Here is a 115,343-nt window from a genome sequence, read left to right as displayed (position 1 = left end):
GTGGCGCCTGATTTGCATCCTGGCCGACCACGGCGCCATGTCGCCTTCTCAACTGGCGGAGCGGTCACACTTGGAACGCCCCCGCGTGTCGCGGCACGTATCCGATCTGGTGACCAAAAAGCTGTTCGCACGTGTCATCGATCCGGATGACCGCCGGCGCGCCTGGGTCAACATCACGCCAAGCGGCCGAGCCTTGCATGCGGAGTTTTTTCCGCAATCGGTTCAGCTCAACAATCTCGTACTGTCCACGCTGAGCGAAGCGGAGCGCAACGCGTTCGACATGGCCATGACCAAGCTCACCGATGCCGCAGATGCTCTGGTCAAGTCCCATCGACTGCCTGAAAAGGCGGATCGCAGACACGGCGGTCGGCGACGCGGCTCCGTGGGCGAATTCGTGGAATTGCCACACCTGGGCGAACGGCGTTGACCGGAATGGTCAACGCGGAGCATGAGGCCTGAGCGTATCAACTGCACGTCGAACGCGGTGTCACTCTTGGGCGGTTCTTGAGAAAAACTCCACCACCAGTTCGAATGAGGAGATGTCTTGCGCCTCCGTCTTCTTGGCCGCAACTCGGACCTGAAGCAAATCCATGTCAGCCGACCCGCACGATTGGAGATTCGACCACGCCCACACCTAACTGCGCCGCCGCCTTGGCCTCTTCCGCAATCAGCTGCTTGAGGACTCGGCGGGCGCGCACGGGGCCTCCGTCCGAGGACAGCATGACAGGGCTGAGCGAGTCCAGGTCAGTCGTGCCCATGTTGCGCTGGACGGCTTCGATCATCGGTTTGTCCTGGGTGTCGAATGCGGTGCGCAGAGACTCCAGCCGCAGTGAGTCCATCGCCGGATCCGGCGTACCCCAGTTGCGCCCTTGCGCCCAGAAGTAGTGAGTCGTGGTTTCGGTAGCCGGGGTCATAAGGTGGCATCCCTGACTTTCATGAGCCTGGTCCTGGGGCTCACCATCAGGAAGCACGCCAACCGTCAGCTTCATGATCGCGCCCGGGTCCCAGCGCACGTTGAGCCAACGCTGCACCGTGCGCTCGCCAGCCTCGTACCATTTCTGCAGCACTGGAGGCAGAATCTCATCGCTGGTGAGGCGATTGGAAAACACGGTGTTACCGCGTTGGACGATCTCCGTCTTCGCCTTGCGAACCGCTTCGCTACCTAGCAACCCTGGGTGCAGGAATTCGATGTGCCCGAGATCCATGATGTTGTCAGTCATCAATTCGTAGTGGCCTTCAGCGAGCGTGTAGCCTTTCACGTTCTGGAACGTGGGGTTCGACAGGAAATCGAATTCCGGAATGGTGTCCTCGTCGGCCTTGGCCGGATCGCCCATCCAGATCCACAGAAGCTTGTAGCGTTCTGCCACGGGAAAGCTGCGTACCAGCGCCCTGGGAGGCAACATTCCATTGCCGTGCGGGTTGAAGGTGCACTTGCCGGAACAATCGAACCGCAAGCCGTGGTACGCACATTCGATAGTGTCGTCCACAAGCTTTCCCATAGACAGGGGCGCGAACCGATGCGGGCAACGATCTGCTACAGCCGCAGCACTGCCGTCCAGTTTTCGATACAGAACGACTCGGTCGCCCAGTATCTGCCGGGGCAACAATGCGCGTGTGATTTCGTCGGCCCACGCCGCGACGTACCAGGTGTTTTTAAGGAACGCCATTCAATTACTCCGGAAGGATGCCCACGGCTTTGGTGACATTACCCCAGCGCTCGTATTCGCGTCGCAAGAACGCACCCGTCTGTTCCACGGTGCCCGCGCCTTCGGTAATGGGGCCAATCGCCAGAAGGCGGCCGGCGATGTCTTTGTCCGTGAGGATGGCTTCGAGATCGCGGTTGGCGCGCTGTACCACCGCAGCGGGCGTACCCGTCGGTGCCACGATGACGAGCCAGCCGGCGAAATCAAAGCCCGGCAGCGTGTCCGCGATCGGAGGAACGTTCTCAAGGCCCGCAACGCGCTTGGCTGTCGTCACCGCGAGGGGGCGCAGCCTCCCGCTGCGAATCATTTGAACCGCTGAGGGCATATCACTCAAAAGCACCTCCACTTGCCCGCCTACCGTGTCCGTAACGGCGGCACCCACGGACACATAGGAAACGGCATTCACCTGGATGCCAAGCTGCGATGCGAGAAGACGGGTCACCATGCCGCCGAAGGTCTTCGGCCCTTCGTTGGCGACGGCAAGTTTCCCCGGGTTTGCTTTGGCATAGGTGACGAGGTCCTCTAGCGTTTTGAACTGAGAGCCGGCATTCACGCTGACGACGAACGGAACCTTGCCGACCATGCCCACAGGAACGAAGTCCTTCTGCGGGTCGTAGGGAAGGTTTTTAATCAAGTAGGGGTTGGTCACCAGAGCCGCGGCAGTGGCGAAGTAAAACGTATATCCATCTGCAGGCGATTTGGCTGCAGCCTGCGCGCCGATGACGTTCTGCCCCCCAGGGCGGTTCTCGACCACGATGGATTGAGCCCACTTCTTCGCGAGTTGATCAGAGATCATCCGCGCCATGGCATCAGCCCCCGAACCCGCAGGTTGCGACAGGATCAGCTTCACGCTCTTTTCCGGCCAAGTCTGTCCGAAGGCCACCGGCGCCGCAGCGGCCATGGCGAGAGCGGTTGCACAACGAGTGAAGTCACGGCGTTTCATCTTGTCTCCTTTAATATTTGGTAGCTCATCGGTTGAAGCCCAGCACAGTGCTGGCTGCAACCCTGGCCTGACCGCCCTCCAGGCGCCCAAGCGTTTAGTGGACCGAATGCCCGGCTTGCATTGCGTTGCGATCGGTCTCCCTTGAGTTGCTCATACGCATTCGCCACTCCGCAAGCAAGTTGGCTAACTCGGCCGTAGTGGCCGCGGTGCCGAACACATAGTTATCAGGCCTCACCAATGCCGCGACGCACTCGTGCCGTCGGAACCAGGCGGCTGCCACTCCCTCCATCTCCGAGTACGCAGGCGTCTGGAGCGAGATGACTGATACTTTCGGCAATCCTTTGAGCGCTTCGGAAACCTCCACGTTCGAAGCCATCACGAGTCGCCATCCGTTACCGGCAAGTACATCCATCCGTTGCGGAGCGCTCTCTTGCTTGATCCAAGGTTGCGGAAACAAAGCGCCGCGGGCAGTCGATGCCTCTTGCGACAGCAATCCAGTCTCCAACTTTGGAATGATGTCCTGTCGCGGAGTGTCTTTCACCACCCCGCCACACTCGGCCAGGAGTTTCGCGTCGCGCTCGCGCGCCTTGATAGGGTCTCGTTCGCAGATCACTTCACCTACGTGCTTGATGCGGCTGGTGAGCTCGCGTACATGCGCCTTGCGCTCGATGCCATAACTATCCAGCAGCTCCCTAGCTACATCACCCTGCACCTCGCCTCGGAGCACTGAACCCAGCTTCCAGCTGAGATTGGTGACGTCACGGATTCCCTGGCACATCCCCTGGCCAAGGAAGGGGGGCTGCATATGCGCCGCATCTCCTGCGAGGAACACGCGACCTTGGCGCCACTCCGAAGCTACCAGCGCGTGGAAACGGTAACTCGACTGACGCCACAACTCGCCATCTTGCGGAGTAAGCCAACGCGAGAGCAGTTTCCAGGTCTCCTCGGGCCTTTGCACTTCCATGGGGTCTTCGTCTGGCTTGAGCGATATCTCCCACCGCCGATGGTTCTTAGGCCCGATGACCATCGTGCACGGCCGTTCCGGCTCGCAATACTGCACGCTCGTCGTAGGAAGTTTGGCCAGCCCCTGCTCGTTAACCAGAACGTCTACCACCAGCCAGGGCTCGTCGAAGTCCAGGTCTTCCAGTGGCATGTTCAACTGCGTCCGCACAGGGCTGGAGCCCCCATCGCATGCGATCAGATACTTGGCGCGAACAAGCTTCGATTGGCCTCTTTCATCGATGCTCAGCGTCACACCGTCGACATCAGGGTGAACACGCATCATCTCGACACCCAGGTCCACGTGCACATTGGGCAACTGCTTCACGCGGGCACGCAATGCCTCCTCCACCGGCGGCTGAGTGAACACATTGGAGGGTGTATATCCCTGCGGATAAGGTGCGCCGAGCATGGTCATCCGTTTGATCAGTTGCCCATCAACGCCGAAATACTCGGAGTCCGTGAACGGTTCCATGAACGGCGCAACGGCATCCACCACTCCCAGCTGCTGCAACACACGCAGGATCTCGTGGTCCATCGCGATGGCACGCGGAATCGCGTACACCTTCTGCAGCTTCTCGCACACGTACACGTTCAAGCCTTGTTGACCCAGCAGTCCGGCTGCGACCGCGCCCGCCGGCCCATAGCCGACGATCGCAACGTCGTAGATGCTCTCCTCGCTCATGCTGGCTCGGCAACAATCGGGTTCGACAAAAGACCCACGCGGTCGATCTCTATCTCGATCGTGTCACCGGCTTTCATCCAAACCGGCGGCGTGCGCGCCTGCCCCACCCCCGCGGGTGTGCCCATCACAATGACGTCTCCAGGCTCGAGTGTCAGCACCTCCGCCAATAGGGCGATGGTCTCGGCAACGGTGAAGATCATGTCGCTCGTGTTGGCGTCCTGCATCACCTGGCCGTTCAAGCGACTCTGTATGCGCAAGCCGACCGCACCGGCAGGCAGTTCATCCGCCGTCACCAGAGTAGGGCCAAAGCCGCCGGTGCGGTCGAAGTTCTTGCCAATGGTCCACTGTGGGGTGCGTTTCTGGTAGTCGCGCACGCTCATGTCGTTGTAGCAGCTGTAGCCGAACACGTATTGCAGGGCGTCAGCTTCCTTCGTGTGACGCGGCACGGTCTTGCCAATCACGACGGCCAGTTCGGCCTCGTAGTCGAAGCGGGTCGACACCCGTGGCAGCCAGCCCGCTTCGCCGTGCGCGACTTGAGAAGACGCGCCACGGAAAAAGAACCAGGGGTATTCAGGCTTGTCACGCCCCCCTTCCTTGGCGTGGTCGAAGTAGTTGAGACCGAGGCACACGATCTTGCCAGGCTCGGGCACGAGTGGCGCTAGCTTGACGTCCGCTAGAAGTTGGCGTGCAGCCTTGCCCGCAATGGCAGTACGCGCCGCCGCATCCAGGTCGATGCCGGACTTCAGCGCCAGGCGAATGTCTGCGGGAACGTTAGGCTGCGCATCGTTCAAGTCAACGATGTTGGCGCCGTCAACGACAGCCAGGCGCGGTGCCCCTTGGCGAAGATAGGTTGTGAATTTCATAGAGTGTTTTCTCAATCAGGAAACGAAGAAGACGCGGCGCTGAGCCTCTTTGAGCGGTGCGCCGGGAGGCTGTGAAATGCCCCACTGGTCATAACGACCTTCTGGCCATTTCCAATCGGACGGTCCGCGTGCCACGTAGGATTCGTCGATCTGCTCTACATCGGCTGTGTATTCGATGACGATCCCGAACGGATCGATGAAGTAGTTGAAAAGGTTGTTGCCAGGACCATGGCGGCCAGGCCCCCACTGAATCGGAAATCCCGCATCCTTCATGCGCCCGCCCCCGCGCATCACGGATTCCATGTCGGGCATCAAAAATGCGATGTGATTGAGCGCATCGTTATCGGTGATGCCGATAGCGATGGTGTGATGATCACGGTCGCAGTTCATGAACGCCATGATTCCTGTACGGTCTGCAAGCCGAAAGCCGAATGCCTGCTCCATGAATTGCTTTGTTTCATCCACTGCGTGACTATTCAGAACTGCATGTGTCAAGCGAATGGGTCTGTCTTGGACCGGAGGCTGCGGTTCATGGCGCGCATCTCCGTGTACCACTTGGAAGATACGTCCGTGCGGGTCGCGTACCGTGACGCCGGTGCCGCCGGCGGGGTTCTTCGTCAGTGGCCCAACAGGCGTCACGATGCTGCCACCCGCGCGCACGGTCGCCTCCGCAACCTTCAGCAGTGCCTCAGCGCTCCGCGCCCGAAGCGTCACCTGTCTCACTTGCGGCACCTCGCCACCCACGTACAGAGCTAAAAGATGGTCATCTCCGCCGCTTCCACGAAGGTAGATGGCGTTGTCCTTGCGGTGCGCCACCTCCAAGTGCCAGACTTGGACGTAGAACTGCTCTGCCTTCGCGAGGTCGGGAACGTTCAACGCCACGCTGCGTAACCCTTCTATCCAGGGGGATGTCATTGCATGGTCTCCAGTGCGCGAGCGAGGAACCGCTCGGCGTTGTGTTTGATCAAGTTCATAGCGGTACCTTCGTCAAATCCAGCTTCGGTGATGCGCTCGATGGGCTTACGGTCGTGGAAGTTGAACGGATAGTCGGTGCCAACCATTAGCTGGGAAGCACCGAACGTGTCCACCAGGTGACGCAACGTTGGTGTGTCGAACACCAGCGTGTCGTAGAAGAACTTGCGGGCCTGCTCCACCGGCGCCGCCTTGATGCTCTCTGCAAGCGCTGGGAAGACCTGCCAGCCCTGCTGCAGACGAGGAAGCAGCATCGCGAGCGTTCCACCGCCATGACTGAACGCAAGGCGTAACTTGGGATGCGTCTCCATCAGATTGCTCGTGATGACCGATGCGGCGGCAAGGCCCACATCCCCGGGATAAGCAAGAACCTGCTGAAGTGGAGCAGGTCCAACCAGTCGCTCCATTCCAGCGGGCCGAATAGCGTGCACAAAGACGGCGGCGCCCGTCTCCTGGCAGGCCGCAAAGAACGGGTGGAACCTGGGATCACCGATCGGCACACCATTGATATTGCTGCCGATTTCGATACCAGCGAAGCCCAGCACCTTGACGCAGTATTCCAACTCACGCATTGCCAATTCGATGTCCTGTAGCGGGACGGCCCCTAAACCTGCGATCCGGCCTCCACTCTCATTGACCATACCTGCGATCTGATCATTCAGAAATCGGAGCAATTGCTGTGCGGCCGCCGGCTTCATCCAATAGGAGAGCAACTCGGGCATGGGAGACACGACTTGTAGCGCGATGCCCATCGACTCAAGATCGACCAGGCGTTTACCTGTGTCCCAACATTTATCAGACACAGTGCGGTAGACCTTGCCCGAGATCATCACGCTGCGATGGCATGCCTGGGCTGCAGCCATCGAGGGCCAGTCGGCAGGCACCTCCGCGCCGATGTAGGCCGGAAAGTTTTCCGGCACCACGTGTGCGTGGGTATCGATGCCGCAGTTGCAACCTGATGATGTTTTGATGTAGCTCAATTCGTGTCTCCGCGTCGAATGTTAGGGATCGTTCCCCATGCTGTACAGACGATTTGGCGAATTAGTAAAATCCGTTTCATGGATATTCGAACCGTCGACCTGAACCTCTTGCTCATCTTCGATGCGATGGCGCGCCATCGCAGCGTGAACAAGACGGCCGAAGCTGTTGGACTCAGCCAACCGGCAACCAGCGGGGCGCTGGGGCGTTTGCGCAAGCTCTTCAACGATCCCTTGTTTGTACGCACCGGCTCCGGGATGGAGCCGACACCGCTGGCAGCCAAGTTGGCGCCTGTAGTTCAAAGCGTGGTGCAAACAATTCAGTCGGAAATTCTTCAGCAGGCCGGGTTCAACCCTGCTTTGGCCGACCGGACTTTCACCATCCTCACCCCGGACATTGGGGAGGTCGCATTCCTTCCAGGCTTGCTGAAGCGTTTGCGCCTTGAAGCGCCTGAGATTCGATTGAGAGCGTTGGCGAAACCTCGTTCAGCGGCAGCTGAAGCCCTCGAGCGGGGCGAGGCCGAACTTGCCGTGGGCTTTTTCCCGGATTTGCAAAGAGCTAACTTCTTCCAGCAAGCGCTCTTCACGACTTCGTACGCATGCATCGTTTGCGCAGGAAACGACGTCGCCGCCGGACAACGCCTGACACTTCGTCAGTATCTCGCAGCGCGTCATATCGTTGTTCGACCTGATGGACGTGAACACGAGCTGGATCACTTTCTGAACACCAAGGGATGGCATCGTCACGTGACGCTCGAGCTCTCACACTACATGAGCCTGGTGGCCTTGTTACCTGGGAGCGACCTGATTGCAACGGTGCCGGACGATATCGCCACCGTCGTGGGTCGTCACATCGAACTGAAGAGGATTGATTTGCCCTTCAAGATGCCCCAGATCAAGGTGCAGCAGTACTGGCATCGCCGTATGCAAAGCGACCCCGCCAACAAATGGTTCCGAGGCTTGCTATACGAAACCAACCGTCGCGCCCCGGGCGCCAAGTTGCCTGGCTGAATCTCAACGTGAGCCTTGAGGTCTTCGGCGCAATCCACGCCGATACGTCCACCGGCTAAAAAACCGGCAGACCTTGCTATTCAAGGCCCCGCCGGGTAAGACGGGGTTGCCTTGGCGGTGTTACCCGTGTTGCAAGCCTGCGGCCAGGACCCCGGCGATACAGATCGCTTCGTCCTCCTCGCCCGTACCACCACTGGCACCAACTGCGCCAAGGGTATTGCCTTGCGCGTCCTTGATCACCACTGCCCCGGTATGGGCGATGAATTTCCCGGAAGCCGTTGCGGCCAGGGAGACAAAGAAGTTTGGATTCTCTTTGGCACGCTCGCCGAGCTTCCGGCTGGACACACCCATGCCAACGGCGCCCCACGCCTTCGCGCGAGCGATGTCAAAGCGGAACATGCTGGCCCCGTCCTCGCTCGCATAGGCCTTCAAATTCCCGGCATCATCCAGCACCGCGATTCCCATGGGGCGGTAGCCCGCTTTTTGCGATGCAGCGAGAGCGGCGCTAATGATCTGATTCGCTTGTTCGAGGGTAAGCATTGACATCATTCTTCCGGCGTGAAGCCCGTGGCTTTCACCACATTCATGTAGTGGTCGTAATCACTCTTGACCAGCGCAGTGAGCTGCGCTGGGGAGCCGCCCAGTGGCTGCAGCGCGTTCTTCTCAAAGACTTCTGCCATCGCGGGCGATGTCAGTTGAGAATTCACTGCGGCGTTCAAAGACGCCACCTTGGCAGCAGGCGCTCCTGCAGGGGCGAACCAACCCAGCCACTCGACAAAAGAAATGTCTTTATAGCCCAGCTCCACCAACGTAGGGATGTCCGTCATTCCCTTCCAGCGGTTGGGACTCGTGACGGCCAGGGTGCGCAGCTTGCCAGAGCGCACATGCGGCAGGACTTCGCTCACCACATTAAAGCTCACTGGGACTTGCCCCCCAAGCAGATCTGTCAACAACGGCCCGCCCCCTTTGTAAGGAATGGCACGAAGCTCAACGCCGGACGCCCGCGAAAGCAGCATGCCCGAGAGGTGCAGCGATGTCCCGATGGAGGGAACGCCGTAGTTGGCTTGACCGGGATTGGCCTTAGCCCAGGCGAGATACTCTTGCACTGTCTTGATGTGCGCCGGCAGGCCAGGGCCAGCCGTAAAAGAGTATGTGAAATTGCAGAGGCCAGCCACAGCCGTGAAATCCACCAATGGGTCGTAGGGCAACTTCTTGAAGACGTGCGGATGCAATGTCAGGAGACCGGCTGGAGCCTGGAAGAGGTTGTTCCCATCAGGGGCACTGCGCTTGACGAACTCCGCCGCGATGCGGCCAGCTGCACCTGGCTTGGAGTCATAGATCAGGTTTTGAGGGAATTTTCCTCGCAACTGATCCATTAGCGGGCGGCTCACCTGGTCGCCCAAGCCTCCAGAGGGGAAGCCCGACCAAACGACGATGTTGCCTGATGGTTGTCCGAAAGCGGGAAGCCCGCCTCCGACGAGGCCGGCGGCAGCTGCTGCGCGAAGTAAGTCTCTACGTTGCATGGTTTGTCTCCTTTAATTATTTGATCAAAATGGGTAGTGACGCGGGGTCGTCTGCACGGTGATCCAGCGCAGTTCGGTGAAGGCCTCAATGCCCGCCTTGCCGCCGAACCGGCCGTAACCGGAGTCCTTCGTTCCGCCGAATGGCATCTGCGCTTCGTCGTGCACCGTGGGGCCGTTCACGTGGCATATGCCTGACTCGATGCGCTGCGCCACCTGCATGGCGCGGGCCACATCGCGGCCAAACACTGCGGCGGACAGGCCATATGGGTTGTCGTTGGCACAGGCGATAGCGGCCTCAACACCATGGACACGCACGACGGGCTTGACCGGACCAAAGCTTTCGTCGTGATAGATCTTCATATCGCTCGTCACATGGTCGAGCACCGTGGCCGGCATGAGCGTGTTGTCGCTTTTTCCGCCGCACACGAGCGTGGCGCCCTTGGCCAGCGCATCGTCGATCATTGCGTTGCAACGCTCAACAGTACTCATATCCACAACGGAGCCCAGTACGACGGGACCTTTGCGCGGGTCACCCAGCGGCAGGCCCACAGCGCGAGCAGCCAGCTTGGCGACAAAGGTGTCGGCTACCTTGTCGTCCACCACGAGACGCTCAGTTGACATGCAAATCTGGCCCGAGTTCGCGAAAGCGCCGAACACCGCGCCATCGACCGCCGCGTCGAGGTCTGCATCGTCCAGCACCACCATTGGAGCCTTGCCGCCCAGTTCCAGAATGGCTGGCTTCAAGTATTTGGCGCAGGTCTGCGCGATGATCCTTCCGACCTTGGTCGAACCGGTAAAGTTGACGCGGCGCACGGCAGGATGGCTGACCATCGCTTCGACGATTTCTGCAGCGTCTGCCGGCGCATTGGTCACGAAGTTCACCACGCCGGGCGGCAAGCCTGCTTCCTGAAGCGCTTCGATGATGAGGCCGTGCGTGGCAGGGCAAAGCTCCGAGCCTTTAAGAACGACCGTGTTGCCGCACGCCAGCGGCGTAGCGATCGCACGCACACCCAGAATCACAGGTGCATTCCACGGTGCGATGCCCAGCACCACACCGGCGGGCACGCGCAGGCCCATTGCCAGACTGCCTGGCACATCAGAGGGGATGACCTCGCCGCCGATCTGCGTCGTGATCGCGGCTGCTTCCTGCAGCATGCCCGCGGCCAAATGCACGTTAAAACCGGCCCAGGGCCCAGCGGCGCCTGTCTCGGCAGCCATCGCCTCGATGAACTTGGGTGCGTTCGCTTCCAGCGTCATAGCCGCCTTTTGCAGCAGGGCTCGGCGCGCACCAGGGCCCATCGCTGACCATGCGGGGAAAGCCTTGGCGGCTGCATCGACCGCGGTCACGGCATCCTGGACCGTGGCGGCAGGTGCGCGTGTGGCGACTGTACCGTCCAGCGGGTTGCGCCGCTCGAAGGTCTTGCCAGAAGCTGAAGTGGCCTTCTCGCCCCCGATGAGCATGCGGATATCGTTCATGGTGTTCTCCTTGTGTGCTTGCACGCGCGTGAGCGACTGAAAGCCATACTTGTTCATACTGACGAATTGCCCCACCGAAGGATGGGGTAGGAATTTGGTGCGGCAGTCCAGCACTGCTGGCAACCCGGAAGCGATGGCGCGTTGCAGTGCACCGGCTATGTCACCAGCGCGCGTGACCACTTCCCCGTGACAACCGAAGCCGCGTGCAATGGCCGCGTAGTCGGTATCCTCCAGCGCGGTGCCCATCTCGAAATCCAGGCCCAGCTTCTGGCCCATGCGGATCACGCCCCAGGCAGCGTTGTTGTGGATGATGGTGATAACCTGCAGCCGATAGCGGCGTGCGGTGTCCAGCTCATTGAGCGTGAAGCCGAAGGCGCCGTCGCCCGTGATGTTCACCACGGTCTTTTCTGGGCGCTGCGACTTGAGCGCAATGGCCGCCGGCAGTCCGTAGCCCAGATGGCTCATGCCCGGTTCGTGGAAGCGCGTGCGCACCTCATGGACCGGTGTGAAGTCATTGCTCCAGAAAGTGGTGTGGCCGCCGTCGTAAACAGCGAGTGAGTCCTTAGGCAATGCATCGGCTATGGCTTTCGCCAAAGCGGCGGGATGCATCGTCTCTTCCGTATCGGTGGCCATAATGGCCAGCTTTCGTTCGTAGCGGGCGCGAACGGCGCGGACTTCAGCGAGCCAGGTGCCGTCGGCCCGTGCATCATCGCCGAGTGCGGCGAGAATATCGCGCAAGGCCTCGCCGGCGTCCGCCTGCATCGCCACATCATGCATGGCTGCCCCGCCCAGCGCAGAAGGGTCTATATTGACGTTGATGAGCTTGTGGTGGCGCCGTGCGAGTGCACCGCGCTCGTCCCACATCCACGAGGACCATCGGCAACCAATGCTGATGATGACGTCGGCACGTTCGAAGGCATGCTTGACGGATTCTCCCGCGATGATCCCGCCGTGGCCGATGAAGTGAGGGCTGTCGGAGGGCACGACGCCCAAAGCCATCTGCGTGGGAACCACAGGGGCGTTCAGGCGCTGAGCCAGTTCGCGCAGCGCAGCGGCAGCGCCTGCCACCACTACCCCACCGCCGCCGACCACGAGCGGACGCTTGGCATGGCGCAGGAGCGCCACGGCGGCCTCGACCGCCGCATCGGCGGGACGCGGCGGGAGCGTGGCGCGGTATCGCGCCGGCGCCACATCAAACTCATCGGCCGCAAAGGCATGCACTTCACCCAGCACGTCCTGCGGGATGTCCAGGTGCACCGGGCCGGGCCGGCCACTCAAGGCTTCACGGAATGCACGCCGCGCCAGCTCGGGCATGCGACGCGCATCCTGTACCACCGCATTCCATTTCGTCAGGGGAGTGGTGACGGCTTTCGTGTCCATATCCATGAACACGCCGCTGTGCGGATACGAGGATGCTCGGTGCTGGTTGGTGGTAATAGCCAGGAGCGGCAGGTTGTTGTTGAAAGCAACCCCCAGGCCGGAAGCCATATTGAGCCCGCCAGGGCCCAACTCACCCACCGCCACCGACATCTTGCCGGTGCCTGCATTGACGGCGGCAGCCATCATCGGCCCCGCGGCTTCGTGCCGCACGCCGATGAAGCGGATTTTCGGCTCTTGGCTCAGTGCATGGAACAGCGGCGAGAGCTTGCCGCCGACGATGCCGAACACCGTGTCCACACCTTCAGCCAGCAGGATGCGAACTAGCGCCTGCGCTCCGTTGAGGCGCAACGGAGCCGCCTGAGAATGCTTAAAGAGTGTGTCCACTGGGGATAGAGGGTTACGAGTCATTGTTGAGGCCAGAGGCGCCAATCGTCGACTACATCTCCTTTCCAAGCGATGGACATTTCTGAGTATTCTTGGACTTTCCCGGCATGACTACGACAATCGGCACCATGAAGCCAGCGCCGCAACTACTCGTTCCTTTCCGCGAAGTCCGTCACGACGAGCCTGACGATTGTCTGCACTACGAGTCAGTAGCCGTGAGAGGCGAAGAGATGGACTGGACGATTCCCGCACATCGCCACGAGGGTTTACACCAATTCCAACTGCTCAGCCGTGGCGCGGTGACGGGAACTATTGACGGGCGTCCGTTCGAAGCGGTTGGTCCGACCTTGATCGTGCTTTCACCGGGTTCAGTGCACGGATTCCGATATACCGCTGGCGCAGTGGGGCATCAAGTCACCATTCCGACAGCTACGCTGCGCACTCTGCTTGGCAGCTCCGAATTGGTTGACAGCACCTTGGACGCCTCTTTCGTCATCACGACGATGGATGCCGATCACGCCGCGGTCGGCGCTTTGTTTGAGCAGGTTGCGCGCGAATTCGTAGAGAGTGCACCGGGCCGAGTGCACGCCCTGTTGGCGCTCGCCACTCTGATTGCAGTCTTTGCCTTGCGTCACCGCCGCGATCAGTTCGAACGCGAGAGTTCACGCGGCGTGCGGGATACTCTGCTGCAACGATACACAACGTTGGTTGAGAAGCACCATGTGGAACATAGGTCGATGGATTTTTACGCTTGCACCCTGGGTGTGACACCTGACCACTTGAGCCGGACGTGCCGCAAGGTAGGTGGTAAGTCGGCGCTCCAAATCTTGCATGATCGCGTTCTCCTGGAGGCGCGGCGCTTGCTTGCCTACACCCCCGCGCCGGTGGCAATAGTCGCCTCCAAACTGGGGTATGAAGATCCTGCCTACTTCAGCAGGTTCTTCACTCGAGAGATGGGACAGACACCCTCTGAATATCGGACCAGCATCACTGAAGGTGTGAAGACCGCCGAACCGCTGGCGCGTTCTGCAGTTTGACAGCCGAGACGTCGCGCCGTTCTTCAGCGCCTCTAGCTCCCCACGCGCAAAAACGGAACCATATGAAAACCCTGCTTTGCCTAAAGTTAGGGAAATAGCTCATACTAAAACCATCACCATAAAGAAGAGAGATAGACCATGAAAAGACGACTGGCGCTCGCGCTGACTTTCCTGGCCCCGGCACTTCCCTCAATGGCTCACCAAGCGTCTGTGCTTGCCTGAGGCAGCGCATTTCGTGCGGATTCATTCAGGCGAATTTGGCAATCATGAGAAAAAAACATGTGGCGTGACGACTAGGCCGTCGTCCGTCGGCCTTCCGATTCATCTCACCAGACGGCCAACGCCCTGCCCCGACATCCGCAAAAACCGCTCAGCTTTTGAATGATCCAGACATGAACTCGAACGACACACTGCACGACAGAGAATACGGCGCACTAGCAACGTTCGGCATTGCCGTACCGCAGGCGAACCCCACCGTGGAGCCAGAGATGGCGGCGCTCATGCCCAATAGAGTCAGCATGCTCGTGACACGGCTGCGAGGAAGCCGCACTAACTCGAACAATCGCCTCCTCGACTACCTCGAAAATTTCGATAGGAGTCTCGAAGCCTACGACACCGCACCCCTGGATGGAGTGGGCTTCGCGTGCACTGGAACCTCGTATCTGATTGGTCACGAATCCGAAGACCGGCAGTTCGGAGAGATCTCCGAGCGCTTCGGCTATCCGGTGATTAGTGCCGCCCAAGCCATTCGCGAGGCGCTGAACCATCTCGGCGCGCGCAAGATTGCTATCTTTGCACCCTACCCGCAGTGGCTGAGCGATGCCAGCCAGAAGTACTGGGCATCTTGCGGCTATGAAGTCACCGACACTACAACGGTTTCACTCGATCCATCGGACACGCGCAGCGTGTACCTGGTTCGCTCGCGGCATCTTCTCGAGCACGTCCAGCAGTTGGACACGAGCGACGCAGACGTCGTTCTGCTCACCGGTACCGGCATGCCCACGCTACGTGCGATTCCGCTCATCTCGGCTTCGGTCGGCAAACCGGTTCTTTCTTCGAACCTGTGCCTGGCCTGGTCACTACTCAGGAAAACAGGTTCGCCAGCAGCGCTCCCCTCGCCCGGCAAAGGTGAGTCCCTGTTTGGCGGGTGGACGCAACGACTTCAAAGCTAGCGGCGTCGCACCAAAAGGTCCTTCTTACAACACTCTACCGGCTGGTACATCGAAGGTGACAGACAACAAGGTAGGGAGCACTCATGTTCGCCTGCGATAAGCGCTCGACTTCGTCAGGTCAGCAGATTGCCACCATCGGCTACCAACACTTCACCAACAATGCCGGACGCAGCAGGCGATGTCAGGAAATGGATCGATTCCGCAATCTCGCTCACGCTCATGAGGCGTCCGATCGGCATGCCTGCCATCAGCTTTTCAGTTCCCTCAGGCGTTGCAAGGAGCTCGCGCACCATCGGGGTGTCGATCGGGCCAGGCGCGATACCCACCACCCTGACCCCTCTGCCAATCCATTCGGATGCTGCCGTCCTGGTGAAGTGAACCAACGCGGCCTTGGCGGCGCCATAAGTCGCGCGACCCGGCGTCGGTTTGAAAGCAAGCTGCGAGGTCACGTTGACGATCACGCCGCTCTTGCGCATCAACATCCCGCGTGCAGCGGCGATGGCCATGGCGATGGGTCCGGCGGCGTTCGTATCTAGAACGAGCCGCACCTCCGTGTGCGACATTTCCTCAAGCGGCTTGCGCAGAGTCATGGCCGCGTTGTTGATGAAGACATCCACATCGGATGCAGCAACGCTGAAGGCATCGATATCTGACGAGTGCGTCTGATCACAGATGAGGATATCGGCGCGCGGAAAATGCGCAGCGCGCAACTCATCGAGCGCAGCGCGATTGGTATCGATAAGCAGCAAGCTGTCACCAGCATCGTGGAACCGTTGCGCGATTCCACGACCGAGTCCCCCAGTGCTTCCACTGATCGCAATACGGCGTGCGCCACTCATCCCTTGGCCTTTCCAACTGGAGTTCTGGGTGCGAGTTGGAATCCGTCCTGATCGGGCGTGGCCGCCCAAGCTTGAAACGGTTCGGAAGCATCAACCTTGCCAGACTGAAGGACCTTCAACCAGACGTCGCTGGCTTCGAGGAATCGATTGACACCGCAGGGCCAGAGCACAAGGCTCAGTGCTTCTGCAATCTTCGTCTCAGCCACTCCGCATTCATAGCAGTGCTCAAGCTCCACTTCCAGCCCCCAATGCTCGTCGCGCGACGCAAACGACACGAGCAACGCCAAATGCGCGAGTTCATGGGGTAGTTCGGAAAACTCCGACAGCAGTGCTTGCTTTCCCGTCACGTACGCGCGACGCGCACCCGGCTCCGGAAAATACCCTTCCCAGTGCGCCTCGAGAAATTTGTAGGCATCCACTCCCTGCGACCACGCCACCAGCCTGAACGCCGCTTCCGCGAGTCGGTCGGTACCACCATGCTGGAAAAACAGCTGGATGTGATGTTTGCCGATCTTTTCTTTTGCTGCTGTGAGCAATGCAAGCCAGACAAACTCGCGCTCGAATTCGCTGAGGTGATGCAGGTCAAGCGTGAGTGTCTTGTAGATCGTGCCGTACACATCCTGCAGCTCCGGCAACGCCGCAGCCATGACACCCTGGTGAGGCAAAACATAGCCGCGGCGCGCTCGAAAGTCCTCAATGCGCTGACGCACGGCTTCAGCCGTGGGCCTGTAGGGAGTTTTTGGCATCGCAGCCACCATCACTCGACCCGAATATTGGCCGAGCGAATCACGTCACCCCACCGCGTGCGCTCGGCCTCAATCAGTCGCACAAACTGGGGTTGAGTGGACGACAGCGGTTCCGCCCCAAGTTCCGAGAGACGCTGAATCACGCCAGGATCGGCCAGCGCCTTCTGAATCGCACTCGAGAGCGCATTCGTGATCGGCTGCGGCATGTTGGCGGGGCCCACTATGCTGAACCAGTTACTCATGTTGAAGTCAGGCAACGTGCGGCTGATCAACGGAAGCCCTGCAAGCTGCGGGGATGCGCGTTCACCACCAAACGCGATGCCGCGCAATTGCCCAGCCTTCACTTGACCGAGGTAATCAGACATGTTTCCCAGCAACATCTGCACGCGGCCGGCCTGCAGATCGATCATCGCCTGCGACCCGCCCTTGTAAGGCACATGAACAATGTCGATGTTGGCCTGGCGGCGAAACAGTTCACCAGCGAGATGGCCAATGGATCCGGTTCCCGCTGACGCATACGAAATTGCGCCTGGATGCGCCTTCGCATGGGCGATCAATTCGGGGACCGTCTTGAAAGGTGCGTCATTCGAAGAGACCAGAAGCGAGAAGATGTTGGCAACAGATCCAATCGGGGTCAGGTCCGTTTTCGGGTCGAACGGGATCTTCATGCCTGGCAACTGCGGCGCAACCGCCAGCATACTCATCGTTGCAAAGCCGATAGTTAAGCCATCGGGTACAGAGCGAGCGACTGCCTCCGCCGCTATGAATCCATTGGCACCGGCGCGGGTTTCGACCACCACAGCCTGTCCGAGGATCGGCCGCAGGCCTTCAGCCAGGATGCGACAAACGAGGTCACCCGAGCCACCGGCAGCAAAGCCATTGATAAGCCGTATCGGCTTCGAAGGCCGCCATGCGTCAGCTTGCGAGAACACCGGCATCGCATGGGCTGCGAGCCCAGCGCCAAGAGCGCCGAGCACGGTGCGTCGATGCATGGATTTGGTGGAGACGTCAGTCTTTGACATGGTGGAGGCCTTCGGTGGTTGTAATACTCAGTTGACTTGGGCGTTTGACGACTTCACAGCCTGACCCCAGCGGAGAATTTCTGCATCCAGAAATGCGTTGGCCTGTTCCCTGGTCGTGGTGAGCGATTCCGCTCCCATTTCGGCTACGCGCTGACGCATGCCAGCTGAAGCGCCCGCTGCGAGTATTTCCTTGTTCAGCCGATCCAGAATCGCAACAGGTGTCTTGGCCGGCGCAGCAATGCCCCACCAGACCGACACCTGCTGCTCCGGATAGCCCTCTTCCGCGAACGTGGGCACGTTAGGCAAAAGCGCTGAGCGTTGTGTGGCCGCCGTGGCAATCACTTTGACAGCATTGCCCTTGATCTGGCCGATCACGTTGGCCTGGTTTGTGAAATAGGCCTGTACATGCCCGCCAAGAACATCGTTGACTGCCGCGGAGCCGCCCTTATAGGGAACATGGGTCAGGTCGATTCCGGCAAGGGTCTTGAACATTTCGGCCGCGAGATGCTCGGAGCTGCCAGGACCACCCGACCCGAAATTCAAGGTACCAGGCGCCTTCTTTGCCATCGCGACGAACTCCTTCAGGTTGTTCGCCGGAAACGACGGACGGACCAGCAGGATGCCGGGCGCGTGGGCGACCACTGCGACCTGCGTCAGCTCGGTCTTGACGTCATAGGGCATCGTCTTGAACAACGTGACGTTGATCGCATTGCCAGGGGAAGTGAGAAGCAGCGTATAGCCGTCCGCCGGCGCCTTGGCTACGAATGTGGACCCCACGTTGCTGCCCGCACCGGTCTTGTTTTCAACCACGACCGGTTGCCCGAGTCTCTGCGTGAGTTCCTGGGCGAGCGTGCGGCCAATCGCATCGACGCTTCCACCGGCACCATAGGGCACGATGATCTTGATCGGCCTGTTCGGATAGTCCTGCGCGAGTGCGGGCACAGCAGACAGAGCGAAGCAGCCGGCGATGCCAAGAAACATGGCACGGCGAACTGCGAAAGGCAAGATGACGAAGGGCTTCATAAGGATTCCAGTAGGTCGAGTAGGTCGAGTCAAGAATTGGCTTTGAGACCGGTGTCTGAGTCCGGGTCTGGCAACGTTGAGTAGACTGCGCCGTAGTGACGACGGATCTCTGCAAGCTGGCTGGCCGGTGGCTGCTGATATGCATTTCGACGCGAAGTCCAAACGCCACCCATGGAAGCGCGCAGCTTCACAGCGGTCTCGCCCATCTTCACGAGAGCCTTTACACCATTCATGATCGGGATGCCGGAGGCAGTCTCATGTACCTGTTCGCGAGCCAGCAGTGCCATGAGCACGCCGACTGCTGGAATCACCAATTCGGCGCCTTCGGCGGCAACCGATTCGGCTTCCGATAGGAATCGTTCTATCAACGCCGCGCCTACGGCCGGGTTCGAGAAACCCTCGTCCAGATCGACAAGACGAATCATCTGCATCGAGCGCGCACTGTGCAGCGTGAGCGCGTGGCCATAGCGGCGATAGTTCTCGATGAGGCGTGGCACATGCTTTTGCGATCCGGTCACGATCGCGAAATTGCCGGCCATGAGACTCGCAACGTAGCCCGAGGTCTCGCCTAAGCCCAACACAGGCATATCGGTAATCTCGCGCGCTTCACGCAAGCCAGGATCGCAGCTATTGCCGATCAGAAAGGCGTCGAAGCCTTCGCGGGTGGCGCGCTCGACGTTTTCAAGCACCTCGAGTGTTTCGATGAATTCCAGATAGCGGTATTGATCACCAACGCCACCACGACCGGTGATTCCATGAATTTCGATCTCGGTATCTGGCTCTGCAACGCCGACGAGCACATCCCTGAGCGCTGCGTTGTATGCCGGCCAGGCTGAAGCTTTGGTCAAACTTTGATACCAGATTCTCATTTTTAGCACCAGATCATAGTTACGTTACGCTTAGCGTTATTAGATATCGCTAATAATAACAGTCCAGTCATTCTTGTAAAGCCGCAATCGAGTGAAATCAGCGCAACCCTGTGCAAGCCACCCAACGAGGTAGCTCAGCGCAAGCGATGTCTTTCCCACGAAGATCGACCGCATAGAGAAAATTTGGACCGTGGTCATGAACCAAGCTGGAAAGGTTGGTCCTAATGGACCGCCGAATACCTCGCCGGAGCCCTTGAGGCACGCGTACCGTCCCGCATTAACACCTCAACGGACGACAGGCTGACGGAATCCGGTCGCACCATTCCTGACGTATAGGTCAACATATTGATCGGCACAGATTGCGCGACCAGCGCATGAAATCTTGCGTACGTTGTCACCAATTAACCCCGATCTTGAGGAAGGTGATCGGCATTTCGTCTAGACGCGAAAACCCTGCTTTGCCTAAAGTTAGGGAAATAGCTCATACTAAAACCATCACCATAAAGAAGAGAGACAGACCATGAAAAGACGACTGGCGCTCGCGCTGACTTCCCTGGCCCTGGCACTGCCTGCCATGGCTCAGCAAGACAAGACTCTGCGTGTCATCGTGCCCTACCCTGCTGGCGGCAATTCCGACAACATCGGTCGGCTCTATGCGGAAGCCTTGGGCAAAAAGCTAGGCCGGCCGGTAGTGGTGGAAAATCGACCGGGCGCAGGCGCTCTGATCGGCGCTCAAGCAGCGGCACGCGCACCGGCTGATGGCAATACCTTGCTCGTCGCACCCACCGCCGTTTTCGTGGCCACTCCGCACCTCACCAAAATGGGCATGGACCCGCTCGATGCGTTCGTGCCTGTGGCCAAGCTCACCTCATGGATACCCGTGATGGTCGTACGCAAAGACTTCCCTGCCAACACCTTCAACGAACTGGTGGCAGAGCTGAAGAAAAACCCGGGCAAGTACTCATTCGCTTCGGCTGGCCCTGCCACCATGACGCACCTGATGGGCGAACTGATGAACCTCAAGCTGGGCGTGAAGACCGTGCATGTACCCTACAAGGGTTCTGCCGAATTCATTCCCGATCTCATCTCTGGCCGCGTGGATTTCGTTTACGACAGCGTTGTCGTTCCCCAGGTGAAGGCCGGCCAATTGCGGCCCATGGTGAGCATGGTCAATATTCACCACCCCGAACTCAAGAATGTGCCCACCCTCAAGGAAGTTGGCGTAGACCTGGACACACCAAACTGGTATGGCGTGTTTGCGCCCAAAGGCACGCCTCAAGACGTGGTCGACAAACTCGGCGAAGCTTCACGCGAAGTAATGCAGTCCATGGATACTGAAAAACTCACCAAGATGAGCATGGCTCCGTCGTATCAAGGTCCTAAGGAATTCAAAGCCCAGATCGCCAAGGACGACGAGCTGATGAAGGACGTGATTCAGAAGGCTGATGTGCGGGTGCAGTAACCGTCATTGAAAAGAATCCGTCCCGCTTAAGCAGGACGGATACAAGAATGAAAAGACGCCGGCGGACGGTACGCTTGCGCCCACAGCGTTTGGACAGCGAATCGAGGCTCTGGAGTTAGGAGTGGAGTTGAGCTGGTCGTTCAACGACGGTCAAACACCTTAGAAGGCGTGTGGTCGCGAAGGAAGAATCGTTCCACTGCAAGCCCCAAACCCAATGCGAACAGATCCGGGTCTCTCGCACCAAGCTCGCAGAATCACCGTGTCGCCATCTTCCAGCCACGTTCGGCTCTCACCTGACGGAAGCGCTACAGGATTCTTGGCACCTCCTGTTATTTCTATGAGCGCTGCGGATTCGCCCGTGCCGGGCCCTGACATAGTGCCGCTACCCAACATATCTCCGGGCTGAAGATTGCATCCGTTCATGGTGTGATGCGCGACTAGTTGGGCTGGTGTCCAATAGGCATGCCGATAGCTGGTCACGCACAGAGTCTCAGGTGCAAGACCGGCAGCGTGCATGCTCGGTGTCATCAAATCAGCTTGCATCTTGATGTCCAGCAAGCCTCTTTGTCTATTCTCAGGTGAATCCAGATACGGCAGGGGGGCGGGATCTTCCCCCGATCGCGTGTACGGGACGCGAAACGGAGCTAACGCCTCCATCGTCACGATCCAAGGCGAAATTGTGGACGCGAAATTCTTGGCTAGGAATGGGCCCAATGGTTGGTACTCCCAACGTTGGACGTCACGCGTAGACCAGTCGTTCAACAAACAAAGTCCAAATAGCTGCTGCTCGGCTTCGCCTATCGCCACGGGCTCGCCACGGCGGCTCCCGGGCCCAATGAAGATACCCAGCTCAAGCTCCATATCCAGGCAGCGAGATGGGACAACCGTTGGAGTGTCCTCTCCGGGAAGCATCACCTGCCCCAGAGGGCGCGTGATGGATTCACCCGAGATACCGATGCTTGATGTCCGCCCGTGGTAGCCAATCGGAATCCATTTAAAATTAGGTAGCAAGGGGTTGTCCGGACGAAACTGACGCCCAAGATTGGTGGCGTGATGGATCGAGGTGTAGAAGTCGGTGTACCCGCCGATACGAGCCGGCACATCAAACTCCACCTCGCTCGTTGGAACCAAACATTGGCTCAATATGGATTGCGCAGGTGATCCTTCTGCGAGTGCGTCGGATAGTGCCCTCCTCAATGCACTCCATGCAGGAGCCCCAAGGGCCATTAGAGCGTTCAGCTTGTCTTGGCCGGCAGCAACTGCGGCCTCTGCTGCAAGCCCTGTGAATATGCCGGAGTTGCAAGCCACACGCATGTCTAGAACTTGATCCCCGATTGCTACGCCTCCTCGAAACGATTCGTCGCGCTGGTGCCTCCGAAAAACCGAGAACGGAAGATTCTGAATTGGAAACTCGGCTTCTGGATGGTTTGCACTTGCCACCCAACTTTTTAGAGACGGGTCGTGCGTAGTGTTCAAAAATTGCTTCACTATCGGCCTCCACCTTGATGCAACCACGCAGCTTGTCTAGGCGCGCGTCGAGTGCGGTCCCACTCATCAAGCATCTCCCACCTCACGTTTGCAGCTCGTTCACTCAGTTCCGGCGTGCTCGTATCAACCGTCAGTTCCAAACGATGTCCATTCAGATCAAAGAAATAGATTGATTTGAATAACGCGTGGTCCGTCACGCCGGCGACCGGAATCCCGTCCGCCTCCAGCCGGGACTTGGCAGACTCCAATTCTTTGACCGACTCCACTTCAAACGCGATGTGCTGAACCCAGTCTGGCGTATTGGTATCGCGTCCCATAGGTGGCGAGTTGGGTACTTCAAAGAATGCAAGGACATTCCCCGCTCCAGCATCGAGAAAAATATGCATGTACGGGTCCGCAGCCCCTGTGGACGGCACACTGTCCTCTGCGAACGCCATCTGAAACGGCATTTCAAGGTATTGGGCATACCAATCCACCGTTTTCTTCGCATCCTTGCAGCGATATGCCACGTGATGGATTCTTTGAATCTTCATTGAACGCTCCTGATCTTTAGAACACTGACTAATCAAAAAAGCACTTCGCTCTACAAGAGGTCGTGCAGGGGCCGTTCACCCGCACGGGTGCCCCGCGCGAGATCTCGGCATGGCTCAGTAATATCTTTATGTGCCGGTTTCAGTCGTGTGCAGCCGTTCAGCTTCGTCTGCAACCGTGATCCCGACCAAATAGCCAAATGTCAGAGCAGGCCCTAGCGTTATCCCGGCGCCGGGGTAGCTCCCCCCCATAACGCTGGAGATGTCGTTTCCAACCGCATAGAGGCCGGAGATTCGGTGGCCGGACTGATCAACAACGCGAAGCGACCCATCCGTCGCCAACCCGGCGAAGGTACCCAGATCCCCCACCAGCAACTTCACTGCGTAATAGGGACCGGTTTCGAGCGGCGACATGTTTGGATTCGGCTTGTTCCAGGGATCACCGAGGTAACGGTTGTAGATCAGGTCACCCTTTCCATAGTCGTCATCGACTCCTGTCGTGGCCAGTTGGTTGTAGCGCTCCACAGTCGACACGAGAATGCCCGTCTTCACACTCAACTTTTTTGCAAGTTCAGACACGCTATTTGCACGGATCAAATACCCGGACGCAAGGTGCCGGCCAATTGGAAATGGGAAGGGTTTGACGTATCCCAAGCCATACTTTCGAAGGGCTTTGTGGTCACAGATAAGCCACGCCGCAACCTCCGCCTCCGGTGCGGACTGCGCTCTCATGGCACGAACGAAATCGTGATATGAGTTGCCTTCATTAGCAAACCTTAAGCCCGTCAATGAAACCGCAATGACGCCCGGCTTTGATTTGTCGAAGATGTGCGGATTGACCCCTTTGCTCCCGTCCTTGCGAGTAGTTATAGACACTGGAAGCCAAGCCGCTGGCTCGGCAAGCTTGGGCGTATAGCCGCCTACTCCTTCACCCATCCGGATTCCATCTCCGGTGTTGCCCGCCGGCGCGGGTGAATAGTGCCGTTCGCCGGCCCCTGAGCCGGGAAAAGTGAGCCCTCGCCTTTCGATGTCGTGTGGGTAGCCCCCGCAGGCCAAGACAACTCCATGGCGGGCCATCACTCGTACATCTGAACCAGCGCGGCGAATGATGGCGCCCACCACGCGACCGTCTTCAACTATCAGGCGCTGCGCGGGGGACTGCAGCCATAGGTCCACGCCCAGATCGAACGCGGATTTTGCCAGGCGGCCGACCAGTGCATTACCATTGACCAGCTTCATTCCCCGTCCATAGCGCAACTTCTGCAGGAAATGTATGGATAGTCTGCGGGTGACGTACCACGCAGATCGCAATGACTGCGTAGCATGTAAAAAATGCGTGTAATCGGCGCCGGATGCAACCATCACACCGAAAACCGTGAGCTCATGCAACGGCGGGGCTAGGTACTCCACTTGATCCCCGAGCAAGCGGCCATCGAACGGCGCAGCAACGATCGATCGCGCACCTAATGACCCACCTGGTGCTTCTGCGTGGTAATCCGGAATGCGTACAGGCATCTCGAACTGCACAGCAGTATTTTTCCTGAAAAACTCAATGGCCTTCGGTCCGTTGTCCAGAAAAGCGGCTGCCAGTTCTTCATGAAAGAACTCGCCAGCCTCGTGACGCATATAGGCCAGTGCGTCAGCTCGGGTGTCGGGCAACCCGGCCTCCTTGGCCAGAGGATTTCCCGGAACCCAAAGCCAACCACCAGATCGTGCAGTTGTGCCCCCATACAAGGGCTCCTTCTCCGCGACGACGACCTGCAGGCCTCGATGGGCGGCGGTCACAGCGGAGGAGAGTCCGGCGGCACCACTGCCAATGACAAGCAGATCGCACCAGTGTGCATTTGACGTTTCCGGCCTGGCGGTAGCGCTGGTCGCGGTAGAAGAAGAAAAGTTTTTAGGTTCCATAGCCAGCCTAGTGCATTCCAAGGTACGCCTGGCGCACCTTGGGGTCATTCGCGAGACTGGAACCAGTCCCCTCCAACGTGATCGTTCCATTCTCAAGAACGTATCCTCGATCAGCAATTGCTAACGCTTGCTGCGCCATCTGCTCAATGAGCAGAATGGTCTGCCCTTGCGCACGAAGCCCCTGAATGGCTGTGAATATTTCGACAATGACCAGAGGTGCCAATCCAAGCGAGGGCTCATCGAGCAGCAACAAGCGAGGCTCGCTCATCAATGCCCGCCCGATCGCAAGCATCTGTTGCTCCCCGCCTGACATGGTTCCAGCCATCTGGGTGCGTCGCTCCTTAAGCCGCGGGAAAAGGTCGAAGACCAGTTCTGTATTCCTTCCAAGGGCCGTGCGGTCTCCACGCAGAACGTACCCCCCCAGCTCCAGGTTCTGTTCAACGGTCTGATCCGGGAATATTCCCCTGCCTTCTGGCGCCAACGCGATACCAGCCTTCACTCGCTCATGAGGAGGTAGCCTGTTCAGATCGAGATCACCGAAATGCACGGTACCTGCGGCGGCCTTCTCGAGGCCTGCAATGCACTTGAGCAGTGTTGTCTTTCCAGCTCCGTTCGCCCCGATAAGTGCAACGATTTCGTTGGAACGCACCTCCAGCGATATGCCGTGCAGCGCTTGAACCGCGCCGTAGCGCACGTCCACTGATCGCATTTGAAGTTCATGGCTCTTAGTCATGCTAGGGCAAGCTCCCTCGAAAGCTGTGGTCCAAGATAGGCTTCGACAACCGCTGGGCTCGCTTGCACGTCAGCGGGCAAACCCTCGGCAATCTTGCGCCCTTCATCGAGCACGATCACGTGATCGGATACGCTCATAACCAAGTCCATGTGGTGCTCGATCATCAGGACGGTGACTCCCGCCTCATTGATCATGCGGATCAGACGGCCAAACTCTTTGACTTCTTGCGGATTCAAACCCGCAGCCGGCTCATCGAGTAGCAGCAAGGACGGTGCACTTGCCAAGCATCGAGCGAGCTCCACTCGTCTTTGGAGGCCGTAGGAAAGTGAGCGCGCCGGCAATTCTCTGTACTGGCTAAGGCCCAGCATATTGAGAATGGCTAGCGTGCGCTGCTGCTTGGACCTCTCCTCTCGCCGTGCTCCTGGCATCGCAAGTACAGCAGACCACAGACCTGTGCTCATCTGGCTGTGATTGCCCACCATGACGTTCTGCATCACAGATAGATCGCCGAACAGACGAATATTCTGAAACGTTCTCGCAATGCCTTGGCGACAGATCTCGTGAGCAGCCATTCCTGAAATATCCGTTCCGTGGAAGACCACGCGCCCTGACGTTGATGGCACAAGCCCCGTTAGCATGTTGACTAGCGTGCTTTTACCTGCGCCGTTGGGCCCGATCAGCGCATATATTCGACCGGATTCGATGTTGAAAGATATGTCGTCAGCCACGCACACGCCGCCAAATGCTTTTCGAAGCGACATGACACTCAGCAAACTTCCACTGGCCGCCTTCAGTTCGCGCCTGGCCAGGCACCGCACGTTCGAATCTCCAGCTGGATCATTCTTCACAGGCGGCTTCTTCAAGGCGAACAGATCCTGGATTGCACCAACCACTCCCCGCGGCATGAAGTAAAGCGCGAACAGCAAGAGTGCTCCGTAAGCAAGATGCTGAATCGCTGGCCAACGTGCGAGAAGCGCATCTGAAGCCACGAGAAGAATGGCCGCGACGAGCGGACCCAGAAGCGTTCCCGCGCCTCCAAAAAGCACCAGAAGGAGGATGAAGATCGATAGATGCAGAGTGACGAAATCCGAGTTGAAGTACTGGTTTTGTTGCGCCACAAGTGCCCCGGCCAATCCGCAGGTCACTGCGGAGACCACGAATGCAAGGAGTTTGTAGCGATGCACGTTGACCCCGGTCGAGGCTGCAGCGATTTCGTCAGTGTTGATCGACAGGAGCGCTCTGCCGAACTTGCCGGAAAGCAAGCTGCGCAAACCAAGGTGGACCAAAGTGCAAACCGCCAGAGCAAGCCACAACCACTGCGCGCTTGTCAATGCTTGTCCCTGGTACGTAAGAGGTCCAACACCGTAGATGCCTTGTGGCCCTCCGAAGAAGTCGACCCACTCTGTGGCGATCTTCTCCACCATGACGCCAAAAGCCAGCGTGACGAGTGCAAGATACGGCCCTTTCACTCGCAGCGCGGGCAACGCGATCAACGCTCCAATGAGTCCAGCAACCAACGGCGCGCACAAAAAGGCAATCCATGGGTTGACTCCATACCGGGAAGTGAGAACCGCCGCGGTGTAGGCGCCTGCCGCGAAAAGACCAGCCTGGCCTAACGATTTCTGACCGGCAAAGCCAACCAGAACATTGGTGCCGCTAGCGCACAGGTAGTACACGCAAATCATGAAGAGAATCCGGAGATAGAAGTCGTTTGCAAACGCAAACGCGCAAATACCCACCCCGGACACCGCAACCAAGCCGAGAAGTGTTGAAGTACGACTGTTCATACCTTCTCCACCATTTGCTTGCCAAACAATCCAGTTGGCTTCAAGGAGAGCACAAGAATGACAAGCATGAACACAACTACTTCACGCCACTGCGCCTGCCAGAGATTGATAGCCGATTCCAGAAGACCCAGCGAGAACCCGCCGATCACACAGCCTCTGGGGTTGGTCATCCCGCCCACAATGGCACTACAGAACCCCTTAAGCGCAATGACAAGGCCCATGTAGATCGACACGGAAGTGATTGGCGCGACGAGTACACCGCTGAGCCCCGCAAGTGCCGTACTGATCGCAAATGCTGCAATCATCACCACACCCACATTGATTCCCATCAAGCTGGCCAGCTGCGGACTATGGGCAACGGCGCGCATGGTCTTGCCGGCAATCGTGTGGTTCAGCATCCAATCGAACGCCAACGCCACGCCAAGACTCACGGCAATCACCAGTAGCTCCTGCGGACGCACTGCAGCACCCGCGAAGCGCAAGAGTTCATCGCCTAGCGGTGAAGGCACCATGATCGACCCTGGTCCCCAAACTCCTAGAGCGACACTCTGAAGCACAACGCCGAAGCCGAGTGTGCTCATCACCCAGGACAAACCCGGCTTGCCCGCAAACGGCTTCACTGCAGCCAGATAGAGAATGGCGCCAGCGATTGCACATATTGCAACCACTGCAATGATCGAAATCACGGAATGCCAAACGCCTATAGCTTCGCCGCCAAATCCGGAAGTGAACGGCCGTCCCATCACCATGAGCGCCACCGAAGCTCCGATCAACGCACCGACTGATGTGAAATCGCCTTGCGCAAAATTGAGGGTTTTGGTGGTCGTGAACGTGATGCTGAAGCTAAGCGCAGCGAGCGCATAGATTCCACCAATCGCCAGCCCACCAATGATGGCCTGTAACAGCTCTGTCATGATGCCTCCTTGAAATGCGTTTCGCGGCCGACCTACTTCTTGTAGTCGCTGGCTTTCAGGGAAGACGTCACTGAATCAGAGTAGGAAACCACGCGGCCATCACTCCAGCGGACCCATCGGAAATCACTCGATCCCAAGGCTTCATGCTGCGATGCGGAGAAGGGAACTTTGTAGGTCTTGACGTAACCCTCCAGCGGTAGCTGGAGACTCTCCAGCGCCTCTTTGACCTTAACGCCATCAATCGATTTGGCTTGTCTGACGGCTGCGGCGAAGAGACTCACAGCGTCATACCCTTGAGCTGCGAACAAGTACAGGCTGGCGTTGGGAATCTTGTTGGCCAGACGCCTGTACAACTCTGAATTTTTGCCTGAATTCTCATCTGCAACGGTCGTCATGAAGAGCGGCTTGCTGACCAGATTTTTCCCGGCCACCTGAACAAACGCATCGTTGCCGGCCGCCCAGCTGGCGAGAACCAATGGAAAGTAGTTGAGCTTTTCCATACTGCGCAGCAGGTGGGCAATCGGTACGCTTTGCGCCCAGACCACCACCGTGTCCACACCCGCCGCCTTCGCCTTGTTCAGCTGCGAAGTCATGTCCGTATCACGTGCTTCGAATTTCTCGACGATGACAGGCTTGATTCCGTGCAACGCCGCAATTTCCTCCGAGTCTTTCAAGCCACCGAGCCCGTACCCACTGGTCTCGGCGAAGAATCCCACGCGCTTGGACCCTGGGTTTTTCTTCACGTACGCCATCAGCCCGGCAACTTGATCACGATCCACCATGGAGACGCGAAAAATGAAGTTGTTCGATCCTGGTGCCTTCGTTACAGCAGTTCCTGCTGCAATAGGAACGATCACTGGAGTTTTCTTTTCATTGGGAATATGACGCCATGCCAGCGCATTTCCAGAAAGTGTGGGGCCAAATACCGCAGCAACTTTTTCATTGTCGATCAGCTCATTCATGATCTGAAGCGATCGTGGGGGCTGAGCTTGGTCGTCCCGCACCAGAAGGGTAAGCTGGCGTCCAAGAAGACCGCCAGACTTGTTGATGTCTTCGATGGCTGCCTGTATTCCGAGAAGTGCCACCTGACCGGATTGGGCTGTTGGCGATGCTGATATGTCGCCGTTGAAACCCAGCTTGATTGCCTGAGCAGCCACCCCTAACGACGCGGTAGCCAACGCCGCCGCGAACAATCCCTTGATGGAAGAATGTAGTTTCATGTTTGTCTCCTAAATTGATTTTTCGTTCTTTGCACACGCCAACTTTTCCGCCCCACGTGTCCTAGACGATGGGATACGCCTTGACCGTGAACACTGCTAACTCTTCGGCGTAGGGTCCCATCGCCGGCCGCCCAAAGCGCTCTTTCGACAAGGCCTCTCCGCTCACTCCGTCTTTCATGACGGTTTCTTCAATTCCGTCAAAAGGAAATTCCTCGTAAGGGGTGTCACGCTTACGCCCAAATCCACGGTCGATCACCAGGTTTCGAATGCAGGCGTGAGCCCCTTCTGGCACTGAACCGGTCTTGCCCCCGTCATGCCACCAGCGTTGCTGAAACTCGCTGAGAGTGGTGCCAGGCGTTCGCTTGATAAGCGAGATGCGCCGCGCACTACCCTCCTCCTCTGGCAGCTTGCCCAGAAGGTGTGGAACGGTGGATACCAATTCCAACTTGCCGATGAAATGACCCTCATCAGCGACAAGCGCCTCCACGATTTCTGGCGTAAATGCGGCTTCGATATCCTGGATGGTGTCGAATGCGAGCAGCGCAATGCCATCAATGGCCACCTTGCTGCCCAACAGAAGGCCACGCAATGAATCGCCTACTTCGTCGTACTGCGTGTATTGACGCAGTCGAGGTAGTTGAGCAGCGATGGGAGCGTGGACCTGACGCCAGTGCTGACGGAAAGCATCCAGCGAGATATCGGTCTTCCGCTCAATGAAGACAAATCGGTTGATCACAGCTATCTCCTTATCCTGCGTAGTAGTGCATCCCACCATCGACCGGAATAAGGGCGCCGGTGATGTACCCGGCCAGCGGGGATGAAAGAAATGCAACCAGGTTTCCAATGTCTTCCGGTTCGCCCAAGTACCCAATGGGGATGTTGGCGTCGACAAACGACTGGCGGATCTGTTCATCCGGCAGGATGCGCCCAAGGATTTGCTCGCTTTTAATGAGGCCCGGTGCGATGCAGTTGATGGCCACCCCGTCCTTGGCGACCGCCACAGAAAGAGCTTTGGCCCAGACGTTCATGGCTGCCTTTGCCGAATACGCGGCGTTGAGATGCCGTGGTTCCATGTAGCCAGTCACGTTGACAATGCGTCCCCACTTCGCTGCACGCATGCCAGGAAGCAGCGCATCAGCCAGACGGCGCCCCGCGGTGAAATTCAAGGCATGCGCCTCTTCCCAGATGAGCTCAGTCGCGGGACCGCTCTCCAGTTCTATGGGCCTGGAAGCGCCAGCGTTGCTCACAAGGATGTCCACTCGGCCAAACTCGGCCAGCGCCTGTTTCGCTACTTTGGCCGGACCATCAGAGCTGGCGAGGTCTTCCGCAATGAGCAGAGGCCGTGCTCCCCCTTCGCCTTGGATTTCACTCGCCAATTCCTCAAGCAGTGCTTTCCTTCGCCCCACGACTGCCAGGCGAACACCTTCCTTAGCCAGCACCTTTGCGATGCCACGACCGATCCCCGCGCTAGCACCCGTCACCACGCAGGTACGCGATTGCAAATCCAAGTTCATTTAGGTTCCTCTGTTGATGTGTTTCGATCTACGAGATGGACTTTATTGGAGAATTTTTCTAAGATAAACAAGCCATTTATCTACACGTTGAATACTTTTTTTCTTCAATCAACATGAGTGAACTAGAGCGACTCAGTGGAATCAAGGCCTTTATTCAGTCCGTTGACAGCGGAAGCTTCACGGCAGCGGCTGACCACCTTGGTTTGACTAAATCTGCAGTGGGAAAGGCGGTCGCTCAGCTTGAGGAGCGCCTTGGCGTGCGTCTGCTGAATCGCACCACAAGAAGCCTGGGACTTACCGACCAAGGGCGCACCTACTACGAAGGGTGTTGCCGTGCCCTACGTGAGCTCAGTGATGCAGAGGACCGCCTGGCCCTTCACAGCGGGACGCCATCAGGAAGGATTCGCATTGATCTCCCCATCGTCTTCGGCAGGCATTCCGTAACCCCGGTTCTTCTGGAGATCGCCGGGCGCTATCCAAAATTGCGCCTGGACGTTTCCTTCACCAATAAACACACCGACCTGCTCGAAGAGGATATTGATCTGGTTGTCCGTATTGGGCATCTAGAAGACAGCTCTGAGCTGGTTGCCAGAAGGTTGGGCGTGCAGTCGATGGTGGTTTGCGCGTCACCAAAGTATCTGCGCGCGCGTGGCGAGCCCAAGAGCATTGAAGATCTAAGCCTCCACGATTGCATTACCTACAACCGGTCAACCCGGCCCAATCCTTGGATATTCAAGGACGCGACAGGAGGCACACGCTCGCATGCTGTCGACGGGCACTTTGCGTTTGCCAGCGGAGACGTCATTGCCGACGCAGCCATCGCAGGCTTTGGACTTGCGCAACTGCCCACATGGCTTGTGGCCGATGACCTGGCCTCGGGGAAACTGCAGCAGGTTCTAAGCGACCACGCATGTGATGGTTGGCCGATTCACGTTGTCTGGCCACGTAGCCGACAAGTCACCCCGAAAGTCCGGGCAGTGGTTGACGGGCTCATTGAACACTTCGTTCCCATTCCGCCCTGGGAAAGAAGGATTCACTCACAAAGCGACGGACTCACACGATCGTAGAAATACGCCCCAGGCGACAAGAGTCAGAAAACCTTGTACAGCAGGGCGAATTCATACATAACATGAGCTGTTTTCTTGATCTACGCATCTTGGTTCGCAAGCTAAAAACATAGCAAAGACTGCTTAAACAGCTTGTGAGCTGTAAATCGATTTAACAGCCTGAAAACGTTTTTTTTCCCTGACAACAGATCCCACAATAAGGCCTGAATTTCCAGCGCGCTTCTCGCTTTAATCAAAGCTAAGAGGCACTATCACGAATGATCCCAAGACCTCCATGCTAAAAATCCTGGGCAAACCCTCATCCATCAATGTGCGCAAGGTACTTTGGACTTGCGTGGAGCTTGATATCTCTCATGAGATTGAATACTGGGGCTCAGACCATCGCGACACCAAGGTACCGGAGTTCCTTGCTCTTAACCCCAACGCGATGGTTCCCGTTATCGTCGACGACGGGTTTGTTCTGTGGGAGTCCAACACGATCTGCCGGTACTTGGCGACAAGTCGCGGCGGTACTTCACTGCTGCCGGCCCATCCCCGTGAGCGCGCCTGTGTTGAGCAGTGGATGGACTGGCAAGTGGCCGAACTCAACCCTTCATGGCGGTATCCGTTCCTGTCTCTGGTGCGTGGGAGCGCCGAACACCAGGACCCGCACCTGCTGCAAGCAGGCATTGACGGATGGAACCGCCACATGCAAATTCTTGAAACACGTCTGCAGACGACAGGTGCCTTCGTCGCGAGCGAGCATTTCACGCTCGCCGACGTTGTGCTCGGGCTATCGACTCATCGATGGTTCATGACGCCGATGGAACGCCCTGAACTACCAGCGGTTGAGGCTTACTACGATCGCCTCAACGAAAGGAGAGGTTTCCAGCTGCATGGCCGCAATGGTATTGCGTGAGCCGTGCTCTGAAAATCTACAGAACAGGATTCGAAGAAGCGATGCTTAACTCCGGCGCCGGCCTTCCCGGGTCTTGGAAAAGACAGCCGAGTAGCTATGGTTGTTTAAACGTTCGCTCATTTCCGCTGCAATCTTCTGCACTTCCCTGACCAGCGCAATGGGCGGATCGGCCGGAATGTTAACGCTCGCACCCACGATTCCTATGGTTCCCGCGAGCGTGTTCTCATTCCTGAAGACAGGAGCAGCAATTGCACTGATGCCCGGGGTAATTTCCCCTTCTGCGACATCCCACATGCGTTCTTTAACGAGAGCGACCCTCTGACGCAGATTTGTGGATGTGCAGATGGTGGACGCATTAAACTTTCGCATCTCACTTGCAGCGACCTGGTTCAGAGCAGATTCCTCGGTAAAAGCAAGAACGATCCGCCCCTGCGCGGTGCAGTGCGCATGCACCCTGTTGCCCGGCTTGACCGAAATGCAAACATTATTGAGAGAGTCTGCGGTGGCAATCACCAGCGCGGTTCCATTGGTTGCAATAGACACCATGGCGGACTCCCCTGTGGCATCTCGCAGGCGTGTGAGATACGGGTCCGCTATGGCCCTCAAGTCAAACTGCTCACTGGCAGCCTGCCCGTAAACAACCAGTCGGGCGCCCAGGCGGTACTTTTCTGTCTGGGAATCTTGTTCGACGATACCCAGTTGTCTTAATGAGGCGAGATGACGGTACACGCGAGGCTTGGGTTCATTGAGCAACTCCGCCATCTCGGTGATTCCGATAGGGCCACGCGCAAACATCAATTTGTCGAGTAACTGAAACACCATTCCTACGGACTCGAGAATTCCGACGGGTACAGGAGCGGTTGACGGAAGCTTTTTCACGAAGGGCTTTCAATTGGCTGCGAACAGACGCACAAATTCCAATCCTAAACCACCTCCCCAAGCCATCAGTTGCCTCATCCCATTCAAGTCGACGTTCATCAGATGCAGCCGCGCTTGAGGCGCACGATCAACGTCGGGAAATCGTTTTGGCGAGCTACGGGCTGAAAACCTGTCAACAGGTTTAACCCGAAATCAATTTGCATTGTGTTTCTTTGAGAAGAATGATATTCTTTTGAAAGAAACAAATGAAAGACACGCCATGGAGAAACTGAAGTCAATTTTTGTCAACAACGAGTGGACAGCGGGGCGCCATAGGCTGGCGGGCGATGTGATTGACCCGGCGACAGGCAAGAAACTGTATGAGGTGGGCTTCGCAGGCCCTGAGGATTTGGCGGCAGCCCTCGAATCAGCTTCACGGGGATTTGAGATCTGGCGAAAAACGTCCGCCTATGAGCGATCCAGGATCTTGCGAAAGGCCGCCGATTTGACTCGGGCCAGGGCGGAAGAAATCGCTCAGATGATTACCCGTGAACAGGGTAAGCCGATTGCAGAAGCCAGGATGGAAGCTGGTGGTGCGGGCGACCACATCGACTGGTATGCCGAGGAAGGTCGTCGTGCCTACGGCCGAGTGATACCGTCCCGCGCGATCGGTGTCCGGCAAACGGTTCTGCAGGAGCCGATAGGTCCGGTGGCCGCTTTCAGTCCGTGGAACTTCCCTGTTTCACAGTTGGTCCGCAAGATAGCCGGGGCACTCGCCGCGGGTTGCTCAATCATTGCGAAGGGGCCCGAAGAGACACCATCCTCGTGCATGGAATTGGTGCGCTGCTTTCAGGATGCGGGCGTTCCAGCCGGGGTGGTCAATCTTGTATTTGGCGTGCCGCATGAAATTTCGGAGTACCTCATCCGTTCCGATGTGATTAGAAAGGTCTCGTTTACTGGTTCAGTTCCGGTTGGCAGACACCTGGGAGCGCTGGCAAGCCAACATCTGAAACGGTGCACGCTTGAGCTGGGTGGGCACGCACCATTTATTGTTTGCGATGACGCCGATGTTGGCGCTGCCGCGCAGATAGCCAGCACGCTCAAATTTCGCAATGCCGGCCAAGTCTGCGCTGCACCGACACGCTATCTGGTGCAGTCGGCGGTATATGACAAGTTTCTGGATTCGTTTTCAGCAGCAGCGGGGAAAGTCGTGGTCGGCTCCGGGCTGGACTCAGCCACTCAAATGGGGCCACTTGCGAATGCTCGCCGCGTGTCGGCCATGCAGGACTTCGTAGCAGATGCATTAAGAAGCGGGGCCACGCTAGCCACCAAAAACACCCCAGTCTCTGAGCACGGTTTTTTTCACGCGCCGACCATTCTGGCTGACGTACCCGCGTCGGCCAAGCTGATGAGGGATGAACCCTTTGGCCCCGTGGCCGCTGTTGTCAGGTTTGAAGAGATCGAAGACGCTCTTGCAATTGCGAACAGCCTACCGTTTGGCTTAGCCGCATTTGCGTTCACAGGTTCCATCAAACGTGCAACGCTCTTGTCTGACGAGCTGGCCGCAGGCATGGTGTCTATCAATCATTTTGGGCTTGCCGCACCGGAGACCCCTTTTGGCGGCATCAAAGATAGCGGCTACGGAAGCGAGGGGGGTTCTGAAGGTCTGAGCGCCTACCTGTCGCCAAAATTTATCAGCCAAGTTGGCATTTAACCCAATTTTCGTTTCTCTCAAAAGAATGATGTTCTTCATGGCACGCATGTTGCATACCAATCCAGGGCAGGCAAATTCCCTGGATAAGGGTTGGCGGTTGCATGTGCTTCGCGTTGCGGTCGCTTAGGTAGCAAGCAGCGAGGTTGAAAGGGTGTCCAGGCAGGCCGTTGCAGGGACCGATTGAACTAACTCAGAGGTAACTATGAAAAAACGTGATTTCATCAAACTCGCTGGATCGTTGAGCGCGGCAATGCTTGCTGGCAATCTTGCATGGGCTCAGACTGGCAAAGCATGGCCAGCGAGCCCTGTGAAGATTGTCGTTCCCTTCCCTGCAGGTGGAACGACCGATGTGCTGGGCAGGATCCTTGCAGAAGGGCTTGGGAGGCATTTTGGCCAGCCGTTTATTGTTGACAACAAGCCCGGCGCTGCAACGATTCTTGGTGCAGAAGCGGTTGCGCGCGCACCAGGAGATGGCTACAGCCTCTTGTTGGCGACTCCAGCCACGCTGGTGACCAATCGATTCACGTTCAAGAAACTGCTCTACAACCCTGACGCGTACGAAAAGATTGCCCTGGTAGCTGTGACGCCAAACTTGTTGGTGACCAGCAGTTCATCTCCCTTCAAGACATTGCCTGAGCTGGTGGCTTACGCGCGGGCCAATCCTGGCAAGCTTACGTATGCATCGCAAGGCGCCGGCACACTGTCGCATCTGGCTGGTGAGATGCTGAAGTCCATAGCGCGCATAGACATCTTGCACATTCCATACAAGGGCGCCGCAACGGGACTGCCTGCCGTGATGTCTGGCGAGGTGTCCATGTATTTCGACACCATCACGACCAGCCTGCCCTTGATCGCAGACGGCAAGCTAAGAGCGCTCGGGGTGACCAGCGCGCAGCGCAGCAAGATCGCGCCACAGGTTCCAACGATCGCAGAGCAGGGCTATGCCGGTTATGACCTGGCACCTTGGTACGCCTTGTTATCTTCGCCAGGCACACCTGCCCCCGTGGTGAAGTTGCTTAGCGACGCAATGGACAAGCTGATGAAGGACGAGGCCTTCCAAAACAAGCTGGCCCAACTTGGTGCAGAACCTGGGCAAGCCGGTGCCAAAGCGGTTGAGACAATGGTGCGCACCGAGCTTCCGAAGACAGAAAAGCTGGTCAAGCAAGCCGGGCTGACGATGCAATGACGCAAGCCATGGAGATGCTCCCGCGCAAGCTTGAGATTGCTGACATGTCAGCCACCGGGCTCAGTAGCGCGATCAAGTCACAGGAGGTGTCCTGCAGGGAAGTCATGCAGGCCTTTCTTGACCGGATCGACCGGTTCAATCCCACGGTGAATGCGATTGTCGCCCTGGGAGACAGCGCCAGCTTGCTGTCTGAGGCTGACGCCATGGATGCGCGCCTATCCAGAGGCGAGTGGCTCGGGCCATTGCATGGCATGCCTCAGGCGCCGAAGGACATCTTGCCTGCAGCAGGAATGGTGACCACACGGGGCTCCCCACTGTTCAGGGATGCCGTCTCGCCTTCGGATGCCATCGTCTTCGAGCGCATGCGCAAAAGCGGATCTATATTTATTGGTAGAACCAACACGCCTGAGTTCGGTCTTGGGGGCCACACGTATAACGCCGTCTACGGTGTTACAGGGAATTCCCTGGATCCTCGGCTATCCGCCGGCGGCAGCAGTGGCGGCACTGCGGCCGCCGTGGCACTAGGTATGCTGCCGATAGCGGACGGGTCGGACATGATGGGTTCGCTCCGCACGCCAGCGGCCTTCAACAATGTGTGGGGTCTGCGCACAACCCCAGGCTGCGTTCCTTACGGACCGGGCGACGAGGTCTTCCTTCAGCAATTCACTGTTGCAGGGCCTATGGCCCGGAATCCGCAGGACTTGGCACTACTCCTAAGCGTGCAAGCAGGTTATGACGCTCGGGTTCCAACCAGCTACAAACAGCCCGCCTTTGATCATGTGAGCGGACTTGAGCGAAGCTTCAAGCGCTGTCGTGTGGGATGGCTCGGCGACATGCAGGGGTTTCTTCCGATGGAGCCCGGCGTGATGGCCATTGCGGAAAGCGCATTGCGCAGCCTTGAGGCCATCGGTTGCCTTGTGGAGGAGGCCGCGGTGGACTTCGACTTGCAAAGCCTGTGGAGGGCCTGGCTGGATCTCCGTAGTTTTTCCGTATCTGGCTTTGGCGGTGCGCTGTACTCAGATTCGCGAAAGAAGCCGTTGCTCAAACCCGAAGCTGTATGGGAAATCGAACGCGGGCTTGCTCTTAAAAGCAGTGAATTTTTTCAAGCCAGTTGCGTCCGTACGGCTTGGTACCAAGCCATCAACCGGCTGCTCAAGCAGTATGAATTCCTCGTGTTGCCCAGCGCGCAGGTCTTTCCATTTGATGCAGACATCCATTGGCCTCAGAGCATCAATGGCCACCAGATGACGACTTATCACGAATGGCTGAAGGTGGCCATCCCCGCAACCATGGCCGGATTGCCTGCGCTTGCGGCACCAGCTGGTTTCAACGAAGCAGGTTTGCCTGCGGGCATTCAGATTATTGGTCGCCAGCAGGCGGATTGGTCCTTGCTGCAACTTGGATGCGCTTATGAGCAAGCCTCAGGTCAGAGTTTGAGGCGCAGCCCTCTGCTCGATTGCTAGCTCAAGTCTCCCGTTCAAAAACATTCAACTATTCAAAGTACAACATGTTTACCGATATCCAGAAGAAAGACATTGCCCACCACATTCATGCGCAGACCAATCTGGCCCTGCATGAAAAGCTCGGGCCCACCGTCATGGTCCGCGGCGAAGGTTGCTATACCTTTGACGATAAAGGTCGGCAATTTTTGGATGCGATGTCTGGTATGTGGAGCGCAACGCTGGGCTACAGCGAAACGAGGCTGATTGAAGCGGCAGAACGTCAACTAAGAAAGCTGCCTTATCAGCAGAACTTTGCTCACCGCACTTCTGAGCCCGCCACCGAACTGGCCGCACGGCTGGTTCAGATGGCGCCAGTACCCATGAGCAAGGTGGTGTTCTCGTGTTCGGGTTCCGAAGCTGTTGATACAGCGATGAAGCTTGCGTGGTATTACTGGGCCGGGATTGGCCAGCCCCAGCGGCGCAAGATGCTCACGCGAAAACGCTCCTACCATGGCACGACTATCGGAGCTGCCAGCCTGACAGGCTTGCCGCACATGCACAAGGACTTTGCCTTGCCCATTCCAGGCATGGTGCAACTGACGTGCCCGCATTTCTACAGGGAAGGCTTGCCTGGCGAAACTGAAGCTGACTTTGTGAAGAGATTGGCTGCAGAACTAGAAACGACCATTGTCCAGGAAGGCCCGGAAACCATTGCGGCCTTCTTCGCGGAGCCCGTCATGGGTACCGGTGGCGTGGTGGTGGCCCCCGATGGCTATTTTTCTGCCATACAGAAGATCCTCAAGAAATACGACATCCTGCTCGTCGCTGACGAAGTCATCTGCGGATTTGGCCGAACCGGAAACATGTGGGGCTCGCAAACCATGGGTATGCAACCCGACATGATCACTTGCGCCAAGGGTCTTTCAGCGTCTTATCTGCCCATCTCCGCGCTGCTAATTAACGAGCGCGTATATGACGCCATGCGGAGCCAGAGCGAAAAGATCGGCATTTTTGGCCATGGTTACACCTACGGTGGTCACCCCGTGCCGGCGGCCGTTGCCCTGGAAGCATTGGATATCTACGAAGAGCGCCAATTACCCGCGAATGCCAAACGCATGGGTGATCGCTTAATGCTCGGCCTGCAATCCATGTCTGGACATCCTCTGGTCGGAGAAGTGCGCGGCAAGGGGTTGATGGCGGCAATCGAGTTGGTACAGAACAAAACCACCAAGGCGCCGTTCGATCCTAGCGTGAAGGCCGGCATGCTTGTAGGCAAAGCTGCAGAAGCCCAAGGTGTGGTGGTTCGGCCCCTTGGTGACACCATTTGCATTGCCCCACCGCTGATCGTGAGTGAGGAGGAAATTGACAGAATCGTGGAAACCCTCAGGCACGGCTTAAACGAAGCCGAACGGGCGTTGGCAGCGTAAAGATGAGCAACCCTACCCAGAGCCTCCCTGCGTTCAATTGGGATCTTCCATATCGATCGCAAAAACTCCCTGTGTTGGCCGACAACGTCGTCTCTACATCTCAGCCACTGGCATCACAAGCAGGTCTGCTGATGATGTCGCAGGGGGGAAATGCAGTTGATGCAGCCTTGGCTGCCGCTATTGCTTTGACAGTAGTCGAACCAGTGATGAATGGCATTGGAGGTGACCTGTATGCCATGGTCTGGCACAAAGGAAAGTTGCATAGTCTGAATGCGACCGGTCGCTCCCCAGCCGCCTGGACGCCGGAGCGATTTAGCGGCTTGGAGGCCATGCCTAAATTCGGCTGGCAGTCCGTGACAGTACCAGGCCAGGTGGAGGGCTGGAAAGTACTCTCCGATCGCTTTGGAAAACTGCCATTTCAGAAGCTTTTTGAGCCAGCAATCCGATATGCCACGGGAGGTTTTCCGGTCTCGCCTTTGGTTGCCGCACATTGGCCATTTGTGGCGGGCTGGGTGAAAGATCAGCCAGGATTCGGAGATGCATTCTTGCGCCAGGGGCGCGCTCCTGCTCCGGGGGAACGCTGGTCATTTCCTGACCAGGCTCGCACCTTGCAGCTCATAGCAGAGACAAAAGGAGAAGCTTTCTACACGGGGGCAATCGCCGAAGCCATTGTGGCGTGGTCAAACAAAACTGGAGGAGATCTTTGCATGGAAGATCTGGCCAGCAATACCGCTGACTGGGTTGAGCCTATCTCCCGCAACTATCGCGGGGTGGATGTTCACGAGATTCCTCCTAATGGTCAGGGTATTGCGGCCTTGATGGCATTGGGAATTGCTGAGCAGTTTGACCTGGCTGCACTGGGAGTTGATAGCCCGCTTTACTACCATGTCCTTATTGAATCGATGAAAGCGGCCTTCGCTGACTTGCACGCCTTCGTGGGTGATTCGAGTGCTATGACGGTTTCCGTGAGCGATCTCTTAAGCAACAGCTACTTAAGCGAACGTTCGCGCTTGATCGACATGAAGCGGGCAAGCGACATGCACCCAGGCCGGCCAGGAATGGGAGGAACTGTCTATCTGGCCACGGGGGACCAAGAGGGAACCATGGTCTCCTTTATCCAGTCGAATTACTTGGGCTTCGGCTCAGGAATCGTGGTTCCAGGAACCGGCATTGCACTTCACAACCGAGGCTCAAGCTTCTCTCTTCGTTCTGGTCATCCCAATCAGGTTGGACCTCGAAAGCGGCCGCTTCACTCCATCATTCCGGCCTTCATGACCAAAGACGATAAGCCGTTAATGGCGTTCGGAGTCATGGGGGGCAACATGCAGGCACAAGGTCATCTTCAGATTGTGTCGAGAATGATTGATCATCAGCAGAATCCTCAAGCGGCAAGCGATGCTCCCCGTTTCCTTGTCAACCATGATGACAATACGCTGATGCTCGAAGCGCATGCTGGTGAGGAAGTCTCAAAGGAACTCCTGAATATGGGGCATGCCGTCGACGTCAAACCGACGGGCTTTATCCGCTTTGGCTCCGGTCAATTTGTTTACAAACTGGAATCGGGCTATTTGGGGGCTTCAGATTCGCGTCGGGATGGGCAAGCTGTGGGGTTTTAGAGTGGGAAATTTCTAGCGCCTCTCCTAAGGACCAGGGGCCGTGAACGCGTTCCCAAGCATCACGTTTTCGAAGCCCCAGACTGCAGGACTCCTGTTCATTCCCATTTTCTGATTCAGAGGGCTGACCGCATCTTGCCAGCCCATCCAGAAACTGAATAAGCGATCGCGATCGCCGTATGCAATTCGCTCATCTTCAGCTTGAGCGAACTCCCCTCAGTGTGACTGTGAGTTGCGACTTCTTTCCAGTTGGAACGCGCAAAACGTGACAATGGGTGCACGCCCATCCACCCTGTATGGGCAGCAACATTACTATTTATGCTGACGTTCAAACAGCTTGAAGCCATCTACTGGGTGGTGGAACTTGGCGGCTTCGCGCAGGCAGCCGCCCGGCTCAATACCACGCAGTCCGCGGTCTCCAAACGTGTGCAGGAGCTCGAGTCGCTTTTTGACACGCTACTGTTTGACCGCACCTTGCGCACCGCGCAGTTGAGCCCAAAAGGCCAGGAGATGTATCACATCGCCAAAGGCCTTCTTGATCAGCGCAACGCCGCTGTCGAGGCGTTTTCGCGCTCGGACGTCATCGAGCGGCGGCTACGCATCGGGGTGACCGAGGTGGCTGCCATGACCTGGATGCCAGCACTTATGGCGCGCATACGCCTGACCTGGCCACGCGTGATCATTGAATTGGATGCGGACGCCATGGTGCCTCTGCGCGACAAGCTGCTGGCTGGCGAGCTCGATCTCATCGTTGTCCCCTCAGAGCTGGAAGACAACCGATTGGTCAAGGAAGTTGTGGGCGAGGTTGAAATGGGCTGGATGTGCAAACCCGGATTGATTCGCCGCAAGACCATTGCACTTCAGGAACTTACCGAGCAGACGTTCCTGGTAGAAGGCACGCGTTCGGGAACGGGCCGCATCTTCAACCGCTGGCTAAAAAGCCTGGGCGTTGTGCCCGACAACACCATCGTCAGCAGCAACCTTGTCTCAATTGTTGCCATGACGGTATCTGGTCTGGGTGTCAGCCGGCTGCCGCACATGTGCCTGTCGCCCCTGATCAACGCAGGTCTTCTACAGGTCTTCAAGGTGACGCCTCAGGCCCCGGACATTCCCTACGTGGCCGCCTACAAGAAAGAGCAGCGCAGCACGTTCCTGGATGCCGTCGTGGAGCTGGTTAAGGAGTGCTGTGATTTCAGCCAGCCGTTCCAAATCGACACCTCGGCAGCACGGCGATAGTCGTTGGTGGCACTGCGGCGAGAAAAACATCACTTTTAGGAATGAATTTAATCTAAAAATATCGCTTTTCACGAACAGTTAAATCGGAAGAATCCAGGGTGTTCGCAGTTCAATAATCGCTCGCGTCAACCCAGGAGCCTTCCATGCACCACCTACGCCACCTCGTTCTGGGCGCTTGCACCGCCTCAATCGCATTGCTCGCCACTGGTGCGGCCTACGCCCAGGCGCTCAACGGCACCATGCAGCGCATCAAGGAAACCGGCGAGATCCGCATTGGTCACCGCGATGTGTCTGTGCCGTTCTCCTACCTTACCGACGATGGAAAGCCTATCGGCTTCTTCATGGACATCTGCGCCCGCGTGGTCGACACGATCAAAGCCGATCTCAAGCAGGAAGTGAAGGTCGCGCTTCGCCCCGTGACCCTCAGCACGCAGATCCCCCTTTTACAGAACCAGGGCGTGGACATCGTCTGCGGCCCGGCAACCAACACTGTGGAGCGGCAAAAGCAGGTGGCGTTCAGCAATACGCTTTATGTTTCCAGCATCCGCGCCGTGGTGCGCCGTGATAGCGGCATCAACAAGTTTGCCGACCTCAACGACAAGACTGTGGCACTCACGGCCGCTTCCACCTCTATTAACCTGCTGACAAAGTTCGAGCAGGAGAAAAAATTTGAGACCAAGAAGCTCACCAACCCTGACCATGCTCAATCGTTCCTGATGTTCAGCACCGGCCGCGCACAGGCTTTCGTGATGGACGACATCCTGCTGGCATCCTTGGTGGCCAACAGTGCCAAACCCGGTGACTTCAAGCTGATTGACGAGGCGCTGCGCGTGGAACCCTATGGATTGGTAATGCGCAAGGACGATCCGCAGTTCAAGGCTGCGGTGGACAAGACCCTGGCCGCTTTGGTGCGCTCCGGCGACTACCAGAAGCTCTATGCCAAGTGGTTCGAGTCGGCCATCCCGCCCAAAAATGTGAACCTCAATTTCCCGATGACCGCGGCGCTTAAAAACGTCCTGGCCAATCCCAACGACAAAGGTATCGAGTAAATCACGACGGCGTCTGACATACCGCCATGTATCAGTGGAACTGGCCCATTCTCTGGGCCACCTCGTCGGATGGGGTCTCAAGCTACCTTGGCACGCTTCTACTGGGCTTGAAGTGGACGCTGGTGGTTGGCTTGAGCGCCTGGGCTGCGGCGCTGTTGACTGGCGCCATCGTCGGCATCGCACGCACCTTCACCGGCGGCGTCTTCGCGCGCTTGGCCGAAGCGTATGTGGAATTTTTTCGCAGCATTCCGCTGATCGTGCAGATGTTCCTGTGGTTCTATGTGGCACCCGATCTGCTGCCGGAAAGTGCCGCATCCGCCATCAAGGCCTGGGACAAGTACAACGTGGTCGCAGCCATCCTGTGCCTGTCTTTTTACACCTCCGCCCGCGTGGCGGAGCAAGTGCGCGCCGGTATTCAGGCCATCCCCACGGGACAGAGCTATGCAGCGCGCGCCTTGGGGCTTCGAACCTTCGAAGTCTATAGGTATGTGTTGCTGCCGGTGGGCTTGCGCAAGATATTGCCAGCACTGACCAATGAGTTCCTGAACGTCATCAAGAACACTTCGGTGGCATTCACCATCGCCGTGGTGGAGCTGATGGCCGCCACGCGGTCGATGCAGGAAACCACCTTCCAGATCTTCGAGGCGTTCACGGCAGCAACGTTGATCTACCTGGCAGTGAATCTGCTGGTCGTCAGGCTCATGGCATTCATCGAGCGCAAGCTCGACGTGCCAGGCTTGGGCATCCGGCAGCCGAGGTGAAGGGCCATGGACTTCGACACCGACCTCATCATCCGTGTTTGGCCGCAGCTCGCGAAGGGTTTTTGGTTCACGCTGCAACTGACCGCCATCTCCGCCCTCGGCGGTGTGGTGCTGGGCACGCTGCTGGCGCTGGGGCGGATGTCAGGCAACGCGGTGCTGTCCCGGGCGATCGGCACCTACGTCAACACGCTGCGCTCCATTCCGCTGCTTTTGGTGATCTTCTGGTTCTTCTTTCTGGTGCCCTACATCGCGGCGTGGGTGACAGGCAGCCAGCGGCCAGTGGAAATCAACGCGCTCACCTCGTGCGTGATCACCTTCATCCTGTTCGAGGCATGCTATTTCTGCGAGATCATGCGCGCCGGCATGCAATCCATTCCCCCCGGTCAGCTTTACGCCGGCAAGGCGCTGGGCATGGGTTACTGGTCGGTGATGGCCTACATCATCGTGCCGCAGGCCTTTCGCAACATGCTGCCAGTGTTGCTGAGCCAGACCATTGTGCTGTTCCAAGACGTCTCTCTGGTGTCGGTTCTGTCTATCAAGGACTTCTTCGGTAGCGCTGACTTCGTTGCCAAGCGCGACGGCCGTCCGCACGAGATGTACCTCACCGTCGCGCTCGTGTACCTCGTGGTCTGCATCACCCTTTCACGCGTCGCCAAATCCCTGCAGCGGCGCGTCACCATCGTTCGCTAGAAAATCCCCAAGGAATCAATGTCTATGGAAGAAGTTGACGTCGCCGTCATCGGCGCAGGCAATGCCGGCATCGCCGTGGCCTACTACCTGGTCAAAGAGCAGGGCATCAAAAGTGTGGCGCTCATTGATGCGCGCGACCCTATGAGTCTGACCTCGGCGCAGTCCGGAGAAAACTACCGCAACTGGTGGCCGCATCCCACCATGACCGCGTTCACTGACCACAGTACCCGTTTGATGGAAGAGCTGGATGCCGCCAGCGGTGGCCGTCTGAATATGACGCGTGGTGGTTACGCCCTGGTCACCCGGCGCGAGCGGCCGCAGGATCTCATCGACGATCTGTACCGAGGCTATGCGGAATCGAGCCAGCAGATCCGCCTTCGCGAATCACCCTCAGCCAGCTACCAGCCGCCGGTACGCTCGCCCTGGCAAGCGGCGCCAGATGGTGTCGATGTCCTCCTCAACACCGCGCTGATCAGGGAGCACTTCCCGCACCTGGCGGCTGACGTGCGGAGCATCATCCACATCCGCAGCGCCGGCTCGATCAGCGGCCAGCAAATGGGCCAGTACATGCTGGAGCAATTCCGCGCTGCAGGTGGAAAACTGGTGCGCACGCAGCTCAGGGGTATCTCGGGCGCCAAGCCGTTCACGCTGGAGCTGGAGGCGGAAGGCGGCGGCACCACCACCCTACGCGCAGGCCGTCTGGTGAATGCCGCTGGCCCCTTCTTGCGCGACATCGCGAATATGCTGGGTGAAGATCTCCCCGTCAAATGTCTCTACCAGCAGAAGATCGCGTTCCAGGACCGCGAGGGCGCCATCCCGCGCCAGATGCCTTTCACCATAGACCTGGACGGCCAGACGCTCGCCTGGTCGGACGAAGACCGTGAGTTGCTGGCCTCAGATCCTGCCAGCCGCAAGCTGGTGGAACCCATGCCCGGCGGCATACACTGCCGGCCGGACGGTGCAGTGGACGGCAACTGGATCAAGATGGGTTGGGCGTACAACACTACAGCGACTAACCCGCACGATGATGAGCCCGCAGACCCACAGTTTCCCGATTTGGTGCTGCGCGCTGGAAGTCGGCTGCACCCAGGCCTAGCAGCCTACATTGGTCGTTTGCCGCGCGGCGCACATCACTATGGTGGCTACTACACGATGAACGACGAAAACTGGCCCCTGATCGGACCGATGCGCTCCGAAGGCGCCTTTGTGGCGGGTGCATTGTCGGGATTCGGCACGATGGCCGCGTGTGCGACGGGCTCGCTTTGCGCGGCCTGGGTGGCGGGTAGCGCGTTGCCTGCATACGCCAAGACGCTGGGGTTGGCTCGCTATGAGGACAAGGCGCTGATGCTTCAATTGAACACCATGGCTACGGGCGTTCTTTAGAAAACTGCAGAAGGCAGGCACCTAAGTGGCGTGGACAAAGTCGAGACACCAGGAGGGCGTTCGTGAATTTTTCCGGCCACCACCGACATGTGGAAACAATCCGGCAGCTTAGGTCATTCCCCTAGCCCTGCACGCCAGTGCTTTTGAGCGCGCACTCGATCTTTTTGAGTGAAAATGCTCAGATGCCTAGATCAGAGCGCCGTCACCATCAAGCCCGCATCAAAGCGAAGCGGCTTTTTTTCTATGGTCGAGACTTGCGTAAGGACCCCCGTGCCTTGGGCAGGGCCGTGGCCACTGCAACACCGTGCAGTTGTTGGCTGTGCGACTCACAGCCTCATCCCTGGATCAAAGATCGCAGCGCTGATGAGGTTTGGCGGAAAATTGAACAGGCTTAGTAAATCAACGGGGTAGTGGCTGCTGCTAGATGGCATGCGTTAAACCATGACAAATAGACACTTCACGTTAACTGCCGCGCACCCCGCGGATGTCATGACCCTGAAACTCACCTACGCTGATGGCGGAGTGTTCGATGTCGATGTTGCGCAGATCATCAGGGGACATTCAAGACTCCAACGCATTCACAACGTGTTCTCCAAAGTTAAGCTTGGCTATCACGGCTTGAGCGTCATCTGGGATGATGACGACGACTTAGAGCTTGCCGCCGATAACCTGCGCGCCCGAGCTATTGAGCAAGTCGGGGAGTTTTCGCACGAATCCGTCCTCAACTGGATGGCGAGACACCGCCTCACACTTGAGCAAGCTGCTGATGAACTCGGGCTATCTCGCCGCATACTGGCGTACTACCGAAGCGGAACCAGGCCTGTCCCGAAAACCGTTGGCCTAGCCTGTATCGGCTGGGAGCAACTGCCACGTTAGGTCGCCTGACGCCCAGTGCTCGTGACATGTTCATTGAGTCTCGGGAATCATTAGCTTGTGGTTTTCAACAAAAGGTAAGGACTGTTTTTTTCCTGGTCAATTGCTTCGATGTAGCTCGATCGGGAGCACGGTGCCCCGAAACACTACGTTGACCTCAACCTTAACCTGGGCCTCGGCATTTTCAATCAGTAGTTTGGTATCACCCAGGTCTTTGGAGTTGACCTTGCGTGTGGCAAGACCCAACCGGGCCAGCCGTCCGGCAATGGCATCGAGTTCCTCGCTAATGGCTTTCAAGGCCTGCTCGCGAGCAGTTTGCCAGGGCGTGTAGACCACATCGATATCGACTGACAAGCGCGGCATGTCCTGCACGAACAGGTTGATAGCTGTGCCTCCCTTCATCGCGAAGATGTCGTTGTCAAACACATCGGGCGCGACCGTCAGCAGCAAGCGGACTGTATCGGCGTATGCTTTATCCATAAGGTTTCAGGCTCAGCAGGTTGCCATCTTTCATGCGGGTGATCCATCGTTTGTCGCCGCCGACAGGCAGCGTATATAGCTTTTGCAGTGCGTCTACATCGACCACATTGGTTTCGCGTGCCCAGGTCAGGAACAGTCGAACGGCTTTGATGCTGGTACAGGATTGCAACAGCTCACTCAGAACGTCTTTGCGCAGGTTGCGAAGACCATCGAACAGATTCCGCGCCTCCTCCAACCCCTGATGCGTACCAACGTCGTAAAGCAGCTCAAGGACAGCTCGCTCGGGGACTGAGACGCGCAATCCATCAGTCACGCCGGGCGGTGTCGTCAAACTTTTGCTGCCAAGCGTGCCATCCAGCCAGTTGAACAACTTGGCGGACACATAACGCGATGGGAATTGGGAAGTGAACCACACCGGCAGCACAAAGCGCACGTCACCCCACAGCACCAGCGCTTCGCGTGCCACGAGGTTGTGGCGCACGCCCTGAAGCGCCAGTGCGCTCCTGCCTGCCACATGCAAGCCGGTGACACGCGTTTGCAGGAATTTGATCGCGCCATGCGCGCTCAAGGTGTCACCGGCAAACACATAGACCCCTTGGCCCAACCGGTTCAGCCAACCGCTTTCAGCGTAGTGGGCAGCCAGTTGGCCAGACACACCAATACGCTCCAGAGTGGCCAGATCGAACGGCATCCCGCGCGGCAGACTGGTCTGGAGCTTCTTGATTAGAGCGTGTCGTGGAGTTCTATTCATGTACTAAAAATATCACATTTTCCAATCAGAACCAAGGAGAAAGATTGAATATCAACTTATTTCTATATCCTTGTTTTATTTTTCACTCATTATTCAATCAAATCATCACACCACACCACCCGGGATCAGTATGCTCACTCCTGCACGTCGGGAGATGGTGAGTTTGATGAGCCGCAGGTGTGGTCAGTCACCAGCCTACCCTTCGTTCCCACCAAGCCATCGCAATGGAGCACCAGGCAATGGCCGCATGGTCCACGTGCGAAAGATCAATCGCTAGCGTCTGCGCACCAGCAAAATTAACGCGTCACAGAGAACTCCCGCAGAGGCTCTCGAAAGCTGCATCTTCAGGAATCAGGGACTCCGCATCCCGAAAAAACGAATGGACACATGACAAGTGCCATTCATAGACTGCGCTCGATCGGAGTAAACCGTGTAAGTGCGCACTGCGCCGATTCCCCATAAAAAAATTCTGGAGACATATCGTGAACGTAGTTCGTCTGCTCAAACATCTCTTCGCAGCCAGCGTTTTGCTTTCAAGCGCCTCCCTGGCTTTGGCTCAGACCTTTCCAGACCGGCCGATCAAGCTGGTCTTGCCTTTCCCACCGGGCAGCGCCACTGACGGCGTATCTCGTTTCATTGCTGACGAGCTGCGCAAAAGCCTTGGACAAACGTTTGTAATCGACAATCGTACGGGCGCCGACGGCATCATCGCAGCGCAGGCTGTCAAGGCTGCGCCGCCGGATGGCTATACGCTGATGGTGAGCACCAACTCCGCTCACGGCTCCAATCCCGCGTTGTACAACACGCTCCCCTACGACCCAGAAAAGGATTTTGAACCCGTTGCTGGCGTTATCAAGATCCCCCAGATGCTGGTGGTGCGCAAGGATTTTCCATCCAATGATGTCGACAGCTTTATCAAGTTGGCCAAGGAACGTGGCGCTGCTGGCAAGCCTCTGTCGCTGGGCACCGGGAATACATCGAGTCGAATCGCGGCGGAATTGCTGAAAACTGCGGGCAGTCTGGAACTAACGATTGCCCCCTACCGTGGCATGCCGCAGGTCATGACAGATCTGGTCGGTGGGCAAATCGATTTCACGTTTTCAGACCCGTTCGCGGCAGCGGGGTTCATCAACGGCGGGCAGGTCAAGGCGCTGGGTGTGACCGATGCGACGCGGGTGCAGTTGTTACCCAGCATTCCCACCATGACCGAGGCTGGCTATCAAAACGTTGCGCTCGTGAGTTTTGTTGCAGTGTTCGCGCCAGCCAAAACTGATCCGGCGATCGTGAAACGACTGAATGCAGAGATCAACAAGATCATCGCCAGCCCGCAAGGCAAGGAATACATTCAAAAGATGGGCGCTACACCGATGGAATTGAGCCCAGATCAACTGCGCAGCTTTGTCTCATCCGAAATCAAGCGGTATGGCCAACTGATCAGTGCCGCTGGCATACCGAAAAAATGAGGAAGTCGCCTCAATGTCAGAGGCGATGGATTTCGTGTTGCCAGACTAAGGGTTCCCTTACGGCAACATAACCCTTTGCACCAGGCGGCATATCAATCCAGAACCAGGATCGTCATTTCGCCCGGGTTGGGGCCGGTGACTGAATTACCGCCTATGTCCACGTCCGTGTTACCGCCGTTGCGCAAGGTACGCAGGTCAATGGTGTGCGTGCCAGCCGGGAGATTGATCAAGGTGTTGATGGCCACGGTGTTGATGCCGTTTGATGAACTTCCATTGACGGTGGTGAACCGATTCCAGCCACCATCGGGCAAGTAGTTGCCGTTGACGTAGATGACCAGATCGACGTGAGAATAGACGCCCGTCGTCGCTGAAGTGTTGCGGGTGCCGATGTTGGCCCAGACCACCACATCGGCGCTGTTGCTGAGGGTGAAGGTTTGTGTCAGGCCTGGCTGCACGGTCGGCGTTACAGTGTTGACGGCGAGGCGGGCAGCCGTGCCGCGGACGTGGTAGCGAGTCACGCCAGAAGAACCCGTAGGGCCTGCTGGGCCCGTCGCCCCTGTAGCACCTGTAGCCCCTGAAACACCTGCAGCCCCTGGAACACCCGCAGGCCCGGAAACACCTACAGACCCCGAAGCACCGGCAGGCCCCGAAGCACCTACAGGCCCTGAAACACCGGTTGATCCGGTCGCCCCGGTTGGCCCAGTTGGCCCCGCTGACCCGGCAAGCCCAGTCGAGCCAGCAGGCCCAGCCGAGCCCGTGGCACCAGCAGGCCCTTCGGCCCCGGTCGGTGGCAGTTGGCATTGTCCCAAAGTGCCGCTGGCGTCGCGACAGACGAAGTCTGTGTGAGTGGGCGCTCCGGGCAATCCTGGCAGTTGCACCGTGTTGCCAGGCGCGACTTTCAGCGCCGTTGTTCCCGGCGCGGAGTTGATGACCACGCCACCGCCTGGCGCTGGCGTGATGGTGACATCTGCGGCCGCCGCAGACAGCGCAGACAGCGCCGCTGTGGCAAGCAGAGCACGGCGGAAACACGGCGGAAAAATCATACTGCAAGCCCCGTTCATAAAAGACTCTTACGCAGACCCGAACGCGACAGGAAAGCAGCCGCAGAGCCAAGCTCGATCGGTCGCCAAGTCACTGTGCTCATCATTGATTGCCACCACTTCGAAATGGCGACCATCGTCCTGAATAGGCCAAGCGGACCATCACTGTAGAACCAGGATCGTCAATTCACCGGGGTTGACCTCGGCCGCTGAATTGCCGCCTATGTCCACGGACGTGCTACCGCCAGAACGCGCGGTACGCAGTTCAATGGTGTGCGTTCCAGCCGGCAAACCGATCAACGTGTTGAGGGCCACTGTGTTGAAGACGTTTGTTGAAGTTCCATTGACGATGCCGAACCGACTCCATCCGCCAGCCGACAGGGGGCTGCCGTTCAGGTGGATGATCGCGTCCACGTAAGCCCAAGCGCCCGTCGTTACCGCAGTGGAGCGGGCACCTATGGTGGCCCAAATCGCCACGTTGGCGCTGTTGCTGAGAGTGAATGTTTGGGTCATGCTCGGCTGCAGGGTCGCAACCGTACTGGTGACGCCGGGGCGACCAGCCGAGCCGCGGACATGGTAGCGAAGCACCCCGCTAGAACCGGAGGTGCCTGCCGGGCCCGTCGCACCGGTCGGCCCCGTTGCACCGGCTGTGCCTATCGCACCGGCTGTGCCTGTCGCACCGGCTGGCCCTGTCGCACCGGCCGGCCCCGTCGCACCGGCTGGCCCCGTCGCACCGGCTGACCCTGTCGCACCGGCCGGCCCTGCCGCACCGGCTGGCCCAGTTGGGCCCGTAGGCCCGACAGACCCCGTGGGGCCTGTTGGTCCGTCCGGGCCCGTGGCACCAGCAGGCCCGACGGCCCCGCTCGGTGGCGCCTGGCAGGCTCCTAAAATGCCACTGGCGTCGCGACAGACGAAGTCGGTGTAGATAGGCGCCCCAGGCAATCCTGGGAGTTGTACCGTGTTGTCAGGCGCGACTTTCAGCGCAGCCGTTCCCGGCGCAGAGTTGATGGTCACGCCACCGCCTGACGCTGGCGTGATGGTGACGTCTGCGGCAGCTGCGGGCAGCGCAGACAGCACAGACAAGACCGCCAAGGCAATCAGCGTACGCCCGGTTTGCAACGAAAGAATCATCTCGAACACTCCTTTTGCCATAGTCACCGGACGTCGTCGCGCCGACGCGCGCGCATGCCCAGTCCACCCAGTACCAATGCCAGCAGTGCCAGCGCCGCAGTTCCCAAGCTTGGAACCGGCATAACCGCTAGCGGCGGCCCATACGCAATGGGGCCTAATGCCCCAGTCACGGCGCAGCCAGGCACATCGACGGCCACGCGCCGCACGCTGCCAGGCCCCGCCACCTGACCCTGATTGCTCCACTGCCCGGCCAGTTCGAGAGAGCCGCCGTTCAGTTGCGTCACGCCAGCGGATTCAATCAATACATCGCGAATCTCCGTTGACGTGCCGCCGGCACCCAGCGCGAGCCTGCCAGCCACCTGCAAATCAGTGCAGCCCAGTGTCATACGGCCTTGGGCGAGATCCAGGTTGGCCCCCGCGGGCACCTGGACTTGCGCCAGCGCCATCCCTGAACAAAGCGCCAGCGCCAGAGTCAATGCCGCCCGGACGCCCGAAACGTGTGTCATGAAGGTTTCCTTTTTTCAGAGGACAAGCGGGAGTGGCGCTAGCGGGAAGGCATACGCTCCCCGCAGCAGACTCGACTCCTATCGCATGCTCCGGTTGTTTTCAAAGGATACTTTTGAAAACAAACTTAACAATATGATAGCAAACGTGGTTTTCGTTTTGATCAGTGCTCGAATTTTGAGTACTAAAGAAAGCGATCGGTATTTTTTAGTCCTTCCGATCTCTGAATTAGGACCTGGGTCACGGAATGGCTGCTGACATGGACTACGGCCAGAAGGCCTAGGCAATCTCTGTCGCAATAGTCGATTCGCTTCGTCACATTGAACATGCCGACGCCTTAGCAAATTTTGAACAGCAGCGTGAGGCATGGCATGACCTCAGGTTGCTGAAGTAGCTAGGTGCCCACATGAGCCCGTGAATCTGGACGAAGCCAAAGTCGCTGACGAATGACCTCCTTTAGAGGCAGTTCTACATACCGAAAGACCCAGTAGCTACACAGACACACGGTGACGAGGAAGGCCGCGAGGAATGAAGGGGTTCTGACGATGGCCAAGCGATCGAGATGAGCCGCATCCATTGCAGTCATGGCCGCAATCTGGATGGGCACATGCAGAAGGTACGACGCATAAGAGAGATTGCCGACAGCTCTGCCGGCCCTACCCGCAGAGATGCCGAGGCATTCCAGAGACGTGCATAGCCAAATCAAGCCCGGGAACAACCCGAAATAGACCCAGCGCTCGCTCCACGTACCGCTGAGATACAGCCCATACCCAGCGAACACGCAGACGGCAAGAGAAAGTACAGCGCACCACCATGTGGACAGTCTCCGTGAGAGGCTGGCGTGCAGCTCATGCACTACGCCTCCCAGAATAAAAAGCAGAGCGCATTGACTGAACACATTCGCAGGACTCACGCCTTGGACGACCACCCACGTGAATACAAACCACGCAACGGCCGAGCGCAGATGGATACCAAGGCTTTTCATGTAAACAAAGAAAAGGCCATAGATCACGATCTCTACGGATACCGACCAGATGGGTGCATTAAAAGCCCATCCCTTCTGGAGCCCCCAATGAGACACCATAAAAAGATTCAGTACAAAGTGATAGAGGTCGTTGATTGGGTAGATCTGAAAATAGCCTAGAAGCTTGGCACTCACGAATTGCAACACCGCGACCAACAGCAGGGTCGCCAGATGCAGTGGGTAGAGGCGGCTGAATCGGTTGACCGCAAAGTCCCGCAGGCTCAGTTGCTCACGCCCCTTGTAGGCGTGAAAGAACACGAAGCCCGACAGGATCCAGAAAAACTGCACACCGTGCCCGCCATAGTCATAGAGCCAGCGCAGAGTGGAGTAGAAGGGTTGAACACTGCGATCCTCTAGATGCGTGCCAGCCTGTGGATAGAAGAAATGTTGGTAGTGCCACACCAAGACCGCTAACGCTGCAATGCCGCGCAAGAAGTCCACATTGGAGATGGATGTGCGACGAATGTGTGTAGTCAGATGGCCTCCCTTCCGGTTTCATTACAACTCAAGAATGAGGCTGCTGGAATTCGCCGGTGACTGGGTTTGCCGTAAATGCTTTGGCATTGGCACTCAGCCATTGTTTAGCAGGGACTTGGATTCGTTGAATGGCTGCTTTGCAGCGCTTGAGTGATGGGCCGCTCTGGACCAAAGCGATCATTAAGTCAGGCCTGGAACCAAGCAACCTGTTGACCTCAGATACAGCGACGCCCCAGAACCCTAGTCTGAATATAGATCTGCTCCCACTTGGCCTGCATAGCTTCGTTCAGACGTGCACCGGTACTCAGCAGGAACAGAAGGATGTAATCGAACATGCTCGTCCACCGCCTTCTCACTGAAGGAGTGCAGGAGGCCTTCGAAATCAACGAAGACCACAGGAGCGAAACGGAAACCGATCGCCCCTGGCGAGAGCATTCAAGCGGTCAGGAAGCGAGTGACTTCGGCCCAATCGTTAGTCGAGAGGGCGACGTCCTCGAAGTCGCCAGCTTCCTCGTCGTAGCACGAAACGCAGAAGCGCTGACTCCTGCCGGATCCGCGGTCGGCATAGTTGGCGTAGTCGACATACACTTTCAAACCGCGCTCCGCGTTCTCGAATGACGGAGCGGCATCGATGTAGCTAGATGAGTCGACATATCCTTCGGGTATGGTCGGCAAGGTTGTGATGTCGAAGTCGGGAAATTCGCGACGCAGTCGTTCAAGGCGCATAAGGGAAACGTGTGGGGGCTGAAGGCCAGGGATTTTACGTCTCTCAGTGTCGTCATTCGCCACGATGTCCCCGGAAATAGAGTTTGAACTAGAAAAATGCAACCGTCTCTTTCGACGTGCTGCATGAGTACGTGAAGTCGCTTCGAACTAGAAACCAGAGACTTCACAAAAATATTCGTGCCTCACTCCGAGGAGATTTGCTTGAAGAGCGTTCGCATTCGTCAGGGCTCGCATTCCGTGGTTCGAGCCCTGCAGTTTTAAGCGCCTCATACGGAGCCAAAAAAAAACGAGAGCACAAGCATCTCGTTTTTTCGCTTTGCGAGGCCTAGTTGCAGGCCGCTTCAGGTGCCGTTAGGTACCGTCAAGTTGTCCTTAAGCGAATTCGCCGCTTTTCACCTGGAAGCCATGGGCAATAGCATCACGGGTTGTCTCACGCACTTCAGCACGAGTGACATCGCCGTGTACAGAAGTGTCGACTGCGAACGCGTTGTAGGCATCCGTAGCAGGTGGGGTGGCAATGGCTTGCTGACGCACGGCTTCGCGGGTCAGTGTGCTGACACCGGCGGCTTCGTTCAGAAACAGGGGGCCTTCGCCAGATGCGGGTTGCGCTGCAAAAGCGTTACCAGAGAGCACCACAGCGAACAGAGAAGCGAGGGCGATGTTTTTAACTTGCATGATCTTTTCCTTTGAATTGAATTGGTCCAGCGGGACTGCCCATCAGGCGGTCTCCTCTTCAATGAATCCGCTTTATTTCTCGGACTCATCGCGGAGGAGGCTTTTGGTTTGGAAGGCTGGTGGCCGGCTCCGTAAGACGTAGTTTGCTCCGACAAGAGAGTGTTTAAAACCACCAGATCAGAACAAGACTTTCTCCAATTCAGAAACAATGATCGATTGATGCCTGGTTAGTGCCAGCACCCAACTTCTCTGAGCCAAGGACCCGGATCGCATGCTTCAGCGGGAAGATGACCGCCTGAGGTGGGTAGCTCAAACGAGCCACTCAGCGGTCTGTGCTTAACCGCATCAATCCTGATTCACTCCGTGCCCCGCACGGGCGCGAATCTCCCCAACTTGGGACGCAGAGCTAAATCTCGAAAAGTGGAGAACACAACCACGTCCAGTCGTCCTTGGTCACCTAGGCATTCTTGACGCAAGACGGCTTCGAGCAGGAACGTGTAGTTGTGCGTCAAGCTGAGAAGCATTCGCCGATTCGTCACAAGCACGTTACCAGTGATTTTCTGAATTGGAAAGCGCTCGAAATAACTGTCCGTCAACGGTGTGATGGTGTCCACCATCACACGCGACGCGGCAACTTCACCGGAATGGATTCCTAGAGCTAGATGTGCCTGCCGCGCAGGCTCGTTGACCAGAACAGTGTAGAAGCCGATAAGTTCGGAGTTCGTTCGTTTGAATATGCCAATGAACTGGTTGAAGTTGCGGTCGAAACTGGCCAGCAGCGCTCGTGCACTTGGCACGCTGAATGCAAAGCGCGGAAGGTTCATGCTTCCCACCAACTGCGGGGAGTTCAGCAAGCGAACCAGAGTCTCGTTGACGTCCTTGGCAGCAAGCGTGCGCAGTTGATACTCTGCGGTGTCGACCAGCGTGCTGCCGCGTGAATTTGTTTCGGGCAACAGAGCGCTGGTTTGAGAATTGGCCCAGGAACTGAAGAAGCGTTGACCTGAACTTCTTGCATGACTGTTCAACCACAATGTTCCAGATTCGGGCCGCATACCTTCCCCATCCACAGCGGAGACGATGAACACGTCTTCGTTGCGTTGCAGCGCAGGTTGCCACTCCTGACGCAACCGGCCTTCAAGAAAGAACCGCTTGTTCAATCGAAACAACGGCCATATTCGCCGAATCGCTCCTGCAAACAGATGAACCGATAGTTTTTGCGCCCCTGCAGACAGCAGAGTTTCCGTCAGCTGCATAAAGGTGTGCTGCAGCAGCCAGAGACCAGGTGCCTGAGGGGCAGAGGCGTATGCAATGCGCGTCACATGATGCTGGGCATGATCACTGCAAATGTACATCGCCTGCAACCGACCGGCCACATACACGCCCCACACCTCTACTCCTGGACGTGTCAGGAGTGTGGGCACTTGATTGGCCTCTGCCAGGGGCACAGCCGTATTCAGGCTGGCCAGGGATTCGGGGCCTACCCATGACCAGTCAGCTGGAGCGTCCGGGGCCTGCAGACGGGCAAGTTTCGGTAAGGCTTGGTCCTCTGGTCCTGTAGATGCAATGGAATCATTCATGGACGTTACGGACATGGTCTAAGGTAATCTGCCGCGCCATCTTTCCGGAGCTGGTCAGCTTCACTGTTCGGGGCGGGACCAGCCGAATCTCGGCAGCGTCCCTGCTGGCTTCGAATGCAGCTTTTCTTGCGGTCACCGTCCACTGCTCTCGCTGTTCTACGTCCTGCAATGGACACTCGACCAGAACAACCAGCCCGGTAGATGAAGACTGCTGTGGAATTTCCTGGTAGGCCAACACCGTGCCATGGGACAGGTGCAAAGCGGAGCGCACCGCGTCCTCTATGGCCTCCGCGTGCACATTACGCCCACGCAAGACCAGCAGCGATTGCAGTCTGCCAGTCACAACCAGTTCGCCTGCAGTAGAAAGATAGCCCAGATCGTCAGTCAGAAACCATTCGTCTGGCTGTACGGGCGAGAGGTGCCCGTTTTGCCAGTATCCAGTCATCAATGCGAGGCCTCGAATCTGGATACGGCCGGCCTGCAGTGGAGGCAACACTGCGCCGGTTTCATCGACAACTCGAACCTCCCATCCGGTCAAGGGTTTTCCGCTCGCAAGATGGCCCTGCTTGTCTGTACTGACCGGTCCCATACTTACGGCAAGCGTGGCCTCGGCCAGACCATAGGAAGGCCGAAACTGCCCAACAGTGAAGCCACCGGCTCCAAACCGCTCAGCAAACCGATTCAGGTCTTGCATCCGCACAACGTCGCCTCCGACGCCTGCCACGCGCAGGTTCAAGCGAATATGCTGAGCCTCGTCAAGAGGCGTTTTCTCTGCGGCAAGACCCCAGGCAAAACTGGGAGCAAAGCAGATAGTGCTTTGCAGTTCCGCCATGAGCCTGGGCCAAAGTTGCGGCCTGCGTGCAAAGACCTGTGGAGGGAGCAAGTCCAGCGGCACAGCGCCCATGATGGGCGCGAGCAGAAAACCCACCAAGCCCATGTCGTGGTAGAGCGGCAGCCAGGAAAATGCGCGGTCACCGGGTTGGATGCAGAGGCCCGCGTGCAGAATGCCGTTGAGGTTATGGCAAATCGCACGTTGCGATATTTCTATGCCTTTAGGAGCGCTGGTGGTGCCAGAAGAAAACTGGATGTAGGCGCCTTCGTCGGCTTGAAGGGGCAGCAAATTCACAGTCTCATCGGCGGCTGGCAAAGAGCCCGTTGTCATCAACGACAGGCCCTTGATTTCTGGTTCCGCGAAACGTTCGAAATGGCTCTGCAGAGAAGCATGCGTGTCATCGAGCAGCAGTGCCTTGGCCTGCACGGCTGACAACATGCGCCTGACGCGTTGGACGTAAGGTCCTATACCCAGCGCCACTGTAGGGGATGGTATTGGGCACGGTAGCAGGCCAGCCCACTGGCAGGCCATGAAGTTGACTATGAATGACAGGTGGGTGTGGGCTATCAGGCCGATCACTGGAGGGATCGAACCCGTCCGGGCCACACAACGCAATTGGGTTGCCCGTGCCCGCGCCTGTACAAATAGCTCCAGGTAGCTTGCCTCAGCCGCCAATGCGCCCTTGCCGTCAAAGAGGCGCAAACCCGCCTGGCTGGTCGCAGCGTGCTCCAGCGCCTCAGCCAGGCTGTGAATCGGCGGGCGCACTAAGGCTGCTTCAGTCAATGGCATGCGACACAGAGGCTGAGGCCGTGATTTTGAGCTGGTGCCTTTCAAACAACTGGACCCAGCGCCTGAGACTGGCCAGATGCAGAGCGACGGCATCTGTCCAGCCTAGACGGAACCAGCGCTCCAGGTCAGAGGTCGCCAAACTGCGAAACCTCGATCCGCTCACACTCCTGAACGTGCGGGTTCTATGAGTGGTGCCATCGGGCGTACGGATATCTGCGTGCATATCCTCTAGCAGGCCGCTTTGCGCCAGAGCCAGGCCCAAGGCGGAAGCCTCTTTCAGCGCAGCCTCATGCGCACCCAGTCGCTGCGTAATCGAAGAGAGTGTTGGCGAGGGTTTGCCATCAAACGTAAACAGAGGCTGCGCAGCCTCATCCTCTTCCAGGGGAACCAGGCGCGTGTCTGCCAAATCCACCATCACTATAGTGCGCGTGGCATCTGAGGCATCAACGCCCAAGGAGAATGGCAAGAGCTTAAGGGCGGTGGGTGGCTGGTGATGCGCAGGCCATTGGAAGGAGGCATCCAGGAAATCGTTTTTTCCTTGCTGCGTGCCAAGCACGGCCAGTGGCATCGGCACTGGTCCCGTTGAAAAAACGATGGGGTGCCAGCCTGCCATGTCTGCGAATTCAGACAAGGCAATGGGAACGGCATCGCGCGTCTTGCAAAAAGCCCAATCGCTGACAGAACGCAGCCCAAGGCCTAAATGCTGATCGGCGGAAAGAGGCTGAAGGTGCGAAGTCATGAATGAGGCAACAACGGATGAATGTGAACGCGATGACCGCCGAGCCTGACCATGAGCGAGCACCACTGCATGTCCAACGGCTGTTCCAGAGGTTCGTTGGCAGTTGGCAGGACTTGAGCTTGCAACAGCAATTCCTGCAACAACGTGCGCATTTCTGTCATGGCAAGAAGCCGCCCTCCGCATACCCTCTCCCCCATGCCAAAGGCGGTCCCGGAGCTGCGCTCCGCGCGACCGGGCCCAGCTCGGGATGTGGAGAGATCGAGCTGCCATGGATGCTCTCGCGATGATGGCAGTGTTTGCAAGCCGACCAGGGATACGAGGGCCACGTCACCAGGCGACACCTGCCCGGCACTCAGACGGTCAGTGGCCAACGCGTATCGGGCGAGAATGGGATTGGCGGGAAACAGCCGCATGGTTTCGCCAAGGAAGTCTTCCATCAACGTAGATGCAGCCCCTTCGGTACGCGCTTCACCACGCAGCTGATCCTGCACGTCAGGATGCTGTGCCAGCAGGTGGCAAGCCCAGCCGAAGGTACTGGCACTGGTCTCTGAGCCAGTTGCCAACAGCGTGATCAGCTCCTGCTCCAGCACAAAGCGGTCAGCCTGATGACGGCTGGAAGCCTCGGCAGCCAACATCTCCTTGATGACAGGCTTGGAGGCATATTCGGCGCTGCGGAACACCCGCAGGTCTTGCATGAGCTGCGCCTTCGCCGCATTCAAAAGGCTCAGGTGCTGTCGCCGCGCATCACCAGTCAGGCCCCCGGCCGGCACAAAAGCGTACTGCGCGCTAAGCTCCAACAGGTGAAAGAGATGTTGTGGGTCAATACCTGTCTGGCGAAAGTCGATGTCAAAAAGCACTTCCGAGAGGACCTGCAGGGTCATGGTGCGCAACAGGTGATCGGGCAACGGGCCTATAGCAGTCTGCCCGATCAATTGGGGCAACGCCTCGCGCAATGCCCTGCGTGAGGCGTCAACCGTTTTATCCACGTCGTAGTGGTTGAGGTGCGGCTGCGTCAACTGTCGGCGAAAGGTCCACGCTTCATGGTTCTCGGACATGCGCGAAGGTCCAAGGGTCTGGCGCATCCAGGCCATATGCTTGGGCCAATTGTCCGCATTGGCCTTGAGGATCACATGGGCGTCTTGGGGGTTCTGCACCACCCAGATCCTGCGGCCGCTGTGGTGGTCCAGCAGCGTCTCGCCTGGCCGCGTTCGGGCGAGACGATACAGTTCATTGCAGATATCGGACGGATCCATCCGCGAAAGTGCCGATGTCAGTTCGTTATGTTCAAGGACTGACCATCCAGAATCTTGGCCACGTCACGGACGGTTCTGAGTTGCAGCAGATCCATCACGTCAACTCTCGTTCCAGTGGCATTCTCGATCTCGATCACGATACCCTCAAACATAAGACTGTCCACGCCGCGCAGATCGCCCACGTCCGCATCGTCGTCAATTTGCTCGACTGGAATCAGCAAGCAATGGGAGAGAAGCATCTTGGCGCGCAGCAGGCTGGTGGTCATGATCAAAGGGTAATAAGCAGTATTCCGGCGCCCATGTGCATGGAAGCGGCGTCTGGAATGAGACCTCAGCCTCGGCGTGTACGAGAGGGTCGCCTCAGAGCAGCGAAACCAGCCAGCAACGCGCCCAACAGGCCCAGGCCCCCCCCATGAATGGTAGGGACGGCGGTTGGTGGTTTCGGTTGCGTAATGGGAGGTTCAACAACGGGTCTGTCGAGTACCACCTTGAAGTCAATGGCGTTCGTGGGACTGGTCTGGGAAAAAACCCCTGAAACGCCCGGTGGCACCAAATTGGTGAGGGTTGAAGGGTCCGACACTTTGGCCACGGGGAGTGGCGAGGTTTTGATGAGAATGGGGCTGTTAACTATGTTGAAGCCCGCGTGATTCACTGGCGTAAGGGTCACCTGCGAGCCAGGCACGATGTTCGGGACGGACACCTGTACGGTGGTGGCTCCGGCAGGAATGGTGACGGTGACGGTCTGCGGACTTGTGTATGCGGGCTGCTGATAGCCGCCTGTGACCGGGTCATAAGCTGTGCCATAGGCTTGCAGTTGTGCTTCTACAGTGAACGTGATCGTGGTGTCGGTCGGTTGTGGCTGGGTCAACTCATACTCGACCGTGGCAGACGTTGTCTTGCCGCTCATGAACAGATTCGTCGTGGCGGGCCCGCTCTCCGTAATAGGGCCGGAACTTAGCAGCGAACCAATTCCGGTTCCACTATAGGGCTGGTCAAAGAACAGAGTGCTGCTGGTTGATCCGGAGTTGTTGGACGGCGAGAACGCCAACTGCCAGCCTGCAGGGTCTTCGTTGGCGAAGATACCGTGTATCCAGCCATCGTGGATACTGGCGTCAATGTTGTATTGAGGACCATTGCCTGAACCTTGGCTGTAGCTCGATGCGGTGCCATCGAGCATGCAGGTGACTGCGCCTCCGGGTGTGTCAGGCGTCACCGTCACAGCGACGCTGGACGGCGCCGCATATATGTTGGCGAAGTGAACAAAGGCTCGTTGGCTGGGAGGGTTATCCAACAGATAGACCGCCATGCCAGGGCCTGGTGGCGCAGTAATGAAGCCGCCCGTGCAGTTAACGATGGTGCCAAACATGGTATTGGCATCGGGCGGTGTCCAATTGAACACCGGCTCCGAAGGTGTGCCTGCCGTTTGCTTGGGGGTAAAGCTAATGTTCCAAGTGGCCGCCCACGCACCCTGTGCGCTCAAGAGACCCACCAACACCAGGGAACGCACCAAGGGGCTGCGAATGCGAAGCGAGGAAGGCAGCGGTCTGTCCATAGAAGCGTTCATGGTGAGATAAAAGAATTGCCAATGCTTCAAAGTGTAAGTAATGAATTGCGCTTACGCAATGTTTTGCTTCATTTATAGATATAAAAAATAACTACTCGGGCTGGTCAAGAAATAAATCAAAGAAATTGTCAATTTAGCAAAGAAATAAGCACCAAAGATCCAAGACCCGACATTCCAATATCACCTGCAAATTTCTCGTATCGCATATGTAAGTCGCTCTGTCGACATTGGGAAACATACGACACACTCCCATGTTTTCTGATTTTTTTGATGCCTAAAGAAAAAGCATGAGATCCGCGATTCTCGGACTCGTACTTTTCGGTTTTATGACGCTGTGGGGAGAGTCAATGAGCAACCGCAGCTCTCTTAAGCGATCCTGTCGAACAAATGAGCGCCGGTTAGTGAGCCCCTGCTCATCACATTTGAACTAAGCGGCTTTTGAGGCCCGCTTAGTCACGCGTAGTTCATTCACAAGTGCTCAGGGCGCTTGACGCCGGACCCGACGCACACCCCAACCGCCCAGCGGGAGGCCCAACGCGATCATCGCCCACTCACTCAGCGTGGGCACGGGAGGTTTAAGGACGAATACCGTGGAAAGTGGTGACTTCAACGCGCGACGTGAAGCCAAGCTTTTCAGCCAGTTGGACTGAAGCCAGATTCTTAGACCAACAATCCCAGTCAGGCGTCAAACCATTGCGGATGCAATGCTCAATGAACGCACGCGCGACAGCCAAGCGAAGCCCTTTGCGCTGATGCTTTTCACTGGTCATGATGTCTATATCGTGATGACCATTCCAAGTAAAGCATGTGTAGCAGATGCCCACGATCTCTGCCTCATACAGCACGCAAAAACCGATGCCATGGCGATGGAAATCGGCAGCCGACCGCCAGTAGCTCCTGCTATATGGCGACACATCCTGGCGAATCTCCTCCATCAAAGATTCGTCGATACGCCTTAGCTCGTAACCTTGAGGAATGACATGAGGTTGGTTCGTGAGCAGAGCAAATGCTGGTGTTGAAAAATCAAAATCAAGCCGACGGCGCTTCCTGATGTGGGGCGGCTCCAAATAGCGGTCAAGAAAAGAGCCCCATTGATCTGGAAACGCATACAAGATGAAGTAGTCCGATCCATGGTACTCAAGAAGCCAACGGCAAACCGCTTCAGCAAAGACCACCTGACTAGCATCCCCGGCTAAGGTACACGCGCCGTTGTTGCACACGAGAGCAGCCGTCGGCTGCGCCTCATCGTCGACGAAGACCCTGCCTTTTCCCCAACCGGCAATCACTGAGTTCGGGATCGTTTGTCCGTAGGGCAAGTCCTGAAACAGGAATCCGACCCGGGAAAAGTCAGACGGAGCCAGTTCGTGCATAGGCATCATGCTAGCGAAGGTCGGCTGTAGATCACGAACATCCAGTTAGCCACCCGAGGAATGCTTTGAGGAGGTCGAGGTAAGCCGAGTGAAAGAGAATTACTTTTGCTTCTGACCTATGAAAAAGTAAGCGCTATCTCTTGAGCGCGCAATGATTTCAATTTCGTTGTCCTTCCTGCCCGAAGAAGTTTGAAACAGAATACCCTTAAAAACTGTCCCCATAGGTGCATAGGGGATGGTGGTGGTTGTAATTAGGCTCATATCAAACACACTCACTCCCGCTTCGCGAGGCATCAAGTCGCCCTCGGCGACTTCACTTCCCTGTATATCTACCAATACTATTTTTGAACCTAAAATGCGCGGAGAAAGCGAATTCGCATACCCTATAGAGGGCGCCGGGTATGGTATCCCTATGGTGAAATCACTACATCTATCGTAAATTTTATTTATATACTCACCAGAAATTTCTGAAAGCGAGATTGGTTGATTGTAAATATCATCATAAACCAAACCATTTAATCCTTCTGGCAGTAGGTTCCATGCATTTTCAGGACCAAATGTCACATCGATTTTGGACCCAGCCGAAACTACTCCAGAGTAAGTCCCATTCTCATAATAATTCCATGTGTCCGTATATTTTCCAGAAACTTTAACCTCATCAATTTTGGCAATACCATTCAACACACTGTGAACACAGACTCCATTCATGCTGACGGCCCCCCAATAGGAGCCATCGCTCAAAATTACCGACTGCAACAAAAAGCCATCACGCCTATACTCCGCTGTGGTGGCGTTGCTCCAGATGCCTTCATCGGCGCGGCGGCTAAGAGCAGGCGGTTCACCATCGCTTCCGCTGTCGCCCCCACCTCCACAGGCTGTCAACGCAAGAGCACAGGCGAGAGCGCCTGCCAGAATCATTGAGCTTTTCATATTTTCTTACTTTTTCTTGAATCTTAGCCAGTCTGATAATCGTCGGCAATCTCACTTACTTTTATACGTTCTTGAATCATTTAACCCATTTACCTCCTGTCATCTTTGTTTAGAATTTTTATCCAGAAAGATGACGATGATCTGAATGTATTGACTGGAATATGCCAGCTCCCCTTATCGCGGTCGATCTGGTTCTACTTGACCTGGTCAGTCGATGTGGACGGCCACTGACACCCGCTTTCTGTCCGTATCAAGTTCATCAAACGTACATAGAGCCAACGCACCAGCTCGGACGCGCCGCAGGGCATGCGCTAGGTCAGCGTGAAGACAACTCGTTCGCCGTTCCGCCAAAATACCGTCGTCAGAAGTTTGGCCTCGAACAGAGCTATAGAAAAAGTCATGCGCAAAGGCAGTATTGCTCAGGCGCTGGGCGTGTCCGCTGCGGACTTGGTGTGGGAAGCAGAATTGGAGTACTTGCGCCAAGGCAAGGACACAAAGTAGACTCGCGTTTGAGATGAGGTCGCCATACCTCGTGGCCTGCAAAGCTAGGCCGCCTCCTTGAGAACAAGCTCGGAAGGCCGTTGATGACAACAAAACCGTCGTCAATCGCGTTCGCATCGCTGTGGCGCGTGCGTTTACCGGACCGACTCATGAGTCAACCTACGCGCCTTCGTAGCTCAAGACATGCCGCATTCATCAAGCAAGGTGGACGTTGCTACTACTGCTCGCTCCCGATGCTGCCATCGAATGACGAACAGGAGCAGGTCAAAGTAAATGCTTCACAGCATCTCTGCACACGACTTCGTTGCACCGCCGAGCATCTGATAGCGAGATCTGAAGGCGGTTCAGACAAACTGAAAAACATCGTGGCGGCACATGCTGAATGCAATCAACGACGCCATCGAATGGACACACCGTTGCAGCCTGATCGGTATCGAAAGCTCGTCCAGACCCAAGTAGCGAACAAATGCTGGCACTCGCAGAAAGCCCTTTCTGTGATGAGCAAGTTGCAAGCGTGCACCCTGAATACTCCACATTAGCGGCAATCCCTAAAATCAGCCTACCTGTCGGGATTGCTGACATCTCTTATTCATCTCAAACGTTAAGCCTGTACAAATGCAAACACTGTTCTTTGGCCTTGAGTTGAAAGACTGGGCGACCATAGTTGCCGCGCTCCTGGGACCGATTCTCGCTGTGCAGGCTCAAAAGGCCGTAGAGTCGCTCCGAGAGAAAAAACGGCGAAAAGCATTTCTATTTGAGCAACTAATGGCTACGAGAGCCGCGCGACTTGCACCTGAGCATGTGCGCGCCCTGAACATGCTTGATCTCGCCTTCTATGGCGAGAGGGTTCTTGGCATTCAGCATAGATCGACAAAGGAGCAACGCGTCCTTGACGCGTGGAAAGAGTATCACGATCACCTAAACAACAAAATCGATGACGCCCAAATTTCTCTTTGGGCGGCACAAGGCGATGAACTCTTTACAAACTTGCTCTACACCGTTGCGCAGGATCTCGGCTTCAAGTTTGACCGGGTTCAACTTAAACGCGGCGCCTATTCACCCATAGCCCACGGCGAGATCGAAACCGAGCAAACAGAACTACGCAAGGCGGCACTGTCGTTGGTCACCGGTAAACATGCTCTCAAGATGAACGTTGTCGCTTTCCCTGTAGATCCAGAGGCCCTAGCGGCTAACAAGGCGGCCATTCAGAATATTGGAAAGGCCCTGGAAACAGGTGTCCTTCAAGTCGAGGTGAAGCCGCAAGAGTAGCTCTGTGGTCCAGCATGGCGAGAGTCTGTGTGATCAGGAAGCTTGGATTGGCTTGGCTTGGCTCGTGTGTCACCGGTTCATAGCAGATGATCTTTGCACCACTTGATGGACCTTCAGATTTAGGTGTCAAATGCACGTGCGTATGCTTCCTCACAGGATGCAGTCACCAACCCTCATTTTCGGCCAGCGACTCCAGCTATCGTATCGAGGTCTTGGCTAAGCAAGGTTTCAATCCGAGCAAGGGCATCATTCGTTTTCTTCGTCTCGGCTAGTTGTGCCTCCGCGAGCTGCTTCATCTCCGTCATATGCAGTTGATAGCTCTTCGCGCCACCATTCTTCATGAAGAAAATCCAAGCGGCCATTATGAAAATCACCGGGCCCCAGGCAATCAAGAACTGAATCATTGGATGTTTAGGTGTGAGTTGAATTGGCGTTGCCTAGGAACGTCTAGGTTCGCGGTACCGATGTTTTGCATTGCAAGGCTACAGGGAATCTATCAAGGCTCTCGTTTTTAAGTGATACAAGGCTTGCACTAGTCACTACAAGACAATTGCTGGCCTTTGGCCAGCAATTGTCTTGTGACACGCATCTGGTGGACCGGTAGGCAAAGCTGTCTCACCTGACCCCAGATACAGCAACGCCCCAGAACCCTTTCGAGCGCTGAGGCGTATTTTTTTGGTGGCCTGGGTCGGAATCGAACCAACGACACGCGGATTTTCAACACATGTAACAATATGAAACTTAACCTGTAAGCTGTTGTTATTTAACGTGTTTTCTTCCTTTCCCGCCTCGACCCCTGCTCTTACCGAACCTTCTGCTGAACCCTTCCGAGCTCGGAGCCAGATGTCCATCGGTTTTCTCGAAGTGGGTCAACGACATAGCAGTCCGAGCACCGAACCGAACTACCGAACCTCATGGTTACGACTGGTCGTTGACCGCGACTAGTTGCGCTCCCGCTTGCGGTCCGGCCTGACAGCTAATCAGTCGCGCTCTCGGACAACTCCGTTGATCCTGTTCGTCAACGGAAGGCTTGGATTATTCAAGTTAGTAGCCTATCCGAATCCTCTTCAATTAATCCATCGAAGTTGAGCAACGCTCGGCATTCGGCGTACTGTGTGTCTTTGAGAATCTTTTTTTCGTCCAGTTCTATCACATGTGCCGCGCTTTTATAGGTCTTGATCTCGTCACGGTTCATGGCGCACAAAATGAGTTGTGCATTTGAGGGCACTGCGTCCATCAGGAACTTGAGAATCTTCTCATAGTTGAAATCGGCTTGTTCTTGCTGATTCGGAGTGTCGATCACAACCGACGAAAAAACTTCATTTTCTGCCTTATGTGCCTGTCGAATAACGGACATGTAGTAAGCCAAGATGCCACGGGTGCTTTCCGCTGCTCCTCCGCTTCCGTGGATTTTCTTGTAATCGAGGGGGGATTCGACTGGTGCCAAGTTGACGCCTTGCGCGTTCAATTCTTGCACATAAGTTGCCAAGGCGTCTTTGAATGCGGCGTTCAAATCTTCCCGCTCTTCTTTGGTGAGTAGCTTTTTCTGTTCGGCCCTCAAAGTTTTATTCCTGGACTTGATCGTGCGAATCAAAGCCGTCTTGGTCTCCATCGTCCGCTGCACATGTTTCTCAACCGCTCGAGACGCGATGCTGTCTAGGAATGATGGCTCGGATACACTTGCCTGATTGGCAGGCGTAACGGAGGGTTCAAGCGATTTGTATTTGCTGTTTATCACCTCAATTTCGGCACGCGTGCTCTCAAGCTTTTCCTGCGAACTAGTCAATTTTTTATTCACGCGCTCGATCTTTCCGTTGAGCTGCATCACCTGGCTGTCAGCCTCGTCCTTGTCAGCGAGGATAGATGCTCGATTCGGTGACGAGTTGTCGTGCACAGTTCCGCACAGTGGGCAAAGCAGAGACTCACCTTCAACACATTCGACAGTGAAGGTGTAATCCTTATCAAGTTCAGCAGAGGCAAGCTTTGCCAGATCAAACTGACCTTGCAAATAGAGGCGTTCCGTTTGGATTTCAGCAATTGTCCCAAGCAGTTCTTCTTGCTTACTCTGAAGTTTGGCGATGTCGTCAGAGACCTTTGAGGCAAGGGTATCGAACTCGCCTTTTGATAGGGTGAGCGTTTTGCTGGATTGAGGGACGTACTTTCTAACTACCTCAATAGCCGTCTCAATCTTCCTGACTTCGCCTTCTGCGGCTTTTTTCTCAAGGTTCTGAGCTGCAATATTCTCTTCGAACGTGAAAAACTCAGGCAGCAAATAGCCTGTGTGATATTCGATGATAGTCTTGTGCCACTTGGCATATTGCTCAAGATTGGTAAAGCCATTCCATGCCTGAGACCAACTGCGCTGCTGATCTACATAGAAAGGCAGGAAGTAGAACGCAGGAGGCGGGGTTTCGAGTTTGGTTGAGTCGCTCCTGTTAGGTAATAGGGCCTTGAAGCCGACGATCTCAGCAAATGCCTCCGAGTACGCGCCCGTGATTTTTGAGAATTTTTCCCATCGGCCGTTGGGGCGACGAAGGAACATGATGTTCCCATATCGCCCGGCCTGATAAGTCTCATTGCCGACACTGAAATCAACCAAGCAGCGAACATCAAACCCCATCCATGTGACATCCAGAACGGGTTCTCCACCCAAAGCCCAAAAAAGCAATTTCGCTAGAGTCGATTTCCCAAAGCTATTGTCGTTCGCCGTTATCAAGTTGAAGCGGGGCTTGAACTCGAACTGATTTCCGGACTTTAGGGTATCGGACGCTATTACCAGTCGTTTGAATGCTAAGTTTTTCATGCTGCTTTGTCCTGAGATTTCTGATCAGCAGTTTGAAGTTATCGATGGTCGGCTCATTTTTCATGGCATTTGCTCAATAGCTCGTAAATGATCGCGGCCTGGATTGATTCCAAATTCCCTAAATTCTGCTTGGTCGTCTCGGGAAGCGCCCCTTGTGCCAGTTCCATAAATACCCTTACACCTTTTTCTTCGAATGCTTCAAAGTTGCTTTCCACCCCATCCTTCACTGCTTTCTGGTTGTCGATAGCAATCAATGAGCGCTCGAGACGAACGGCATTGTGATAGCGTTCAAACGCTCGACGTATCTGAATTCGCTTGTTCGATTTCAGTTCGAGATCCTCAAGGATGTCATCTAAGTCTTTCTCGAAGACCTCGAACCCCTTCTTCTCTGTATAAGACGAGATAACCCGCTCAACATCTCCGTAAGTGGTTCCTTTGTTTTTTACAAGATTGTTCCAGTCAGTAAAGTCAAAAGCCACAGTTCCCTTGCGATGTAAGTCATCGATCAATACTCGATAGATCGTCGATGCGTTGCACATGGTCCCAGGAGCTTTCAAGTCCACAAGCTTGGAAATTCGGCCAATAGCTACATCCTGAAAGCCGGAAGTAGCTAGATCAGGGGTGATGAACCGCAAGGTTTTAGGAATAGGATAGGGACCAAGCTCTTTGTCGATTGCAGCCTGAAGGTCTTTCAAGCAGTCATCATGAAGATCACCGATCGAAATGATTGAGAGCTTCAGGCCTTCTGTTTTAGGAGGTAGGCTAAAGCCGCAGGTCGCAACTAAATCGAGCGAGTTCAGCTTGTCAACAAAGGGCTTTTCATGAACCCCCTGGAGCATCTTCCCAAGAATCGAGTTTTTAATTTTGGCGGCCGCCTTTGGAACTGAAGTCAATTTCTTCTGGTTCCAAGGTGATGCGTTGACGTTTTTGACCTGATTGAATTCGAACCGTGCAAGGGTTTCATTGGTCGAAGTCGCCAACACAACGTCCTCATGCAGCTCGATAAAAACAACGTATTCGTCCGAATTTTCGTGAGCACCAAGAATGCGACAGAGAGCCCAGTGGTACTGGTATTCGTACTTCTCGAACGTTTGCGCACCAGCCCTTTCGCGCTGAGCTGCAGCGAGAGGGTTGCTACCCGGCGATCCACTTGCTGTATCCAACTATGTCCCCCCCTGCGTCCTTTGACTAATTTATCATAATATGAATTCAAACTACTTACCTTCGCACAATAGCATCCTATCTGACCTGCCAACCCGATTCTGACCAGAAATTGAGTCAACCTTGATCGTCGTGCTGAGATGACCAATTTGGCTGCTTCCACGGACATTCAGCGTTCTGCCCCTAGAGCAGCCGCTCTTGGCTGTCAGCTCCAGTTCATAAACTCCAGCCGCAGCGGACGTTTTTGGCTTGAGTTCATCAGCAACCGATGCTCGACGGAAGACCTGACCCCGAGCACGCCACCCGAGGCCACGCCTTACTTCATGCCGCCGTCTGCTTCACAATTACCGAAGTCGCATGGTCACCTTCGGATTAGAGTTGCCGAGGATCTGCTGAACTTCATGCCCACCATTGACAAGAAAACTCGCGAAGCCGTGACGCCGATCATGGATGCATAGCCCTCGATCTCAACCTTACCCTCAGCCTTTACCACGCCCGAGTGATGGTCACCCAAACCTTGAGATCGCTGCATCTAGTCAGAGATTCATGTTTGATCTAGGATTCGGCTGATCCCGGACGGTTTTAGGTCACACAGCAAAAGAAAATATATATAAATGCAGGCCTCTTGCAATGCAGTCAGTGCCTCAAACCCCTCTCGGCCTACCGGTGGCGGTGTTCCGAACGTGGCAGCAAACGGGGCGCAGGGCACATGAAACGACGCGACTGGAGCGCAATCTTGAAGCGCAGACGCGCTGCTCGACTGCCACCGCACTGGTGGGACCATGCGGAACAATAGGACAGGGAATCATCTACTGACCTGACTTGAGTGTCGTTCTGACGAGTGAACGTCTGCTTCCCGCCGACCACACGAGTCCCTTAACGACCCTGAGCAGCCAGCGACGGCCCCCACCCCAAAGCAGCCACTGACTTAAGCCAGACTGATCGAGTCCTAAGCGAACAGTCGGCGCTCCCAAGTCCGGTCTACGGCAACGCTAAAGGTTACTGACTTGATGCTGCCGGGTCTCGCGGAATTCTTATACTTCGATGTTTGAAAACGCTCATGCTGGCAAGCCTAGATGCAAGCCCATTCCGAATGGGATTCAGTGTCCAGATTATCTCGCATGATCCGGATATCTAGCAGGCTTTTTGGTCTACATCACGCTAGACGGAGCACTCACAGCCCAGTTTTTAGAGAAATAGAAAATGAGAAGCAATTTCTTCTTTAGTGCATTAGAAGATCATTCGCGCCCCCCATTTCAAATTGGGCGCGAGACCGAAGCCGACACACTAACCTCTTCAATACTACAAGATCGCAGCAAAATAGTAGCAATCACCGGCCCTAATGCCACCGGAAAAACATTGCTATGGATGCACTTTTTAAAGACCAAAGGCATAGCCCTTGCGGAACATACCGAAGTAATTTCTCTAAATTGGCCATCAAGCGCTATTCCAAGTGTGGGTCGCACGACAAAATTAGTTGTAATCGAGGATCTCAGCTACGATTTTACTCAGGAACTAACAGGACACATTTCTTCGCTATTGCAAAATCATTCAGATAAGCAATTTATCCTCGTTGGCGCATCCGCTAATTTCATAGAAAAATTCTCACCCAACACTCACATCAGGCTTGGAGCGCTATCGCACGCCGGATCGCAACAACTCCTGTTGGCGGCGTTTGAATCAATGCTCTCAGATGTTGATATCGCAAAGGTAACAGAATTCGCAAAAGGTAGTCCCTATTTGATGAATTTAGTTGCAACACGCCTCAACAGACGTGACGAAAATATCGACAGCGTCCTGACCTCGCTAACAGAAGACCTAAGATACAAGTCTATTTTTCATGAACTCAAGACAGACAAGAATGCTCAACAAATAATTCAAGTCGAAAGCGATATTCGAGTAATAAATGGAAGACTGCTTGAGGCCATTCAGCGAGATTCGAATGCTATTCATGCATTAACTCCCCGTCAATTTGAGGAGTTTGTTGCCGAACTCATGGAGAAAAGGGGGTACAAAGTAGACCTTACCAAAGCAACACGCGACGGAGGGAAGGATTTAATAATTGCAAATAATCTTGACATTGGAAATTTTATATATTATGTCGAGTGCAAGAAATATTCCCCCACCAATCCTGTTGGCGTAAATCTCGTTCGGGAGCTGGCGGGCACGGTACTGACAGACAGAGTAACTGCAGGAATAATGGTAACCTCATCGTACTTTTCGCCAGACGCTATAAAATTCTCCAACCAAATCAAACATCAGTTGAGCCTCATCGACTACATTAAGTTAAAAGAATGGATCAATAAGTGCGGACAATAGCGATAGATTTGGCGATGCAATCATTCGGGAAGGCACCGTCTAACAATCGGTTCAACGCAGACGCCAGCACTGGCCATGCCTTCGGTATTTCTATGGTCAGTGTTGGTGCCCTGCGCGCTTCGCGCTCTGGCGCCGATTAACTTGGGCGTTCAGCGTCGGCTTCATTTTTGGTGACCGCCTGCTTCTGACCGACTGCGCCAGCTCACGGAACTTACCAATAAGGGACCGTGGCTGGAGCTCAACAACCTTCAATACTCGGCAGAGAACCTGACTCCGAGCACACCACCCGAGGTCAAGTCTCTCTTCATGCCGCCTTCTGCTGCCCCACAATCACAGAAGCCGCGTTCGCTGCCTCCTGCAATGCCTTGGTAGACAAATGGGCATACCTCATGGTCACCTTCGGATCTGAGTGCCCCAGAATCTGCTGCACCTCATACAAGCTACGCCCACCGTTGACCAGAAAACTGGCAAAGCTGTGACGCAGATCATGGATACGCAGGCCCTCAACCGATGCCAAGCCCGAGTGATCGTCACGAACGGACTCTGCGTGGGTTCGTTGGTGAACAAATACATGGCCAACCAAACCTTGACATCGCTGCATCTAGTCAGCGATTCATGTTTCATCTAGGGCTCGGTTGATTCCGGACGGCTTTGGGTGTAGTCACCTGGCAAAGAAAATATATATAAATACAGCGCTCCTGCTATGCAGTCAGTGCCTCAGTACCCCTCCGTTTTGCCCTTCGCGGCGCCCCGGCAGGCCCTTTCCCCAAGTGGCCGCCACATCCGCAACGTCCGCAACGCCCATGGAAATCATCGGTTTTTCCGTGGCGGTGTGGCGAACGTGGCAGCCACGGGGCGCAGACCGCATCAAACGACGGGACTGGAGGCAATCCTGCAGCGCAGACGCGATGCTCGACTTCCCCGCACTCGTACGGCCATGCAGCACGATGGCAGATGGTTTTATGTAATCGTCTACTGGCCTGACTTGAGTGTCCTTGTGGCGGATGAACGTCTGCTTCTCGCCGATCACATGAGTCCCTTAACGACCCAGAACTGCCGCCCAGATCCAAGCCGCAAAGCAGTCTTTGGATGCTGCGTGGCACTCATGGCCCACGGGCCAGATCGTTGCGCAGGCTATAGTGTTTGTAACGAATTCGCTCACGGAGCTGATCCAGCAACCGTGCAGCGCGCAAAACAGGAGGGGCGGCAGGTTTCATGGTTAAATTTAGCACTGTATTTTCATGCAGCACACGCGCAGTGAAGCTAGGCTAGAAGCCCCTTTTCACTTTCTTTTCGTACCAATTTAGACCGCAAGCGCCGGATATGGCCTGCAGCTTGGTGCGGTCTACATTACGTTAGACACCAATGGAAACTAAGCAACTCCTCGAAGCGGTTCAAGTCTTGCAGGTTGTTCAGACTCTCTTCGAGAAACCCCAGAACCAATGGCTGCCGGTGATTGCGGCAATTGGTGGCGCGTTTGCCGGGGGCTTTGCCACGCTTGTTCCCAGCTACGTGCTTGAAGAAAGACGTCGCCGTCACGAACGAACCACAGTTTCAAACGCCCTTCTTGCTGAGGTACGAGCCATTATGGCCATCGTCAAGCAACGAAAGTATGTTGAGACATTCCACGAGATCTCTGATACTTTAAAGCAGAGCCCAGAGAAAAAATTTCAGCTCCGTGCTCAGATCCCTGATCACTACTCCCGTGTCTACCAAGCTCATGTAGAACGTTTGGGCGTCCTAGAACCTTCATTTGCGGCAAAAATCATCGAGTTCCATCAACTACTCGAATCGGTCGTTCAGGACATTGCACCTGGTGGTCTGATTGCAGAGGAAGGTGGGAATCTTGAGTCGTATGCCCAGCTCGTTTCGCTATCGAATGCCGCGGTAGAGCTTGGAGACGAGCTTTCGGCAAGCGAAGCCCGTGGCTTCAGGCTCACGTAAAAGCCCGCCTGCGCTTGCAAGCGCTCTAGCGTCTAACCCTTCCTTCCAGCAGACGCCTTCGGCGCCGCTGAAGTCAAACGTTGAATGCCCGCTTTTCTTATACCGCCAGCGACGGCTCATGGCCGACAGGCCAGTTCACGAACTTTACCAACAGGGGACCTTGGCGGGAGCTCAACAACATTCAATGTTTGGCAGCGAACTTGACCCCGAGCAGTTGCAAATCACCCGAGGCCAAGTCTTTCTTCATGCCGCCTGCTGCTTAACAATCACAGAAGCCGCATTCGCCGCCTCCTGCAATGCCTTGGTAGACAAATGGGCATACCTCATCGTCACCTTCGGATCAGAGTGACCAAGGATCTGCTGCACCTCATACAAGCTACGCCCCCCATTCACCAAAAAACTGGCAAAGCTGTGGCGCAGATCATGGATACGCAACCCCTCAATTCCCGCCTTGGCCCTTAGCCGATACCAAGCCCGAGTGATCGTCACAAACGGCTTGTTCGTAGCCTCGTTCACGAACAGATGAGGATTCTTGTCCTTGGTCCACAACTGGCCCAGCACCCATAAGGCAGAGGCATTGAGCGGCACAGCACGCCCCTTCTTGCTCTTACTGTTCTTGGCCGGAATGCGCCACACACCTGTCTGAAGGTCAATCTGCTCCCACTTCGCCTGCATAGCCTCGTTCAGGCGTGCGCCGGTACTCAGCAAGAACAGAAGGATGTAGGAAGCTCCATAGGCCAGATCAGTGGTCAGCACTGGGACCAACCGCTGAACTTCCTCATCAGTCAAGTAACGCTCCACTTGGTTGTCCACCTTCATCAGGGGAATCCTCGTGAGTGTGTTCTTCTCCAGCATCTCCCACTGCACGGCCAGATTTAAGAGACGGCGCATGTAGACCACATGATGATCAGCTGTCGCGGGAGCCAGCCTTTCTTTTGTCACCAGTTCATTGTGAAACACCTGCACCTCCCTTCGGTTGATTTCACTGAGCTTGGACTGCCCAAACTTGGCACCCACGCGTGTATAGAACTGCAAGTCGCGCACATGGCTACGCTTGCGCATCTGGTTGTATGGATTGACGTGCTCCTTGACGAATGCATCCAGAGTCACCTCCCCTTTCGCCTGAGCAGGAACCTCAATGACCTTGGGCGTGTTGGACAGCTGGCTCTTGAACATCAGGGCGGCCTTGCGAGCTTGAGCCAAGGTCATGGACCTGAGATCACCTAGTCGCTTGTACTTGGTCGTAGGTTGCTTGTAGCGGACGTACCAGGTGGGCACTGACCCGCCGCCTTGACGCACCTCGGCCAGAAGGCCTGGGCAATCTTTGTCGCAGTACTCAATTCGCTTTTTGTCGGGCGGACAGACTAGGCCAGTGGCCAGGAGAGCCGCAGAGAAAGTCACGACGGGCATAGCGCGCGCCCTGCCGTGACATGCATCATCTCTTGCATTCTGGATACCTCCAAGGTTGTTGTAAACGGTCTCGGTGCTACGCTGGATAGACGCCGAGACGAACGAAGCAGTCGGCCGAACTGATTAGTCGACCTTAGGCTTGGGGCGGGAATATGCCGGTACAGGCACGACAAGTTTGGGCTCAGCCATCCGGGCCATGGCGCGCTTAGAGAAAGTCGCTCCGGGCACCTGTTCACAAAAACGGCTGTCCAACTCAGTGCGACGAACTAGTCCCAGATGTAGCAACGCTGCCAGGATGAAGGCCCCCGTGTTACGGGACTTGTCAGGGTGCAATGCGTAAAAGTGCATGCCTGTCAGGCGCATCGACCCTTCGGCAATGGCATCGATATCCGAAGCAGACGCCCATTCACTACAAACACGACCGTTTCCGGAGTTGCGGTTTATGCGCAAGTGCAAAGTCCCATCAACCTCGTGTTTGCCAATGCCATAGTAAAGCGTGCTGAAGCCTGACATAGCGGGGCAACTGTCATCGAAAATTTGTTTGATCTGATCGTTTTTTTCCATTTCTGATACCTATTACGTTATGGTTTAGTTTTGCGTCATTGAGTCTCAGCGCGACCAGCGCACCAAGACAGAAGATGGGGATGAGGCTTGGCCAAGTTGCCATAGAAATGGCAAGCAGGGGCACGAAACTCCCTGCCAGCCCCATCTGAGTCATCGGGTTAGTCGAAGCGCTCAGAAGACAGTCGGGGACGGGACAACCAGCCCCCCGGCGTCACCGCTGCCCCGGGGCAAGTTCTTTAGCTTGGAACGTCGGGACCGGCCAGAAATCTTGGCGGGGTGGCAATTGAAGAGCCATCTTTTTCGTCCGAAGAGCATCCAATGCGGCTGGTTTTTCTGCATTGACGCTTTCTACGTAAGGCTCTTCCGACTCGGCCTCTGGAACGATTTCAGGTAGATAGCGGTTGAAGGCCTCTTCGAACTGGCGCACTTCGTAGCCCTTGGGTGTGGAGCCGTCCTTCATCCGCACCGTTTTGGGCTTGATGCTGTAGGCGCCAAGGTACTTGGCCAACTGGCGTGAGGTGAGGGCTTGCCCATGGTTGTACCGGCACCAGTCCATATCAGGGTGATCGTGCAACAGCTCCAGCAACTCTGCCGTCGGGATGTAGCGATCTCTACAGCCCCCCAGAACTTCCCGGATGTCTTCCAAAAGCTGATTGGAAGCAGACTTGGGAGGCGCAGTTTCGGCACACAAGGTCACGGCAGCCTCTATGGCCTTGCGATACCACTCGTCGCCCATGCAATGCGCGATCGCCAGTAGAGGCTCCCAGTTGTCTTGCTGACGATCATCGAGTTGTTCAGGCAGCTCGTCCCAGCCTTGAGCGAGGATTTCCCTGTGGTCCATCACAAATCGCAGGATCTTCGAGCGAAGCTCCCCAAACACTTGAGGATCAGCAGCACGCAAGCGCTTTACCTGATCTGCCCTTGTCTTTCGTTTCAGCGGAATCTGAATACCTCGACTCATCGTTGCATCAGCCAAATGCCGCTGCAGTGCGATTCCGGCCAAAGCCTTCGGGCCAAACACGTGGAAGGTGCGGGGCTCATGCGCATTGTTCTTGTCAGTCTCTACACGGATAACGACTCCACCAGCCTCGTAACCCTTGTTAAGAAGTCCGGTCATCTCACTTCTAGCCTCCAGAAAGGTGTCTGCCTCATCGATCAACAGGATAGGCCTGAATAGCTCAATGATCCTGAAAAGACCTGCAATCGTGATGTTTGCGGCTTCTAAAGGTCTAGGCACCAGCTTCTCCACAATCTTCAAGAATTGAGTTTTTCCACAGGCTCTCTCTGGCGCATTGATCAACAGAATTGGACTACGAGCAAACTCGCCGTAACACCAAGTGTGGATACACCAAAGAACTCCCGCCAAAGCGCCTTCCTCTGATAACACCACGTAGGACCGAATTCCTCGAATCAGGTCAGTCATAAGAAGATCCGGATCAACTGCATGAGCTGCAGGAATAGGATCATTTTTCTTTAACAAATTTTCAATACTTTCTCCGAATCCGGGCATATTTTTCTTACTCTTTTGATTCATAAATCCTCTACCACTCTCTAAAAATTAATAGGTCTGGATATCGGCTGCATAGGTCCAGATGACTTCACATTCCATCGTTAGTGAACTCACCTTGGACCTTCACAACCTCCATCCACAAAATGTCTGAACAGTGCAGCAGGATGCTCGTCTGCTCAGCGCGATCGGTCGGCCAACCTTGACATCGCTGCTTCCCATCAGCGATTCATGTTTTGACTATCGCAGGTTCGAACCCGAACTTCCAGAGCTTGGCCTCTCGTCGGTTGGTCGTCTTAAATGCCCTATTGCGGGAGGTTTTATGGGGAATAACGTAACGGGACCTTAGAGAATAAATATCTAATGAATAAGCCCTTCAAAATGAATTCCCTTGAAGAAGCAGCTTATTCACTGGATACTGCCTTGAATTTATACCCGGATAAAATTATTGCCAAAGTGTAAATATTTGTTGCTTTCTGCGTAGATACAACACCCCCCCGGCTACACCCCCCCGCAGCGCCTCGGCAAGCCCCCTTCCGCAGTTGCCACAACGTTCGCAACGTCCGCAACGCCCATGAAAATCATCGACTTACCCGTGGCGGCGTGGCGGACGTTGCGGCAACGGGGGGAGTGCCCACCACCCGCGCCGGGGGCCGGGGCCAGGAGTCGGCCGGGGGGGGGGCGTGGGGGCCGGGTGCCCCGAGGAGGCCCCAGGTTGGGCGCAGGTGCAGCGTTCGGGGGGTGGGGATGGCCCCCCTGATCAGTGCCAGCCCGCGACGCCCAGCGTGTCACTTTCGAGCCCGACCCCGCACGCGGCCTCCGATAGGATCACCAGGGGGAGCAGGTCGTCGGGGACGTCGTTCATGTCCAAGGCTCTTTGGGCAGCTTCAAATACGCAGTTCATGATGTTTCCTTTCAGGGTTACTTGCGAGCCAGGGCGAACCAGATGAAGGCAAGCACCAGCAAGCGGGGATAGATGAGAGACAAAAGGGCAAACACGACCATCGCTTGTGACCGTGTGCCCGACAGACAAATGCTCAGCAGCAGGGGCGTGAGCAGGACAGCGATCAGGCCAGTTCCTTAGCCTTACGGCGAGCCTTGGGCACCTCGCCTTTCATACGCGCCATAACGACTTGCTCTAGCGTGGTCATGGGTACGTGCTCATGAAGGCGTGTGTTCTCCTCATTGGGGCGGATAAAGCCCAGGTCACGCAAAGCGGCCAACACAAAGCCAGCGGTGTTGATGGATCTGCCAGGGTGCACGCCGTAGAAGCTCTTGGCTGTGAGCTCTAGCTTTCCAATGACCACTTTCTCGATGACATCTGCCCTCGCCCAGTCTTTGCACCAGATGCCTTTGCCGGTGTTGTCGGCAATGCGAAGGTGCAATGTCTGGTTGGCTTGGTGTCTGCCGACCGTGTAGGTCAGCGTGCTTCGCCCTGACACGGACGGGCATTCGGCAGAGAGAAGGTCATCAATAGGTTCGGTTTCCAGTTCGGTAGGGTTCATAGGTTCTCCTTGTTGTTTCAAATAAGATGGCCAAATCAGCGCAAGGCAGATAGGGCTTGGTCGGGGTACTGGCGCAGCACCAGCAGCAGGGCCAGGGCTTCGGCTAGGTCACGCTGCATGCCTGCATCGAACTCCATGACGGCGGCACGTTCTTCCCAGGCTTCGCGCAGGTTCTCGTCGAGACGAGCAGCTATCTCGGACACGATGGGGTGGCTCAAACAATTCCTCCAGGCAAAAAAAAAACCGCCTCAGTGGGCGGGTTCATGACGTCTCTAGCTGGCAATAAGCCAGTAGCTTTGGGTCAAGCTCTGGGTGCTTGGGCACAAAGACAACGGCACCGAAGCCGTCATCACTGAGCACTAGCGTGAGCTCGAACCAATCTCGGTGGCTTTCGGCCACGTCGCAGCGGCGATCCAGAAGTGAGAAACCCAGCTCGGCATCAACTTCTGTTAATGCGTCACTGGGCTCCAGCAGCAGGATCTTGATAAGGGCCGATAGGTCCTCTTCGTATTCGGCTAGTTCTTGGACTCGCCGTCCGATCAGTTCACCTAACTCCGAGCCTTGGGCTTGGGACTGGGCCGAGTGAATGGACGGCGAATCTCGGTACACATGCATAGGGCGCCTTTCTCTGGGCAAAACAAAACCCGCCGAGGATTGCTCCAGGACGGGCGATGAATGGATCCAAACTATTTATTGAATAATCTCTGTCTTAGCGAAAATAGCCAAAAAAATCTTAACCAGGAGCCTCAGCCAAGAAAATGGGCAGGTCCAAATTTGAAATTAGACCGTCGACTTTCAGGGTTAAATGAAGGACGATGAATATGAACTTCGACCGCACTCGACGCGACAAGAATTTCATCTACAAGCGACCGGCTATAAATACGCTTTTACCTAGTTAAATCTAAAAATTAGTTTCTAACCATAATTATTTACTTAGTCTGCAGCTGCCGAAAGAGAAATAATCTTCTCTAGAAAATCCCTTTCCTTGAAAAGTCGCCTTAATATTGACGGAATCGCCAATATTAAGATTTTTCACAAAATCAAGCGAAGACTTATCTTTTAACAAACAAACAATGCCAACGCCCTCGGACTCAAAGTTAACCAAATACCCTGGCAATGTTTTTCTAGCACTTACAGAGGAAAACGTCGCCTTGGCAGAAAAACTTTTACCACTATGATTTTCTTCAAATCTGATAATATTTTCTTGCGCTTCCATTTTTAGACGCCTGAAATCTTTAGGAGTTATTTCCCCGCTAGGACGCTTAGCTCTTTTCTCCTTAGGTTTGTCCCATACAATTTCGACATCACCACCTTTGACCACAGTGCAATCAGTTCTCCCCGCTATTTTGTTAGTATATTCATTTCCGCATCTGTATAACCTATCTTGGGCCTGCGCATCAAAGGCAATAAAATAGAGAGTAAAAATTATGAACGCCAAAGAAACATGGCTTAACCTCATCCTTGGAACAAGGTTGATATCTGCCCAATCCCTTGATATCTCGTGTTTTTCAAATCTATCCGCCACTATTTAATCCTTTCAAGATTAATATATTGTCACTTTAAAATCGGCCCAACATAATCCATTCGCATCACGATCTGAAATAAATAATTTACAAATTCCACGGCTAGGCATGGGGCACAAGTTTAAGATCAATTAGTTTTCTTGGTAATTACCCTCCTCCTAAACCACGTCATCGAGTGACCTTGCACTCTCACATAGAACAAGCATACGTCAACGGGGCCAACAAATCTAACAAAATAGCGAATAAGGGACTGAGGGGCCTCCTTGGTGTACAGGCAGGACACCAGGACCAGCGCTAAGGTTTTGACCAAGTCAAGCTGGCGCCTGCATTGAATTCCACGATTGAAGCGCGCTCTTCCTAGGCCGTACCCATGCTCTCCTCCTGGCGAGCGGCCATCTAGGACAATAAGGGACGGTCAAGGAAAAATCTTCAGTGAAAACTACCGCCTTCGCGGGCGGGCTTATGACATCCCAAACTGCAAATAAGCCAGTAACTTCGGGTCAAGCTCTGGGCGCTTGGGCGCAAAGACAACGGCACCAAAGGCGTCGTCACTGAGCACCAGGGTGAGCTCGACCAATCTCGGTGGCTTTCGGCCACGTAGCAGCTTTGAGCAGGATTTTGATTAGGGCAGATAAGTCCTCTTCGTATTCGGCCAGTTCTTGGATTCGCAGTCCGCTCAGCTCACCTAGCTCCGAGCCTTGGGCTTGGGCTTGGGCTTGGGCTTGGGTCTGGACAGCCTGACCGGCCGGCGAGTCTCGGTACACATGCATAGGGCTCCTCTCTCGAAGGCAAAAGAAAACCCGCCGAGGATGGCTCCAGGGCGGGCGGTACAGTGAAACTGCCGAAATATCAGGCGTCCAGTTTGACCTTCAGCAATTTCAGCTTCGACCTGGATCGACAAGCTTGAGGCTTATCGTGCAGAAGTCCTTCGAGATATTCAGCTCATGGCCCTCTTCCATTGAATAGCCGGAAGCATCAATTTTTAGGCTGACTTATAGAAATACTAGTTACGATTTTCTCTGTCACCTCTTTACCGTCTACATTCACCGTTAAAAAAATCCCATTTTCACCAAACGGCATGTCTTCGTGATCCCATCTAGCCACATACCTTCCACCGTAATATTTCACCAGATCATTTGGGTAGATCAGTTTGATTAAATGACCATTCCCGAATATTACATCAGATGACTTCGGGCTATTCCTATCTTTATATACAACACCTTCGAACATGAACCCGCCTGAAGCCTGGGCACCAAATACGTAAAGTGTTTTGTTCCAATTTACCTCTAGGTTTTTGGCTGTTTTATTTTTTATTGTCAGCATGAACGCATTACACCCGGACGTCATGCATTTAGGTTCGGCAATAACCTCATAATACTCATTAACTCTCTGTATAACTTTGGGCTCCACCTTGATCTCCAAAGAATGCCTGCTCCACTGAGTTGCTTGAGGTTCCACCTTCGCGACAACCCTTTTCGCGCAACCTGCGGAAAATACTGAAGCAGCAATAATTAAATAAATTCCTATTTTTTTGTCCACAACTTCTCCTTTTAAAAATCACATATAAAACGCTTCTCAAATCCAGGAAGCACGCTAATACGAAATATTCTTCTGATTCGGCCTAGCCTTATCACCAGCGAGTCCTGGCAGAACCCGATACCGAAGTAGAAATAGTCTATTTTGGACTATTCCGGAACGGACTTTACCGTGCACTGACTTTTGAGTCGCTGCACGATGTCCCGATCGACCCACAATTCCCACTACCAGCTCTTGCTGGCTGTCCTCAAGACAGCTCGCAAGCGTGTGGGCGTGTCGCAGGTTGAATTGGCCGAACGCCTTGGAAACACGCAGACCTTCGTGTCGAAATGCGAACGTGGAGAGCGCCGTATCGATGCTGTGGAGCTGGTGGAGTTCGCGGAAGCGTTGGGCGTGCCACCTCAAGAGTTGCTCAACGAGTACCTCGATCAGCGCAGTCGCAACCAGTTCGCAAGCAGTAAGAAAACAAGAGGCCGAAGCTGACCGCACAGTGCGGCATTGCGCGTGTTGTAGCAGCGCCGGGCTTTTCCGATAAAGACATAGGGATCGCCTTGCTCCCGAACACTCTGTAGGCATTCCATCATGTAACGTTTTTCGTGACGACAGATTATCACAAGGTCACGAAACTCGTGACATGGTCACAGAGTCTGGGGCAAGTCCAAACATCGTCGGAAAGCGCATGCGCTCTCGGCGTGAGGAACTGGGCCTGTCTCAGGAAAGAGTGGGTGTGCTGATTGGCATCGATGAATCATCGAGCCGGGCAAGAATCAGCCGCTATGAGCTGGGCACACACGAGCCACCTGTGGAAACAGCAAGGCTCATTGCCAAGGCCCTGAGCGTGCCATTGGCTTATCTCTACTGCGATGAGGATGATGTGGCTGTGTGGCTCATGGAGCTGGCTACCAAATCAACGGGCCAGCGCAAGGCCCTCGTGTCTCAGTGGCGGCAGGATTTGCGTTAGGTCGCCGCCTAGCAACCTCCGGTTGGAGGCACCTGCAAGAACGACAGCTATGAGGTAGCTTGGCAGACCCTGCAGCCCGCGTTAAGGCGTGGGCTACAGAACACAATAGAGGTGGTATATGACACACAGATCGGATTACGCCGCGTTTGTCGACAATATTTTTGGAGCGGGATCCGCGACGTTCGATGTCACGAAAACCCTGTCTAACAACGTGATCGGCGCACTTGCACATCCGGATGAGTTTGCCGAATTCAAAACTAACTACGCATCCCGGCTGAGACGTATCGAAGCGGCCATTAATATTGATCCTAGCCTTCGCAAAGACGTGCTCGGCGCCGTGAATCGAGTCGCCGAGGACGAGTGGGATGGGGCGTATGCAGAGTTGTGCGCGCTAGACTACTTTCTGGCGATCCCGCAGACCGGTCCCGGCAATATCGAGTTGGATCGAACATTGCCGGCATCGGACACGCTCGCCTCCGAAATGGGCATGCAGAACGCAAACCACGACATGCGCTTGAAGACTCTGAGCGTCTCGATGGATACGAAAAATCTTTCGGATAAGACCGGTCAAATTCTCAAAGGCATCTTTGACGAGTTCCGAAAGGCCAAGGGCATCGTGCGCATGACGATTGTGCCGACTTACGATCATGATGGCGACTTCACGCCGTATGTCGTGAATCGGCCCAAACTGTTGGCAGAGCTTGTGAACGGGGTAGATGTTAAGGCCAGGACACCGCGATTAAAGAGCCAAGTCATCCTGGGTCTGTCCTACGAGTTCGCCTGGAACGCAGGGGCCTACGTCAGCACGCGCTCGTATTCGCCCGAGGAACACGCAACAAAGCATCACACGCTCCTTTTCGGCCACATTAAGAAATTCTCGCGCGTTGAGCCGACGGTGATCACCTATGTGATGTTTCCATGGGCAGGAGAAAGTGTCTTCCTAGGGCCTGGCAAGGAGGCATTCCAGACTGCATTCGGAAGGCAATTCTTCAACAACTATATCGGTTCCGTCGATCTCGCGAGCAAATTCAATAAGAAGGTCAAATCGAACATTCCAGCCGCAGACGTTACAAAGCATCTCTCCGGCGTGATCTTCTTAGATGACAAGTCCATAACCGCCGTGGACCCGTCACATATCAACGTGGATGCGAGCTTTGTTTGGAACAGGAACGCGATTCACTCGTTGATCGACCATCCGCTCGACTTCGAACTCCGACGTCGAGGAGCTGTTGACCGGTCATAGGCAACCATAAACAGTCCTTGATCAGCTTCTCGACTAAGTTAGGCCAAAGGGGGGCTCTGGCATGATAGCCCTATGAACGTTAACCGAGCGGCAGGCGATGAAGGTCAATTGCTTGCATTCATTCCTTACAGTGTACCCAGCCAGTCTCACCGCAGGCCTTCCCAGATACAAAATCCCGGGCCACTTGGAATTGGCGACTTGCATCGAATGATCAACTGAGATTATCAATTCCTGTGTTTGCGACCATCTTAATAGTCAGAGCCATTTAAATTTAAAACGAATTTTAATGCATGACGCTGTAGCGCTGCTCTACTAGTGAATACTCAGGAGCTTCGAATAGCTTCAATTCTATTGCTCAAAGAATAAAATGTCGTTGCACAATCAACAAGTCAAAGAGCTACTCGGCTACTACCTCGATCTGAAGTCCGCACCTAAATATGCCGTAATGCTGAGTGGGCCGTGGGGATCTGGAAAGACCTATTTTTTTAAAGCTTTCGCCCGAGAATATTTGAAAGAACAAAAATATATATATGTAAGTTTGTATGGGCTTGGTGCAACTTCAATGATTGACGATGAAATCTATCGTCAACTCCACCCCGTATTGAGCTCAAAGGGTATGAAGTATGTAGGGCGCTTGTTGAAGGGAAGCCTCAAGCTTGCTCTTAAGATTGAGCTTCCTGGAAATGACCAAGGGTCTGTCAACGCATCGCTTCCCCAGATCGACGTAAGCGACTTTATTAAAGACGGCCTTGGTATTATATTTGTTTTCGATGACGTGGAAAGATGCAGAATTCCGATGCCTGAGTTGCTAGGCTATGTTAATACGTTTATCGAGCACGAGGAAGCTAAAGTTATTCTCATTGCCAATGAGGCAGAAATCGAGAACGATCTATCAAAAGATAGTGACAAAAATCGTTATGACAGAATTAAAGAAAAGCTCATTGGAAAGACATTAACGATCGAACCAAATCTTGACGAAGCGCTTTCATCATTCTTTTCAGAAATGCCCCCGGCTCATCAAGAGCTGATCGGGCATCACTCGAATTTAATCAAACAGATTTATACTGAGTCTGAACTTTCAAATCTAAGGAGTCTCCGTCAAACCATCCTCGATTTTTCACGGTTTCTGATGGGACTGACAAAGAATGCGTTAAAAAATGAAGCACTCATCGGCGCTCTTCTTGAACGGTTTTTAATTTTCTCTATTGAGATTCGCGCAGGATCATTTGCACCAAACGAAATCCCAATTAGAGGAGTTGACATGTCAAGTGTGAGCAAGCGCGAGAAAAATTCAACCGAGTTAGTGTTGGCACATTTGCGTGGCAAATATGCGTCTTTATCCTCATGGGACTTAGTTATCCCAGCAGATATGTGGCAAGCCATTTTCACAACGGGGTTGTTCGACTTTATTCGCATCAATTCGGCATTAGCACGCAGTTCGTATTTGGCGTCGGCTAAAGACAGGGAGGACTGGGTAAAACTCTGGTACGGTCAAGACTTGTCCGACGAGGCGTTCGAAAAGCTGCTCGCACGAGTATATAAGGATCTCAAGGACAAGAGGTTCAAACGACTTGGAGAAGTCAGACATGTAGTTGGAATGCTTCTGCATTACGAGAGCAAGGGCTTGCTGACCGCCACGGCGGAAGAAATTCTAGCAATGGGCAAAGAACAGGTCGATCAACTTGCATTCAATCAGCAGTTGCTCAATCAGGGCAAGAATGACGGAAGCGAAATAATGATTGGGTGGCTTGGACATGGGTACCACGGAACTGATGTTTCACAATTTTCAATGTTCCACGCCTACATCAATCAGGCAAAAGAAAAGGCCAAAGTTGATGCGTTGCCCGCAGAGGGAGAGAACTTGTTAAAACTGTTGGAGGGCTCGACCCGCGAATTCGCAAGAGCCGTGATAATCACGAACAGTGGAAATTCAAAGTTCTACGACGTTCCCGTCTTCGCCACCATCGACCCCAAAGCCTTTGTCCGCACTTTGGTAAATCTTGGTCGCGAGTCATGCGATATGGTATCGGCTGTATTCGCCCAAAGATATAGAGAACCATCTCATGCAGAGGCCCTAAAGAATGAGTACAAATGGGTCAATGCTGTTCATAACCTTCTGGAGGAAGAGAAGGACCAGCGAAAAGGGAGGGTGAGTGCGCTTCGCATAGAAGGAGTGCAGGAGGCTTTCAAACTTGCGCTTGCTGCGATTGCCGCCCACGATGCAAGCCCAGCGCTCTAAGACAGGCGCCGTCGTCCAACCGAAAGCATTTCGTGACCAGTTGCACCGATCTTCAACTCTGTGGGCGCTAACATGCGCTCGGAGCGAAGCACAACGCTTTGCTATCCTCGTTTAAGGTCAGTTTCTCGACCCTCCGCGATTGGTCGTCAGCGGCCGTTCTTCTATAGGACTAGCGGGTCAGGCCCCTGACCTGCCCCCAGAAACAGCAACGCCCCAGAACTCTTTCGAGCGCTGAGGCGTATGGTGATTGGTGGCCTGGGTCGGAATCGAACCAACGACACGCGGATTTTCAATCCTCGCTTTGGTCAATTTCACGGGGTTCTGTTTTGTTGATTTTCAGCATCTAAATCAACAACTTACTCAACTCAAAGATCCTCTCAACGTTGCGCCGCGTTGATCTTTGTGCCCCTTTCTTCCAGAATTCGTCTTACATCCGCCCTTACATCGGCGTCGCAGTGAGACCGGGGAACCAATATGGCAAAGATTGCATTCACGGCGGGCCGAGTGTCCGCCTTTACCTGTCCTGCAGATAAAAAGCAGGCATTCCTTTGGGATGCCGCAACACCCGGCTTGGGGCTGCGCGTGACGCCCAAGGGCAAGCCAGCCTATATCTTCCAAGGCGAGCCCCACGGAAAAACCGTGCGGATCACCATCGGGACCCCAGCCGCTTGGTCTATCGAGCAGGCCCGCGCCAAGGCACGCGAGCATCAGCGGCAAATCGACGAGGGCCGCAACCCGGCGGAGGTCAAGCGCAGCACGCTCGCGGCTGAGGAAGCCGAACGCCAGCACCGTGCGTCGGAAGCAGAAGCTCTGCTGCAACGGCAGGCTCGCGAAGCCGTCACGGTCAGCGAAGCATGGCAGGCGTATCTGGAGGAGCGCCGCCCGCACTGGGGCGCGCGCAACTATGCCGACCACGTGAAACTGTCTCAGGCTGGTGGCGAGAAGCGAAAGCGCATGCCCGACGCCGTGACCATAGCAGGCCCGCTTGCAGAACTAATGGCGATCCGCCTGCTGGACTTAACGTCTGAGCGGGTCGAAATGTGGGCCGCAAAAGAAGCCCAAACACGCCCCGCCCGCCTACGGCTGGCATTGCGGCAGTTGAAGGCTTTCATGCGCTGGTGCGCAACTCACCCGGACTACCGTACGACCACTGACGCTGCTGCCGCCAGCAGCAAGAAGGCCCGCGAGACTGCTGGCCGCATGAAGCCCAAGAGCGATGTGCTTCAGCGGGAGCAGTTGAATGCGTGGTTTGCCCAAGTGCGCCAACTCCAGAACCCCGTGATTTCCGCCTACCTGCAATGCCTGCTGCTAACAGGCGCGCGGCGCGAGGAACTAGGCGAGCTTCGCTGGGACGACATAAACTTTCGCTGGAAGGGCATGACCTTTGGGGACAAGATCGATGGCACACGCCCGGTACCTCTCACGGCCTATGTGGAAAGCCTGATCGCTGCCCTGCCGCGTCGTAATGAATGGGTATTTAGCAGCCCAACCAGCAAAAGCGGGCGCGTCGTCGAACCCAGCATCGCGCACCGGCAAGCCTGCGCCACGGCAGGACTGGAACTGACGCTACACGGCCTGCGACGCAGTTTCGGAACACTGTCCGAGTGGCTGGAAGTCCCCGCAGGCGTAGTTGCGCAAATCCAAGGCCACAAGCCCAGTGCCACCGCCGAGAAGCACTACCGAGTCCGTCCGCTTGACCTGCTGCGTGTTCATCACCAACGGATTGAGGCATGGATGCTGGAACACGCCGGGGTCGAGTTCACGCCTGCCGCTGACAGGCCCAATCTGCGCGTGATGAACAAATGACTGGAACCGTCCCATTGGATTACAATCAAACTCATGCAAACGGTCGCCGAGCTACCTGAATTCATCCGCACGGCGGACAAGTTGTTCAGCCTTGAAGAGCGGCAAGACCTGATCAGGTATCTGTCTTCGCACCCCAAGGCGGGCGACCTGATGGAAGGTACGGGTGGCGTCCGCAAGCTGCGCTGGCGCAGGGGTGATCACGGCAAGAGCGGTGGCGTGCGAGTCATCTACTACTTCCATGACGAACACATGCCGCTCTATCTGCTGACCCTCTTTGCAAAAGGTGATCGTGCCAATCTGAGCAAGACAGAGCGCAATGAACTAGCCGACTTAACCGGCGCACTGGTCAGCATTTGGAAGGCGAAAGGACGGAAAAAATGAGCACAGCATTCGACAGCATCAAACGCGGCTTGCAGGAAGCCATTGCCCATGCCGAAGGGCATGACCGGGGCGTGCGCGTGCATCGTCCGCGCCCAGTAGACGTGAAGGCGCTACGCGCCAAGGTGGACATGACGCAAGAAGAGTTCGCGGCGAAGTTCGGATTTTCCACCGCCACGTTGCGCCACTGGGAGCGCGGCGACCGCAAACCGCACGGTGCATCGCTTGTGCTGCTCAATGTGATCGAGCGCAACCCGCGTGCGGTCATTGACGCATTGGCGGCTTGAGGGCATCACCCATGTCGGAGACAGGCCACCGGGCCAACTACGCCGATTGGCGGGAGCGTGACGCTCTCGCCATCTGGCAACTGGCGGCGCTGATGTCCGGAATCGACCCGCGCGCGCTCAGCGACGTAATTGGCTCGAATGGTGATGCTCTTGACTTGAGCGCCGAACATGAAACACTCATCGCAGGGGTTCACGCGGGCGCCATTGAATGCGGCCAGTTCGAGCACCCGCCTATCACGCTCAAGACAATTATCAAGATGGCGAGCGCCCTTGAGTGGCTTCGTCAGCACAATCACGCGCCGGTCGCTACCGAATTGGATCGGACACTACACGCACCGACGCCAGATCGCATCGTCAAGAAGGATAAGCTGATCCAACGCTACCGGACCAAGGTCTGGCCGACGATTGAAGAAGACCTCAAGCGCGCCAGAGAAAACGGCCTTAGCGTGGCTCAATCCGAAGCACATGGCCTATGGAACGAAGCGCTGGCCCTTGAGTGGGCTCGCCAGCATGACAAGCTGGCAAGTGATCACAATTCCACCAAGGTGCCACCTAGCAATCCTTGGCCTGTCCCCAGCGCTTAAAGCGCCTATATGCAATGCGGAAACTGTCCGCATTCGCCCGGAATTGCCCGGCACCCGATATCACCTCTCCCGCCATATCAGTCTGTTGACCCGGCCCATGCAGAGCCAAAGCCCGCATTAGGCCATTTCTGTCCTCTCATGAGAATGAGAAGCCACCTAAACATCCGTAAGGAAAAAAGATGGCTTACTCCCGTCCCATCCCGCAGCCGCTGGAACAGGAAACCCGCTCCGCAATTTCCACCGCTGAAGCGGCCTTTCACCTGAGCCGCTCGCAGCAAACCTTGCGTGTCTGGGCCTGTCGTGAGAATGGCCCGATCCGCCCTGTCCGCATCAATGGACGCTTGGCTTGGCCCGTGGCTTCCATCCGCGCCGCGTTGGAGGGCAAGCAATGACACGCCTCCAGTTCAATCTTGAAGACGCGAGCACCTTTCTTGCGACACTCGATCCCGATGGCGTCTACACGTTCCAGACCTTCTACGATTCGGGAGAGAAGCGCGGCGGCAGCGTGGTCTTGCACGGAACGTTTGCGGAGCATCAGAGCACCTTGATGCACCTGAACCAGCAGGGTCAGGGCGTGTTCGTGATGGTCAACAAGGGCGACGGCATCGTACATGACAACGCGAAGACGTGCCGCACTGCAGCCAACGTTGTCGGAGTACGCGCCTTGTTTGCCGATTTAGATGGTGCGCCGTTGCCTCCGGTTCTGCCATACCGCCCGCACGTTGTTGTCGAAAGCAGTCCCGGTCGCTGGCATGCGTACTGGTTGACCCACGGCCTGCCGCTGGTGCACTTTAAGCCGCTCCAGCAGCAGCTTGCCAAGAAATTCGATGCCGATACCAAGGTTTGTGATCTGCCACGCGTGATGCGCCTACCCGGCTTCTGGCATCAGAAGGGCGCACCGTTTCAAACCCGCATCCACGCACTGCTCAGCAAGGAGAACACTCATGCCTAAACCCATTGCCTCACTCATTTACCTCGCACCTTCGCCCTATCAAGAACTGATGGCAACGCTGGGGCTGAAGTTGCCAATAGCCGCGCGCTCGGCAATGAACCGTGATGCGGCGAATGATTCGACAATCCCCGAATCTAGCCGCAACAACACGCTCACCAGCCTTTCAGGTGGGATGCGTCGCAACGGCTTCAGTCAAGATGCCATCGAAGCCGCCTTGCTGAAACACAACGCCGAGCACTGTAATCCCCCACTGCCCGATGAGGAGGTAAAGGCTATCGCCGCCAGCGTGTCGCGCTACCCGCCGACCGGCACAGTTGACCCGCTCTCGATGACAGACGCTGGCAACGCTGAAGCGTTCTCAAACGCAATCCAAGACCGCGTGCGCTACGTCCATTCTCAGGGCTGGCATATCTGGAACGGCTTGAATTGGGTGCGTGACGGAGAGAGTCAGATCATGGAAATTGCCAAAGAAGCTGTGCGCAGCATGTCCACTCATTCCGCCTTTGTGCAAAACGAGGATGCACAGCGCAAATGGCTGGGACACGTCAAGATCAGCCTCCAACTCTCGCGCCTCAAGGCTATGCTGGAACTGGCCCAGTCGCATCCCGCATTGTCTGTCAGCCCCACAATGCTTAACAGTCACCCCATGCTGCTAGGTGTCGCCAATGGTGTCATTGAACTCAAAACTGGGCGCCTGCGTCTCGCTCGCAAGGAAGACCTTTTAACGACGCACAGCCCCATTCAGTTCGACCCGAACGCGAAGTGCCCAAAGTTCCATGCTTTCCTCTTGACCACCTTCAGCGGGGACAAAAAGTTGATGGCCTACATTCAGCGCGTAGTCGGCTATGCGCTTTCCGGTGAGACGAGCGAGCAGGCGTACTTCTTCCTACACGGCTCTGGAGCCAATGGTAAGAGCACGCTGCTGAACGTGATCGCGGAACTGCTCGGCCAAGGATTAGTCAAGACGATCCAGCCCGAGTCCTTGATGGCGAATCGCTCCAGCACCACCAACGACCTCGCTCGCTTGCAAGGTGCACGCGTGGTACTCAGCAACGAAACCGAATCCGGTACCCGCCTGAACGAAGCACTCGTCAAGCAGATGACCGGCGGCGAACGCATCACTGCACGCTTTCTCTACATGGAGCACTTCGAGTTCGTGCCGCAATTCAAACTGTTTGTGGCAGGCAACCACAAACCGGCTATCGTTGGTCGTGACAACGGTATCTGGCGCCGCGTAAAGACCATTCCCTTCGAAGTCAGCATCCCGCCAAATATGCGCAATCCAAAACTTGGCGAGGAACTAAAAGCCGAGTTGCCGGGCATCCTGAACTGGGCGCTCAAGGGCTATCAGGACTGGAAAAAGAATGGACTCAGCGAGCCTTCGGTGATTTCCGATGCCATTGCCGAGTACCGCAATGAGATGGACATCATTGGCCAGTGGTTAGAAAATGACTGCGTGAAAGACCCTGCTGCAGAGATCAAGGCAAGCCTAGCCTATGACCACTTCAAACTCTGGTGCGAACGGAATGGCTACAGCAAGCCAATGACCAGCGCCAATTTCTACCGTGAGTTCAAAGTGATGTTTACGCACGTGAAGCGCAACGATGGCAATTACTACCTCGGCGTGAAGTCGCGCTACCCGTAGTGCCAATGGAGGCGGTGGAGGTCTCGTGCCTAAATATTATTCAACTGGCTTTCGCCTCTCATGAATAAACAATTGACCTACGAGACTCCACCCCTTCCACCCGACCTCAGCACCACATTCCTGCGTGGCTGGCAGCCTTTGCCTCCGGTGATATCAGATAGCCGGCCCGTAGTACCCCATCATGCGCCCCATCTCCCGCAACCCCAAGATCATCGCCAGAGGGTCTTGCTTGATCCGCGCGAACTCGATGGCGTCCTGTAACTGTCCGATCACCGCTTCACGGCTGAGAGTCAATCGTTCCATATCGGCCTGCTGAATCTGCTGAAGCGCCCGCTGCACGTTAGCGTTGGTTAACAAACGGCTGGCCGTCACCTTGGCCGAACGCGGGGAATAACCCGCCCGTACAGCCGCCGCTGCGCCGTTACAGTCCACGGCGTATTCCCTGATGAAACGCAAATGCTTGCTTCGGATGTTAGGTGAGCGCGCCATGTGCGAGATCCAAAAGGTCTGTCTACACCGCATCGACGACCTGCATCACGACACCAGCCTTGTCGTGATAGCACGCTTTGCGAACGAACGCTCCCCCGAGATCAGCAAACAGATCAATTCGAAATCCCGTGTCGGTTCTCATGAACCCCCAATCCCGCCTCCCTGTGGGTTGAGCGGGCCAGTCGAGAACTTTGGCCGGAACGACGCTTCTCTCTACTGCGGTCTTGCAGGCAACTAAAGCAAGTTCACGGAAGACCTGCTCCGGTTCCGATGCTTTCTGCTGCGCCAAAGCGGCGCGATCCGCTTTGCGCTGATAAAGGGCGTCCACCGCGTAGGCGCCACCGACTAGAGTAGCCACGCAGCCGATTAGCAAGAGAATTTTTTGTTTCACAATTGACTTCATATGTCTTACTAGACATATTAGATTCTGGCTGATACGTGCGCTGAGCACAACCATATGTGTTGTTCAATAACTCAACAGATATGGTCAAGAAGAAGCATTCGGGCAAGCCGTTAGCCGAGCGGCTTGGCACCCAGATTGCCGCATTGCGCAAGTCGAAGGAGTGGACTCAGGCCGAATTGGCTGAGCGCCTCGGGGTGGAACCCGAAACGATCAGCCGGTTTGAGCGCGGTGCGACCGTGCCCTCGCTTCAAACGCTGGAGAAGATCAGCCATACACTGCGGGTTGGCATAGGTGAATTGCTGACTGAATCCTCAGTGCAGCCTGACGATCAGGCATCGAAGCTGGCTGCGTGGCTGGCAGAACTGGACGAGCCACATCGGGCCTTTGTAGTCGACTTGGTCAAACGCACCTGCGACCACCTCCGCAGTGCATAGAAACTCCAAGCAAGTCTGCTTCTAGCATCACCCTCGGGCCGGTTTGAAAGACAGGGGGCAGTTCGGTTCGGTTTTCAGCGCGCCTAAAAAGGAGTCTCTTGGGCCCTCGCCCGACATTGATGAACAAGAAACGCGCTCCGCGCGTATGCCCTAGGTCTTGTGCGCAATCTCGCGCTGACCTTCGGAGCCATCGTCATGATTCTTTCGGGCATCTTCATCTTCTTCGGCCTCGCCCTGCTGTTCGTCAAACTGCCGTCCCATTGGCAACTGCGCCTGCTAGGACACCCCCTGCTGGTTGACCTTGCAGTCGCGATATTCACGCTTGCGGTGCATTGGGGCACCTTCACAGGCATCATGGCCGCCACCGTTGCAGGACTGCTGACCAGCGCCGCAACCGGCCTCGCACGTCGCGCCTGCGGTTTCACACGGGGCGCCGAATATGTCCCCGGTTGGTTCACCTGAAGCGTTGATTCCGGGAACCGTCTTACATCCGCCCTTACATCGGAGTACAAATAAAAAAGCCTGCTACGAATTTCGTAGCAGGCTTTTCTTTGTTTACTTGGTGGCCTGGGTCGGAATCGAACCAACGACACGCGGATTTTCAATCCGCTGCTCTACCAACTGAGCTACCGGGCCAAGAGGGCTATTCTAGCATCAACTTTCGGCGTTTTCTTCTACCGCCGACCTGAAACTCAAAACGCGCTCGGATAGCTTCCTACGCAATGCGAGGGAAGCGCCGTTTTTTTGCCTTCAATTGGAGGCAATGCTCCCGCGGCGGCCTCTGGAGAGGTCTACGCCGAGTTGCTTGAGCTTGCGGTAGAGATGCGTGCGCTCCAGGCCGGTTTTTTCGGCCACGCGCGTCATGGAGCCACCCTCTTTTGCAAGGTGGAACTCGAAGTACGCTTTCTCGAATGCATCGCGTGCGTCACGCAGCGGTTTGTCCAGCTCGAAGACCTGCTGGCCTTGCGGAGTCAGATCTACTGCGCTTGGCAGTGAGTGGCCTCCCATCATCGCAGCCTCTACGGTCAGCTCAGGAGCGCCTATAGCCGGAGCTGAAACCTCCAGGCCCTCCAGCGCAGGTTTACGCGCGGCGTTCTCCCGGACCAGCGCTTGTTCGACGGCCTTCAAAAGCTTTTGCAGCGTAATGGGCTTTTCAAGGAAGGACTGCGCGCCGATGCGCGTAGCCTCTACCGCTGTGTCGATGGTGGCATGGCCACTCATCATGATGACGGGCATGGTCAACTGACCCGTGCCACGCCATTCCTTGAGCAAGGTGACGCCATCCGTGTCTGGCATCCAGATATCCAGCAGAACGAGATCAGGCCGAGCGCGCTGGCGCGCGCTGCGCGCCTGGGCTGCGTTTTCAGCTAGTTCGACGGTATGACCTTCGTCATTGAGAATCTCAGACAAGAGATCCCGAATACCGAGCTCATCGTCCACCACCAGAATGTTGGCCATGTGAAGTGAAATTTCCTCTATCTATACGTCAGACGACCAGGGGGTCGCTGACAGGTGCTGGAGCGAATGATAACGATACTTGCGCACCAACTATCTGGCCATCTACAACTCGGTTCGATACATCAAGCCTCGCACCGTGTTCTTCAGCGATTTTTTTGACCACCGGCAAGCCCAGACCTGTTCCTTTTGCCTTGGTGGTTACGTAGGGTTCGAAGGCTCGTTTCAAGATGGCATCAGGAAAACCATGGCCATGATCGAGAACGCTCAATCGAACCCGTTGTGCTGAGGCGCTCCATTGCGTTCGGATGACCACACCGCCATCTCGCCCGACCTGGTGCTCCATTGCATCCAACGCGTTCTGCACCAGATTATGGATGACCTGACGCAGCTGCTGGGCGTCACCGAGTATGAGGGGGCAAAGGGGGTCACACTCGAAACGCAAAGCAGCCGACTTGTCTGACCAGCCATCGTCGCCGCCAGTGCCGTAAAGATGCAGCACATCATTGACCAATTCGTTCAGATCAATGGGTTGAAGAACAGCCGCAGGCAAACGCGCGTAGTCACGAAACTCGTTCACGAGCCGCTTCATCGCGTCAACTTGATCAACGATGGTCTTCACCGATTTGATCAGAAGCGCTTGCTCCGCCCCTGCGAGCTTGCTCGCCAGCTTGAATTCAAGCCGCTCGGCCGATAACTGGATAGGCGTGAGTGGGTTCTTGATTTCATGGGCCAGGCGCCTGGCCACTTCTCCCCAAGCCTGCGCACGCTGAGCTGAGACGATCTCGGAGATATCGTCGAACACCAGCAAGCGCAGGCCGCCAGGCAGAGCCGCCCCGCGGGCTACCAGCGTCACGGTATCGGAGCTCATGCCGCCTGCGTTGCCATACAGCTCGAATGACTTCTGCCAATGATCAAGGCCATGCTCGGCACGCTCTCCCTCGAACTCCCGGAACTGGGCCTGCACATCGGCGGCAAAGCTTTCCAGACCTGACAACTCACCCAGGAACTTGCCTTCACTGGCAGCAAGCGGAGCCCGCAAAACTCGTGTAGCCCCAGGGTTGGAGGACTGGATGGTGCCCTCTTTATCCAGCACGATGACGCCTGAGGTGAGGTTGTCGAGTATGGTTTGCAGGTTGGCCCTGGCAGCTTCCACCTCGCGCATGCTGGAATCGACCGCGGTGCGGGCATCAGCCAGTTGCTGCGTCATGTTGGCGAACGATCTGGTGAGCCCCACCAGCTCGTCCCGGCCTTGCAGCACTACCTTAGGCGTGAAGTCGCCTGCGGCAACCTGGCGCACGCCGTCCGCAATCATCAGCAGCGGAGTGGCCAGCTGTTTGCCAAACAGCACTGCGAGCAAAACGGCGCCAAATACGGCCAGGAACAAACTCAAGGTAAGGGTGGCGATGTACATGCGCCGCAGCCCGTCGCGGCCTAGAGCGCGCTCCTGGTATTCACGGTTGGCCTGCTGTACGGCCAGAGCATTGCTCACAAGCGCCACGGGCAGCGGTTGCACGGCTTGCAGATAGCGCTGCTCATCTAGCAGCCCCACCGAGCGTGCGTTGATGATGGTCACGGCTTTGATACGTGCGGTGATGGCGGGAGCGTTCAAGCCACTCGCAGCCGCTTCGTCAATCCCTTCGATCTGGGTGGCCACGCCTTGCGTTCGCGCTTGGCGCAGCAGCTGGGGAGAGGGGCGATCCGGGTTGAGCTCAAAACGCGACGCCCCGGTGCTGGCGATCAAGCGGCCCGATGAGTTCCACAATGTGGCGTCAGTGGCACCCAGTTGGGCGCGCAGTTGCTCCAGCGGCACGGCAGCCAACGCATCTGGCGTGTTTCCCAGCGCGGCAGACGCTGAGCGCAGTTGATTGCCAAAATCCCGGGCCTGAGTGTCAAGAGAGGTGCGCGCGAGATTAAGGCCCGCATCCAGGGCGCCTTCTACTTTGACGTCGAACCAGGACTCTATGGAGCGCGAAACGAACTGATAGGACACCACGTAGATGAACATCCCTGGGAGGACCCCCACCAGCGCGAAGATGGCTGCCAGCTTGATGAGCAGCCGGCTGCCGAACTTGCGGCGTCGCAATCGGGAAATGAGCCGGTAGATGCCCCATACGATCACCAAGGCCAGCAGGGCCGCCACCACCATGTTCACGACGAACAACTTGGCGTAGTAGCGCTCGTACAGCAGCCGGTTGTTGGTAGCCTGCACAAGCAGGAACACCAGGGTCAGCCCAATGCCGATGATGGCAACCACTGCAAGATACAGTGACCAGCGGGCTAGCTTTTTCCCCGGGCGCTGGCTCTGAGAATCCATGACAGGTTCCTCTCGTACCGGCCTGCTCACTTGCCAGTCTCCGGAGGCAGATCAATACGGCGCTCTATGGACAAGGTCCAATCAGATTGGCCCAGGTTGCCCAGCTGAATGGTGCGGGGTAGTTGCGAGGCATCCAGGTGAAAGCGAAACCGCAGCAAATACCGCGCATCTGCGTCCAACTCGGAGGCATCAGCCACCTTCCATTGCGATATCCGCTGCACCACGGCAAGCGTCTCGGCCAAGGAATCATAGTATTGGCCGAAATTCACGCCAAGTCCGGCGTTGGATAGCGGCTCTGACGAACTGCTGAACCGCCACCTGCGCGTGAGCGGCTGATACGACACCCGCATGTAACGCCGGGCGGAAGCCACCTGGGCATCAGACCAATACCAGCGTTCGCGCACCACATCTGCTTCAGCGATGAAATAGACCGGGATGCCTTTTCCCAAGGCCTCTTCAACCGCCCCTGACAAGTCGAATTTGAGCTGCGCAGACAAATACAGGCCATCTTGCGCCCGCTCGCCACGCAATTCCGTCAAGGCGACGGAGGTTTGCGCGCGCGCGACTGAGCCCACCGCCAAGACCAAGGCGAGCAAAATGATGATGCGGCCAAGGCAGCCCCGTCTCCAGCCTGATAGGAGATGAATCGTTGTCACAACCCACATTGTCGCCAAGGGCACGGGAATCGATTCCCGCTAGGGGTAATAAATGCCCCCGCCGCTGCACAAGGACTGTGCAGTGTTGTGTGCAACAAACGCCTTGAGCGGCATTCGCGGTTGGTTAGCAGCCTTTCATGCAACGCACGCCAGGCACCATGTTTTCCTTGTTTTTAGCAGCTTTGAAGCTTTGCAGGTTCGGCATGCGCACCTTGGGCAGGGTTTGGGCGTTCATGACCGCATCATCCGGCACGAGCTTGTTTGCATTCAGGAGCATCGCAGTTAAGGCATAGACCTCGTCAGGCTTGAGCGACTGTGGCTTGTCCCAGGGCATGGCCCGATTGATGTAGTCAAAGAGCGTGCTGGCATAGGGCCAGAAGCTACCAATGGTGCGTACGGGCTTGGGCGTCGCCAGGGTTCCCTCGCCGCCCACCAAGGCTGCAGCGGAGGCTCCCTTGCCGTTCTCGCCGTGGCAGGCCAGGCATAACTGGGTGTAGAGGGCTTTACCCTGCTCTACGGTGCCCGAGCCTGGAGGCAGCCCGGAGCCATCAGGGCTGGCGTCTATATCCCAGCCGGCAATTTGATCCTGCGTGGCGGGTTTGCCGAAGCCATAGTGTGTTTGCGCTAACGCAGCGCCTGAAGCGGCAGACATGAGCGCAATGGCCCCGATAGCCACCCAACGAGACAGACGATCATGCGTGGACATTGGACACCTCACCAGATTCTGAAACCTTCCAGCTTTGGATGGCGTTGTAGTGGTAGATGTGGTTGGCACCACGCCTTTCGACGAGTTTTTTTCGTATGGGCTGCACGTTGCCAGCTTCGTCTATGGCTCGGCTTTGGATGATGGTGGGGCTGCCGTCCCATTGCCATGGGAATCTAAAGCGGGTCAGGGCCTTGCTGAGAACGGGCTCTTGCAAGGTGGCCTGCCGCCAAGTGCGGCCACCATCGACGGAAATATCCACGGCCTTGATGCGGCCATAGCCTGTCCAGGCGACACCGGTGATTTCATGGAAGCCTTTGGCTATTTTTTGGCCACCGGAGGGCGCCAGAATGACCGACTTCACATCCATGATGAAGGTGAACTCGAAGGAGCTCCCATCTGGCTGAAGATCGGTGTATTTGGAAGTCTCCTCGCGCGTATAGAAGGGCTTCTCGCCGATCTTCAGACGCCGAAGCCATTTGATGCTCATATTGCCCTCAATGCCGGGCAAAAGAAGACGAAGCGGGTATCCCTGTTCGGGCCGAAGTTTTTCGCCGTTTTGGGCATACGCCAGAATGCCTTCTCTCATCGCGAGATCCATGGGGATGCTGCGCGTCATGGCCGCCGCATCTGCGCCTTCGGCCAGGATCCACTTGGCTTTTTTATCCACGCCCACTTCAGCCAGAATGGTGGAGAGCTTGACGCCGGTCCACTCTACGCAGCTCAGCAGGCCGTGAATTTCCTGTGCTGTTTTGCCTGCAAGGCCGGGGTACTGGGAAGAGCTGTTCCCGGAGCATTCCAGGAAATGGACCTTGCTCACTGAGGGAAAGCGAACCAGATCTGACATGCTCAGAACGCGCGGGCGTTCCACGAGCCCATGAACCATGAGGCGGTGCTGATCTGGATTGATCGTCGGCACGCCTGAATGGTGACGCTCGAAGAACAGGCCGTTCGGAGTGATGATTCCGTGCAACGACTGCAGCGGGGTACGAGAACCCGTTGGGAAGGGGTTATTCCCAGCCGGAAGCACGCGAACCACAGCTTTCTCGAAAGCTGAAGGCAATCCGTAGGGGGGATTCAGGAATGGCCCACCCGGCGTCTTCATCGACTCCGGGATCGCAGGCGGCATACCTGCGGCTTCCTGGGCATGTGCCGCAGTTCCGAGCGCGATCGAGGCGGCGGGAATCGCCGCTGACCTCCGCAAAATCGTCCTACGCGAGAGCAAAGAATGATCTTCCAAGGCTTACCTCCAAACACGGGTGGGTTCCGGGAGAGCTGAGTACTAGAGTTTCTAGACAGCTGGCTTTTACTTATTGGTAACGACCGACAAGCTAGGCTAACACAAGAAGTCAATCTTGTTGACTAATTAAATGAGCGCTCTCGTACTCGTTTTCACCAGGGTCGTTTCTGGAAGGTTCTTAGAATGTGTTCATCGTCTTTTTGGGATCCCCGTGCGCGTGCGTTCTCTAGCTCGTGCGCCCCAGAGTTAAATTTCAGCACCCCGGCCCGGCGTGGGCTGGATTGACCGAATGGCGAGTGAGTCGAAAATTTTTCGTTTGGAGATTGTGAGTGCCGAAGCTTCCCCCCACTGTCGGCCATTTCAGCAGCGTGCCCTGGATTCCCTACTACACCTCGCCTGAGGTCTGGCCCGTCTCTCTGCTGCCCTGCGAATCAAGCGAAGTTCGACAATTGGCCACTCGGGGCCAAGTGGACATTACGCCCATGGCTGTCGCCGACTGGTTCGAGTTGGGCGATACCTGGCATCGCCTGGGGAGCTGGGGCATCTCCTTCCGCGGTAAGGCCGACAGCGTGTGCCTGTTTTCGCCGCGGCCCATCGAGGATCTCCATTTGGCGGAGATTGCCATCTCCAAGCAGACCACCTCCGCTGTTCGTATCCTCCAAGCCCTGCTCAAAGGCAAATACGGTCTCGGGATTGGCCCTTGGCGGTGCAATGTCAATGTCGAAGATACGACAACGCCTCGCCTGCTCATTCAGAACGAAGCCGTGGAGGAGCTTGGCCGAAAGCGATTCGCATACGTCTACGACCTTGGCCGTGAATGGCACGACTGGCAGAGTACCCCGGTGGTGCCGGCGGTGTGGGTTTATCGGGCCGGCACAGACCCTTCCAAGCTTGAGCTGGTGCAGCAACTGCTCGCCGATTCGGTGGCCCGGTACCGATCCGATCCCATGGCAGCGGTCTCAGCTCATCGAATGGCTTATGAGTGGGCCCCAAGCGTCGAGGAAGTCGTGGCGTTGCATGGCAACTTCGACTACGACTTAAGCGACGGGGACTTCACCCGCGGCATTGAACGTATGCGGGCGCTGCTGCCGAGACAGGTTGAGGGCTTTGAGATCGCGCAACGGCAGGCGCGATGCACTGAAGCTTGACGACCTCGGGGGTGACCCAAGCGAGCTAGCTCTCAAGCCGGCGGGGCGAGATGATCAATCAGGCCAGCAGGCCGAAAGCCAAATAGCTTGGCCAGAAACATCGCGGGGAACTGGCCAATAGCGCTGTTATAGGCTGTGACTGCACCGTTGAAAGCGTCTTGCAGCGGCAGCGCTTGATGCAAGAGGGTTGTCCAACGCGCGTCCAGACGCTGCGCAGAAGGCTCCGCATCGAGCGCCACGGCATCACGCATGGCACTCTTCCACGCACCTGCCAGGGTGTCGTGAGCCATGGCCAGGCTGGCCGTCGCCGCGCCATCGATAGGATGGGCCCGCACTTGCGCCAGTGCGACGGAAAACTGTTCGCTGGCAGCCGACAAGCGACTCCAGGTGGCATCTGCCTCGTCCTGCAGGGCTCCGGATACCGTGGTCATGCCGCCCCGCATGGAAACAGGCAGACACCCTTGTACCCAGACCACCTGCCGAATCAGCAACTCATCCAATGCGGCGAATGACTTGCGCACGGCGGCACGCAACCGCACCAGACGGTTGTAGGCACCCACCGCCCAGAAGAAAAAGACGGCGCATGCGAGCCAGAAAATCACGTAGGAACTCGACATAGTCCGGGGAGGAGTAAAACCAGATTGAGCTTAATTGATAAAGACTATTCGTGCCGGGATTGCAGTTGATGCGGCGAAGGGTTGCGCAAGGCTTCGACAGGCTCAGCCCGAACGGCTTTTATGCTTGACCGAAACCATGAAAGCTCAGCTCGAACGGTTTTTATGCTTGACCGAAACCATAGAACCTCAGCCCGAACGGTGTTTGGAGATTGAGTGGGCCCTGCTTGAACAGGAAGGGTACGCCAGCCGCGCTCAGCCCGAATAGTGTTGGAAATTGAGTGAACCATAAAAAACGCCTGCCGCGCTGCGTAAGCAGCGTGGCAGGCGTCATTCTCACACGACTGTTCGGCTTAATCCGCTGCTGCGGCGCCTTCGTCGATGTGTGAGCTCTCTGGTGCGTCGCCAGAAGTAGCCAGGGCCAGTTCTGCGGCTTCCGAGTCGGCGATTGCGCGGCGCTCTTCTTCGTCCATCTGGTCCTTGACCTTGCGTGCCTGGTGATAAGCCATGCCGGTACCGGCTGGGATCAAGCGACCCACGATGACGTTTTCCTTCAAGCCGCGAAGTTCATCGCGTTTGCCCATGATGGCGGCTTCAGTCAGCACGCGAGTCGTTTCCTGGAACGATGCCGCGGAGATGAAGCTGTCAGTGGACAACGAGGCCTTGGTAATACCCAGCAGCAAGTTGGTGTAGGTAGCTGCAAGCTTGCCATCGGCGCGCAAAGCGTCGTTGGTATCCAGCATTTCGCTGCGCTCCACCTGCTCGCCGGCGATGTAACGGGAATCGCCAGAGTTCTCGACCACCACACGACGCAGCATCTGGCGAACGATCACCTCGATGTGCTTGTCGTTGATCTTCACGCCCTGCAAGCGATACACGTCCTGCACTTCATCAACGATGTAGCGCGCCAACTCTTCCACGCCCAACAGACGCAGAATGTCTTGCGGATCGGCCGGGCCGTCGACCACTGATTCGCCCTTGTTGACCACCTGACCTTCGTGCACCAGGATGTTCTTTTCCTTGGGAATCAGTTCGTCCCAGACTTTGCCATCAGGGTCGGTGATCTGCAGACGGACCTTGCCTTTGGTTTCCTTACCGAAGGACACCGTACCGGTGATCTCGGCCAGCATACCCTTGTCTTTAGGACTGCGGGCTTCGAACAGCTCGGCCACACGCGGCAAGCCGCCCGTGATGTCTCGAGTCTTCTGACCTTCAACTGGAATACGCGCCAGCACTTCGCCTGGGCCCACGCCCTGGCCATCGCGCACCTGAATCAGCGCACCGACCTGGAAGCCAATCGTCACCGAGTGGTCTGTACCTGGGATCTTGACTTCGTTGCCACCGGCATCCACCAGTTTGACCTGAGGACGCACGATCTTGGCGGAGCCACGGCGCTTGGGATCGATCACCACGAGGGTCGACAGGCCAGTGACCTCGTCCACCTGCTTGGCAACCGTGAGGCCCTCTTCCACGTTCTCGAAACGCACCTCACCGGCGAATTCCGTGATGATTGGGCGTGTCAGCGGATCCCAGTTGGCCAAAATAGTGCCAGCCTTCATCTGCTGATCGGCTTTCACCGTCAACGTAGCGCCGTAAGGCACTTTGTGACGCTCGCGCTCGCGACCATGTTCGTCGTGAACAACGATCTCGCCGGAACGGGAAATCACAACCAACTCGCCCTTGCTGTTGGTCACGTAGCGCATGGTCGGGTTGAACCCGATGAAACCATTGCTCTTCGCTTCCACGCTAGAGGCCACTGCTGCACGCGATGCCGCGCCACCGATGTGGAACGTACGCATGGTCAGCTGCGTGCCTGGCTCGCCGATCGACTGCGCAGCAATCACGCCCACAGCCTCACCCATGTTCACCAAGCCGCCACGGCCCAGATCGCGGCCATAGCATTTCGCGCAGATGCCGAAACGGGTGGCGCAGGTGAGCGCAGTGCGCACGCGCACTTCGTCGATACCAGCTGCTTCCAGCTCGTCGATGGTGTCTTCGTCCAGCATCTGGCCGGCTTTGATCACGACTTCTTGCGTTTCGGGGCTGATCAGATCCTCAGCTGCCGTACGACCCAGGATGCGATCGCGCAATGATTCAATGACCTCACCACCCTCAACGATGGCGCGCATGACGGAACCGTCGCTCGTACCGCAATCAATTTCGGTGACCACGAGATCCTGCGTCACGTCGACCAAGCGGCGTGTCAGGTAACCCGAGTTCGCCGTTTTCAGCGCGGTATCGGCCAAGCCTTTACGTGCACCGTGCGTCGAGATGAAGTACTGAAGCACGTTCAGGCCTTCGCGGAAGTTCGCCGTAATAGGCGTCTCGATGATCGAGCCGTCAGGCTTGGCCATCAAGCCGCGCATACCTGCGAGCTGGCGAATCTGCGCTGCAGAACCGCGAGCACCGGAGTCGGCCATCATGTAGATGGAGTTGAAGGACTCCTGATCCACTTCGTTGCCGTGGCGGTCTGTGGTCTTTTGCTTGGCCAACTGAGCCATCATGACCTTGGAGACTTCGTCACCGGCCTTGCCCCAGATGTCCACCACCTTGTTGTAGCGCTCGCCAGCTGTCACGAGACCAGAGACGTACTGCTGCTGGATCTCTTTGACTTCGCCTTCGGAGCGCTCGATGATGCCCTGCTTCTCAACCGGCACCAACATGTCGTCAATGGCGATGGAGATACCAGCGCGCGTGGCCAGGCGGAAGCCGTTTTGCAGCAGCTTGTCTGCGAACACCACGGTTTCCTTCAGACCACACTTGCGGAACGAAGCGTTGATGAGGCGCGAAATTTCTTTCTTCTTCAGCGCCTTGTTCATCAGCGCGAAAGGAAGACCTTTAGGCAGAATTTCGGACAACAAAGCGCGGCCGACGGTGGTGTCGACCAGGCTGGTGGTGGGCACGAACTCTTCCGTGACCTTGTCTTTGTTCCACTCGGTCAGGCGCACGCTGATCTTGGCAGCGAGCTCAACCGCATTGCCGTCAAGGGCGCGCTGCACTTCACCGATGTCGGAGAAGATCAGGCCTTCGCCTTTGGCGTTGATGCGCTCGCGGCTCGTGTAGTAAAGACCCAGCACAACGTCTTGCGAAGGCACGATGGAAGGTTCGCCCGAAGCAGGGAACAGCACGTTGTTGGAGGCGAGCATCAGTGTGCGCGCTTCCATTTGTGCTTCCACCGACAGCGGAACGTGGACAGCCATCTGGTCACCGTCGAAGTCGGCGTTGAAAGCCGCGCAAACCAACGGGTGCAGCTGAATAGCTTTACCTTCGATCAGAATGGGCTCAAACGCCTGAATGCCCAGGCGGTGCAGCGTTGGAGCGCGGTTCAGCAGGATCGGGTGCTCAGTGATGACCTCTTCCAGGATGTCCCACACCACCGGCGTGCCGGATTCAACTTCTTTCTTCGCCGCCTTGATGGTGTTGGCGATGCCCATGGCTTCCAGGCGAGCGAAGATGAAGGGCTTGAACAGCTCCAGCGCCATCAGTTTGGGCAAGCCGCACTGATGAAGTTTGAGCGTTGGGCCCACGGTAATCACAGAACGGCCGGAGTAATCGACGCGTTTGCCCAGCAAGTTCTGACGGAAACGACCGCTCTTGCCTTTGATCATGTCGGCCAGCGATTTCAGAGCGCGCTTGTTGGCGCCCGTCATAGCCTTGCCACGGCGACCGTTGTCCAGCAGCGAATCCACCGCTTCTTGCAACATGCGCTTCTCGTTGCGCGCAATGATTTCCGGCGCCTTGAGCTCCAGCAATCGGCGCAGACGCGAGTTGCGGTTGATCACGCGGCGATAGAGGTCGTTCAGATCGGAGGTGGCGAAACGGCCGCCATCCAGCGGCACCAGTGGACGCAGATCTGGCGGCAGAACCGGCAGCACGTCGAGCACCATCCACTCGGGCTTGATGCCCGATTTCTTGAACGCTTCCAACACCTTCAGGCGTTTGGAGTTCTTCTTGACCTTGACTTCGGAACCGGTGAGGTCGCCGCGCAGTCTTTCGATCTCGATGTCGAGGTCGATGCCTTGCAGGAGGTCCTTGATGCCTTCGGCGCCCATGCGTGCGATGAATTCATCACCGTACTCTTTGCGCTTGGCGTCGTAGTCGTCTTCGCTCATGATGCCGAATTTCTTCAGCGGTGTCATGCCGGGATCGGTCACGACGTAAGCTTCGAAGTACAGCACGCGTTCGATATCGCGCAGTGTCATGTCCAGCACCAGGCCGAGACGCGAAGGCAACGATTTCAGGAACCAGATGTGAGCACAAGGAGCGGCCAGATCGATGTGGCCCATGCGGTCGCGGCGCACCTTGGTCTGGGTCACTTCAACGCCGCATTTCTCGCAGATCACACCGCGATGCTTCAGGCGCTTGTACTTGCCGCACAGGCATTCGTAGTCCTTGATCGGGCCAAAGATCTTGGCGCAGAACAGGCCGTCACGCTCAGGCTTGAAAGTACGGTAGTTGATGGTTTCCGGCTTCTTCACTTCACCGAAAGACCACGAACGGATCTTCTCCGGCGAAGCCAGACCGATGCGGATGGCATCAAAATGCTCATCCGGCGTGAATTGCTTGAACAGGTCGAGTAGTGATTTCATTTGACTCTTTCCCTTTCAAAATTAAGAACGCTCGAGCTCGATGTCGAGCCCCAGTGAGCGAATTTCTTTGACCAGCACGTTGAACGATTCGGGCATGCCCGCTTCGATTGAGTGCTCGCCCTTGACGATGCTTTCGTACACCTTGGTACGGCCTTGCACGTCGTCGGACTTGACGGTGAGCATTTCCTGCAGGGTGTAGGAGGCGCCATACGCTTCCAATGCCCAAACCTCCATCTCCCCGAAACGCTGGCCACCGAACTGGGCTTTACCGCCAAGTGGTTGCTGCGTCACAAGCGAGTACGGTCCGGTGGAACGTGCATGCATCTTGTCATCGACCAAGTGGTGCAGCTTCAAGAAGTGCATGTAGCCCACAGTGGTGCAGCGGTCGAACGCGTCGCCGGTGCGGCCATCGAACAAATTGGCTTGCGTGCGGGTGGCGGTCAGGCCTTTGGCCTTGGCAGCTTCATCCGGGTAAGCCAATTTCAGCATGGAGCGGATTTCATCTTCCGATGCACCATCGAACACAGGCGTTGCGAACGGAACACCGTTCGACAGGTTGCCTGCCATCTCGATGATTTCTTCATCGCTCAGCTTGCCCAAGTCTTCCTTGCGGCCAGTGCTGTTGTAGAGCTCTTCCATGAACTCACGCAGCTTGGCAACACGGCCTTCAGCTTGCAGCATGTCGTTGATGCGCTGACCAATACCCTTACCGGCCCAGCCGAGGTGAACCTCAAGCACCTGACCCACGTTCATCCGCGAAGGCACGCCCAGCGGGTTGAGCACGATGTCGACTGGAGTGCCGTCTGCCATGTGAGGCATGTCTTCGACCGGAACGATCTTGGACACGACACCTTTGTTACCGTGGCGGCCGGCCATCTTGTCACCAGGTTGCAGACGACGCTTGACGGCCAGGTACACCTTGACCATCTTCAGCACGCCAGCAGGCAACTCGTCGCCTTGCGTCAACTTCTTGCGCTTTTCCTCGAATGCGAGGTCGAAGCTATGGCGTTGCTGCTCAATGGAGGCTTTGATGCTCTCCAGTTGTGCGGCCACGTCGTCTTCAGCGGGACGAATATCGAACCAGTGGTATTTGTCGACAGACGCCAAATAGGCTTTGTCGATCTTGGCACCTTTGGCAATACGGTTCGGACCGCCGTTGGCAGTCTTGCCGTTCAACAGCTTCTCAATACGATCGAAGGCGTCAGCCTCGACGATGCGCAACTGGTCGTTCAGGTCGAGACGGTAGCGCTTGAGTTCATCGTCGATGATCTGCTGGGCGCGCTTATCGCGTTGAATGCCTTCGCGTGTGAACACCTGAACGTCGATCACGGTGCCTTGAGAGCCCTGATTCACGCGCAGCGAAGTGTCTTTGACGTCAGAAGCTTTCTCGCCGAAGATGGCGCGGAGCAGCTTCTCTTCAGGGGTCAGCGTGGTTTCGCCCTTTGGCGTGACCTTGCCGACCAGCGTGTCGCCAGGCTGCACTTCAGCGCCGACATAAATAATGCCGGATTCATCAAGGCGGTTGAGCTGCTGCTCTGCCAGGTTCGGGATGTCCCGTGTGATTTCCTCGGCACCCAGCTTGGTGTCGCGCGCCATCACCACCAGTTCTTCGATGTGAATGGAGGTGTAGCGGTCTTCCGCCACAATGCGCTCACTGATCAGGATCGAATCCTCGAAGTTGTAGCCGTTCCATGGCATGAAGGCGATCAGCATGTTCTGGCCGATGGCGATTTCACCCAGATCAGTGGAGGCGCCGTCAGCGATGACATCACCCTTGGTCAGCTTGTCGCCCTTCTTGACGATGGGGCGCTGGCTGATGTTGGTGTTCTGGTTGGAACGCTGGTATTTGATGAGGTTGTAGATGTCTACGCCCACTTCACCTGCAACCGCTTCGCCGTCGTTCACGCGGATCACGATACGAGTGGCGTCCACATAATCGACCACACCGCCGCGGCTGGCTGTCACCACAGTGCCGGAGTCAACTGCCGCGACGCGCTCAATGCCCGTGCCGACCATCGGTTTTTCCGGACGCAGAACAGGCACGGCCTGACGCGACATGTTGGCGCCCATCAGCGCTCGGTTCGCATCATCGTGTTCCAGGAATGGAACCAGCGATGCCGCTACCGATACGATCTGAGCTGGCGACACGTCCATGTACTGAACGCGCTCAGAGCCAACCAGAATGGAATCACCATTCTCGCGGGCAGACACCAGATCACCTGTCAACAGGCCGTCTTTGTCGAGCGTGGCGTTAGCCTGAGCGATGACGTATTTGCCTTCTTCGATGGCAGACAGGTAATCGATCTCGTTGGTCACCTTGGCTTCGATCACCCGACGGTACGGGGTTTCGATAAAGCCGTATTCATTCAACCGGGCGTACAGCGCCAGGGAGTTGATCAGGCCAATGTTTGGACCTTCAGGTGTTTCAATTGGGCAGACGCGTCCGTAATGCGTGACGTGAACGTCGCGCACTTCGAAGCCTGCGCGCTCGCGCGTCAAACCGCCCGGGCCAAGAGCCGATACGCGGCGCTTGTGGGTGATTTCGGCCAGCGGGTTGGTCTGGTCCATGAACTGGCTGAGCTGCGAAGCGCCAAAGAACTCTTTCAACGCGGCCGAGATTGGCTTGCTGTTGATCAGGTCATGCGGCATCAAAGGCTCTTGCTCGGCTTGGCCCAGACGCTCTTTCACAGCCTTCTCAATACGAGCCAGGCCAGTGCGGTACTGGTTTTCAGCCAATTCGCCGACGCAGCGAACACGGCGGTTGCCCAAGTGATCGATGTCATCGACCTCACCACGGCCGTTGCGCAACTCAACCAGGATCTTGACCACAGCCAAGATGTCTTCGTTGGTCAGCACCATGGGGCCGGTGGAATCTTCGCGGCCCACCTTGGCGTTGAACTTCATACGGCCCACGCGCGACAGATCGTAGGTGTCCGGGTTGTAGAACAGGCGTTGGAACAGAGCCTGCACAGCGTCTTCTGTCGGTGGTTCGCCAGGGCGCATCATCCGGTAAATGGCGACGCGGGCTGCGAACTCATCCACGGTCTCGTCCGCGCGCAAGGTCTGCGACATGTACGCGCCTTGGTCGAGTTCGTTGGTGTAGATGCACTGCAGGTCTTGCACGCCGGCCTCGCGCAGCTTCTTCAGCAGCGCTTCGGTCAACTCGTCGTTGGCCTTGGCAATGATCTCGCCGGTATCGCCATCAACCACGTTCTTGGCGACCACACGGCCCACCAGGAAGTCTTCAGGCACGCTGATGTGCGTGGTGCCCGATTGCTCCATCTCGCGTGTGTGGCGCGCGGTAATGCGCTTGTCCTTGGCGACAATGACGGTGCCGGTTTTGTCAGTGATGTCAAAACGCGCCACTTCGCCTTTGATGCGATCGGCGATGAACTCCATCTGCGCGCCGCTGTCCATCAAACGGAAATTGTCGTTGACGAAGAAGTTCGCCAGGATGGACTCGGGGTTGAGACCGATGGCCTTGAGCAGAATGGTGACCGGCATCTTGCGGCGGCGGTCAACACGGAAGAACAGGATGTCCTTGGGATCGAATTCGAAATCGAGCCAGGAACCACGGTAAGGAATGATCCGAGCCGAAAACAGCAGCTTGCCCGAGCTGTGGGTCTTGCCCTTGTCATGTTCGAAGAACACGCCAGGCGAACGGTGCAACTGGCTGACAATCACGCGCTCAGTACCGTTGACGATGAACGAGCCTTTATCAGTCATCAGGGGCACTTCGCCCATGTAGACTTCTTGCTCTTTCACTTCTTTCACCACTTTGGATTGCGAAGTGGACGACTCACGGTCATAAATGATGAGTTGCACGCGAGCGCGCACTGCGGACGAGAAGGTCAAGCCACGCGTCTGGCATTCGCGCACATCAAATGCGGGTTTGGCCAGGTTGTACTCAACGAACTTCATTTCCACGAAGCCGTTGTGCGAGACGATCGGGAACGCAGATTCGAATGCGGCTTGCAGGCCATCATGCGTGCGCTTTTTAGGCGACGTGCCAGCCTGCAGGAAGGCGGTATAGGCGTCCTTTTGCATTTGCAGCAGGTAAGGCACCTCGAGGACGCTGTCGCGGCTTCCAAAGCTCTTGCGGATGCGTTTTCGTTCGGTAAATGAGTAGGCCATGTAATCTCCGGGCAAAGAGGATGAGTCCTGGACATCTGGCGACTGGAGACAGCGGGCCTCGTTAAAAGCTCGCGTTGCTTGGTGGCTGGCCACTACCAGCCGATGGCGGACGACCGCGCATTGCACGCGGTCCGAACCAAGTCGCCTTCTGCAGTCGAGTCAGAAGACACTTGAAAACCGTCTTGAAAGCCGGTTTTCAGGTGTGCTCTGAAAGAGCTAAAGGCTGACCTTCGCAGGTCAGCCTTCGCAGCGCTAAATCCCAGTTCAACAAGTGATTGACATGAGATCGCGCTGCTTTCAAGTAAATTACTTGAGTTCGGCTTTCGCGCCAGCTTCTTCGAGCTTTTTCTTGGCGGCTTCGGCGTCAGCCTTGGACACGCCTTCTTTGACTGGCTTCGGTGCACCGTCAACCAGATCTTTGGCTTCTTTGAGGCCCAGACCAGTGATTTCGCGCACGGCTTTAATGACCGACACCTTGTTCGCGCCGACGTCCGTCAACTGAACGGTGAATTCGGTTTGCTCTTCAGCAACAGCAGCAGCACCGCCGCCACCAGCAGCAGGAGCGGCCATAGCGGCTGCGCTCACGCCAAATTTCTCTTCGATGGCTTTCACCAGGTCGTTGAGTTCCAAGACCGTCATGCTGTCCAGCGCGGTCAAAAATGCGTCTTTATCGAATGCCATGATAAATTTTTCCTAAAACAATTGATTGAGGTTGGCCGCGTATGCCTTAGGCAGCTGCGGGTTCGCCTTCGCTCTTTTTGGCCGCCAATGCACCCAACACCACGGCGGTGCGGGAAATAGGCGACATGAGCAAGCCACAAAGCTGAGCCAACAACACTTCCTTGGTAGGCGTGCTGGCCAGTTGCTTAACGCCGTTCGCGTCCAGGGCTTTGCCACCGAAAACACCAGCGCGAATTACCAACTTGTCGTTGGTTTTCGCGAAGTCCGCCACCACTTTCGCGGCGGCGACGGCGTCTTCAGAGAAGCCATAGATCAGCGGACCGGTCATCTGGTCGGACACTACCTCAAATGAGCTACCGGCGACAGCACGGCGAGCCAGTGTGTTTTTCAACACACTCAGGGCCACACCTTTGCTGCGCGCTTCGGAGCGCAGTTTGGTCATGTCAGCGACCGTGATGCCGCGGTATTCCGCCATCACAAGCGTTTGAGCTTTTGCGGCGAGGCTGGTCACATCTACGATGACCGCTTCTTTCTCACTGCGATTCAGACTCAAGGTCTACTCCTTCAAAATGCGTTGTTTGGATTGGCGACTACCGCCTCACCTCTTGAACGCGCCTCTCTTGCAGCGACCAACTGTTCAGGATAAAACCTTTTCAGCGGGTTCGCCATCTGCGCTGGCCGCCCTGAAAATTTCAGAGCAATTAAGCACGGCTTACGCCGTACGCCAGCGGTCTTGGATGGCCTGCCAATCCCCATTCAGGGACTAGCAGCCCACCACAACGGGCGGTGACTTTCTTTCGAAAATCACCGCCCGCATTTCTCATTAAGCGGCGATGGATTGTGTGTCGACGCGAACGCCCACACCCATCGTGCTCGACACCGCTACTTTGCGCAAGTAAACACCTTTGCTGGTAGCAGGTTTGGCTTTGTTCAATGCATCGATCAAAGCGGCCAGGTTACCCTGCAGCTTGTCGGATTCGAACGAACGCAGACCAATGGTGCCATGCACGATACCGGCTTTGTCGACACGGAACTGAACCTGACCGGCCTTGGCGTTTTTCACGGCGGTAGCCACATCAGGGGTCACGGTGCCAACCTTGGGGTTAGGCATCAAACCACGGGGGCCAAGAATCTGACCCAGGGTACCGACCACACGCATAGCGTCTGGGGCAGCGATCACGACATCGAAAGGCATGTCGCCAGCTTTAACCATGGCGGCCAGATCGTCCATGCCGACGATATCGGCGCCAGCGGCTTTGGCTTCTTCGGCCTTGGCGCCCTGTGCGAACACAGCCACGCGCTTGACCTTGCCAGTACCGTTAGGCAGCACCACGGCGCCACGCACAACTTGGTCAGACTTCTTGGCATCGATGCCGAGCTGCACAGCGACGTCGATGGATTCATCGAACTTGGCCGTGGCGTGCTCTTTGACAATCGCCAGGGCGTCAGTCAGGGCGTACAGCTTGGTGCTGTCGATCTTGCCTACTTGGGCTTTTTGTTTTTTGGTCAACTTAGCCATTTACACGCCCTCCACCGACACGCCCATGGAGCGAGCGGAACCGGCAATCGTACGAACAGCAGCATCCAGATCGGCGGCTGTCATGTCCTTCATTTTGGTCTTGGCGATTTCCTCGAGCTGAGCGCGAGTGATCTTGCCAACCTTGTCAGAGTTCGGCTTGGCCGAGCCCTTGTCGAGCTTGATGGACTTCTTGATCAGGACCGTCGCAGGTGGGGTCTTGATAATGAACGTGAAGCTCTTGTCTGCGAATGCAGTGATCACCACTGGCAATGGAAGACCTGGCTCGACACCTTGAGTCTGCGCATTGAATGCCTTGCAGAACTCCATGATGTTCAGACCACGCTGACCCAATGCTGGGCCGATGGGTGGGGATGGGTTGGCCTTACCAGCTGGCACTTGCAGCTTGATGAAGCCGACGATTTTTTTCGCCATGCTTTTTTCTCCTTACGGGTACGATCGTTCAGGCCTGTGGCACCAAACTCCCCGGGGTTGTCGACTCTAGTAAAAAACCACCTGGCGCAGAGTCAGAAAACGCCAGGCATCTAAAAATAACGCGGAGCCCTTGATCAGGCCTTTTCGATCTGAGCGAACTCGAGCTCCACCGGTGTAGCGCGACCAAAAATAGTGACCGACACACGCACTTTGCTTTTTTCGTAGTTGACCTCTTCGACCGTTCCATTGAAATCGGTGAAAGGACCTTCTTTGACGCGAACGTATTCGCCAACTTCGAATTCAACTTTGTGGCGCGGCTTCTCAGTGCCTTCCTGCATCTGGTTGACGATTTTCATGACATCGTCTTCAGAGATGGGCGCAGGACGGTTTTTAGCGCCGCCAACGAAGCCAGTCACTTTGTTGGTGTGCTTCACCAAGTGCCAGCTTTCATCGTCCATGACCATTTCCACCAGCACATAGCCAGGGAAGAATTTGCGTTCAGTGGTGCGTTTCTGGCCGTTTTTGATCTCAACCACTTCTTCAGTGGGAACCATGATGCGGCCAAATTTGGACTGCATGCCAGCACGGTTGATGCGCTCAATGATGTTGCGCTCAACAGCCTTTTCCATGCCCGAATAGGCATGAACAACATACCATTTCAGATCAGGATTGCTTGAAGTACTAGGCGGCAATTGCGTAACGGTATCAGACATCATTTCCTCCAGCCCAAAACCAGGTCGTACAACACCCACTCGAGCGTCTTATCTGTGAACCAGAGAAACAGCGCCATGACGACCGCAAAAGCAAACACAAAGGCCGTGGTCTGGAGCGTTTCTTTACGCGTTGGCCAGACCACCTTTTGCACTTCACGCCAGGAATCACGTCCAAAGGCAATCAGGCGCTTGCCAGATTCCGATGTGAAAAACACGATCACCGCCAACAAGAGCCCTGCAATCAGCGAGCCCCACTGGGCTACCGGACCTTGGTTTGCCAGCAAGTAGAACGCCGCGAGCGCGCCAATAACCAAAAGCGCAGCCAAACCCAGGCGAACCTTATCGGCGCTTGGGGTGACGGTTTCAACTTGAGTGCTTGCCATGTTGGGCGAATTTCGCTGCACCCCGTCAAGCGGGGTTCAAAACACAATGTAAAGACCTAGAACAACATCTAGCGAGAAAAACTCACTCAGGGCATACACCCTTCAGACCTGTCAAGTCTCTACCGCTCTTAACACACAAGCCCACCGAGTGATCGGCGGGCTTGAAGGGCCACTTTCAGGTGGCAGGGGCAGTAGGAATCGAACCTACAACCTTCGGTTTTGGAGACCGACGCTCTGCCAATTGAGCTATACCCCTACTAAAACTCTATCGCCTATTAAGCAATGATTTTGGCAACCACGCCAGCGCCAACGGTACGACCGCCTTCACGGATAGCGAAGCGCAAGCCTTCTTCCATGGCGATTGGAGCAATCAGTTTGACTGTGATGCTCACGTTGTCACCAGGCATCACCATTTCTTTGCCTTCTGGCAGTTCGATGGAGCCGGTCACATCCGTCGTACGGAAGTAAAACTGGGGACGGTAGTTGTTGAAGAAAGGCGTATGACGGCCACCTTCGTCTTTGCTCAGCACATACACTTCGCCGGTGAATTGCGTGTGTGGCTTGATCGAGCCTGGCTTGCACAGCACTTGGCCG

Annotated in this window: 108 protein-coding genes, 2 tRNA genes and 2 pseudogenes (1 of these 112 running past the window's edge); 38 read left to right on the top strand and 74 right to left on the bottom strand. The window is 56.2% G+C overall.

Going from position 1 to position 115,343, the window contains the following annotated elements; all coding sequences use genetic code 11:
• On the top strand, nucleotides 1–427 hold the 3' portion of the coding sequence (locus tag G518_RS34165) for a MarR family winged helix-turn-helix transcriptional regulator (RefSeq protein ID WP_051236136.1). It extends 125 nt beyond the left edge of the window; the window shows 427 of its 552 coding nt (coding positions 126–552); its start codon lies beyond the left edge, outside the window; the stop codon is at nucleotides 425–427.
• A 166-nt stretch (nucleotides 428–593) separates the two neighbouring features.
• On the opposite strand, the gene G518_RS34160 is transcribed toward G518_RS34165, so the two are convergent.
• The 6 genes from G518_RS34160 to G518_RS0106425 all read right to left on the bottom strand — a co-directional run bounded on the left by G518_RS34160 (nucleotide 594) and on the right by G518_RS0106425 (nucleotide 7,145).
• A complete protein-coding gene (locus G518_RS34160; RefSeq protein ID WP_051236134.1) occupies nucleotides 594–1,667 on the bottom strand; it encodes an aromatic ring-hydroxylating dioxygenase subunit alpha in 1,074 nt (357 codons plus the stop codon).
• Between the two features lie 4 nt (nucleotides 1,668–1,671).
• A complete protein-coding gene (locus G518_RS34155; RefSeq protein ID WP_051236132.1) occupies nucleotides 1,672–2,646 on the bottom strand; it encodes a Bug family tripartite tricarboxylate transporter substrate binding protein in 975 nt (324 codons plus the stop codon).
• Between the two features lie 94 nt (nucleotides 2,647–2,740).
• Nucleotides 2,741–4,330 carry a bifunctional 3-(3-hydroxy-phenyl)propionate/3-hydroxycinnamic acid hydroxylase gene (locus G518_RS34150; RefSeq protein ID WP_051236131.1) on the bottom strand — a complete coding sequence of 530 codons (1,590 nt, stop codon included), beginning with the start codon at nucleotides 4,328–4,330 and terminating at the stop codon, nucleotides 2,741–2,743.
• Complete coding sequence (locus tag G518_RS0106435; protein WP_028601819.1) at nucleotides 4,327–5,193, bottom strand: fumarylacetoacetate hydrolase family protein; 867 nt, start codon at nucleotides 5,191–5,193, stop codon at nucleotides 4,327–4,329. Before G518_RS0106435 ends, G518_RS34150 begins: the two co-directional genes overlap by 4 nt.
• Before the next feature lie 15 nt (nucleotides 5,194–5,208).
• A complete protein-coding gene (locus G518_RS0106430) occupies nucleotides 5,209–6,108 on the bottom strand; it encodes a VOC family protein (protein ID WP_028601818.1) in 900 nt (299 codons plus the stop codon).
• Nucleotides 6,105–7,145, bottom strand: coding sequence for an amidohydrolase family protein (locus G518_RS0106425; protein WP_036593785.1), 1,041 nt, complete (start codon nucleotides 7,143–7,145; stop codon nucleotides 6,105–6,107). The genes G518_RS0106430 and G518_RS0106425 overlap by 4 nt, the downstream gene beginning before the upstream one ends.
• Nucleotides 7,146–7,223: 78 nt before the next feature.
• Between G518_RS0106425 and G518_RS34145 the strand changes: the two genes are divergently transcribed.
• On the top strand, nucleotides 7,224–8,153 hold the full coding sequence (locus G518_RS34145) for a LysR family transcriptional regulator (RefSeq protein ID WP_051236129.1): 930 nt from the start codon (nucleotides 7,224–7,226) through the stop codon (nucleotides 8,151–8,153).
• Between the two features lie 120 nt (nucleotides 8,154–8,273).
• On the opposite strand, the gene G518_RS0106415 is transcribed toward G518_RS34145, so the two are convergent.
• The 4 genes and pseudogenes from G518_RS0106415 to G518_RS34140 form a co-directional block, all read right to left on the bottom strand.
• A complete protein-coding gene (locus tag G518_RS0106415; protein ID WP_028601816.1) occupies nucleotides 8,274–8,699 on the bottom strand; it encodes a GlcG/HbpS family heme-binding protein in 426 nt (141 codons plus the stop codon).
• On the bottom strand, nucleotides 8,699–9,676 hold the full coding sequence (locus tag G518_RS0106410; RefSeq protein WP_028601815.1) for a Bug family tripartite tricarboxylate transporter substrate binding protein: 978 nt from the start codon (nucleotides 9,674–9,676) through the stop codon (nucleotides 8,699–8,701). The genes G518_RS0106415 and G518_RS0106410 overlap by 1 nt, the downstream gene beginning before the upstream one ends.
• Before the next feature lie 24 nt (nucleotides 9,677–9,700).
• The gene (locus G518_RS0106405; RefSeq protein ID WP_028602029.1) at nucleotides 9,701–11,152 is read right to left on the bottom strand and encodes an aldehyde dehydrogenase; all 1,452 of its coding nucleotides are present in this window, start codon (nucleotides 11,150–11,152) and stop codon (nucleotides 9,701–9,703) included.
• Nucleotides 11,153–11,266: 114 nt separating this feature from the next.
• Nucleotides 11,267–12,940: pseudogene (locus tag G518_RS34140) on the bottom strand (thiamine pyrophosphate-binding protein); the annotation flags it as partial.
• Between the two features lie 83 nt (nucleotides 12,941–13,023).
• Between G518_RS34140 and G518_RS0106395 the strand changes: the two are divergent.
• Together G518_RS0106395 and G518_RS0106390 are read left to right on the top strand one after the other, a co-directional pair.
• Nucleotides 13,024–13,953 carry a helix-turn-helix domain-containing protein gene (locus tag G518_RS0106395; protein WP_028601814.1) on the top strand — a complete coding sequence of 310 codons (930 nt, stop codon included), beginning with the start codon at nucleotides 13,024–13,026 and terminating at the stop codon, nucleotides 13,951–13,953.
• A gap of 392 nt (nucleotides 13,954–14,345) precedes the next feature.
• On the top strand, nucleotides 14,346–15,125 hold the full coding sequence (locus G518_RS0106390; protein ID WP_028601813.1) for a maleate cis-trans isomerase family protein: 780 nt from the start codon (nucleotides 14,346–14,348) through the stop codon (nucleotides 15,123–15,125).
• A gap of 113 nt (nucleotides 15,126–15,238) precedes the next feature.
• Here G518_RS0106390 and G518_RS34135 read toward each other — a convergent pair whose 3' ends face one another.
• The 5 genes from G518_RS34135 to G518_RS0106365 all read right to left on the bottom strand — a co-directional run bounded on the left by G518_RS34135 (nucleotide 15,239) and on the right by G518_RS0106365 (nucleotide 19,603).
• Nucleotides 15,239–15,964 carry an SDR family NAD(P)-dependent oxidoreductase gene (locus G518_RS34135; RefSeq protein ID WP_036593782.1) on the bottom strand — a complete coding sequence of 242 codons (726 nt, stop codon included), beginning with the start codon at nucleotides 15,962–15,964 and terminating at the stop codon, nucleotides 15,239–15,241.
• Entirely contained in the window at nucleotides 15,961–16,611 is a 651-nt protein-coding gene (locus G518_RS0106380) for a carboxymuconolactone decarboxylase family protein (RefSeq protein ID WP_169457905.1), read from the bottom strand. Before G518_RS0106380 ends, G518_RS34135 begins: the two co-directional genes overlap by 4 nt.
• A 110-nt stretch (nucleotides 16,612–16,721) precedes the next feature.
• Nucleotides 16,722–17,732 (bottom strand): Bug family tripartite tricarboxylate transporter substrate binding protein, encoded by a 1,011-nt coding sequence (locus G518_RS0106375; RefSeq protein WP_028601811.1) that lies wholly within the window; start codon nucleotides 17,730–17,732, stop codon nucleotides 16,722–16,724.
• A gap of 27 nt (nucleotides 17,733–17,759) precedes the next feature.
• Entirely contained in the window at nucleotides 17,760–18,755 is a 996-nt protein-coding gene (locus tag G518_RS0106370; protein WP_036593781.1) for a Bug family tripartite tricarboxylate transporter substrate binding protein, read from the bottom strand.
• A 29-nt stretch (nucleotides 18,756–18,784) separates the two neighbouring features.
• A complete protein-coding gene (locus tag G518_RS0106365) occupies nucleotides 18,785–19,603 on the bottom strand; it encodes an aspartate/glutamate racemase family protein (RefSeq protein WP_028601809.1) in 819 nt (272 codons plus the stop codon).
• A gap of 541 nt (nucleotides 19,604–20,144) precedes the next feature.
• Here G518_RS0106365 and G518_RS34130 point away from each other — a divergent pair.
• Nucleotides 20,145–21,086, top strand: coding sequence for a Bug family tripartite tricarboxylate transporter substrate binding protein (locus tag G518_RS34130; protein WP_051236127.1), 942 nt, complete (start codon nucleotides 20,145–20,147; stop codon nucleotides 21,084–21,086).
• Nucleotides 21,087–21,245: 159 nt separating this feature from the next.
• On the opposite strand, the gene fahA is transcribed toward G518_RS34130, so the two are convergent.
• The 9 genes from fahA to G518_RS0106315 all read right to left on the bottom strand — a co-directional run bounded on the left by fahA (nucleotide 21,246) and on the right by G518_RS0106315 (nucleotide 31,180).
• On the bottom strand, nucleotides 21,246–22,574 hold the full coding sequence (gene fahA, locus G518_RS0106355; RefSeq protein ID WP_211231681.1) for a fumarylacetoacetase: 1,329 nt from the start codon (nucleotides 22,572–22,574) through the stop codon (nucleotides 21,246–21,248).
• The gene (locus G518_RS0106350) at nucleotides 22,574–23,107 is read right to left on the bottom strand and encodes a VOC family protein (protein ID WP_028601807.1); all 534 of its coding nucleotides are present in this window, start codon (nucleotides 23,105–23,107) and stop codon (nucleotides 22,574–22,576) included. The genes fahA and G518_RS0106350 overlap by 1 nt, the downstream gene beginning before the upstream one ends.
• Nucleotides 23,108–23,233: 126 nt before the next feature.
• Nucleotides 23,234–25,012, bottom strand: a complete 1,779-nt coding sequence (locus tag G518_RS34125) for an FAD-dependent oxidoreductase (RefSeq protein WP_084651531.1) — start codon at nucleotides 25,010–25,012, stop codon at nucleotides 23,234–23,236.
• Between the two features lie 7 nt (nucleotides 25,013–25,019).
• Nucleotides 25,020–25,745 (bottom strand): ABC transporter ATP-binding protein, encoded by a 726-nt coding sequence (locus G518_RS0106340; protein WP_028601806.1) that lies wholly within the window; start codon nucleotides 25,743–25,745, stop codon nucleotides 25,020–25,022.
• A complete protein-coding gene (locus tag G518_RS0106335) occupies nucleotides 25,742–27,532 on the bottom strand; it encodes a branched-chain amino acid ABC transporter ATP-binding protein/permease (RefSeq protein ID WP_028601805.1) in 1,791 nt (596 codons plus the stop codon). Before G518_RS0106335 ends, G518_RS0106340 begins: the two co-directional genes overlap by 4 nt.
• Complete coding sequence (locus tag G518_RS0106330; RefSeq protein WP_211231680.1) at nucleotides 27,529–28,446, bottom strand: branched-chain amino acid ABC transporter permease; 918 nt, start codon at nucleotides 28,444–28,446, stop codon at nucleotides 27,529–27,531. The genes G518_RS0106335 and G518_RS0106330 overlap by 4 nt, the downstream gene beginning before the upstream one ends.
• Nucleotides 28,447–28,478: 32 nt before the next feature.
• The gene (locus G518_RS0106325; RefSeq protein ID WP_028601803.1) at nucleotides 28,479–29,666 is read right to left on the bottom strand and encodes an ABC transporter substrate-binding protein; all 1,188 of its coding nucleotides are present in this window, start codon (nucleotides 29,664–29,666) and stop codon (nucleotides 28,479–28,481) included.
• A 61-nt stretch (nucleotides 29,667–29,727) separates the two neighbouring features.
• Nucleotides 29,728–30,402: an EthD family reductase gene (locus tag G518_RS0106320; protein WP_028601802.1), complete on the bottom strand. Its 675-nt coding sequence runs from the start codon at nucleotides 30,400–30,402 to the stop codon at nucleotides 29,728–29,730.
• Between the two features lie 10 nt (nucleotides 30,403–30,412).
• Nucleotides 30,413–31,180 (bottom strand): SDR family NAD(P)-dependent oxidoreductase, encoded by a 768-nt coding sequence (locus G518_RS0106315; RefSeq protein ID WP_028601801.1) that lies wholly within the window; start codon nucleotides 31,178–31,180, stop codon nucleotides 30,413–30,415.
• A gap of 113 nt (nucleotides 31,181–31,293) precedes the next feature.
• On the opposite strand from G518_RS0106315, the gene G518_RS0106310 reads away from it, so the two are divergent.
• Together G518_RS0106310 and G518_RS0106305 are read left to right on the top strand one after the other, a co-directional pair.
• A complete protein-coding gene (locus G518_RS0106310; RefSeq protein ID WP_028601800.1) occupies nucleotides 31,294–32,247 on the top strand; it encodes a LysR family transcriptional regulator in 954 nt (317 codons plus the stop codon).
• Nucleotides 32,248–32,521: 274 nt separating this feature from the next.
• Nucleotides 32,522–33,145, top strand: a complete 624-nt coding sequence (locus G518_RS0106305; RefSeq protein ID WP_028601799.1) for a glutathione S-transferase family protein — start codon at nucleotides 32,522–32,524, stop codon at nucleotides 33,143–33,145.
• Between the two features lie 45 nt (nucleotides 33,146–33,190).
• On the opposite strand, the gene G518_RS34120 is transcribed toward G518_RS0106305, so the two are convergent.
• Entirely contained in the window at nucleotides 33,191–33,967 is a 777-nt protein-coding gene (locus tag G518_RS34120; protein WP_084651567.1) for an IclR family transcriptional regulator, read from the bottom strand.
• Nucleotides 33,968–34,283: 316 nt separating this feature from the next.
• Here G518_RS34120 and G518_RS0106290 point away from each other — a divergent pair, with 316 nt between their 5' ends.
• The 11 genes from G518_RS0106290 (at nucleotide 34,284) to G518_RS0106230 (ending at nucleotide 47,380) form a co-directional block, all read left to right on the top strand.
• Nucleotides 34,284–35,717: an NAD-dependent succinate-semialdehyde dehydrogenase gene (locus G518_RS0106290; RefSeq protein WP_028601798.1), complete on the top strand. Its 1,434-nt coding sequence runs from the start codon at nucleotides 34,284–34,286 to the stop codon at nucleotides 35,715–35,717.
• A 202-nt stretch (nucleotides 35,718–35,919) separates the two neighbouring features.
• Nucleotides 35,920–36,903: a Bug family tripartite tricarboxylate transporter substrate binding protein gene (locus tag G518_RS0106280; RefSeq protein ID WP_036593779.1), complete on the top strand. Its 984-nt coding sequence runs from the start codon at nucleotides 35,920–35,922 to the stop codon at nucleotides 36,901–36,903.
• Nucleotides 36,900–38,366 carry an amidase gene (locus tag G518_RS0106275; protein ID WP_156909300.1) on the top strand — a complete coding sequence of 489 codons (1,467 nt, stop codon included), beginning with the start codon at nucleotides 36,900–36,902 and terminating at the stop codon, nucleotides 38,364–38,366. The genes G518_RS0106280 and G518_RS0106275 overlap by 4 nt, the downstream gene beginning before the upstream one ends.
• A 44-nt stretch (nucleotides 38,367–38,410) precedes the next feature.
• A complete protein-coding gene (locus G518_RS0106270; protein WP_028601795.1) occupies nucleotides 38,411–39,772 on the top strand; it encodes an aminotransferase in 1,362 nt (453 codons plus the stop codon).
• Between the two features lie 2 nt (nucleotides 39,773–39,774).
• Nucleotides 39,775–41,388 (top strand): gamma-glutamyltransferase family protein, encoded by a 1,614-nt coding sequence (locus G518_RS0106265; protein WP_028601794.1) that lies wholly within the window; start codon nucleotides 39,775–39,777, stop codon nucleotides 41,386–41,388.
• A gap of 315 nt (nucleotides 41,389–41,703) precedes the next feature.
• Nucleotides 41,704–42,621 (top strand): LysR family transcriptional regulator, encoded by a 918-nt coding sequence (locus tag G518_RS0106255; RefSeq protein ID WP_211231679.1) that lies wholly within the window; start codon nucleotides 41,704–41,706, stop codon nucleotides 42,619–42,621.
• A 143-nt stretch (nucleotides 42,622–42,764) separates the two neighbouring features.
• On the top strand, nucleotides 42,765–43,670 hold the full coding sequence (locus G518_RS0106250) for an amino acid ABC transporter substrate-binding protein (protein ID WP_084651528.1): 906 nt from the start codon (nucleotides 42,765–42,767) through the stop codon (nucleotides 43,668–43,670).
• 26 nt (nucleotides 43,671–43,696) lie between these two features.
• Nucleotides 43,697–44,431: an amino acid ABC transporter permease gene (locus tag G518_RS0106245; RefSeq protein ID WP_028601791.1), complete on the top strand. Its 735-nt coding sequence runs from the start codon at nucleotides 43,697–43,699 to the stop codon at nucleotides 44,429–44,431.
• A 6-nt stretch (nucleotides 44,432–44,437) separates the two neighbouring features.
• Complete coding sequence (locus G518_RS0106240) at nucleotides 44,438–45,121, top strand: amino acid ABC transporter permease (protein ID WP_028601790.1); 684 nt, start codon at nucleotides 44,438–44,440, stop codon at nucleotides 45,119–45,121.
• Between the two features lie 24 nt (nucleotides 45,122–45,145).
• Nucleotides 45,146–46,504 (top strand): NAD(P)/FAD-dependent oxidoreductase, encoded by a 1,359-nt coding sequence (locus G518_RS0106235; protein WP_211231678.1) that lies wholly within the window; start codon nucleotides 45,146–45,148, stop codon nucleotides 46,502–46,504.
• A gap of 441 nt (nucleotides 46,505–46,945) precedes the next feature.
• Nucleotides 46,946–47,380: a DUF2442 domain-containing protein gene (locus G518_RS0106230; protein WP_028601788.1), complete on the top strand. Its 435-nt coding sequence runs from the start codon at nucleotides 46,946–46,948 to the stop codon at nucleotides 47,378–47,380.
• Nucleotides 47,381–47,494: 114 nt separating this feature from the next.
• Here G518_RS0106230 and G518_RS34115 read toward each other — a convergent pair.
• Together G518_RS34115 and G518_RS0106220 are read right to left on the bottom strand one after the other, a co-directional pair.
• Nucleotides 47,495–47,857, bottom strand: a pseudogene (locus G518_RS34115) (nucleotidyl transferase AbiEii/AbiGii toxin family protein); the annotation flags it as partial.
• Complete coding sequence (locus G518_RS0106220; protein WP_028601787.1) at nucleotides 47,850–48,608, bottom strand: type IV toxin-antitoxin system AbiEi family antitoxin; 759 nt, start codon at nucleotides 48,606–48,608, stop codon at nucleotides 47,850–47,852. The gene G518_RS0106220 and the pseudogene G518_RS34115, both read right to left, overlap by 8 nt.
• A gap of 482 nt (nucleotides 48,609–49,090) precedes the next feature.
• Here G518_RS0106220 and G518_RS0106215 point away from each other — a divergent pair, with 482 nt between their 5' ends.
• Nucleotides 49,091–50,071, top strand: a complete 981-nt coding sequence (locus G518_RS0106215; protein ID WP_028601786.1) for a Bug family tripartite tricarboxylate transporter substrate binding protein — start codon at nucleotides 49,091–49,093, stop codon at nucleotides 50,069–50,071.
• A 92-nt stretch (nucleotides 50,072–50,163) separates the two neighbouring features.
• Here the strand turns inward: G518_RS0106215 and G518_RS41280 are convergent, their stop codons facing one another.
• The 15 genes from G518_RS41280 to G518_RS0106135 form a co-directional block, all read right to left on the bottom strand.
• Nucleotides 50,164–51,114 carry a collagen-like protein gene (locus G518_RS41280; protein WP_051236122.1) on the bottom strand — a complete coding sequence of 317 codons (951 nt, stop codon included), beginning with the start codon at nucleotides 51,112–51,114 and terminating at the stop codon, nucleotides 50,164–50,166.
• Nucleotides 51,115–51,273: 159 nt separating this feature from the next.
• Entirely contained in the window at nucleotides 51,274–52,242 is a 969-nt protein-coding gene (locus tag G518_RS41275; RefSeq protein ID WP_211231677.1) for a collagen-like protein, read from the bottom strand.
• A gap of 23 nt (nucleotides 52,243–52,265) precedes the next feature.
• Complete coding sequence (locus G518_RS0106200) at nucleotides 52,266–52,748, bottom strand: hypothetical protein (protein WP_028601785.1); 483 nt, start codon at nucleotides 52,746–52,748, stop codon at nucleotides 52,266–52,268.
• A gap of 392 nt (nucleotides 52,749–53,140) precedes the next feature.
• A complete protein-coding gene (locus tag G518_RS38315) occupies nucleotides 53,141–54,211 on the bottom strand; it encodes an acyltransferase family protein (protein WP_051236118.1) in 1,071 nt (356 codons plus the stop codon).
• 471 nt (nucleotides 54,212–54,682) lie between these two features.
• A complete protein-coding gene (locus G518_RS39165; protein WP_245597911.1) occupies nucleotides 54,683–54,922 on the bottom strand; it encodes a hypothetical protein in 240 nt (79 codons plus the stop codon).
• Between the two features lie 423 nt (nucleotides 54,923–55,345).
• A complete protein-coding gene (locus G518_RS0106175; RefSeq protein WP_028601783.1) occupies nucleotides 55,346–55,648 on the bottom strand; it encodes a hypothetical protein in 303 nt (100 codons plus the stop codon).
• 356 nt (nucleotides 55,649–56,004) lie between these two features.
• Nucleotides 56,005–57,240 (bottom strand): GNAT family N-acetyltransferase, encoded by a 1,236-nt coding sequence (locus tag G518_RS0106170; RefSeq protein ID WP_156909298.1) that lies wholly within the window; start codon nucleotides 57,238–57,240, stop codon nucleotides 56,005–56,007.
• Complete coding sequence (locus G518_RS0106165; protein WP_028601781.1) at nucleotides 57,218–58,846, bottom strand: AMP-binding protein; 1,629 nt, start codon at nucleotides 58,844–58,846, stop codon at nucleotides 57,218–57,220. The genes G518_RS0106170 and G518_RS0106165 overlap by 23 nt, the downstream gene beginning before the upstream one ends.
• Nucleotides 58,833–59,585, bottom strand: coding sequence for a SapC family protein (locus G518_RS0106160; RefSeq protein ID WP_028601780.1), 753 nt, complete (start codon nucleotides 59,583–59,585; stop codon nucleotides 58,833–58,835). The genes G518_RS0106165 and G518_RS0106160 overlap by 14 nt, the downstream gene beginning before the upstream one ends.
• Nucleotides 59,582–60,838 (bottom strand): cytochrome P450, encoded by a 1,257-nt coding sequence (locus G518_RS0106155; RefSeq protein WP_028601779.1) that lies wholly within the window; start codon nucleotides 60,836–60,838, stop codon nucleotides 59,582–59,584. The genes G518_RS0106160 and G518_RS0106155 overlap by 4 nt, the downstream gene beginning before the upstream one ends.
• A 17-nt stretch (nucleotides 60,839–60,855) precedes the next feature.
• Nucleotides 60,856–61,104 (bottom strand): acyl carrier protein, encoded by a 249-nt coding sequence (locus tag G518_RS0106150; protein WP_036593774.1) that lies wholly within the window; start codon nucleotides 61,102–61,104, stop codon nucleotides 60,856–60,858.
• Between the two features lie 65 nt (nucleotides 61,105–61,169).
• Nucleotides 61,170–62,402: a DUF1735 domain-containing protein gene (locus G518_RS0106145; RefSeq protein ID WP_156909297.1), complete on the bottom strand. Its 1,233-nt coding sequence runs from the start codon at nucleotides 62,400–62,402 to the stop codon at nucleotides 61,170–61,172.
• Between the two features lie 478 nt (nucleotides 62,403–62,880).
• A complete protein-coding gene (locus G518_RS41510; RefSeq protein WP_084651516.1) occupies nucleotides 62,881–62,970 on the bottom strand; it encodes an IPTL-CTERM sorting domain-containing protein in 90 nt (29 codons plus the stop codon).
• A 7-nt stretch (nucleotides 62,971–62,977) separates the two neighbouring features.
• A complete protein-coding gene (locus tag G518_RS38310) occupies nucleotides 62,978–63,772 on the bottom strand; it encodes a GNAT family N-acetyltransferase (protein WP_169457904.1) in 795 nt (264 codons plus the stop codon).
• A gap of 99 nt (nucleotides 63,773–63,871) precedes the next feature.
• Nucleotides 63,872–64,702, bottom strand: a complete 831-nt coding sequence (locus G518_RS0106135) for a hypothetical protein (protein ID WP_156909296.1) — start codon at nucleotides 64,700–64,702, stop codon at nucleotides 63,872–63,874.
• 584 nt (nucleotides 64,703–65,286) lie between these two features.
• Here G518_RS0106135 and G518_RS41505 point away from each other — a divergent pair.
• Both G518_RS41505 and G518_RS34085 read left to right on the top strand, forming a co-directional pair.
• Nucleotides 65,287–65,742, top strand: coding sequence for an HNH endonuclease (locus G518_RS41505; protein ID WP_084651514.1), 456 nt, complete (start codon nucleotides 65,287–65,289; stop codon nucleotides 65,740–65,742).
• Between the two features lie 76 nt (nucleotides 65,743–65,818).
• Nucleotides 65,819–66,472, top strand: coding sequence for a DUF6680 family protein (locus tag G518_RS34085; protein WP_051236110.1), 654 nt, complete (start codon nucleotides 65,819–65,821; stop codon nucleotides 66,470–66,472).
• A gap of 173 nt (nucleotides 66,473–66,645) precedes the next feature.
• Here the strand turns inward: G518_RS34085 and G518_RS0106115 are convergent, their stop codons facing one another.
• The 3 genes from G518_RS0106115 to G518_RS0106105 form a co-directional block, all read right to left on the bottom strand.
• Nucleotides 66,646–66,876 (bottom strand): hypothetical protein, encoded by a 231-nt coding sequence (locus tag G518_RS0106115; protein ID WP_028601775.1) that lies wholly within the window; start codon nucleotides 66,874–66,876, stop codon nucleotides 66,646–66,648.
• A gap of 635 nt (nucleotides 66,877–67,511) precedes the next feature.
• Nucleotides 67,512–69,275 carry a hypothetical protein gene (locus tag G518_RS0106110; protein ID WP_028601774.1) on the bottom strand — a complete coding sequence of 588 codons (1,764 nt, stop codon included), beginning with the start codon at nucleotides 69,273–69,275 and terminating at the stop codon, nucleotides 67,512–67,514.
• 53 nt (nucleotides 69,276–69,328) lie between these two features.
• Complete coding sequence (locus G518_RS0106105; protein WP_028601773.1) at nucleotides 69,329–70,438, bottom strand: DUF4297 domain-containing protein; 1,110 nt, start codon at nucleotides 70,436–70,438, stop codon at nucleotides 69,329–69,331.
• A gap of 138 nt (nucleotides 70,439–70,576) precedes the next feature.
• Here G518_RS0106105 and G518_RS0106100 point away from each other — a divergent pair, with 138 nt between their 5' ends.
• Nucleotides 70,577–70,894 carry a hypothetical protein gene (locus G518_RS0106100; RefSeq protein WP_028601772.1) on the top strand — a complete coding sequence of 106 codons (318 nt, stop codon included), beginning with the start codon at nucleotides 70,577–70,579 and terminating at the stop codon, nucleotides 70,892–70,894.
• 745 nt (nucleotides 70,895–71,639) lie between these two features.
• A complete protein-coding gene (locus G518_RS38305; RefSeq protein WP_084651512.1) occupies nucleotides 71,640–72,755 on the top strand; it encodes a restriction endonuclease in 1,116 nt (371 codons plus the stop codon).
• 304 nt (nucleotides 72,756–73,059) lie between these two features.
• Here the strand turns inward: G518_RS38305 and G518_RS0106085 are convergent, their stop codons facing one another.
• Both G518_RS0106085 and G518_RS0106080 read right to left on the bottom strand, forming a co-directional pair.
• Nucleotides 73,060–73,356, bottom strand: a complete 297-nt coding sequence (locus G518_RS0106085; protein WP_028601770.1) for a tyrosine-type recombinase/integrase — start codon at nucleotides 73,354–73,356, stop codon at nucleotides 73,060–73,062.
• Between the two features lie 108 nt (nucleotides 73,357–73,464).
• A complete protein-coding gene (locus G518_RS0106080) occupies nucleotides 73,465–73,785 on the bottom strand; it encodes a hypothetical protein (protein WP_028601769.1) in 321 nt (106 codons plus the stop codon).
• Nucleotides 73,786–74,120: 335 nt separating this feature from the next.
• Between G518_RS0106080 and G518_RS34070 the strand changes: the two genes are divergently transcribed.
• Nucleotides 74,121–74,699 carry a hypothetical protein gene (locus G518_RS34070; protein ID WP_051236108.1) on the top strand — a complete coding sequence of 193 codons (579 nt, stop codon included), beginning with the start codon at nucleotides 74,121–74,123 and terminating at the stop codon, nucleotides 74,697–74,699.
• A gap of 243 nt (nucleotides 74,700–74,942) precedes the next feature.
• On the opposite strand, the gene G518_RS0106065 is transcribed toward G518_RS34070, so the two are convergent.
• The 8 genes from G518_RS0106065 to G518_RS0106010 all read right to left on the bottom strand — a co-directional run bounded on the left by G518_RS0106065 (nucleotide 74,943) and on the right by G518_RS0106010 (nucleotide 82,747).
• The gene (locus tag G518_RS0106065) at nucleotides 74,943–76,109 is read right to left on the bottom strand and encodes a site-specific integrase (protein ID WP_036593771.1); all 1,167 of its coding nucleotides are present in this window, start codon (nucleotides 76,107–76,109) and stop codon (nucleotides 74,943–74,945) included.
• 123 nt (nucleotides 76,110–76,232) lie between these two features.
• Nucleotides 76,233–76,673, bottom strand: coding sequence for a hypothetical protein (locus G518_RS0106060; RefSeq protein WP_028601767.1), 441 nt, complete (start codon nucleotides 76,671–76,673; stop codon nucleotides 76,233–76,235).
• Nucleotides 76,674–76,884: 211 nt separating this feature from the next.
• Nucleotides 76,885–77,910 carry a DUF3631 domain-containing protein gene (locus tag G518_RS34065; protein ID WP_169457903.1) on the bottom strand — a complete coding sequence of 342 codons (1,026 nt, stop codon included), beginning with the start codon at nucleotides 77,908–77,910 and terminating at the stop codon, nucleotides 76,885–76,887.
• A gap of 1,337 nt (nucleotides 77,911–79,247) precedes the next feature.
• Nucleotides 79,248–79,685, bottom strand: coding sequence for a hypothetical protein (locus G518_RS0106035; RefSeq protein WP_028601766.1), 438 nt, complete (start codon nucleotides 79,683–79,685; stop codon nucleotides 79,248–79,250).
• 35 nt (nucleotides 79,686–79,720) lie between these two features.
• On the bottom strand, nucleotides 79,721–79,903 hold the full coding sequence (locus G518_RS0106030) for a hypothetical protein (RefSeq protein ID WP_028601765.1): 183 nt from the start codon (nucleotides 79,901–79,903) through the stop codon (nucleotides 79,721–79,723).
• 43 nt (nucleotides 79,904–79,946) lie between these two features.
• Nucleotides 79,947–80,300 (bottom strand): hypothetical protein, encoded by a 354-nt coding sequence (locus tag G518_RS0106025; protein ID WP_028601764.1) that lies wholly within the window; start codon nucleotides 80,298–80,300, stop codon nucleotides 79,947–79,949.
• A gap of 310 nt (nucleotides 80,301–80,610) precedes the next feature.
• The gene (locus G518_RS0106020; protein WP_028601763.1) at nucleotides 80,611–81,210 is read right to left on the bottom strand and encodes a hypothetical protein; all 600 of its coding nucleotides are present in this window, start codon (nucleotides 81,208–81,210) and stop codon (nucleotides 80,611–80,613) included.
• Nucleotides 81,211–82,183: 973 nt separating this feature from the next.
• Nucleotides 82,184–82,747, bottom strand: a complete 564-nt coding sequence (locus tag G518_RS0106010; RefSeq protein ID WP_028601761.1) for a hypothetical protein — start codon at nucleotides 82,745–82,747, stop codon at nucleotides 82,184–82,186.
• Between the two features lie 195 nt (nucleotides 82,748–82,942).
• On the opposite strand from G518_RS0106010, the gene G518_RS0106005 reads away from it, so the two are divergent.
• The 11 genes from G518_RS0106005 to G518_RS34055 all read left to right on the top strand — a co-directional run bounded on the left by G518_RS0106005 (nucleotide 82,943) and on the right by G518_RS34055 (nucleotide 92,839).
• A complete protein-coding gene (locus tag G518_RS0106005) occupies nucleotides 82,943–83,227 on the top strand; it encodes a helix-turn-helix domain-containing protein (protein WP_028601760.1) in 285 nt (94 codons plus the stop codon).
• A gap of 151 nt (nucleotides 83,228–83,378) precedes the next feature.
• Nucleotides 83,379–83,705 (top strand): helix-turn-helix domain-containing protein, encoded by a 327-nt coding sequence (locus G518_RS0106000; protein ID WP_028601759.1) that lies wholly within the window; start codon nucleotides 83,379–83,381, stop codon nucleotides 83,703–83,705.
• A gap of 118 nt (nucleotides 83,706–83,823) precedes the next feature.
• On the top strand, nucleotides 83,824–84,948 hold the full coding sequence (locus tag G518_RS0105995) for a hypothetical protein (protein WP_028601758.1): 1,125 nt from the start codon (nucleotides 83,824–83,826) through the stop codon (nucleotides 84,946–84,948).
• A gap of 367 nt (nucleotides 84,949–85,315) precedes the next feature.
• On the top strand, nucleotides 85,316–87,187 hold the full coding sequence (locus G518_RS38300; RefSeq protein WP_051236104.1) for a P-loop NTPase fold protein: 1,872 nt from the start codon (nucleotides 85,316–85,318) through the stop codon (nucleotides 87,185–87,187).
• A 474-nt stretch (nucleotides 87,188–87,661) separates the two neighbouring features.
• Entirely contained in the window at nucleotides 87,662–88,993 is a 1,332-nt protein-coding gene (locus G518_RS0105985; protein WP_028601757.1) for a tyrosine-type recombinase/integrase, read from the top strand.
• Between the two features lie 33 nt (nucleotides 88,994–89,026).
• The gene (locus tag G518_RS0105980) at nucleotides 89,027–89,374 is read left to right on the top strand and encodes a type II toxin-antitoxin system RelE/ParE family toxin (RefSeq protein WP_028601756.1); all 348 of its coding nucleotides are present in this window, start codon (nucleotides 89,027–89,029) and stop codon (nucleotides 89,372–89,374) included.
• Nucleotides 89,371–89,658, top strand: coding sequence for a helix-turn-helix domain-containing protein (locus tag G518_RS0105975; RefSeq protein WP_028601755.1), 288 nt, complete (start codon nucleotides 89,371–89,373; stop codon nucleotides 89,656–89,658). The genes G518_RS0105980 and G518_RS0105975 overlap by 4 nt, the downstream gene beginning before the upstream one ends.
• Nucleotides 89,659–89,669: 11 nt before the next feature.
• A complete protein-coding gene (locus tag G518_RS0105970) occupies nucleotides 89,670–90,242 on the top strand; it encodes a hypothetical protein (RefSeq protein ID WP_028601754.1) in 573 nt (190 codons plus the stop codon).
• A 179-nt stretch (nucleotides 90,243–90,421) separates the two neighbouring features.
• Entirely contained in the window at nucleotides 90,422–90,634 is a 213-nt protein-coding gene (locus G518_RS0105965) for a hypothetical protein (RefSeq protein ID WP_028601753.1), read from the top strand.
• Nucleotides 90,631–91,194: a DNA-primase RepB domain-containing protein gene (locus tag G518_RS0105960; RefSeq protein ID WP_028601752.1), complete on the top strand. Its 564-nt coding sequence runs from the start codon at nucleotides 90,631–90,633 to the stop codon at nucleotides 91,192–91,194. The genes G518_RS0105965 and G518_RS0105960 overlap by 4 nt, the downstream gene beginning before the upstream one ends.
• Nucleotides 91,187–92,839, top strand: coding sequence for a phage/plasmid primase, P4 family (locus tag G518_RS34055; RefSeq protein ID WP_051236102.1), 1,653 nt, complete (start codon nucleotides 91,187–91,189; stop codon nucleotides 92,837–92,839). The genes G518_RS0105960 and G518_RS34055 overlap by 8 nt, the downstream gene beginning before the upstream one ends.
• A gap of 153 nt (nucleotides 92,840–92,992) precedes the next feature.
• Here the strand turns inward: G518_RS34055 and G518_RS38295 are convergent, their stop codons facing one another.
• Nucleotides 92,993–93,328: a terminase small subunit gene (locus G518_RS38295; protein ID WP_169457902.1), complete on the bottom strand. Its 336-nt coding sequence runs from the start codon at nucleotides 93,326–93,328 to the stop codon at nucleotides 92,993–92,995.
• 22 nt (nucleotides 93,329–93,350) lie between these two features.
• Nucleotides 93,351–93,719: a hypothetical protein gene (locus G518_RS0105945; RefSeq protein WP_156909295.1), complete on the bottom strand. Its 369-nt coding sequence runs from the start codon at nucleotides 93,717–93,719 to the stop codon at nucleotides 93,351–93,353.
• A 92-nt stretch (nucleotides 93,720–93,811) separates the two neighbouring features.
• On the opposite strand from G518_RS0105945, the gene G518_RS0105940 reads away from it, so the two are divergent.
• A complete protein-coding gene (locus G518_RS0105940; protein ID WP_028601749.1) occupies nucleotides 93,812–94,165 on the top strand; it encodes a helix-turn-helix domain-containing protein in 354 nt (117 codons plus the stop codon).
• A 159-nt stretch (nucleotides 94,166–94,324) separates the two neighbouring features.
• The gene (locus tag G518_RS0105935; RefSeq protein ID WP_084651508.1) at nucleotides 94,325–94,627 is read left to right on the top strand and encodes a hypothetical protein; all 303 of its coding nucleotides are present in this window, start codon (nucleotides 94,325–94,327) and stop codon (nucleotides 94,625–94,627) included.
• A gap of 98 nt (nucleotides 94,628–94,725) precedes the next feature.
• Here G518_RS0105935 and G518_RS0105930 read toward each other — a convergent pair.
• From G518_RS0105930 to soxC, 6 genes are all read right to left on the bottom strand, one after another.
• Nucleotides 94,726–94,801: transfer RNA gene (locus G518_RS0105930), tRNA-Phe, on the bottom strand.
• Nucleotides 94,802–94,915: 114 nt separating this feature from the next.
• Nucleotides 94,916–95,623 (bottom strand): response regulator, encoded by a 708-nt coding sequence (locus G518_RS0105925; RefSeq protein ID WP_028601747.1) that lies wholly within the window; start codon nucleotides 95,621–95,623, stop codon nucleotides 94,916–94,918.
• A 28-nt stretch (nucleotides 95,624–95,651) separates the two neighbouring features.
• The gene (locus G518_RS0105920) at nucleotides 95,652–97,937 is read right to left on the bottom strand and encodes a sensor histidine kinase (protein WP_028601746.1); all 2,286 of its coding nucleotides are present in this window, start codon (nucleotides 97,935–97,937) and stop codon (nucleotides 95,652–95,654) included.
• 26 nt (nucleotides 97,938–97,963) lie between these two features.
• The gene (locus G518_RS0105915) at nucleotides 97,964–98,593 is read right to left on the bottom strand and encodes a DUF4390 domain-containing protein (RefSeq protein ID WP_245597910.1); all 630 of its coding nucleotides are present in this window, start codon (nucleotides 98,591–98,593) and stop codon (nucleotides 97,964–97,966) included.
• Nucleotides 98,594–98,717: 124 nt separating this feature from the next.
• Nucleotides 98,718–99,299 carry a c-type cytochrome gene (locus G518_RS34045; protein WP_084651506.1) on the bottom strand — a complete coding sequence of 194 codons (582 nt, stop codon included), beginning with the start codon at nucleotides 99,297–99,299 and terminating at the stop codon, nucleotides 98,718–98,720.
• A complete protein-coding gene (gene soxC / locus G518_RS34040; protein WP_036593766.1) occupies nucleotides 99,286–100,536 on the bottom strand; it encodes a sulfite dehydrogenase in 1,251 nt (416 codons plus the stop codon). The genes G518_RS34045 and soxC overlap by 14 nt, the downstream gene beginning before the upstream one ends.
• 329 nt (nucleotides 100,537–100,865) lie before the next feature.
• On the opposite strand from soxC, the gene G518_RS0105900 reads away from it, so the two are divergent.
• A complete protein-coding gene (locus G518_RS0105900; protein WP_028601744.1) occupies nucleotides 100,866–101,684 on the top strand; it encodes an MqnA/MqnD/SBP family protein in 819 nt (272 codons plus the stop codon).
• A 32-nt stretch (nucleotides 101,685–101,716) separates the two neighbouring features.
• Here the strand turns inward: G518_RS0105900 and G518_RS0105895 are convergent, their stop codons facing one another.
• From G518_RS0105895 to G518_RS34035, 11 genes are all read right to left on the bottom strand, one after another.
• Complete coding sequence (locus G518_RS0105895; protein ID WP_028601743.1) at nucleotides 101,717–102,301, bottom strand: LemA family protein; 585 nt, start codon at nucleotides 102,299–102,301, stop codon at nucleotides 101,717–101,719.
• 350 nt (nucleotides 102,302–102,651) lie between these two features.
• A complete protein-coding gene (gene rpoC, locus G518_RS0105885; RefSeq protein ID WP_028601742.1) occupies nucleotides 102,652–106,887 on the bottom strand; it encodes a DNA-directed RNA polymerase subunit beta' in 4,236 nt (1,411 codons plus the stop codon).
• Nucleotides 106,888–106,908: 21 nt separating this feature from the next.
• Entirely contained in the window at nucleotides 106,909–111,021 is a 4,113-nt protein-coding gene (gene rpoB / locus G518_RS0105880; protein ID WP_028601741.1) for a DNA-directed RNA polymerase subunit beta, read from the bottom strand.
• A 306-nt stretch (nucleotides 111,022–111,327) separates the two neighbouring features.
• Nucleotides 111,328–111,702 (bottom strand): 50S ribosomal protein L7/L12, encoded by a 375-nt coding sequence (gene rplL / locus G518_RS0105875; protein ID WP_028601740.1) that lies wholly within the window; start codon nucleotides 111,700–111,702, stop codon nucleotides 111,328–111,330.
• 46 nt (nucleotides 111,703–111,748) lie between these two features.
• Nucleotides 111,749–112,255, bottom strand: a complete 507-nt coding sequence (rplJ, locus tag G518_RS0105870; protein ID WP_028601739.1) for a 50S ribosomal protein L10 — start codon at nucleotides 112,253–112,255, stop codon at nucleotides 111,749–111,751.
• 270 nt (nucleotides 112,256–112,525) lie between these two features.
• A complete protein-coding gene (gene rplA / locus G518_RS0105865) occupies nucleotides 112,526–113,221 on the bottom strand; it encodes a 50S ribosomal protein L1 (RefSeq protein WP_028601738.1) in 696 nt (231 codons plus the stop codon).
• Entirely contained in the window at nucleotides 113,222–113,653 is a 432-nt protein-coding gene (gene rplK / locus G518_RS0105860; RefSeq protein ID WP_028601737.1) for a 50S ribosomal protein L11, read from the bottom strand.
• 134 nt (nucleotides 113,654–113,787) lie between these two features.
• Nucleotides 113,788–114,366, bottom strand: coding sequence for a transcription termination/antitermination protein NusG (gene nusG / locus G518_RS0105855; protein WP_028601736.1), 579 nt, complete (start codon nucleotides 114,364–114,366; stop codon nucleotides 113,788–113,790).
• Nucleotides 114,366–114,749 carry a preprotein translocase subunit SecE gene (gene secE, locus G518_RS0105850; RefSeq protein ID WP_028601735.1) on the bottom strand — a complete coding sequence of 128 codons (384 nt, stop codon included), beginning with the start codon at nucleotides 114,747–114,749 and terminating at the stop codon, nucleotides 114,366–114,368. Before secE ends, nusG begins: the two co-directional genes overlap by 1 nt.
• Nucleotides 114,750–114,929: 180 nt before the next feature.
• Nucleotides 114,930–115,005: transfer RNA gene (locus tag G518_RS0105845), tRNA-Trp, on the bottom strand.
• Between the two features lie 19 nt (nucleotides 115,006–115,024).
• The coding region (locus tag G518_RS34035) for an EF-Tu C-terminal domain-related protein (protein WP_036593762.1) at nucleotides 115,025–115,343 on the bottom strand (319 nt) is incomplete at its 5' end.

The organism is Ottowia thiooxydans DSM 14619 (assembly GCF_000422885.1).
GTDB classification, from domain to species: domain Bacteria; phylum Pseudomonadota; class Gammaproteobacteria; order Burkholderiales; family Burkholderiaceae_C; genus Ottowia; species Ottowia thiooxydans.
This window is presented reverse-complemented; position numbering and strand designations above follow the sequence as displayed.

Coding starts and splice junctions, on each gene's coding strand:
- G518_RS0106350 (WP_028601807.1), bottom strand. CDS start 23,107: ATGAAGATTCAAAGAATCCATCACGTGGCATATCGCTGCAAGGATGCG.
- G518_RS34085 (WP_051236110.1), top strand. CDS start 65,819: ATGCAAACACTGTTCTTTGGCCTTGAGTTGAAAGACTGGGCGACCATA.
- G518_RS0105895 (WP_028601743.1), bottom strand. CDS start 102,301: ATGTCGAGTTCCTACGTGATTTTCTGGCTCGCATGCGCCGTCTTTTTC.
- G518_RS0106310 (WP_028601800.1), top strand. CDS start 31,294: ATGAGTGAACTAGAGCGACTCAGTGGAATCAAGGCCTTTATTCAGTCC.
- G518_RS0106065 (WP_036593771.1), bottom strand. CDS start 76,109: ATGCCCGTCGTGACTTTCTCTGCGGCTCTCCTGGCCACTGGCCTAGTC.
- G518_RS34160 (WP_051236134.1), bottom strand. CDS start 1,667: ATGGCGTTCCTTAAAAACACCTGGTACGTCGCGGCGTGGGCCGACGAA.
- G518_RS34155 (WP_051236132.1), bottom strand. CDS start 2,646: ATGAAACGCCGTGACTTCACTCGTTGTGCAACCGCTCTCGCCATGGCC.
- G518_RS0105965 (WP_028601753.1), top strand. CDS start 90,422: ATGGCTTACTCCCGTCCCATCCCGCAGCCGCTGGAACAGGAAACCCGC.
- G518_RS34130 (WP_051236127.1), top strand. CDS start 20,145: ATGAAAAGACGACTGGCGCTCGCGCTGACTTCCCTGGCCCTGGCACTG.
- G518_RS0106155 (WP_028601779.1), bottom strand. CDS start 60,838: ATGGATCCGTCCGATATCTGCAATGAACTGTATCGTCTCGCCCGAACG.
- rpoB (WP_028601741.1), bottom strand. CDS start 111,021: ATGGCCTACTCATTTACCGAACGAAAACGCATCCGCAAGAGCTTTGGA.
- G518_RS0106175 (WP_028601783.1), bottom strand. CDS start 55,648: ATGCAAGTTAAAAACATCGCCCTCGCTTCTCTGTTCGCTGTGGTGCTC.
- G518_RS0106435 (WP_028601819.1), bottom strand. CDS start 5,193: ATGAAATTCACAACCTATCTTCGCCAAGGGGCACCGCGCCTGGCTGTC.
- G518_RS0106150 (WP_036593774.1), bottom strand. CDS start 61,104: ATGACCACCAGCCTGCTGCGCGCCAAGATGCTTCTCTCCCATTGCTTG.
- G518_RS0106200 (WP_028601785.1), bottom strand. CDS start 52,748: ATGACACACGTTTCGGGCGTCCGGGCGGCATTGACTCTGGCGCTGGCG.
- G518_RS0105920 (WP_028601746.1), bottom strand. CDS start 97,937: ATGGATTCTCAGAGCCAGCGCCCGGGGAAAAAGCTAGCCCGCTGGTCA.
- G518_RS41505 (WP_084651514.1), top strand. CDS start 65,287: ATGACAACAAAACCGTCGTCAATCGCGTTCGCATCGCTGTGGCGCGTG.
- G518_RS0106375 (WP_028601811.1), bottom strand. CDS start 17,732: ATGTCAAAGACTGACGTCTCCACCAAATCCATGCATCGACGCACCGTG.
- secE (WP_028601735.1), bottom strand. CDS start 114,749: ATGGCAAGCACTCAAGTTGAAACCGTCACCCCAAGCGCCGATAAGGTT.
- G518_RS0106085 (WP_028601770.1), bottom strand. CDS start 73,356: ATGCAGCGATGTCAAGGTTTGGTTGGCCATGTATTTGTTCACCAACGA.
- G518_RS0106330 (WP_211231680.1), bottom strand. CDS start 28,446: ATGACAGAGCTGTTACAGGCCATCATTGGTGGGCTGGCGATTGGTGGA.
- G518_RS38310 (WP_169457904.1), bottom strand. CDS start 63,772: ATGCACGAACTGGCTCCGTCTGACTTTTCCCGGGTCGGATTCCTGTTT.
- G518_RS0106165 (WP_028601781.1), bottom strand. CDS start 58,846: ATGCCATTGACTGAAGCAGCCTTAGTGCGCCCGCCGATTCACAGCCTG.
- G518_RS0105960 (WP_028601752.1), top strand. CDS start 90,631: ATGACACGCCTCCAGTTCAATCTTGAAGACGCGAGCACCTTTCTTGCG.
- G518_RS0106220 (WP_028601787.1), bottom strand. CDS start 48,608: ATGAATAGAACTCCACGACACGCTCTAATCAAGAAGCTCCAGACCAGT.
- G518_RS0106160 (WP_028601780.1), bottom strand. CDS start 59,585: ATGACTTCGCACCTTCAGCCTCTTTCCGCCGATCAGCATTTAGGCCTT.
- G518_RS0106115 (WP_028601775.1), bottom strand. CDS start 66,876: ATGATTCAGTTCTTGATTGCCTGGGGCCCGGTGATTTTCATAATGGCC.
- G518_RS0106250 (WP_084651528.1), top strand. CDS start 42,765: ATGCACCACCTACGCCACCTCGTTCTGGGCGCTTGCACCGCCTCAATC.
- G518_RS0106390 (WP_028601813.1), top strand. CDS start 14,346: ATGAACTCGAACGACACACTGCACGACAGAGAATACGGCGCACTAGCA.
- G518_RS0106255 (WP_211231679.1), top strand. CDS start 41,704: ATGCTGACGTTCAAACAGCTTGAAGCCATCTACTGGGTGGTGGAACTT.
- G518_RS34055 (WP_051236102.1), top strand. CDS start 91,187: ATGCCTAAACCCATTGCCTCACTCATTTACCTCGCACCTTCGCCCTAT.
- G518_RS0106145 (WP_156909297.1), bottom strand. CDS start 62,402: ATGAACGCTTCTATGGACAGACCGCTGCCTTCCTCGCTTCGCATTCGC.
- G518_RS0106290 (WP_028601798.1), top strand. CDS start 34,284: ATGGAGAAACTGAAGTCAATTTTTGTCAACAACGAGTGGACAGCGGGG.
- G518_RS34045 (WP_084651506.1), bottom strand. CDS start 99,299: ATGTCCACGCATGATCGTCTGTCTCGTTGGGTGGCTATCGGGGCCATT.
- G518_RS0106340 (WP_028601806.1), bottom strand. CDS start 25,745: ATGACTAAGAGCCATGAACTTCAAATGCGATCAGTGGACGTGCGCTAC.
- G518_RS38305 (WP_084651512.1), top strand. CDS start 71,640: ATGAGAAGCAATTTCTTCTTTAGTGCATTAGAAGATCATTCGCGCCCC.
- G518_RS38295 (WP_169457902.1), bottom strand. CDS start 93,328: ATGGCGCGCTCACCTAACATCCGAAGCAAGCATTTGCGTTTCATCAGG.
- G518_RS0105940 (WP_028601749.1), top strand. CDS start 93,812: ATGGTCAAGAAGAAGCATTCGGGCAAGCCGTTAGCCGAGCGGCTTGGC.
- rplA (WP_028601738.1), bottom strand. CDS start 113,221: ATGGCTAAGTTGACCAAAAAACAAAAAGCCCAAGTAGGCAAGATCGAC.
- G518_RS0106430 (WP_028601818.1), bottom strand. CDS start 6,108: ATGACATCCCCCTGGATAGAAGGGTTACGCAGCGTGGCGTTGAACGTT.
- G518_RS0106060 (WP_028601767.1), bottom strand. CDS start 76,673: ATGGAAAAAAACGATCAGATCAAACAAATTTTCGATGACAGTTGCCCC.
- G518_RS0105970 (WP_028601754.1), top strand. CDS start 89,670: ATGTCGGAGACAGGCCACCGGGCCAACTACGCCGATTGGCGGGAGCGT.
- G518_RS34125 (WP_084651531.1), bottom strand. CDS start 25,012: ATGGAACCTAAAAACTTTTCTTCTTCTACCGCGACCAGCGCTACCGCC.
- G518_RS34150 (WP_051236131.1), bottom strand. CDS start 4,330: ATGAGCGAGGAGAGCATCTACGACGTTGCGATCGTCGGCTATGGGCCG.
- G518_RS0105925 (WP_028601747.1), bottom strand. CDS start 95,623: ATGGCCAACATTCTGGTGGTGGACGATGAGCTCGGTATTCGGGATCTC.
- G518_RS0106235 (WP_211231678.1), top strand. CDS start 45,146: ATGGAAGAAGTTGACGTCGCCGTCATCGGCGCAGGCAATGCCGGCATC.
- G518_RS0106415 (WP_028601816.1), bottom strand. CDS start 8,699: ATGTCAATGCTTACCCTCGAACAAGCGAATCAGATCATTAGCGCCGCT.
- G518_RS0106325 (WP_028601803.1), bottom strand. CDS start 29,666: ATGAAACTACATTCTTCCATCAAGGGATTGTTCGCGGCGGCGTTGGCT.
- G518_RS0106000 (WP_028601759.1), top strand. CDS start 83,379: ATGGTCACAGAGTCTGGGGCAAGTCCAAACATCGTCGGAAAGCGCATG.
- G518_RS41275 (WP_211231677.1), bottom strand. CDS start 52,242: ATGATTCTTTCGTTGCAAACCGGGCGTACGCTGATTGCCTTGGCGGTC.
- G518_RS0106135 (WP_156909296.1), bottom strand. CDS start 64,702: ATGAAAAGCTCAATGATTCTGGCAGGCGCTCTCGCCTGTGCTCTTGCG.
- G518_RS0106305 (WP_028601799.1), top strand. CDS start 32,522: ATGCTAAAAATCCTGGGCAAACCCTCATCCATCAATGTGCGCAAGGTA.
- G518_RS0106410 (WP_028601815.1), bottom strand. CDS start 9,676: ATGCAACGTAGAGACTTACTTCGCGCAGCAGCTGCCGCCGGCCTCGTC.
- G518_RS0106230 (WP_028601788.1), top strand. CDS start 46,946: ATGACAAATAGACACTTCACGTTAACTGCCGCGCACCCCGCGGATGTC.
- G518_RS0106370 (WP_036593781.1), bottom strand. CDS start 18,755: ATGAAGCCCTTCGTCATCTTGCCTTTCGCAGTTCGCCGTGCCATGTTT.
- G518_RS0106275 (WP_156909300.1), top strand. CDS start 36,900: ATGACGCAAGCCATGGAGATGCTCCCGCGCAAGCTTGAGATTGCTGAC.
- G518_RS0105980 (WP_028601756.1), top strand. CDS start 89,027: ATGCAAACGGTCGCCGAGCTACCTGAATTCATCCGCACGGCGGACAAG.
- G518_RS0106380 (WP_169457905.1), bottom strand. CDS start 16,611: ATGGCTGCGGCGTTGCCGGAGCTGCAGGATGTGTACGGCACGATCTAC.
- G518_RS41280 (WP_051236122.1), bottom strand. CDS start 51,114: ATGATTTTTCCGCCGTGTTTCCGCCGTGCTCTGCTTGCCACAGCGGCG.
- rplK (WP_028601737.1), bottom strand. CDS start 113,653: ATGGCGAAAAAAATCGTCGGCTTCATCAAGCTGCAAGTGCCAGCTGGT.
- G518_RS0106315 (WP_028601801.1), bottom strand. CDS start 31,180: ATGAACTTGGATTTGCAATCGCGTACCTGCGTGGTGACGGGTGCTAGC.
- G518_RS34070 (WP_051236108.1), top strand. CDS start 74,121: ATGGAAACTAAGCAACTCCTCGAAGCGGTTCAAGTCTTGCAGGTTGTT.
- G518_RS0106395 (WP_028601814.1), top strand. CDS start 13,024: ATGACTACGACAATCGGCACCATGAAGCCAGCGCCGCAACTACTCGTT.
- G518_RS0105975 (WP_028601755.1), top strand. CDS start 89,371: ATGAGCACAGCATTCGACAGCATCAAACGCGGCTTGCAGGAAGCCATT.
- G518_RS0106110 (WP_028601774.1), bottom strand. CDS start 69,275: ATGAAAAACTTAGCATTCAAACGACTGGTAATAGCGTCCGATACCCTA.
- rpoC (WP_028601742.1), bottom strand. CDS start 106,887: ATGAAATCACTACTCGACCTGTTCAAGCAATTCACGCCGGATGAGCAT.
- G518_RS0106270 (WP_028601795.1), top strand. CDS start 38,411: ATGTTTACCGATATCCAGAAGAAAGACATTGCCCACCACATTCATGCG.
- G518_RS0105985 (WP_028601757.1), top strand. CDS start 87,662: ATGGCAAAGATTGCATTCACGGCGGGCCGAGTGTCCGCCTTTACCTGT.
- G518_RS0106245 (WP_028601791.1), top strand. CDS start 43,697: ATGTATCAGTGGAACTGGCCCATTCTCTGGGCCACCTCGTCGGATGGG.
- G518_RS34135 (WP_036593782.1), bottom strand. CDS start 15,964: ATGAGTGGCGCACGCCGTATTGCGATCAGTGGAAGCACTGGGGGACTC.
- G518_RS0106035 (WP_028601766.1), bottom strand. CDS start 79,685: ATGAACCCTACCGAACTGGAAACCGAACCTATTGATGACCTTCTCTCT.
- G518_RS0106100 (WP_028601772.1), top strand. CDS start 70,577: ATGACCAATTTGGCTGCTTCCACGGACATTCAGCGTTCTGCCCCTAGA.
- G518_RS34145 (WP_051236129.1), top strand. CDS start 7,224: ATGGATATTCGAACCGTCGACCTGAACCTCTTGCTCATCTTCGATGCG.
- G518_RS0105995 (WP_028601758.1), top strand. CDS start 83,824: ATGACACACAGATCGGATTACGCCGCGTTTGTCGACAATATTTTTGGA.
- rplL (WP_028601740.1), bottom strand. CDS start 111,702: ATGGCATTCGATAAAGACGCATTTTTGACCGCGCTGGACAGCATGACG.
- G518_RS0106335 (WP_028601805.1), bottom strand. CDS start 27,532: ATGAACAGTCGTACTTCAACACTTCTCGGCTTGGTTGCGGTGTCCGGG.
- G518_RS0106005 (WP_028601760.1), top strand. CDS start 82,943: ATGTCCCGATCGACCCACAATTCCCACTACCAGCTCTTGCTGGCTGTC.
- G518_RS0106240 (WP_028601790.1), top strand. CDS start 44,438: ATGGACTTCGACACCGACCTCATCATCCGTGTTTGGCCGCAGCTCGCG.
- G518_RS38300 (WP_051236104.1), top strand. CDS start 85,316: ATGTCGTTGCACAATCAACAAGTCAAAGAGCTACTCGGCTACTACCTC.
- G518_RS34120 (WP_084651567.1), bottom strand. CDS start 33,967: ATGGTGTTTCAGTTACTCGACAAATTGATGTTTGCGCGTGGCCCTATC.
- G518_RS0106280 (WP_036593779.1), top strand. CDS start 35,920: ATGAAAAAACGTGATTTCATCAAACTCGCTGGATCGTTGAGCGCGGCA.
- G518_RS0106265 (WP_028601794.1), top strand. CDS start 39,775: ATGAGCAACCCTACCCAGAGCCTCCCTGCGTTCAATTGGGATCTTCCA.
- G518_RS0106025 (WP_028601764.1), bottom strand. CDS start 80,300: ATGCATGTGTACCGAGATTCGCCGTCCATTCACTCGGCCCAGTCCCAA.
- G518_RS0106405 (WP_028602029.1), bottom strand. CDS start 11,152: ATGAACGATATCCGCATGCTCATCGGGGGCGAGAAGGCCACTTCAGCT.
- G518_RS0106170 (WP_156909298.1), bottom strand. CDS start 57,240: ATGTCCGTAACGTCCATGAATGATTCCATTGCATCTACAGGACCAGAG.
- nusG (WP_028601736.1), bottom strand. CDS start 114,366: ATGTCTGATACCGTTACGCAATTGCCGCCTAGTACTTCAAGCAATCCT.